The sequence below is a fragment of the Vibrio sp. B181a genome (genome assembly GCF_030248375.1).
In the GTDB taxonomy this organism is placed as follows: domain Bacteria; phylum Pseudomonadota; class Gammaproteobacteria; order Enterobacterales; family Vibrionaceae; genus Vibrio; species Vibrio campbellii.
The window spans coordinates 57,672-173,014 of the sequence record NZ_JAHGAD010000038.1 but is presented as its reverse complement, the minus strand read 5'-3'; the positions used below and the strand labels follow the sequence as shown (position 1 = coordinate 173,014).

Genomic DNA, 115,343 nt, shown 5'->3' with positions numbered 1-115,343 from the left:
CCATGTTAGTGGTAAACCCTGGCGGGCACTCTCAACAAGTCAATAATCAACTGAAAGTGGATAAGGAACATCAAGTACCAGTGAACGTGATTCAAGATTCTCTCGATGAAATGTCACGTTTCTATAAAAAAGGATAAGAAATACGCACGCCCATCAGGCAAGTAGGCATAACAGAGGAGAGTAAATTTCGAATTGCCATCTTCTACTGAGCCACTCTGGTTACAATGTCTGCGGTTACTAAAGTTTGATGTATTAAAATTGTATCTAATTTTCCGCCACCCTATTTGGGTGGCATTTTTTTATCTTCAGATAGGCTTTAGAACCCACCCTACCGATACAAAAAAAGCCTCTTGGCGAGAGAGACCAAGAGACTTTGCTTTACGAGTAAGACTTATGCGTGATGTGTTGTCACTAAACGCGGTTGAATCAGTAAGTTATTGATGTATTGCAAACCTACGTAAGTCACCACAATCGTTGCCACAATCAATTCGATACCTGCTAGACCGCGAACTTGTTGTACATAGTGCGCTGCTAGACCATTTGCTTCCATCCAATTTGCTGTTTTGAACAGAGCTGTCGCACCAATCACCATTGGGAAGGTAAACGCTGCGTAACCTGGGCTAAATGGCAGTCTTAGCAATTTAAAGAAGGCTAAGTAGATGATGGCTGTCATCAATACCGCGATACCAAATAACAGAGCAATAATCACTGGCGAAGGCGTCGCTGTTACAGTTAGGTAACCAGCCAACGATAGGCTCGCTGGTGCCGCCATGATTGCCATGGTTGGTTTTGCTGCATCTGGAATTTCATGGGTGAACATGAAACGGTAGATCATCATTGGCAACATCACCGCGTAAGCCACCATACCGAAGACCAACGCACCGTGTGCAATTGGTGCAAGCACTGGGTTACCAGAAAAAGACACGTCTGCAACGATAATACCCACTGGTGGTACGAACCAGCTTGGCACCATGTGGTGTAGTTCGAAGTCTTTCGCACGGTGGTATAAGAAGCTCACTAGGAACACGATATGTAGAGCTACCGCCACTAACCAAAGCACGTCACCTGCAACAGGGAAAAAGTGCCCTAATGAGTTTGAAACCACCATGGTTCCCATCGCGAAAGTCGGAACGACACTACCCACCACAGGGTGCGCAAGATCTTGTCTCAACAAATGATTGTGAAAAAGAAACTTAATCGCCAAGATTGCTAATAATACGCTTGCAATACCCGCGCTAATCCACTGTCCATAGCCATTTAATTCGGCGAAGTTTTCCCAACTCCAACCTAAGCTCGCAATACCAAGAGCCAGACCCGCCATTGGGGTTGGTGCTCCCATTACTTTTGCTTTTGTTCTTTGAATCATTACGACCTCAAAATCTAGGCTAACTTTCTATGGGGTGTATATTACTCTTGCACTTCGTTCCAATATATCTAATTATTTAAAACTAACGTTCAGATAAACTTAACGGAATATCATGCCTAGTCATATCTCTCTTAAACAACTGAAAGTTTTTACTACGATCACTCAGCACAAAACGCTAACTGCGGCTTCGGAAAGCCTGTTTCTTTCTAAGGCGGCCGTGAGTATGGCGCTGTCTGAGTTAGAGAAACAAATTGGTCATCACCTATTTGACCGGGTGAACAACCGCTTAATTCTCAACCAAGAAGGACAAAAACTTTTGCCCCTCGCGGATGAACTCCTCAACCGAGCTCGGGATATTGAGAGTGTGTTCGATGGCGACCAAACCTTATCAGGGCTGCTTCGCATCGGTGCCAGTGACACCATCGGCAACCAAGTTGCACCTTACCTATTAAGTGATTTTCGTGATGAAACGAATCACCAGTCGCAGAGTTTATTCATCTCTAACTCTGCCCAGATTTGTGACATGTTGATCGCGTACGAACTCGACATCGCGCTCATTGAGGGCAAGACCATACACCCAGAGTTGGAATCAACGCAATTCAGTGAAGACGAAATGTGTGTGATTTGTCCGCCGGACTACCCTAACTTCGATGAAGGTCCTATCAGCCTAAACGAGCTCGAAGACACGGAATGGATTCTGCGTGAGGCGGGTTCTGGCTCTCGAGAGTTCTTTATGCGCGCCATCGCTCCGCGTCTAGAACACTGGCATGAGGCTTTTCAGCTCAATACAACAGAAGCGCTGATCAATTCGGTATCTGCTGGGCTGGGTTTAGGTTGTTTATCACGCCTATCTGCAGAACCTGCAATTCGAGATGGTCGTGTGAAAATGCTCAACATGCCACTGGATATGAAGCGTCGCTTCTGGCTTTTGATCCACAAAGAGAAGTATCAAAACCCGCTCCTGCGTACATTCATTGAATTCTGCCAAGATTGGGAGCGACCAGAGAACCCACACCTTAAAGATGGCTAGTTCGAGATGGGTCGTTCACGGGAGATAGTTCAAGGCAGATAGTTCAAATGCTGGTCACTTAGTTGTACACGGCTCTCATTCTGAGGCTTGTCGCTAGACTTAATTGGTCAAAAACTGTATAAAAAGCCAGTATAAAATTTAACAAATTAACTTAGAGGACCAACCATGGCTGTAATCGTCAAGTACGTGGTAGAACGCAATGGAGAAGAGAAAATGACTTTTACCTCTAAAGCGGAAGCTGACGCATACGACAAAATGCTGGATATGGCGGACGAGTTATTCTCACTGCTAGGTAAGAGTGAACTTCTAGAAGACGAAGGTAAGCAAGAAGATCTTGCAATGTACCTTGCGCAAAACAAAGAAGAAGTGCTTTACGCTCTGGGTGCAAAACGTAAACCTGCACCAAAAAAAGCAAAGAAGCTTGAAGCTGTTGAAGAAGATAGCGAACAAGAAGACGCTGCATAAGCCTCTCATTTGTTTCGAAAAAACGTCGCATTATGCGGCGTTTTTTTATGCCATTCATCTATCGCCATATATCTCTAGCAATATAAAGAACCGATTTAATATCCCAAATTACTCTAAATTTCATGTTGCAGATTAGTGTGACTTAGATCTACTCTAAACGCACACGGTGATGGGGTGCCACCAGAATCGAAAGATTCAAACCGCTTTTACAGCTGATGACTCCTACAGAAACGAGAACAGGTAAGCCCTGTTGGAAACGCTTTTGCCTCCAGCGTAAAAGTAAGAGTTCTGTAGTGAGCAAATCAACTCTCCTCCAACCCCGCTCCTGTTTTCTCAAGACATAAAAATACACTGGGAAAACATTATGCAATATTCACACGAAATCCAATCAATGTGCCCGATTCAACGTGGCGATCTTCATGCATCTGCACCGATCCCTGTTGAAGGCGCAATGATCAATCCAAAAGACGTTATCGCGATTTCTGGTCTTAGTCACGGCGTTGGTGCTTGCGCTCCTCAACAAGGTGCAGCAAAACTGACCCTCAACGTTAAAAACGGCATCATCGAAGAAGCTTTGATCGAGACGATCGGCTGTTCAGGTATGACTCAATCAGCCGCAATGGCCGCAGAAATCCTAACAGGCAAAACTATTCTGGAAGCACTGAATACCGACTTGGTATGTGATGCTATCAACGTCGCGATGCGCGAAATCTTCCTTCAATTTGTTTACGGTCGTACTCAATCTGCTTTCTCTGAAGGCGGCTTGGAAATTGGTGCGGCATTGGAAGACCTTGGTCAAACTCAACGCAGCCAAGTGGGTACTAGCTACTCAACTAAAGCAAAAGGCGTGCGTTACATGGAGCTGGCTGAAGGCTACGTAACAAAACTCGCGTTAGACGAAAACAAAGAAGTGATTGGTTACCAATATCTCAACCTAGGCAAGATGATGAAAGCCATCAACGAAGGCGTATCTGCTGCAGAAGCCGCAGACAAAGCAACGGGGACTTACGGTCGTTTTGACGAAGCCGTAACGACCATCAACCCACGCCAACAATAATTGCCACCAAGAGGAAAGAGATTATGAACACTCCAATTACTGAATCTGTACGTCGCACATTAGACGAAATGCAACTTTCTTCTCTGGAAGCGGCTTACCAATACTGTATGGATCGTGGTATCGACCCTAAAGCACTAGTGATGGACACTCAACCTATCGCGTTTGAAAGCGCTGCCGATGCCTACACACTGGGCACCGCTTTGGCGATTTTCCGCGGAGCAAAAACAGCAGAAGAAGCTGCAAACATCATCGGTGAAGGTCTTCAGGCGTGCACTAAACCCGGCAGCGTGGCAGAGCAACGCCAAGTGGGTATCGGTCATGGTGCATTGGCGGCTCGCCTACTGAATGAAGAAAGTGGCTGTTTTGCTTTCCTTGCTGGTCATGAGTCATTCGCAGCGGCAGAAGGCGCAATCAAAATCGCATTGAGCGTCAACAAATCACGCAAAAATCCGTTGAAAGTGATCCTAAATGGCTTGGGTAAAGACGCCGCTTACCTAATCTCACGCATCAATGGTTTTACTTACGTACGCACTCAATACAACTACCAAACTGGTGAGTTAGTGGAAGTAGAACGTCGCCGATTCTCCCAAGGTCCACGTGGTGAGATCCTTTGTTACGGTGCAGATGATGTACGTGAAGGCGTAGCTATCATGCACAAAGAACAAGTGGATGTGAGCATCACTGGCAACTCAACCAACCCGACTCGCTTCCAACACCCTGTAGCAGGCATCTACAAAGCAGAACGTAACCGTGAAGGCATGCCTTACTTCTCAGTTGCATCAGGTGGTGGTACTGGTCGTACTCTACACCCAGATAACGTGGCGGCTGGTCCTGCTTCTTACGGTATGACCGATACCATGGGTCGCATGCACGCCGATGCACAATTCGCGGGTAGCTCTTCAGTACCTGCACACGTAGCGATGATGGGCTTCATCGGTATGGGCAACAATCCAATGGTAGGAGCAACGGTTGCACTTGCAGTAGAGGTCGGTGAGCTAAGCCTCTAAGTCGATTTATCGCTTTACTATCCAAAGCCAGTAAATCCAACAAACCCAGTGTAGGGGGAGTGACTTCGGTCCTCCCCTTATTTTTTGCTACGCCCCTTTTCCAACTTCACTTCGTATTTACCCCAAATCGGTCTGAGAAGGCTTTTGCGACACATTTCTCATCAGACAAATATATCTCTAAAAAGACAAAAGGTATCCATCTACAGACTTTCTCCATTTCCCCTCTTTAAACTCCCCAACACTCTCTTTATGATGGCTGACAACTTAATTATTTCTTGTCAGTGAACAGACGAGACACAAGACTCAACACATGGAGATCAACTATGGCTTTCTTCTCTCTAGCCTTTGGTACGGCAACTAAAAACCGCGACGGCAAAATCATCGAAGCGTTTTTCCCAAACCCAGTTCTAAACCCAAGCGAAGCGCTTGTTAACGCACTAGCAGCAGTAGCAGGTTACGAGCAAGGCAACCAAGCTATCGAGATCTCTGCAGCACAAAGCGCAGAACTGGCAGCAGCATTTGAAGCAAGCGGCGATGCAGCAAACGCATCTTTCGCAGCAAAAGCAGCAGAATCAGCACAGCCACTTGTACTGGTTATTCTTGCCACTGACGAGCAACCACAAAGCGTTGCTGAAGGTTTCCTAAAACTTCAACTTATCTCTAACCGCCTAGTTCAACCACACGGCACGGTACTAGACGGCATCTTCGGTCTACTACACAACATCGCATGGACTAACGAAGGTCCAATCGACCTACCTGAACTAGCAGAGCGTCAAATCGAAGCTCGCCTAGCGGGTCGTGCACTAAGCGTAGATTGCGTAGACAAGTTCCCTAAAATGGTGGACTACGTGGTACCAACTGGCGTTCGTATCGCTGACACTTCTCGTGTACGTCTTGGCGCACACGTTGGCGAAGGCACAACGGTAATGCACGAAGGCTTCATCAACTTCAACGCGGGTACAACTGGCGTGAGCATGGTTGAAGGTCGTATCTCTGCTGGCGTAGTGGTTGGTAACGGCTCTGACATCGGCGGCGGCGCATCTATCATGGGTACGCTATCTGGCGGCGGTAAAGTTGTGGTTTCTATCGGTGAAAACTCTCTACTAGGCGCAAACGCAGGCCTTGGCTTCCCAATGGGTGACCGTTGTACTATCGAATCAGGTCTGTACGTAACTGCTGGTTCTAAAGTGCGCATGCTAGATTCTGCTGGCCAAGAAGTTGAAGTAGTGAAAGCACGCGATCTTGCTGGTGTGTCTGACCTACTGTTCCGTCGTAACTCTGTAACAGGTCAAATCGAGTGTCTTGCAAACAAGAGCGCGGTTGAACTGAACAGCGAACTGCATAAAAACAACTAATTCATTCGTGAATTAGCCCTACGAAAAATCCCCCAGCAGGAAACTGTTGGGGGATTTTTTATTGCCTGATAGAGGGCACATTGTTACGACATGGCGTGTGACGTAATACTGAGCGTTTCAAACACTCAGTTTTTAGAACTTTACTTGTTCAGAAAGTTCACCGCTTTATCAGGGAAGTCAGTAAACAAACCATCCACTTTCACCTGATTGTAGAAGATGTCCATCATGCCATCGAAGCTGTCGGTGTAAGCAGGAATACGCCCTGGGTCCGCGCGGAAAGTATAAGGATGAACTTGCAAACCTGCGTCTTTTGCTGCTTTCATCAAAGGTTTGATGATGATGTTATCCTTAGTTGATTTGTCATCCACCAACATTGGCTTCCAAGGACCAATTCCTTCCGCGTATTGTGCAACCTTCTTCATTCCATTGGCTTCAAACATCCAGTCATAACTGTATGGTGTTGCCTTGTCGCCTTTGTACTCCATGGTTTCGTTCCAATCGGTGTAAGCCATCAGCTGAACGAGCTTTAAATCCATGTCCATTGCAGGCATGAGCTCACTGTTGATGCGTTGAAGTTCATTCGCATCAAAACACTGAAGGTATACTTTGTCGTCTTGCGAATCGTAACCGTACTGTTTTAGAACGTTAAGCACCGCTTTTGAGATGTCTTTGCCTTCATGACGATGGAACCACGGCGCTTTAATTTCTGGGTAAATACCGATGTCATAGCCCAGTGTTTTGTTTAAGCCTTGGATCAGCTCAATCTCTTCAGCAAAGGTAGGGACGGTGAAGTCTGATTTCCACATTGGGAATCGAGTCGGGTAACCAGCTACCTTGTCACCCTTATCATTGATTTTGAAGCCTTCTGTCACGCGCAGTGATTTGATTTCTGCCAACGTAAAATCAATCGCGTAGTAACGGCCATCTTTACGAGCTCGATCTGGAAAACGCTCAGCTACATCGGTCACGCGATCGAGATAGTGGTCATGTAGCACGACCAATTGATCGTCTTTGGTCATCACCACATCTTGCTCGATGTAATCTGGTTTCATTGCGTACGCAAGGGCTTTGGCTTCCAATGTATGTTCGGGTAAGTAACCGGATGCGCCGCGGTGAGCGATAACAAGGGGCTGGGCAATAGCTCCGGCAGATAGGCTACACGCCAAAAAAGTAATGCATACTGACTTTATTTTCATTGTTATTTCCTTAACTTATTTGAAGGGGCAGTATTCCACTGCCCCTTTAAGGTTTTATGACGCCAATGCTTCTTTCTCACGCGCTTGTTGTTCGTGGTGAGCACGCTCACCAAGAAATGCGTAAGTCAAACAAACTATGGACGTGATGCATGAACCGATAAGGATGATAAAGCCGCCATCCCAACCAAAGTGGTCTACGGTGTAGCCAAGAATCGCGTTTGCCGCAACTGCACCGCCTAAGTAACCAAATAGACCCGTTAGACCCGCAGCCGTACCTGCCGCTTTCTTCGGAGCAAGCTCCAATGCGTATAGACCAATCAACATTACCGGACCGTAAATCAAGAAGCCGATTGCAACCAGCGCCATCATGTCTACTGCTGGATTACCTGCAGGGTTGAACCAGTAAACCAACACGGCTACGGTTACCAACGCCATAAACAGAATACCGGCAGGAGCACGACGACCTTTAAACAGTTTGTCTGAAATCCAACCGCACAATAGCGTCCCTGGGATGCCCGCCCACTCGTATAGGAAGTAAGCCCAAGAAGATTTATCAACCGAGAAATCCTTTGCTTCTTTCAGGTATACCGGCGCCCAGTCCAGCACACCGTAGCGGATCAGGTAAACAAACGCGTTCGCAATCGCGATTGACCACAACAACTTATTAGAAAAGACATATTTGAAGAAGATTTCCTTCGCCGTCATTTCTTTTTCGTGTGACTTGTCGTAATCATCAGGGTAGTCGTCTTTGTACTCTTCAATTGGTGGAAGACCACAAGACTGCGGTGTATCTCTTACCGTGAACCAAATAAAGACAGCAACGAGCGTGGCAAAAAATGCAGGAACATAGAAAGCGGTGCGCCAATCGTCGTTAAATGCCCAAAGGCCAAGAATGAACATAGGACCAATCAAACCGCCACCTACGTTATGTGCTACGTTCCAAACCGACACTATCTCGCCACGTTCTTTGCGCGACCACCAGTGAACCATGGTTCTACCACAGGCAGGCCATCCCATACCTTGGAACCAACCGTTTAGGAACAATAGAATAAACATTGCGGTAATGCTGCCAGTCGCCCAAGGCATAAAGCCGAAGCAGAACATCACAAGCGCTGACATTAATAGACCGCCACTTAAAAAGTAACGAGGGTTAGAGCGGTCAGAAACACTGCCCATTAAGAATTTTGATAAACCATAAGCAATAGATACTGCAGCTAAGGCAACACCTAGATCACCACGGCTAAAGCCTTGTTCAATTAGGTAAGGCATCGCCAAGCTGAAGTTTTTGCGGACCAGATAGTAGCCTGCATAACCAACAAAAATGCCGATAAAGAGTTGCCAACGTAAGCGAGAATAGGTGCTATCGATCTTGTCGGACGACAAGCGATCAATGTGCGCCTTGGGTTTGAATATTCCAAACATAGGAACCTCATAATTATATTGAGCGATGGTAAGGAGTCTTAAATCGCGAACGAGCAAAAAGGAGTTTCGTTCGAAAGTGGATGCATTTTATGAAATTCGATTTTTATTTCTGTGATAAATGTTGCATAAGAATTAAATTTCAGTAAATACAGAAAATTAGAGACTTTAAATTAGACTGCGCTTCCACTTTCCCCAAATTTCGTTACTGTTCACATACAACATTAAATGCGCAAACGAACAAATTAACCGCAGTTTTAAGCAAACCAAGCACTCAAACAACCACAGGATTAGGATAAAAGGTTGAGTTTGAGCAACTTGGACACGTTAACCGCCAGTCATCAAGGCTAAATACGTGGTGTTGCCACAATGTCATTCCATTAACAAATGAGGTTGATATCGCTCTCCCACTCACTAAAGCTCATTGAGGCATGTTTTCGAAGTTAATGTTCATTCACCAACCCTAAGGAAGGCTCCCTTCTCTTAGCCGTGTATGAAAGCAGAGTATCGAGTCAATAAATATCAGCAATCCCTTATCATTATTAGTGTTAGCTAGCTCTTTAGGGTTAGTTTTCGACCAATCATCTGAGCAATTTACCACCATTCACGAAGCAGCTTCACAAAACTCCTCTTACCAGTTTGTGCATTGATTTTCACATCGGTAGTTTTAAGCCGAAAAGTCGAAGTCGAAGCTTCTAAATCGTTTTATCGAGTTTCCTTTTTGAGCAAAAGATGCGTCAATTAACAAAAACGAAGAGTTTGATTAACAAATTTATGCTCAAACGCTCACTTTTAACGCTCGTTTGTTTTCGCAAACGTTTATATATGCACAATAGAACCGTGCTAGATAAGCATAAATATTAAAGGACTCTTAACATGACAACGAACAAACACCCCTCACTGCTCGGAGAATGTTTGGCCGAGTTTATCGGTACAGGATTACTTATCTTTTTTGGCGTAGGCTGTGTTGCTGCACTTGTGTTGACCGGAGCTCAATTTGGTCAATGGGAAATCAGTATTGTATGGGGCTTTGGCGTCGCCATCGCTATTTACTGTACTGCGGGCGTATCCGGTGCACACATCAACCCTGCCGTAACTATCGCACTGGCGATGTTCCATGGATTTGATAAGGCGAAAGTAGTGCCTTATATCATTGCGCAAATGCTCGGTGCATTTTGCTCTGCCGCTTTGGTTTACAGCTTGTACAGTAACCTGTTTACGGATTACGAAATCGCACACAACTTCGTTCGTAGCAGCCAAGACGCATTAGCCACAGCGGGCATTTTCTCGACTTACCCACATGCTTCTCTCTCTTTCTTTGGCGCTTTTGCTGTGGAATTCGTGATTACTGCAGTGCTAATGTTTGCCATTCTTGCTCTTGGTGATGAGAACAACGGCGCACCTCGCGGCGCGATGAACCCATTACTTATCGGTATTCTCATTGCGGTTATCGGTGGTTCTTTAGGCCCACTTACTGGCTTTGCGATGAACCCTGCTCGTGACTTCGGCCCTAAACTGTTTGCTTACTTTGCAGGCTGGGATTACGCACTGACTGGTGCACGTGAAATCCCATACTTTATTGTTCCAATTCTTGCTCCTATCGCAGGTGCTTGCTTCGGTGGTTGGTTGTACCCGAAAGCGATTGCTGCATATCTGCCACAACAAGGTCATGGCTGTACTATCCCTAACCAGTGCGAGACTGAAGAAGAAGCAGAACAAGCTCAAGCTTAAAACCAACTCATTCGAACATTTACTAAAATATAAATAACGAAACAAAAGGATTCTTACCATGACTGAGCAAAAATACATTGTTGCCCTAGACCAAGGTACGACAAGCTCTCGTGCTGTCATTCTGGATCATGACGCGAATATCGTAAGCGTCGCTCAGCGAGAATTTACTCAGATTTATCCAGAGGCTGGTTGGGTTGAACATGACCCAATGGAAATCTGGGCAACTCAAAGCTCTACTTTGGTTGAAGCACTTGCAAAAACCGGTATCCGTAGCGACCAACTTGTTGGTATCGGTATTACCAACCAACGTGAAACCACAATTGTATGGAACAAAGAAACAGGCAAGCCGGTTTACAACGCGATCGTGTGGCAATGTCGCCGTACTGCCGATATTTGTGAAGAATTAAAAGCGCGCGGACTAGAAGATTACGTTCGCGACAATACCGGTCTGGTTCTAGACCCTTACTTCTCTGGTACAAAAGTGAAGTGGATTCTAGATAACGTTGAAGGCGCACGCGAAGATGCTGAAGCAGGCAAACTGCTGTTCGGTACTGTTGACACTTGGCTGGTTTGGAAGATGACTCAAGGCCGCGTTCACGTAACAGATTACACTAACGCATCTCGTACCATGCTCTTCAACATCAATGACCTATGCTGGGATCAGAAAATGCTGGATGAGATGGGCATCCCAGCGTCGATGATGCCTGAAGTCAAACGCTCATCAGAAATCTACGGCCAAACCAACATTGGTGGTAAAGGCGGTACTCGTATTCCAATCGCGGGTATTGCAGGTGACCAACAAGCTGCGCTTTACGGTCAGATGTGTGTTGAAGCTGGTCAAGCGAAGAACACCTACGGTACAGGTTGTTTCTTGTTGATGAACACAGGTCAAGAGAAGGTCACATCGAAAAATGGTCTGTTGACCACGCTAGCGTGCGGTCCAAAAGGCGAGCCGGCTTATGCCCTTGAGGGTGCAGTGTTCATGGGTGGCGCTTCAATTCAATGGCTACGTGATGAAATGAAGATTCTGGCTGGCGCTGAAGATTCAGAATACTTTGCGACCAAAGTAGATACTTCAAATGGTGTTTACGTTGTTCCTGCGTTTACTGGTCTGGGCGCACCATATTGGGATGCTTATGCTCGCGGTACGATTGTCGGTCTAACTCGTGGCGTAAACTCTAACCACATTATCCGTGCAACTTTGGAAGGCATCGCTTACCAAACTCGTGATGTGCTAGATGCAATGCAAGCAGACTCGGGCATCAAGCTCGCGAACCTTCGTGTAGATGGCGGCGCAGTAGCGAACAACTTCCTGATGCAGTTCCAATCTGATGTTCTTAATACCGAAGTTCACCGTCCTCAAGTAACTGAAGTAACCGCTTTGGGTGCAGCCTACCTAGCCGGTCTAGCGGTGGGTTTCTGGAATAGTATTGATGAACTGCAAGACAAAGCAGTGCTCGATCGCACATTCGAACCACACGATGATGAAGAGAAACGTAACCGTCGTTATAAAGGTTGGAAGCGCGCAGTTAAGTGTGCTCAAACCTGGTCTGAGCTTCACGATGAAGACGATTAATTTCTGATAAACGATTAGTTTCCCCCTGATTAATCGTAAAGAGCGCCGAGTTGGCGCTCTTTTTTTGCGTTCGATCGCGGATTCCCGACTCCCACAGCTTCTCACAATGCGCCAATTCGAGCACAATAGAGCAAGTTTCTATTTTCGATTTTGAAGCATTGGCGATTACCAGTGCACAAGGGAGTGCTAAGTGAAGCAAATACCAAGACACCAACAGATTGTTGAGTTGGTGAAAAAACAAGGCTATGTCAGCACGGATGAGCTGGTAGAAAAATTTAATGTTAGTCCTCAAACTATTCGCCGCGACCTAAACGACCTCGCAGATGAAAACAAAATTCGTCGCTACCACGGTGGTGCAACCATTCCTCTCAGTTCAGAGAATACCTCATACAACACGCGTAAAGCGCTTAACTTCAATGAAAAAGATGTCATTGCGGAAGAACTCGTAAAACACATTCCAGATGGCGCAACCTTGTTTATTGATATTGGCACTACTCCAGAAGCCGTCGCTCGAGCGCTCAATAAAAACCACAAACAGCTTCGCGTGGTGACCAATAACATTAATGTTGCCACCATTCTTTTACCGAACCCGGAAATCAAAGTGATTTTAGCGGGTGGTGAAGTTCGCAACCGAGACGGCGGCATTGTCGGTGAAGCGACACTCGATTTCGTCAAACAATTCCGCCTCGACTTCGGTATTTTAGGCATCAGTGGTATCGATTTTGATGGCTCACTACTGGACTTTGATTACCACGAAGTTCGCGTTAAACAGGCGATTATCGATAACAGCCGCAGCGTGTTCCTTGCCGTTGACCATTCGAAGTTTGGTCGTAATGCGATGGTGAAACTGGGCAATATCGCGCAATTGAACATGGTATTCACAAACAAACAACCACCAGAAGAGATTCTCGCGATTCTAAAAGAAGCCGCAGTTCCGCTCGAAGTAGTTGATACACAAATAGAAAGAGTCGCAGCCGAATAGCGTTTTCACTCACTATTTACGCGTATAAATGACCTCTGTCTTAATTAGGCAGAGGTTTTTTTGTGCCCAAATCACACAAAACGCTCATAAACGAAAATAAATAATGACCACAAACGAAACCTAAGCTAGGATAAACTCATGTTCTAAAATGCTCGTTCGCTCACCAAGAGGTCAAATTTATGAGTATCCAACAAAATGCTTCCACGACGAATTCATCCCCTACTCTAGATATGATCGTGATCGGCGGCGGCATTAACGGGGCTGGTATTGCTGCTGATGCTGCTGGCCGTGGTTTAAGCGTCGGTTTGTACGAAGCTAACGACTTCGCATCGGCAACCTCTTCTGCAAGTTCAAAACTGATCCACGGTGGATTACGTTACCTTGAACACTATGAATTTCGTTTGGTTTCGGAAGCGCTCGCTGAACGTGAAGTGATCTTACGTAAAGCACCACATATCGCATGGCCTATGCGTTTCCGTTTACCTCATCGCCCATTTTTACGCCCAGCTTGGATGATCCGCTGTGGTTTGTTCCTTTACGATAACTTGGGTAAACGAACCACTCTTCCAGGCAGTAAAACTGTCAACCTTGCAAAATCAGGCCTTTTAAAACCTGAAATGAAAACTGGTTTCGAATACTCAGATTGCTGGGTAGATGACGCACGCTTAGTGTTGTTGAACGTTCTGGCGGCTAAAGAGAATAACGCAGAAGTTCGCAACTACTGCCGCGTAGAAAAAGCACACCGTGAAGGCGGTATTTGGCATGTCACTATTCATGACGTCACCACAGACCAACGTTTCGAACGCAAAGCGAAGGCCCTAGTGAACGCCGCAGGTCCATGGGTGAAACAATTCTTTGATGAAGGATTAGATCAAACTTCTCCTCGTAACATTCGTTTGATCAAAGGCTCACACATCGTTGTTCCTCGTATCCATGACGAGCCACAAGCCTACATCCTACAAAACAAAGATAACCGCATTGTGTTTATGATCCCTTACTTAGATAAGTTCTCGATCATCGGTACAACGGATGTAGAATACAAAGGCGACCCTCGCAAAGTGTCTATTTCAGAGGAAGAAGTCGATTATCTAATCGACGTCGTCAATCAGCATTTCGTCCAGCAATTAAACAAGGATGATGTTGTGTGGTCGTTCAGCGGTGTGCGTCCGCTGTGTGATGATGAGTCTGACTCACCACAAGCCATCACACGCGATTACACTCTAGAGCTGGATGCTGAATACGATCAAGCACCGTTACTTTCTGTATTTGGCGGTAAACTCACGACTTACCGTAAGCTTGGTGAGGCAGCCCTCAATAAACTTGCTCCTTTCCTACCTGAAATGGGTAAAGACTGGACGGCAAACCAAACGCTTCCTGGCGGTAACTTCAGTTGTAGCCGTGAGCAGCTAGTGAAGATGATTCATGCGAAATACTCATGGGCGTCAGAAGCGATGTTGCTGCGCTATGTGACTCAGTTTGGTACCCAAACTTGGGACCTGATGGAAGGCACTAACAGCGTAGAAGATCTTGGTCATTGCTTCTCAGAGCAAGCAAGCGGCGTATATCAACGTGAAATTGATTACTTGATGAATCACGAAATGGCGCTAACCGATGAAGACATCTTATGGCGTCGTACAAAACTTGGTTTATACATGAACGAAGAGGAGAAAATCGCACTGGCAGAATATCTACAAGAGAAGCTGCAACAGAAAGTCGTTAGCCTCTCACAAGTAAGTTAAATTGGACTCTCCTAATACAAAGCCTGCACCCCGCAGGCTTTTTCTTTTTCCGGTGAACACTCAGCATCAAACGCTTCTATCGAAAGCACAAAAAGTTTTAATTTCAGGCAATTAGCACTCTTACTTATTATTTTCTTCAGTCGGCAATTGCCCTCACCTCTAATTAAATCGGTATCCGATGAAGAAATCGCTAATCCTGAGCTTACTCCTTCTCGGTGGTTGTTCTGTAGCTCCCGAAGAGACACCACCATGCGCATGTGATGACTACGTTCCTCCCTACGTAAAACCGCCAAGCGCGTCGAACGAAGATAACATCAAACAGTTACTGGCTTACATTGCTCAAAAAGCCAAAGATCGCTGGGGTGAAGATGAGTTCGTTGAAGCAGGCAAACACCGTTACGTGAAGTACCTTGATGGCTACAACACCCGAGCACACATCGACTTCGAAACGGGTAAGATCTATGTTTCGACGATTTCTCAGTACCAGCCAAGGGAGAAGCTGCAAAAAGCCATTGTTCAAACTCTGCTAATGCCTGCCGATCCAGCTCATGCAGAATTGTTTAGTGACAAAGAAGCGGTATTGCGTGGTAAGCCTTTCTTATTAGGACAGGTTCTCGATCACGATGGAAAGCCGATTGAATGGGAATGGCGCGCTAATCGCTACGCGGACTACCTGCTCGACAATAAACTGCAGAAGAAAGCCATTAAACGTGGCAATGCTTATTATGTCGAAATCAACATGGTGAAAGATCACCTAGAGCAGCGAGAATACCAGTACGCAGGCTTGGTACGTGATGCAGCTAAACGATATGGCTTGCCTGAAGATCTAATCTTCGCCGTGATCAAAACCGAAAGTAGTTTTAACCCTTATGCGGTTTCTCATGCTGGCGCTTACGGCTTAATGCAAGTGATCCCAAAAACCGCCGGTGCTGATGTATTTAATTTGGTGAAAAACAAACCGGGTATTCCAACCAAAGAGTACTTGTTCGATCCTGCCAATAACATCGATACAGGAGCAGCATATTTCTATATATTGAAAAATCGCTATCTAAGAGATGTGAAACATCCTACCTCGAAACACTTTAGTATGATTTCAGCCTATAACGGCGGCACTGGTGGCGTGCTTTCTACCTTCGATAGTGACCGAAAACGCGCGATGAATGAGCTTAACAGCCTTAACCCGACTCAGGTTTATGATGCGTTAACCACTCAACACCCAAAAGGGGAAGCAAGACGCTACCTACAGAAGGTGCTGTATTTCCAAAAAGACTTCAGTGAAGGGAATATAATATAAAAATAACAACATCACGATAGCTAAAAACTATCGTGATGTTGTTTACAAAGCTGCTGAATAAAAGTTTTAGTTTGGTCGAACTTCTACTAAATACTCAATTTTTCTAAAGTTACTCCAGTAAACACCCTTAAATTTTTTAAAAGTGTCAATTTTTTGGGTTTTGAGCGAAGGAGTCTTAGATGCACTTTCAGATAAATCATTTCCTTTAATGACTAAGAATGGATGGCTAAAAGAACTTCTACTTCCCCAATCAATGGTTACAGTTTCCTCCCCAACCTTACGACCAGTGCCAAGTGGAAAACCATATCTTTTATCAAAAGCTACTCTAACTTTAACTGCGTTGCTTGGTATGGCTACTGTTTCAATAGCAAGAGCATGGGGGTTCCAGCTACCCGCTTTCGATACCTCTCTCCATACAGAGTAGCTCTCTTTCTCCAACTGATTACATCGCTGCCCTTGAAGCAGAGTACATTGAGCCTGATCAGGTGAAAAACAATTACTCCAACTTCTCGCCATCTCACACTTTCTATACATATCTTCATACTTATTGTTAGTTTGAACACACAATTGAGAATAAGACTGAGAAGGACAGCGAGGTGCGTATTCAAAGTCCATAAAATGATCCCACTTTTTCATTTTTTTTCCTATCGGACGATAGTCTAAAAATGTTTGCCAGTAGGATTTATTAGTTGGATTTAAATATTCAGACGTTTCATAACGAATTGGGCTAAGTACTTGACTATCATTTTCCTCAAATCGTACCAATTTATCTTTAAAGTTAAGGAGGTTGGAATCAGAAATTACAGTATTATCACCAACCACGTAGGCTTTGATCTTAAAGTTATAATCATTTTGGTAACGACGGTATTTTTCAATCGTAGACTGACTTGCAGAGCCCCCCACTAGCCCACCGTACGAAGCCGATATTTCCTTAGCAACTTCTTTCGATTTATTTAGCTCATTAGTTTTTGATTCAACTTGAATCAACACAGCAATCTCTTTTCCATAGATAGCACTGCTAATTACTGCATCCCCACATAAATTTCGGAAGTTAATTTTAGAAGCCTGACTTCCTGCCTGAAGAAGCGTTTGCGCTCTAGAACTTAACTCTGGCCATACTTCCGTTATTTTTTCTTTAGTTTGGTTTTTAATAGTAAACGCAACGGTTGTCGCATTACTTAGTTCTCTAAAGTCGCGAGTAATCTTCCTCTTATAGCTCGCGGAAGCAGAGAATTTACCCAAGCCTCCACCAACACTAGCTGAAGTATTCATCTCGAAAAACTCATTTATTTCAGTAGTATTGAGCACTACTTTTCCATCAACTACTTTAGAGAAGTTTGGCACCTCAACCGTCCCGCTTTGTGAGAGGCAGTTATAGTTGGTTGGTTCTTGAGATAAGATATTGAAACCGTAGTTAACGATATTATTTTCACTACTAGAGTTAGGCATCCTTGGAACTCTTACGCCTGCAGTATTATAAGATCTTTGATTGATCTTAGACGTTTTCTCTCCATAACTCTTAATTCTGTCTAGTTCATTATTATTTAGAACAGTAGTCTCTGCTTTCTCCCATAAGCTTATTAGCTCTCCAGACTCATTATTTGCATATACTCCATTAGCAAAAAAAGCAGATAATACTGATATGTATATTATTTTTTTATTCATAACATCTCTTTCTTGGTCTAAATACTTCACGCCAATCATATACATAAGAAGAATAAATAAAATTAAAAACAATAACTTATTTTATAAATTTATACCTGATCACATTCAGACCAAACAAAAAATACAGAAGCATCAATAAAAAATAATACAATATCCATTTTGTCATTATTATTAATTTTATTTCTGATTGTTATCACAAAAAATAAAATAGTATATTCCTGTGTTTTATCTACCAAATAAGTAAAACCAATGTTGACAAGGAAATTAAACCTATGATGAATGAGCTTAACAGCCTTAACCCTACTCAGGTTTATGATGCGTTAACCACTCAACACCCAAAAGGGGAAGCGAGACGCTATCTACAGAAGGTACTGTATTTCCAAAAAGACTTCAGCGAAGGGAATATCTAATTTTACCTAGCCACAAAACGAAAAACGCCGCTTAGTTCCACGGAGGTATAGAACTAAGCGGCCATGTAATTACACGAAAAGACACCTATGGGTCTAAAACGTCAATTGGCTAGTTAATCACTCATGTGCATACGAGCAATAACATCTACAGAGTAGCGGAGTCCGCACCTTCTAGCACGCTCAAATCCCACTATAGAATTCAACGTTTTTCACATTCTTAACAATTACCTTACTAATTGTGGGTCATTTGCGGAAGCAAGCTCAAATAAAAAGGACTCACACCGTTGGTTGAGCCCTTCTTTATCAAATCTTAACTGTGACTATCCGGGATGACCATCCACTCTTGGTTTCATCAGCATCATTCCGAATCGCCATACGAACATACCGAAAGCCAGAATCCACAAGGCGGCACTGACATCAATCCAAAGTAGCATGTGTGAAGGGTCAAAAATCACGCCTAAGCTTCTTGCTAATGCCGCTCCAATCACAGCAGCAAAAGCGATGCTCATGTTTGGGCCTTTGTAAATCATGCGACCTGTATGCCCCATGGTCACTCGAGCAATCATCGCTAAGATCAATCCACCCAATGCACCAATAGCAAACAGATGAATTAAGTTGTGGCTCGCAAACGCATTATCCCAACTGCCACGTAGAATCAGACTCAAAGGCAGACACAAATAAGCCGCATGTAACGACCACACCAACGGCTCGCTAAGTGTCAGCCAAGGCTTCCAGAGCAGGAATCGAACCAACTGCGCCACACCGGCAAACAACATAAGTGGCTGACCAAGTTCCGCAAACGTCACAGGGAAGAAACTCAACACGAACAACATGACCAAAGGTAGGTTGGCGAGCCAATCTAGCCACATCAGCGGTTGAGCCTTTTCGAAGTTAAAGCGACGAGCGGTGAAAAATGGAATCACTCGTCCGCCCATGATAGAAAGCAGCAGAGTGAACCACCACAGCATTGCTTGCCACACAGCAGAAGAGGTAAATGGCGGCATGCCTTTTACCGTGGCATAACTGGCAAAGTTGGCAAAGATTGCAAGTAAGAATAACGGCACAAAGAATAGATTACGCCAACCTTTCGCGCGGTAAACACGAATGCCCACTTCGTACGCCACAAACAGTAAAAACAGCGCTTCAATGCTGCTGGTTAACAAAAGTGGTGCTGGTGTCCAAAGCAGTATTCTCGGTGCAAGCCATAAGGTAAATATCGCTAACAAGGTATAGTGTTTCGTGCCGTTAATGCCCGTCCAGTTTTGCACTGCAGTCAGCACAAAGCCCACCACTATTGCCATTGAAAAACCAAATAACATTTCATGAACGTGCCACCACAACGCCGGAACACTCAACGCACTTGGCTGTCCGGTTTGGAACATCCATACCCATACCGCAATTGCGACAACAGCATAAATAGAGCCAAACAGGAAAAACGGTCTAAACCCTAATCGCAGCCATGCAGGGATTTTCTCTTCCACTTTTTTATCGGTGATATTCAGCATTGTGATGCCCTTAAGTACCCATTTGATACCGTTCAAAAATTCTACGCGTTCGATATTAACACAAACATGCATAAAAAATACATGTTATAAAATCAAACTATCCTTTCGAGGTAAAACCTGTGCTTCATGCGTTGCTTGGTTGATAGTGTTTAGGTATAACGGATAACAGTGATTTCGTCGAAGTAAGGGAAGCAATCGAGATGTATATATTTGGCTACGGCAGTTTAATTAATGCCGCCTCGCGCAAGTTAACGGGTCAAACGGGAGAAGCCATCCCAGTCATCGCTCATGGTCTGGTGCGCTCTTGGGGCAAAGTTGACGACAGCTATATCTTGTCACCCTTGGTTGTGAATGAAGGCGAAGGGCAAGTCAATGGCGTACTGCTTGAGGTCGACGATCAAGCGCTAGCGGATTTTGACCGACGCGAACGTGGCTACCATCGTATTCAAATCCGTCCAGATCAGATTGAAGCAGAGATCGCTTTTAACTCTGAGCGCAGCATTTGGGTTTATGTGAAAAACGATCCGTTACCACCCTGCTCGCTCAGTCCCATCATGCAAAGTTATGTAGATACTGTTTTAGCCGGATGCTTGGAAGTCTCCCACGCCTTTGCTGAGCACTTCGTTCGCCATACCGTTGGTTGGCATCATGCCAAAGAAAACGACCGCCACCAGCCCAAATACGGCAACTTAGCGGGCGTACAAGATCATCATTATGAGTTGATTGATAATCTAATTGCTCAACACTCTTAAGAACAGAATAAAAAAACAGCGCTCTATCAGCGCTGTTTTTTATTTGAGCAAGCTTAAGGATACTAAACGATTCTCACACCAGCAGGCATCGCGCGCTCAGGCGTTAGCAGAACACTTTCTGATTCATCATCGGTTTCGGCACACAGCAACATGCATTCAGAGGTTTCACCACGCATCTTAGCTTTCGCAAGATTACACAGCACCACCACTTGTTTTCCCATCAACTCTTCTTCCGTGTAGTAAGGCACCAAGCTGGTGACGGTTTGCAGTGTTTTCTCACCGATATCGATCTGCACGATGTAAAGCTTATCTGCGTTTTCGTGACGCGCCACTTCGATGATTTTTCCGGTGCGAATTTCTAGCTTTGCAAAGTCTGAGTAAGCGATCGTTTCCATTGATTAAAACCTCAAGTAAAATTTTACTAAAACAAACTCTACATTATCAGTTAGTACTTTAAATACAAGAGGTGAAGATCGCATTTTGATGAGCAAAGATCGTGCTGGTTACAATCGCCCTTTACCAAATTTCACTCAACTTCGGCCAACCCCACGCCGTGATCTCTACACCTTTAAATATGTCTTGAAAGCTAAGTGTTTGTCGGTGGTGAAGCATGGGACTAACCAAGCCTTCATATATGAGGACGGAACCTAACTGTTCCAATTGATTCAAATATTCACTCGGAGGAAAACGTGCTCGTATCTGGTTAATTTCAGCCACTAACCATCCACTCACTTCAGCACCAATTGATGCATGCAAAACAGGGTCACTAAGGAAATACAAAAGCGCAGACACTTGACGGTTATCGTCTAAGTTAAAACTGCCAAATACGATCTCTTCATCAAAGCTTTCGCTCAACGCTTTTTCAATATATGCATCAAATGAGTATACGTTTATTTCTACCTCAATCCCCTGTTTAACCAATATCTGTTGAGCAGCTTTAGCACAACGTTGTAGGCCAAGGTGGGAATAGCAAGCGATACGAATAGAACCGGGCAACATCACCTTTTGACTTTCGATATGTTTCACGTTGTGCCAGAAAGGGAAAAAATTATGCGCTACCTCGGCACCAAATGTTGTCTTGTTTTGCTCAAGCTGACGCCAAATATTGTCTCCATTGAGCTTTTTTCCTAACCAACGGCGTTGAGAGTAAGAGAGCTTTGAGTTGTGCTGGTTGAAAAGCATAAATAAACACCCTTCCTCGATGCGAGCTCGAGAGTGGGTATGCTCTGTGCTTACACTCCCCTGCTTAGACTCACTACTATGGTTGGTGATGATTTTCTTCGAGTACTGTTCAGTATTAGAGAGCTCACGTGAGTCGAGAGCGGTGTTTTGAGAAGCCTCATTGGCACTATTTAACGACCAGATTGTGACTTTGTCAGTCAAAGAGCGAAACGTGTGAAAGCGCTCATTCGCAGCCAAAATTAATTTACTATCGGTGTGAGACTCCAACGAAAATACGCCACATCCCACAATGTCCGACGAATGCTTATTTAATTGTTCTGGTGGCTGCAGAGAGTATTTCAAATCACTGAGGAGAGCAGCAAAGCCTTTATCAGGACGACTAAGTTGAATCGCAAAACGATAAGGCGATTCGACAACAATGTGTTCAAGATGAGCGAGTTCATTCTTGTAATAAGAGCGCGCCTTTAATTGGTTGAGTAATTGGGCGATGATTTCAGCATCCACTTTTCCGCCATGATGAAAGCAAACAGACGGACGAAGATAAAACGTCCATGTTCGCCACTCTTCATCAGCTTGCCAATGATGCGCAATGTTTCCGACTAACTCGCCTTCAGGTGTCATGGAAACCAAGCAAGCGTGAATTTGACGAATTAAGAAACGTTCGCTGTTTCGTTGCGGTGTGATTGGATTGAGCGTAGCAAAAGAGCGGTTATAGGTGAGTTGTACACTGACTTTGCCTTCTGTCACTAGGGCACCGGAAGTCTGCTTTAGCAGTTGCTCAAACACAAATTGGTCGTACTCAAGTAACTCTAAAGCGCGATCGTATTTCGTCTCTTTAATCCACTCCAATGCAATCGCACGTTTCACCTCTGCTTGATCAAGTTGACGGATAAATGTTGAACGCTGATTTCGCCCCACTCTAGGTATCCAAGCAATCCAGTTAAGCTCATTCATTTGCTTGAGAATTGCTCGTGCATGTCTCGATCCAGTAAACATCTTCTCTGCAATCTCGGCTAATGTCACCGCATGCTCTTCTCGCAATTCAAACGTTTCCAAACGTTCGTAGTATCGGAATAGATTAATACTCTCCAAAATAGGCACTCCAAAGCTAAGCTTCCGTTCCTTATATTAGCTCCCAACACCTTCCTTCAAGTAAAAAGGTCTAAAAACTTAGTTATCAGGAACCAGAAAAACAAAAAACAGTCTGTTTTTTCATGCCTCGTTTTTCACCAAAATACGCTTAGATTCTGACGCAGTCCTATGGTTGAGTGATTGAAAAGATGCCATTCCAAATTGTAAAAGCACCTCATTCTTCCACTCAAACACGCCATTTATAAAGCTTTAGCGATAGCAACCTGTTTTATGTTTATGCTCCAAACCCCCGCAAACCATAATCGCGATGCTATCGCTAATCCCCCCGCTTCCCACAGTTTATTCATGACTGCGCCCACCAAGATTTTTATCTAACAAGTTGGAGTATATTTATGTTTGCTAACTTTTTTGCCAGCCTTTCTAAGGTCGGTAAGGCGCTCATGTTGCCAATTGCCTCGATGCCGGCAGCCGGTATTCTTTTGGGTATTGGCTCGGCGCAATTTGGGTTCATTCCCCCCGTCGTTTCTGAATTGATGGCAGAAGCGGGTGGCGCGGTATTTGGTAACCTGCCACTTATCTTTGCGCTTGGCGTTGCTATCTCATTTACCAACAATGATGGTGTTGGTGCGGTTGCGGCAGGTATTGGTTATTACGTATTAGTCGCGACGTTAAAAGTCATGGCTGGCGTACTGGGTGTGGACCATATCGACACAGGTGTGCTCGGCGGCATCATCTCCGGTGCGGTTGGTGCGTATCTGTTTAACCGTTTCTATACCATTAAGATGCCAGCTTATTTGGCCTTCTTCGCGGGTAAACGATTTGTCCCGATCGTGACGTCATTTTCTATGCTGTTTTTGGGCATTGCGATTGCCTTTATCTGGCAACCCATTGGCTCCGGCATCGATTGGTTTGGCACATGGGCAACGGAGCAAAACCCATTGGTGGCATTCTGGGCTTACGGCACCGCGGAACGTGCTCTGATCCCATTTGGTCTGCACCATGTGATTAACGTGATTATTCAGCTTCAAGCCGGTGAGTTTGTGAACGCTGCTGGCCAAGTGTTCCATGGTGAGATCCCTCGCTTCTTCGCTGGCGACCCAAATGCAGGCAACCTAGCGGGTGGTTACCTATTCAAGATGTTTGGTCTTCCTGCGGCGGCAATTGCGATTGGCCGTGCAGCAAAACCAGAGAACCGCACCAAAGTTATGGGCATCATGATCTCAGCCGCGCTGACGTCATTCCTAACTGGTATCACTGAGCCTATCGAGTTTGCGTTCTTGTTCATCTCGCCTGTGCTTTACGTGATTCACGCTATCATTGCGGGTCTGGCTTATCCACTGTGTATCATGCTGGGCGTAAAACATGGCTACAGCTTTAGTGCAGGTCTTATCGACTACGTGACCTTCTTTGGTATTTCGACCAAAGGTTGGATGATTATCCCACTAGGTTTGGCATACGCAGCGCTGTACTACGTAGTGTTCACTTGGTTCATTAAAACGTTCGATCTGAAAACACCAGGCCGCGAAGATCAAGACAGCAGCAAAGCCGTCAATGACACCAGTTCAGAGTTTGCTAGTGAGTTGGTTAGCGCGTTTGGTGGCAAACAAAATATCTTAAGCACCGATGCTTGTATCACTCGCTTGCGAATTCAAGTCGCAGAGCAAGACAAAGTCGACGAAGCCAAACTGAAAGCACTTGGTGCAGCAGGTGTGGTGCGAGTCGGTACAGGCGTACAAGCTATCTTTGGCGGCAACAGCGATGTGTACAAAACCCAAATGGTTGATTGGATGAACAACAACTAGCTTTCTGAGCGCCATTTTCTGTGGCCTGTAAAGAGAAATAGAAACGACAAATCGCGGTCGCATCAATGACCGCGATTTTTTGTTTTCATGCGGCTAAACAACCACCTGCCTAAGATAACGTTTACACATCACATATATTCAATAAATTCATAGATTAAGACCAAATTCATCGCAATATAAAAATGGAGCTGATTGCACTTATTACACAATGGGTGTTTAATACTCCAATTAACGTTATTTAGCCCACGAAAGGTCCCTCATGGCAACAATCAAGGATGTCGCGAAAGAAGCCGGCGTATCGGTCGCGACCGTCTCTCGCGTGATCAATAAATCACCGAAAGCAAGCCAATCTTCTATCGACGCAGTGACGCAAGCAATGAGCAAACTGGGCTACCGTCCAAACGCAGCAGCGCGTGCACTCGTCAGCCAAAGTACCAACACCATGGGCGTACTTGTGGGTGATGTCTCAGATCCGTTCTTCGGCACACTGGTGAAATCGGTAGATAACGTGGCGCGTGAAAACGGCAAACACATTCTGATTGGTAATGGCTACCACAACCCAGAAGACGAACGCCAAGCGCTAGAACTTCTGATCAACAGCCGTTGTGAAGCCATTGTGATTCACTCTAAAGGTCTATCAGATGAAGAACTGATCGGCTACGCCAAAGAAGTCAAAGGCATGGTGTTGATCAACCGCCATATCCCAGAGTTGGCAGAGCGTTGTATCTCTCTTGATAACCGCAAGGGTGCGTACTTAGCGACGGAATATCTGATCCGTCATGGTCACAGCAAGATCGCGTGTATCGCCTCATCCCATGACATCGAAGATACCAACGAGCGTTTACAAGGTTACCAAGCGGCACTGAAAGATCACGATATAGAGCTATCAAAAAGCTATGTCGAATATGGCGAGCCAAACAGTGACGGCGGCGAAACAGCCATGACCAATCTGCTGACCAAGTCACTAGCAATCACTGGCGTGGTGGCGTACAACGACTACATGGCAGCAGGTGCGCTGGCAGCGTTAGACCAAAACGGCATCGACGTACCAGAAAAAGTGTCCATGGTTGGCTTCGACGATGGCTTAATTGCTCGCTTCGTCAATCCAAGTTTGACCACGATTCGTTACCCAATCGAAATGATGGCAGAGCGTGCTGCGCGTTTGGCATTAGCGTTATCGCGTGATGAACAAGTGGAAGATGACACCATCATATTTAGCCCGACTTTAGTGCGCCGTAACTCGGTGGATCGTCTTTAAGGTATCGCGCTATTCAGTGCCAAGAAAGGTTACAAAGTAAAAGCTCTGCCACCGAAGTGACGGAGCTTTTTCTTTTTGGGGTGTTTGTAGAGAGCGTTATTTTTCCAACTTTCGATGAGCTTTTGACCTACTGTGAGCAAAAAGCCTACGGCAACCCAAAAGCTCGAAAATGCTCAGTTTAACTAGAAAGCAAACTGATAAGTGGTGCAGAAGCGGTACTCTTGTTCAGGCTCAAGAATACAGCTTGGCTGCGCCCACTCAGCATGGTTTGGCGAGTCTGGTAAAAACTGCGTTTCTAATGCCAGACCCGCGTAATCGTTATATTCACCGCCACGGCGATTTGGTGCGCCAGCTAGCCAGTTGCCCGTGTACAATTGCACCGCAGGCTTGTTTGTTACCACTGACAGGTGCACTTTTTCATCTGGAGAAACCACCAGCGCAACTGGTTTTGAAACATCACGATGAGCATCAAATAGGTAGCTATGATCATACCCTTTGGCGGCAATCTGCTGTTCATCTTGTAAGAAGTGTTCTGAAACTGGTTTTTCACATCTAAAGTCAAATCCAGTGCCTTTCACATCTTGCAATTCACCCATAGGAATACCGACCTCAGAGGTTGGTAAGTATTGGCTTGCAACGATGGTTAAGCGGTGCGAACGACAATCTAAGTCCGCTTCTGCCCCCAACAAATTGAAGTAGGCATGGTTGGTCAAGTTTATCGGTGTTGCTTTATCTGTCTTAGCGAAGTACTCAATGCTCACTTGGTTATCATCAGTCAGCGTATACGTCACTTGCACTTCTAGATTACCCGGAAAACCTTGGTCTCCATCTTCAGACAACAGCGAGAACGTCACTTGCTGATTCGAGTGAGACTCAATCTTCCAACGACGTTTATCAAAACCTACTTCACCACCATGCAGACAGTTGCCCGCTTGGTTAGTAGACACTTGAAATACTTCGCCATTCACTTCAAAAAGACCATTGGCGATGCGGTTTGCGTAGCGACCAACAGTGACACCCATGTAACCCTGTTGCTGCATGAAACTCCCCATCGTCCCCACTCCGAGAAGCACTTCACGCAACTCCCCATTCGCCAAAGGTAAACGACAACTCAGCCATGTCGCGCCAATATCCATAAAGGTAACGCTCATACCTGTGTTATTTTTCAGTTCGACCACGTTGGCAGGCACGCCATCAAAGGCGGCCTGCTGTGTCATCGTGATAGTTAATGGCTCAGTCATCTCTCGCTCCTACTGCGTCTTAAAGCACTTTGAACTTAAAACAATTTTGCACTTAAAGTACTTCGACTAAACCAGCGCCGTTTTTCGCTTGGCACACGTAGATGGATTCTTTTAGACCCGTTGCTGCTTGGTACTTTGCCTCTACCGTTGCTTTCACTTCGTCAACCAATGCTGGCGGTAAAATTGCAACGATACAACCACCAAAGCCGCCGCCTGTCATGCGCACGCCGCCTTGCTCGCCAATCACTTCTTTCACCATCTCAACTAACGTATCGATTTCTTTGACTGTGATTTCGAAATCATCACGCATGGACGCATGAGACTCGGCCATCAGTTCACCCATACGCTTCATGTCGTGCGCGCGAAGTGCTTGCGCGGCTTCTACCGTGCGGTCGTTTTCTGTGATTACGTGACGAGCACGTTTTGCTACTAGCTCATCAAGTTCAGAGACTTTCTCGTTGAACTGTTCAATGGTCACATCTCGCAGTGCTTTCACACCGAAAATGCGCGCCGCTTCTTCACACTGCTCACGACGTGTATTGTATTCGCTGTCTACCAAGCCACGTTTTTTGTTCGAGTTGATGATCACCACGGCCATGTCTTCAGGCATTGATACCGCTTCGGTTTCTAGGCTGCGGCAATCCAACAGCATAGCGTGGTTTGCACGGCCTTCTGCCGAAATCATTTGGTCCATAATGCCGCAGTTACAACCAACGAATTCGTTCTCTGCTTGCTGGCCGTTTAGCGCAATTTCCGCTTGGCTGATTTCTAGATTGAACAGCACTTTGAACGTTTGACCAATCACCACTTCCAACGCTGCAGACGAACTTAAACCCGCACCTTGAGGCACGTTACCGCTAACAGAAATATCCGCACCTGTGAATTGGTAACCACGTGCAAGAAGGTACTTCACCACACCGCGAATGTAGTTCGCCCACATTTTGTCTTGTTGGAATGTGATTTCTTGCGTGATGTCGAATTCATCAACGGCGTTGCCGTAATCCACAGAAATCACGCGTACTAGGTTGTCTTCACGCTTCGCTGCCGCCACAACCGTTTGGTAGTTGATCGCACATGGCAGTACAAAACCGTCGTTGTAATCAGTGTGCTCACCAATCAGGTTTACACGACCAGGAGCTTGAATAATGTGGCTTGGCGCGTAACCCAGCACTTGTTCAAAAGAGGTTTTCACATTTTGGATTAGATCAGACATAGGGACTTTCTCTTAAATTATAAATTTGGTATTGGTGTAACCGGTGTTAAATGCTGATTTCCAGTTTCGTATTTGCTCAGCTAGTCCTCCCCCTTAATAAGGGGGAGTTAGAGGAGGTTAGCCCTCCACTAACGAATAAAAGAGAATTTGACCGAGTTTTAGGTAAAACCAGCGATAACTCCGGTTATTCATTAATTGGTTTATTGCTCTTTGTAATGCACATCGCTTAGGTCACGCAGACGCTGCGCCGCTTGCTCTGCAGTAAGATCTCGTTGTGTCTCAGCTAGCATCTCGTAACCCACCATGAACTTACGAACCGTTGCACTGCGTAACAGCGGTGGGTAAAACACGGCGTGCAGTTGCCAATGCTCGATGCTTTCTTCCTCAGCAAAGAAAGGCGCGTAGTGCCAACCCATGCAGTATGGGAAAGAGCATTGGAATAGGTTGTCGTAACGGCTGGTTAGTTTTTTGATTGCAACTGCAAGGTCATCACGTTGCTCATCAGTTAGCTCAATCATTCGACGAATGTGCGTTTTAGGCAGTAGCATGGTTTCGAATGGCCACGCCGCCCAGTAAGGAACAACAGCAACCCAATGTTCAGTTTCCACAACAATTCGTGAGCCATCTTCTAGCTCAGCTTGCACGTAATCCACCAGCAGGTTGCTGCCATGCTCTTGGTAGTACGCTCTTTGGTGGTGATCTTTTCGCTCAATTTCATTCGGCAAAAAGCTGTTAGCCCAAATTTGGCCATGTGGGTGAGGCTGAGAACAGCCCATGGTCTCGCCCTTATTCTCGAATGCTTGAACCCAAACGTAGTCTTTACCTAGCTCTTCGATTTGATCATTCCATGTGTCAATCACGCCACGGATTTTGTCGACAGGTAGCTCTGGCAAAGTTTTGCTGTGATCAGGCGAGAAACAAATCACTCGGCTCAACCCGCGCACACCTTGCGTTTTGAACAATGGGTTGTCTGACTCAGGTGCATCCGGAGAGTCCACCATCAATGCTGCGAAGTCATTTTGGAACACGTACGTGCCTTGGTAATCTGGGTTTACATCGCCAGAAATACGCTCGTTGGTTGGGCAAAGGAAACACTTCTCGTCGTAGCTTGGCAGCTCATCAATTGCAGGTTTCTCGTCAGCGCCACTCCAAGGGCGTTTTGCACGATGCGGTGACACCAAAATCCACTGACCCGTTAGAGGGTTGTAACGACGGTGTGGGTGATCCACTGGGTTAAATTCAACATTCGACATCTTACTTACTCAACTTTTTCGCTTTTGGTGTCAGAACCAAAATTCATCAATCTGCTTGCTAGAGATTCCCTACTCCGCTCGTCCCTCGCTCTAGGGAATGACAAAGTTCATAGCTCAACGTTGTCATTCCAGAATCGAGGCACGAGATGTCCGGAATCTCTAATTATTTAGTAACCTTGCGGGTTGTTTGACTGCCACTTCCACGTATCAGCTGTCATTTCCGCAACACTGCGGGTCGCTTTCCAGCCAAGGTCTTGCTCCGCTTTATCTGTACTTGCCCAGCATTCTGCAATGTCACCAGAGCGACGAGGACAAAGCTCGTAAGGCACTGGATTACCGCAAGCCGCTGCGAACGCTTCTACCATCTCGAGCACGCTAGAGCCTTTGCCCGTACCTAGGTTGTAAATGTGCAAACCTGCTTTTTCACCTACCGATTTCAGCGCTGCGATATGGCCATCAGCCAAGTCCATCACGTGGATGTAATCACGCACGCCTGTGCCATCCGGCGTTGGGTAGTCATTGCCAAATACCGACAGTTTTTCGCGGCGGCCTACTGCCACTTGCGCGATAAACGGCATCAAGTTGTTTGGGATGCCCTGAGGGTCTTCACCCATAGTGCCCGATGGATGCGCACCAACTGGGTTGAAGTAGCGCAGCAAAGTCACGCTCCAGTCGTTTTCTGCATTAAACAAATCGCTCAAGCACTCTTCCACCATGTACTTGCTGCGACCGTATGGGTTAGTGGTCGCCCCCGTTGGAGAGTCTTCCGTAATCGGCACAATGTCAGGATCGCCGTAAACCGTTGCCGATGAGCTAAATACAATGCTTTTCACGCCCGCTTTACGCATGCTGCGCGCCAACACCAATGAGCCATTCACATTGTTATCGTAGTATTCCAATGGTTTCGCGACAGATTCGCCCACCGCTTTCAGACCAGCAAAGTGAATCACAGCTTGAATGTCATGCTTGGCAAATACTGAGTCCAAAAAGGTTTCATCGCGAATGTCACCTTGATAGAAAGCCGGCTGCTTACCGGTTAGCGCTTCAATGCGGCTTAACACTTCCACTTTGGCATTACACAAGTTGTCGACAATGATTGGCTCCATACCTGCTTCAATCATCTGGACACATGTGTGACTGCCGATGTACCCCATACCGCCTGTGACAAGAACTTTCACTTTTGCTTCTCCACTTTTGCTGCTCGATGCTTGGAAATTGGTTGAGCCTGATCACCAAGCAAATTCGCTCATCTCTTAACTGGCTAAAAGTCTACCAATCAAAACCGATCCAGATCCGTGATCAAACTCAAAATAGTGTAAACGTTTCCACAAAATTACACCAAGATTCAAAATCAGTAAAAATAAAGAAAATTGGGTTAGATCAGAAAAATGGGAAAGATTTATGACACTTACATGTATAAACGTTTACACAATGTAAGAAAAACACGGTGATTCACGCAAACCAGAAAGATGATTTTCCGCAATCGATACCTGACATTGCTCTTACAAAACGAGAGATAAAGCCCGCTACAGTAGCCCCGCCCCAAATGTAACCTTTTGTAACAAGACTCGAATCGCGTCTTTTCCTTTTATCGGGGCATACAAAGAATAAAAACAGATCTGAAGGGCCCTCATGCTACGCAAGCGAAACGAATTTCGAGACCACAACCAAGAAGTACGGTTGTTTAAGAACCGTGCCATCGTTGCCTTCCTCGGCATGGTTATTTTGCTGGGTGGATTGGTCGCGAACCTGTACAACTTGCAGGTTAACCACTTTAAAGATTATCAAACTCGTTCTAACGACAACCGAATCAAAATCCTGCCTATCGCGCCAACACGCGGCTTGATATACGACCGAAATGGCGTATTGCTGGCGGAGAACCGCCCGGTTTACAACCTTGACATGATCCCAGAGCAAGCAGGCGATCCGGATGTGCTAATTGAAAAGTTGCGTCATTACGTCGACATCTCTCCTGAACAAGTCGACGCTTTTAAAAAACGCTATAAGCACACTCGCCGCTTTCGTTCTGTCACCATCATGAATGAGCTGAATGACGAACAAGTCGCGCGCTTTTCTGTTCATCAGCATGAGTTTAATGGCGTGTTTGTGACTGCCGACCTCAAGCGTTTTTACCCTTACGGTGAAAAGCTGACGCACGTCCTAGGTTACGTTTCGCACATCAACGACCGAGATTTGCGTCGCCTTGATGAAGAAGGCAAAGCGCAGAACTATCAAGCAACGCAAAACATCGGCAAGTTGGGCGTTGAGCGCTACTACGAAGACCTTCTCCATGGCACCAAAGGCTACGAGGAAGTCGAAGTAAACAGCCGCGGTCGTGTCATTCGCACCATCAAATACGTACCGCCGATTCCGGGTAAAGACATCGTGCTAAACCTTGATATCGAGTTACAAGAATACGTCTACAAAGAGCTCGACCACCGCCAAGGTAGTGCTGTAGTGCTCGACCCACGAGACAACAGCGTACTCGCGATGGCATCTAGCCCAAGTTATGACCCCAACCCATTTGTGAACGGTATTTCCAGCAAAGCGTACCGATCACTATTGAACGATCCTGCTCACCCCTTGGTAAACCGTACTACGCTTGGTGTCTACCCTCCGGCTTCAACCGTAAAACCATTTATGGCAGTGGCAGGACTTGAGGAACATGTGATTACGCCAACGACGGTGCGTAACGATCACGGTTCTTGGCGTATTCCTGGCTCGAAACCAAATTCAAAAGCATGGCGAGATTGGAAACGTTGGGGGCATGGTAATGTTGATGTCACCAAAGCGATTGAAGAATCCGTGGACTCTTTCTTCTACCAAACTGCCTTTGACCTTGGCATCGACCGCATCTCGAAATGGATGAACAAGTTCGGCTTTGGCTTGCCAACCGGCATCGATATTTATGAAGAGAGCAGTGCGAACATGCCGACCCGCGAGTGGAAAGTCGCACGTCACCGCACGCCTTGGTATCAGGGCGACACAGTGCCCATCGGTATTGGGCAAGGTTATTGGACAGCGACGCCAATGCAGATCGCCAAAGCGACTTCATTCCTTGTTAACCATGGTGAAATGAAAGCTCCTCACCTACTTAAAGCTGTGATTGAACATGGTGAAGAGTTTGAAAACCAAGTCGACGTTGCACCGAAAGATCTACCGCCAATTGAAGGTGTGCCAGATAAATACTGGGACATTCCAATCAACGCGATGCGCTTGGTAAACAATGGCGCACATGGTTCTGGCCGCCGCGCATTTAAAGGCGCAGAGTACAGCAGCGGTGGTAAATCGGGGACGGCGCAGGTATTTGGCTTGCGTAAAGACGAAGTCTACAACTCGAAAAAGCTTGCTAACCACCTGCTTGACCACGCGTTGTTCACTGCCTTTGCACCGTATGACCATCCAAAATACGTAGCGACCGTTGTGATTGAGCACGGTAACGGTGGTTCAAAAGTCGGGGCTCCATTCATTCGCCATGTGTTTGACCATTTGCTTGTCGACCCAGATAAAACCAAAGGTAAAAAGTCTTAGGTTTAACCTTATCGCCTTACCACTCGTTTTAAGTCGTGAGAGTAATAACAAAGCCCGAACGGATTGTCCTAGCCGTTCGGGCTTTTGTTTGCTTAAAAATCCCCCTTTTCGCGGAGGTATCTTCATTTCACTCCTCGCACAGTTTTACTAAAAATTTGTGCATCCATAAGTAGCTGTTTACAATGGTGGGATTATTGCTTATCTCACTGGGACAGTGAGCTTTGCCAACGGGAAGTGAACATGGCAACACTAAAAGATATCGCTACAGAAGCGGGCGTCTCACTTGCAACCGTCTCACGCGTGTTGAATGACGATCCGACTCTGAGCGTAAAAGAAGAAACCAAACACCGCATCTTAGAGATTGCTGAAAAGCTGGAGTATCGCACCAGCAGTTCGAAAAAAGCCACCAAAGAGGCGAAACAAAAACACCACTTTTTAGCTTTGTATAACTACAAGCAAGAAGCAGAGGTGAATGACCCCTACTACCTGTCGATTCGTCACGGGATTGAAACCCAGTGCGACAGGTTGGGCATTACATTAACCAACTGCTACGACAGCGTGATTGATGTCGAAACGCAAAAGATCACCGGTATCCTTTTGGTTGGTAAAACCGATAAAGCGATCATCAATAAACTACCTAAGCGCCTCGTAGACAGCATTTGTTATATAGACTTCTCAGACAGCGACAGCGTGTACGACAGTGTTGATATCGATCTTGCTCGCATCAGTAAGCAAGTCGTCGACTTCTTCGTCGAACAAGGTTACCAGCGCATTGGATTCATTGGCGGACAAGACGAACCCAATACGGCGGACATTCGTGAAAACGCGTTTGTGGAATACGGCAACCTAAAAGGTGTCGTATCAGAGAACGACATTTACCGCGGCGATTTTTCTAGCCTATCGGGTTACGACTTAGCCAAAGCGATGTTGGCAAAAGGCGACTTTCCAACAGCGCTCTTTATCGCATCAGACTCGATTGCGATTGGGGTTTTACGTGCCATCCATGAGTTCGGTTTGAACATTCCACAAGACATTGCTCTGATCAGTGTGAATGACATTCCAACCGCTCGCTTTACCTTCCCACCGCTTTCTACTGTGCGAATTCACTCAGAGATGATGGGCATACAAGGGGTAAACTTATTGGTAGAAAAATACCGCGATGGTCGTGCGCTGCCATTGCAAGTTCACGTACCAAGCAAACTCAAACTGCGCGGCACGACTAAGTAACCCTCCCTCTTCATTCTTATTTTATAAAGCACTGAATCCTCAGTGCTTTTTTATTTCCCTTATCTAAATCCCCGTTATTTTTTACTCGTTTTACCCAGCAAATAAGCTTGGGATGCTATTCCTTTACGCTGATCACATCTTGCTCACCAATCACGTATTAAAACGTGATCGAGTTAAAGTTAAACGTTTTCACTAATTTATTTTAGTAAAACTTTTACTAATATCTTTCCCAGATAACTCATAAGCCTTTTCACAATACATCGGCTGCATTTCTTTTGGGCAGATTCGACGCTGACGATACCGCGCCGAAATGACCAAACTAAGCCGAGGGGAGAACAAACGTGAACAACTGGGAAAACTTCCTTCACCTACATGAGAACCGTATGGCACCACGTGCTTACTTCTTCTCATACGATTCAGTTAAAAACGCACAAACGTTCCAACGCGAGCTAAGCAGCCGCTTCAAACTGCTGAGTGGTCAATGGACATTCAACTACTTCACTAACCCGCTTTTGGTTCCTGAAGCGTTTTACTCTCAAAAAATGGAAGACTGGGGACGCATTACCGTTCCAAACATGTGGCAAATGGAAGGCCACGGTGACCTTCAATACACTGACGAAGGTTTCCCATTCCCTATCGACGTACCGTTTGTCCCAACCGACAACCCAACTGGCGCATACCAACGCACTTTCACGCTTGGCCAGCAATGGGACAACAAACAAACCATCATCAAATTTGATGGTGTTGAAACTTACTTCGAGGTTTACGTAAACGGTCATTACGTTGGCTTTAGCAAAGGCAGTCGCTTAACCGCTGAGTTCGACATTTCTTCTTACGTTCAACAAGGTGAGAACTTATTGTCTGTGCGCGTCATGCAATGGGCAGATTCGACTTACATTGAAGACCAAGATATGTGGTGGACGGCGGGTATCTTCCGTGATGTTTACCTTGTCGGAAAAGAGCACGTTCACGTCCAAGATCTGACTGTTCGTACTGATTTCGCCGACGATTACCAAAGTGCCACTTTAAGCTGCCAAGTTGAGCTAGAAAACCTGTCTACTGCGGCTGCTTCTGGTTACACGCTGGAATACGCACTACAAAACAAAGGTACTGTGATTGCAAATGGCCAATGTGATGCACTGACTATCCAAGATAACAGCCAAGCAAGCTTTGCCATTGATGTAGTGAACCCAACCCATTGGACCGCGGAAAACCCATACCTATACCAACTGTTCATCACACTGAAAGATGCACAAGGCAATGTGATTGAGGTGATCCCGCAGCGCGTTGGCTTCCGCGACATCAAAGTGCGTGACGGTCTGTTCTACATCAACAACCAATACGTGATGCTGCACGGTGTGAACCGCCACGACAACGACCACCTAAAAGGTCGTGCAGTTGGCATGGAGCGCATCGAGAAAGATCTGATTTTGATGAAGCAACACAACATCAACTCAGTTCGCACCGCGCACTACCCTAACGACCCACGCTTCTACGAACTGTGTGACATTTACGGCTTGTTCGTAATGGCAGAAACCGACGTAGAAACCCATGGCTTCGCGAACGTTGGCGATCTAAGCCGCATCACCAACGATGCAGCGTGGGAAAGTGTGTTTGTAGACCGCGCAGAACGCCACGTTCACGCCCAAAAGAACCACCCTTCCATCATCATGTGGTCACTAGGTAACGAGTCCGGTTACGGCTGCAATATCCGCGCAATGTACGACGCAACCAAAGCGATTGATGACACCCGTTTGGTGCATTACGAAGAAGACCGCGACGCAGAAGTTGTCGACGTGATTTCTACCATGTACTCACGTGCGCAGCTCATGAATCACTTTGGTGAGCACCCACACGAGAAACCACGCATCATTTGTGAATACGCACACGCGATGGGTAATGGCCCTGGCGGTCTAACGGAATACCAAAACGTGTTCTATGCGCACGACCACATTCAAGGTCACTACGTATGGGAATGGTGTGATCACGGCGTATTAGCACGTGATGAAAACGGCCAAGAATTCTACAAATACGGCGGTGATTACGGCGATTACCCGAACAACTACAACTTCTGTATGGATGGTTTGATTTACCCAGACCAAACACCTGGACCGGGCTTGAAAGAATACAAACAAGTCATCGCTCCAGTGAAAATTCAAGCAGTAGAAGGCAAGACAAACACCTTCACCGTAGAGAACAAATTGTGGTTTACCAACCTTGATGATTACACCATCACGGCGGATATCCGAGCGGAAGGTGAAACGCTGCGCAGCGTGCAGTTTAAGGTCGAAGAACTTGCAGCAAACAGCGCTCGTGAAATCACAATTAACCTGCCTGAACTGGACGAGCGTGAAGCTTTTATTAACTTCACCGTGCGTAAAGACAGCCGCACTTTGTACAGCAAAGCGAACCACGACATCGCGGTGTACCAATTCCAACTGAAAGAGAACACAGCAAGCGAAGTCGAATTTGTTAGCCACAATGCACAAGCGTTAGTCACGACAGAAAGCCGCTTGGAACATGTGATTGAAGGTCACAACTTCACTCTGACCTTCTCTAAAGTCAACGGCAAGCTGACCTCTTGGCGCGTTAATGGTGAAGAGCTGATTCAATCGGAACCTAGACTGAACTTCTTCAAGCCAATGATTGATAACCACAAACAAGAGTACGAAGGTTTGTGGCACCCAGCACACTTACAAATCATGCAAGAGCACTTCCGCACGCTACATGTCGAAGCAACGGATGATTCGGTTTCGATTACGACCACCAGCATCGTTGCACCACCGGTATTCGACTTTGGCATGCGCTGTACCTACCGCTACCAAATCAACGCACAAGGTCACTTGAATGTGGAACTGAGCGGTGAACGCTATGGCGATTACCCGCACGTAATCCCTGTGATTGGCTTGGATTTGGGCATTAACGGCAGCTTTGACCAAGTGAGTTACTACGGCCGTGGCCCTGAAGAAAACTACCAAGACAGCCGCCAAGCGAACTTGATTGATGTCTACCACAGCACAGTAGCCGACATGTTTGAGAACTACCCGTTCCCACAAAACAACGGCAACCGCCAACACGTTCGTTGGGCTTCACTGACGAATCGCCACGGCACGGGCTTATTAGTGAAACCACAGCAAGAAATCAACTTCAGCGCTTGGTTCTACACCAACCAAAACCTGCACGAAGCGCAACACACCATTGAGCTAGAAAAGAGCGGCTACATCACGCTCAACCTTGACCATCAAGTGATGGGACTGGGCTCGAACTCATGGGGCAGCGAAGTGCTTGATTCATACCGCGTGTACATGGACGAGTTCCGTTATGGCCTAACACTGATGCCACTTCAAGCAGGCGATTGCAGTGCACAAGCCATGGCAAACCATGATTTCAACAATGCGTTCTTCACTCAACCTAATACTCAAACAGCAAACGAGGCGTAATCCATGATCGTGTTAGACAACTTAGAACAATTCAAAGTCGTGTACCGCGACGGTCGTAAATGGAACCGCTGCGTGGAGGCGATTGAGAACATCGCCAACATCAAAGACGGCGTGATGTATTCGATTGGTGACTCTCTGGTTTACATGATTGAAGACGGCACAAAACAAACCGAACTGTTTGAAGGGAACCGCCGCTACTTCGACGTGCATTACTACCTAGAAGGTCGCGAAACAGTGGAGTTCGCCGACAAATCCGATTTACGCCTAGAGCAAGCATACCGAGATGAAACTGACCGCGAATTTCTCTCCGGTCAAGGTGAGATTCGTGAGCTTTGCGAAGGCCAAGTGGCAATTTTTGATAACGATAAAGCGTACCGCTTCCACGGTAACAACCGAGTAAGAAAAGTGGTGCTCAAAGTGACCATCGAAGATGGCTATTTCCTAAATAAATAACGGCTTACAGGCAAGGCCAGACAACGCGTCTGGCCTAACAACAAAATAATTAAATAAACCCAAAGTAATTCAGATCACAGATCAGTTGTAGACCTCAGCAATCCAACCCGATTACGAATAGTATTCGCCCAAGGATGATAAAACGGTCAATAGCACTATCACTGAGTTACGAAGGGAATTGACGTGATTCATCGGAGGACTCTATGTCTGAATCTATGCGCGGCACCATTGGCAAATTCGCCTTGCTGTCGATGACATTTGCGGCGGTATTTAACGTCCGTAACATCGTGAACAACAACATTGAGCTTGGCCTTAGCTCTGCCCCGATCTTCCTTTTCGCGACGATCGTTTACTTCATTCCATTTGTATTCATCATTGCGGAGTTCGTTTCGGCGAACAAAAACTCTGAGTCAGGCATGTACGACTGGCTTAAACAACCACTTGGCTCTAAAGCCGCTTACCTAGGTTCGTTCCTATACTGGTTCGTGAACCTATTCTGGTTTGTGTCTCTGCTACCAAACGTGATTGCTTACGCGTCTTACGCGATGCTTGGTTACGAATACACCTTCTCACCAATGGTGACATCGATTATTTCGATCGTTCTGTTCGCAGCGGCGACCCACATTTCAACCAAAGGCGCATCTTGGTTGGGCAAAATTTCTGAGCTAGTTGCTTACGGTGTGTTTGCCCTATTCGGCATTTACGTTCTCGGCGCGCTAATGGCATTAGGCGGTGACTCCTACACGCCAGCAGAACCAATCACGTTAGAAGCAATGAGCCCAACAATTAACTGGGCGACGCTAGGTATTATGTGTTGGATCTTCCAAGCAGCAGGCGGTGCAGAAACCGCAGCGGCTTACCTGAAAGACGTCAAAGGCGGCCAAAAAGCCTTCATCAAAGTGATCATCATGGCGGGCATCTTGATTGGCGCGATGTACGCTATTGGCTCACTTTTGGTGAACGTGTTCGTTCCGCGTGAAGACCTAACATACGCAGGCGGCATGGTAGAAATCTTTACTGGCATGGCGCAATACTTCGACATTTCAACAGTATTGGTTGGACGCTTCGTTGGCATCATCTTGTTCATCGCGATGTTTGGCTCAATGATGATGTGGACTGCAGCACCAGTAAAAATTCACTTCTCTGAAATTCCAAAAGGTGTGTACGGCGAGAAAACCACAGAGTTAAACGAGCACGGCGTGCCAGTACGTGCAGCATGGTGGCAATTCGCGTTCGTTGTAGTGATGCTGATCGTCAACGGCTTTGGTTCAGAATCTGTACAAGACATGATGAACCAAGCGATCAACCTAACGGCAGGTACGGCGATGCTACCGCCAATCTTCATCATGATTGCGTACTTTGTGTTCCGTCTAAAACACGACGATACACCGCGCGACTTCCGTATGGGTTCACGCAAAGTGGGCATGAGTGTGGTGTCGGTACTGATTGTCATCTTCGTGGTGAGCATGACCGCATCGGCATTCCCGACAGGTGTTGATTTGGTACGTGCGTTCTTCATCAACGTGTTTATGACTGCCGTCTTCTCTGCTTTGGCTTGGTGGTGGATCTCTCGCTTTGAAAAGAAGCAAGCTATCAAACAACAAGCAACGCAAGAAAAGGCACAAGAGCCAGTAACGCAAGTATAAACGACCTATAGCTCGGTTACTTAAAGGGCACCCTCGTGGTGCCCTTATAAGATCAATTACCTGTAATCAATTCTGCCACTAGCTGACGCAGCCAAATCCCTTTATCCTCGTTATTGCGGCTGGTATGCCACAACATGGCGATATCAAAATCCGCTACCGCAATCGGCGGCTGGACGCTCACCAAATCGTCCGAGAATCCTTCCGCTTGCGCCATTTTCTCTGGCACAATCGCAACCAACTCTCGCTGTTTAAGCAAGTTTCTAATCGTCAGGAAGTTACGTGAAGCAACGGTGACTTTTCGGCTCAAACCATGCTCAGCAAGCTTTTTGTCTACTTGTGTACTCAAGCTGCCATCAGGACTTACGAGGGCTTGTTCAATATTGGCAAAAGCGTGAATCGACAATTGTGTTTCACCCTTCAGAACTCGCTTATCACACAGACATACATGCTTTTCTGTGTAGAGGTACTGACTATCAAAGTTATCGTCGAGCACAGGCATACTGCCGATGATGACATCTAACTTATCGTGCTCCGTGATCGCCACGTAATTGCTGCGGTTGACGTTGATAAAACTGATTTGGGCTTCTGGTGCACGCTTACGGATTTCATCATAAAGCAGTGGGGCGAAGATGAATTCGGCGTAGTCGGTTAAACCAATGCGGCACACGCCGGCGTAGTTTTCTGGTTGGAAAGCAGACTTCGTCAGTAAGTCTTTGGCAATCGAGTCCAATAAATGATGCACCGTCGGCGCAATATAATGCGCGTGCTCGGTTGGGTCCATCTTATGGCCTTTACGCTCAAACAATGGGTCATCAAACAGCACGCGCAAACGCGACAAGCTGTGGCTCATGGCAGACTGACTAACAAAGCTTTTCTCAGCTGCCAAACTCACACTGCGATAGCGATACAGATAAGAAAAGGTCACCAACAGATTTAAGTCGATATTGCGCCACTGGATGTCATCTTTCACAGAACAAACCTCATCCCATTTCATTCATAGATGAAATTAAAACTATTAATTTGAGTCATCTTAGTACATTTCTTACAGTAGATGCAGTTTTATTGGAGATTTAACAGGCTCAACATGTTCACCATTTTTAAAACCTTTTTTTGGCTTGGTTGGATCAGTTTCGGTGGCCCTGCGGCGCACATCGGATACTTCCGCCAAACGTTCGTTGAAAAGCTCAAATGGATTGATGACAGCGAATACGCACAGATCGTGGCTTTGAGCCAATTCTTACCGGGCCCTGGCTCTAGCCAAGTTGGCTTTGCTCTGGGTTACAAACGCGGAGGCTTAGGTGGCGCATGTATGGCGTTTCTTGGCTTCACGCTGCCTTCCGTGATCACCATGTTGACGCTTGCAATGGTAAGCAGCCAGATCACCGATACGGCGTTGTTCCAAAACATCGTTCATGGCTTGAAGTTGCTTGCGGTCGTTGTGGTGGCGGATGCGACTTGGGGAATGTACAAAAACTTCTGTCAAAGCAAACTAACTGCCGGCTTGTGTGTGGCAACCGCGATTGCGTTATTGGTTGCACCGAGTATCGCAACTCAAATGCTGGTACTTGTAGTAGCGGGCTTGATTGGTACTCAATATCTTAAGAAAGAATCCACAGCACCTGCCGAACCTTTTAAACCAACCATTGCCCCATTGGCACTGTTCGCGGTACTTCTGATTGGTTTGCCGTTTGTGGCTCACACCTTGCCAATGCTTGGATTGTTTAGCGACTTCTTCCAAGCGGGTAGCTTAGTGTTCGGTGGTGGTCACGTGGTACTTCCGCTCTTGCAAAACATCGTTGGCGATCAACTAAGCCAAGACGCGTTCCTAACGGGCTATGCCGCAGCGCAAGCAGTACCGGGGCCGATGTTTACCTTCGCGACTTACATTGGTTACGAGCTGTCTGATACACCTATCCTAGGCGCACTAGTCGCAACATTAGGTGTGTTCTTACCGGGCTTCTTATTGCTGCTTGGCGTGCTAAAGAACTGGCAAGCGCTGGCTGGTAAACCTGCAGTGTCAGGCGCAATCAACGGCGTAAACGCATCGGTCGTTGGTTTGCTATTAGCAGCACTTTACCAACCGGTATTCAGCAGCGCCGTCGTTGCCCCAATTGACATCGCTCTTGTGATAGCTGGCTTCTACTTACATAAGAAACTTAACTTGTCGGTGCTTTGGATGATTGTGTTCTTTGTCGCGGCAGGCATTGTGACTGGTATGATGTAAGCGAATCGCTAAGACAAAGACAAAGATAAAGACAAGAGTACAACGCCCGCTTCCAATTGGAGGCGGGCGTTTTAGTTCCATCGAGTCAGTAGTTAACACCTATTCCGTTGCTGGTGGTTTTTCCTGTTCATCCGCTGGAATGTAAACATCTGCTCTACGATTTTTAGAACGACCCGAAGAAGTATTGTTGGTGGCAATCGGTTCAGATTCACCAAAGGATTTAAGCGTGGTTTTCTGTTCGCTCACCCCGTAATAGTGAAGCTCACGAGCGGTGCTTTTGGCTCGATTATGGCCCAAGGTTTGGTTATAGGCTTTGGTGCCTATCCAGTCAGTATGCCCTTCCACGGTGACTTGATAGTTCGTTTGAGCAAGCTGACGAGCAACACTGCTCAAGACATCTCTCGCGAGCGGTGTGAGGTTAAAACGATCGAACGCGAAGTGAACCCGTGCAATCAATTTACCCTTATCCGCGACTTCACCACTGAATTGCGCGATACCCAAATTCGAGATATACGTCAGGCAATCATTCGGATTGGTGAGCAGCGATGAGTTCTTCATCAGCGCCCACTTCAGTGCGGGGTCATTACTCACATCCGTTACTTGCAAATAGCCATCACGATGCGATGCCAACCCCGTCACCTCGCCAACCTGAATGGAGTGCGAGTATTCATAATAAGACGTCCCGCAGTATTCGGTCACTTTTGAACTGACTTCGCTGGCATTCGCACTAACGGTCGTAAAACCGGCCACCAGCATCCCTGTTATTAGTATTACTTTGGTCATATCTATCACCCATATAGTCTCGATACACCATTACCACGAGATCCTTTCTGAATTAGTTCTTCGATTTTCTTAATGAAGTCTTCCGTCTCTGTTACATCGATGATGTCTTCATCCGGGTTCAACACACAATCTTGGAAACCACTTTGCGAAGAAGCGCTGAAGTTCACCCCAATGACGCCAATGTACAAGTTGCCATTCTCAGTTTGGAAGTGTTCACGCGCCTTATCGCACATGCCTTTATTCACCAAACCGGGCAAGATTTCCGTGTATGGGTACTCCATACCGTCACTGATTACTATCAGCATTTTTAGGCGGTCATTGTATTGCTCCGTTTCTTCCTCGCTTCCACCGTTCGGCCGACCTGCTTCCATGATTTGCAATCCACGCAACATACCTTGATAGGCAGCCGTGTTCCCACCAGAGCTCATGGTTTGTACCTTGTCGAGGTTTGCTTTATTGGCAGTCAATGGAATGGTATAAAAGCCCGAATTACCAGTCCGCGTCATACTGGAGTTATAAAGCTTGTTGTTGTTCGATCTAAAATGAAAGGTCAAATTGTTATTCGCGACTTTATCGTCAAACATGTGTCTAACCGATTTTGAGTAACCAACATAGTCAGGAATCTCCAAACGGTTATTGTTGATATTCACCACATCTGCGACTCGCTTCGCTTGGTCTCGCTCCCAACTTTTTTTGTTTGGGCAGTCGGTGCGTTTGTTGGCACATTCCTCCACAGCTTCTTCAGAGTAAGGAGACCAATAGTCCCAATTTACCTGCTCATACTTCACTGAAGAGACGCTTTTGCGGTAGTTACCTTTGTACCTTAACTGACTGGTAGAGTAGAGATTTTCATTTATCTTCTCCTGTACTCGCAGGTTAAATGGAATAATGGCAATACGATTCAGTACCTCACTCTCGCCTTCTCGCGGAACTAAGATACGATTTGAAATTTGCTTAACCGCATCCTTGAGGAGATCAATTTTAATTTCGCCATCCCAGCTGTTGTTCATCGACCCGGAAAAGTCAGTAACCAAAACCAGATCAATGATTCTGTCTCCTAAATAAAAAGGATATTTCGCTGCAACGGCTTGTCCAGCGAGTTTCTCCTGAGTCTCAAAGGAAGGGATTAAGTTACTGGCAAACCACGAGTTGTGAGTGGTAACCGCTTGCACGGAATACTGGATTTTTTCCGTATTATCGTTGTCTTCTGTTGGCTCTTCGTACGTCCTAACCGTTTGAATATCAACATGGGAAATATCACGCACATAGTCATTGATATACATCGTCGCCAATGCATCCGCTTGGTTCGACTTGTCGTCTATCGTAATGGCTAATGCAGCAGTTTGCGCTGCGTCTCTCAGTCGACTTGTCTCTTGGATATAACGCGTCCCCTCTACGGCGAAAAATGTCATACCAAAAACAGGCACTAAACTCAGTGCGAACCAAACTGCCGCAATCCCTTTTTGACTACGACCAGAATGAATTGGAGCTCGTTGCTTAATAGTGAAATTCATTGTTACCTCCCCACCACAACAGAACTGGATGTGATTGTCATCGTGGATGCGCCTGAATTCCCCCAAAGCTGGGTAAACCAAGAGTTTTCTTGCTGACAAAGCGTTACTTGATACAAAGAGAAAATCACGCCATTCTCAACGGGTGCTAACTCTGACTTCGTATCTAACCCCGCAGCCTCACAGCCGAGTTTTTTGTACTCGTTACTTTCAAAAGCATTTAACGTCGTCTTATTGTGCAATGCTTCAATTTTGATAGCGACGCTGCCTGGTGTCGTATCAAGTAGACGTGACGCAAGTGTCTGCATGTCCGTTTCATCACTTGCGTTTAAAGGTAATCTTTCGTCGTAATAACGACTTCGCTCTTTAAGGATATTAGCTAGCGCAAAACTCCCACGATCAAGTTGAGCACGAGCTAATAACTTGTCACTAATGTCCGTCATGAAATAAAAGATGCTGATGAGAGCAATCAAAACAAAAAATAGCTCAATCGCAAAAACACCTTTTTGTCGGGATCGTATTTTCATCATCACTCCTCCCAACCTTCATGTTCTAGGTTGATCAGTGTGCTTTTAGTAATCGGGATAACATCGTTGGAAAATACGTTCAAAATTGGCGTGTAGTTATAAGTCAATGTAATTTCAGCGATTGCATACCCTTGACCGCCTTCTCCCATCTCGGCATCAGAATAACTGGTACCTGAAATTAGATCGGCGTATGTCAAATAGTACCGACCAGACACTTCAAAGTTTTCAGCAGGAACGAGTGACGTCCATAATGCCCCTCCGTCCTTCATCGCCGAATCCAATTTTAGGTTGTAGTTATCGTAGGAGTTTCCGCCTTCAAACACCTTTGTATTTCTGACTGACTCCCTCAACGCATACTCAACCAAGTTGGTTACGTAAATTCTAAATCCCATTTCAAAAAGCATGACGAGAGCAAGAGCAAGAACCCCGGCCCCTAATGCAAATTCAACTACGGTTACGCCCTTTACCTTTCTTCGAGAATACTCCATACCGTCCACCTTTATTACCGGTGTAACTCCCTTGAGATTTGTTCTACTTGAGCATTGGTAAATGTTCCTTCAAGTAGATCTCTCGCTTGATAGACATCCCCTACTTTGAACAGCGCGATCGCCAAATTCGCTCGCACTTTCTGGTTACTTGGGTTCTCTTGATAAACAGGAACCAATAGCGATATCACGTCGTCATACTGTCGTTGTGCAAGATAAACTACGGCTAAATTGTTTTTCACCGCCACGTCGTTATAGCCTTTTAGACGAGCTTGATTAAACGCATTTTTTGCTTGAGAGAACTGGTCGGTATTACAATAGGAGATGCCCGATAAAACATAGATTTCTCCGCTTTTGTTGCCCATTTCTATCGAGCTTTTATAGCGTTTTAGAGCCAAAGAATCTTCACCATCTTGGCTATGAATCTGACCTCTTAATTGCAGAAGCTCACTATTCTTAACTCCTTGATTAAGCAAATGGTCAGCATAAAACTTAGCCGACTCGATATCGCCCTTATCAAAATACACTTTTGCCAATTCCTGCATGATCTGGACGTCTTCAGGTCGCTTTTCTAGATGCCCTTTATAGTGATTAATCAGGCCTGTATGGTTATCAACACGCTCCATGTTTTGCACCACACTCTCTTCACTCTCTATTGTGGAAGAGCAACCAAACAGCAAAAGTAGTGGAATACTCAAAAAAGTCGCCTTATTCATTATTTACCCCCTCTAAAGCTCGTAAAGTCGATTTGTAAAAAGCCAGGAGCAAGAATAAAAATGACGATTGGAAACATGATCAGCAAGATCAAAGGCACACTCATTTTGGCTGACAATTTACCCATTTTCTCTTCAATTTCGAGTAATTGAATCCGACGCATATCTTCGGCTAAATCACTTAAAACATTCGCAACGGATGCGCCATAGTGAAGGTTTTGAATAATCGTTAAGACAAAGCTGTTGATTTCTGGTGCAGGCAAGCGAACGGAAAGATCATGCAATGCTTTTTCTATCCCATGTACTTTGCCGGCTTCTGATGTTTTATTGATTTGATAACATAAATCTTTATCGAAGATTTTTAGCTCTTGTGCTAAATACGCAAACGACGCTTCAATTGTCATACCGGTTTGCACGCAAACAGACATAATATCGAGGACATAAGGAAGGTTTTTCGAAACCTTTCGCACTAACATGCGCTTTCGCGTCTCGAGCAACAGATCTGGAACAATGATGATACTAATAACAGCAATGATTGAAACTAATAACTTATTAATTAATGCCATGTCTAACAACCATATAAATACGGTTACTAAAAGAAAAACAACTGCTTTCAAAGGGAAGTAATATTTAGCTAAATCTTTATTGTAGTATCCGGCGTTAAGAAGTTTTTGCTCTAAATCTTTTTTGTTTCCTTCACCAAATTTAACAATGAAGGAATCAATTTTTTTCTTTGCCGGTTGTTTTTGGCCATATTTAAGATACTTGCTCAGTACCAACTCTTTTTTACGAGTGAAATAATAGTCATAAATCAAAAATGACAACGAAAAAATAATCAACAAAATACTCAGCGATAAAATCATCGTCTTACTCCTTTTACAAGAAGCCAAACAACGAATAAACCTAACACCTCACTACCTACAACATAGTAAAGTACCATCCGCCCTTGAGGGTCATTAAGAATAAAGTCGATGTGGCTCGGATCAATTTGATTGACCATGAATGCAAATGCGATCGGTATTGCAGCGACTACTTTAGCGGAGATACGAGCCTCAGAGGTCATCGCCATTTTTTTCGACTCTAACGTTCTAGCATCAACCAAAATGCGAATTAGCCTTGCCAATACATTTTTTAGTTGTCCGCCTCGGTTGATGTTGGCGCGTATCGTAATGGTAAAGAAGATGTATTCTGGATAAGGGAATGCTTTACAAGAGCGAAGTAACACCTTTTCTGCATTTTCCCCCAGCTTAAGTCGATCCCCCATTTCTTTAAATTCTCGCCCGACTTCTCCTTCCATGTTTTCGCCAACAAAAGAAAAAGCGTGCATTAAACTCTCACCAGCGGTTACGGCACTCATCAAAATGTTCAATGCGTCTGGAAATTTCTTCTCGAAATCCAAACGACGTTTGTTTTGTAACCAGTAATAGCCCCAAACTACTGAAAATGTAAAAACACCAATAGAAAGTAGTATTGAATTAATATTGAGCACTTCATAAATGATGTAATAGCTTAAATAACCAGAAAGAACGATAAACACAAATATAATGAAGTTCGCTCTTGGTCCTAAAACCTTTATTGCGGGAGATAAATTATTTTTGAATCTCTGCCAACGTTTTTGTTCCATTAATGCGTTCAAATTAATTGCCGCAATAATATCTTCGTCGACTTCAGTCTCTGGAAAGTAATTCTCTATTTTGCTTCTTCGGTGACTCGTTAAAAGCAAAACTGCAATACCAAATAAGATAAAAGCAATCCATAACATCATGATCTTGCTCCTTGGAAGGCTTGCATCAGCTCTTCATATAGGCCGTAAAAATGTGCTTTTTTAACAAGCTCGGAGCGCTGCATAAGGCCCTCGGTCATAAAGCGTCCTCTTACCGCTTCACCATACCCCACTTCGTCGTATTGAAAGCGGAAGATTTCCTCCATCACCACGCTATCGCCTTCAAGCCCTACGATTTCAGAGATGCTGGTTATTTTCCTTGAACCATCACGCAGTCGGTTCACTTGAACCACCAGCTCAATAGCACTCACAATCGCGCGTCGAATAGCATCGAGAGGCTGATTTAAGTTCGCCATCATTACCATGGATTCCACGCGTGATATTGCATCTCGTGGCGAGTTAGCATGTAGTGTCGACATGGAGCCTTCGTGACCCGTATTCATTGCTTGGAGCATCTCAAATGCTTCTGAGCCGCGACACTCGCCGAGGATGATTCGATCAGGGCGCATACGAAGCGCATTAATAACCAAATCACGCTGAGTCACTAAGCCCGTGTGTTCCACACTCTCCGCTCTCGTTTCTAGGCGAACTAGGTTGGGTTGCTCTAGACGAAGCTCTGCCGCATCCTCAATTGTCACAATACGCTCGTCTTCACTGATGTATTGTGAAAGCGAATTCAATAAGGTGGTTTTACCTGAACCCGTACCACCAGAGATCAGAATGTTCATTCGGCAACGGGAAGCAATTGATAACAACCTCGCCATGTCCATCGACATTGAACCAAACTCAACAAGCTCTTCTAGCCCGATATTTTGTTCGCGGAATTTACGTATCGAAATTGAGGTGCCATCTAAAGCAATGGGTGGGATAACGATGTTGACACGACTACCGTCCTCAAGACGCGCATCTACGGTAGGAGAAAGCTCATCCACACGACGTCCGATCCGCGCAGCAATTTGTTTTGCTATCGTCAGGACTTGCTCTTCATCAATGAAGGTAATGTCAGACTTTTCTAATTTGCCATGCTTCTCAAAAAAGACATTATTGGCTCCATTTACCATGATGTCGGTTATCGTTCGGTCATCAACCAGCGATTGAATAGGCCCAAGACCAAAGAGTTCGTCCAGCATGCTTTTGACCAAACTTGATTTCATCATGGTCGTAACTGGGCGATCAAAGTTCGCTGCTAAGACATCGACGGCGTTTCGGATTTGCCCTTCAATTTCCAAACGAGAGAGGCTTTGTATGGCTTCAACATCTAAAGCCTCAAAAATCTGTGAGCGAAAAGCGGTATAGATCTCTTTGTTTGAACTCATCTTACCCCCAATCTAGCGAGCCAACCGCTAGCATGTTGAGTGGATTGTCCATTTATCAAACGAGTAAGATCATCGATAGCATGATTGATATTTCGATCGTGTTTGTGCGCGCGCTTGCCTTCAATAAGAAGGTGAGCTAGTGAACGACAGTAAGCCATATCAAGATTGACTTCAGAACCAAGATATTTCTGGAGATCATTTTGTTCGATAACAAACGTATTCTCTGGTCGGTGGTGGTTTGCAAGTGTAATAATCCGGATCCGCTTGCTCATTGAAAGCTGCTTATTCTCAAGCTGTTCAAGTAACGCCTTAGCATTGCGGACGGAAGAAACCGAAGGCTCAAAAACCACCACGACCACGTCGTAATTTTCAATCAACATATTGGGATCAACTCGAAAATCGACACTTCCCGAGAAGTCTTCGATCATAAAGTTGGTGTTTCGACTCAGTAACTCACAAAGTGTCTGGCTATAACTGAAAATGTCTGACTGAGATCGGTCACTATTAAGTGAAAGTAAACGTAGGTTTTTACGCACTTTGGTCAGATGGCTTAATGCCCCTTCCGTATCTAATTCATGGATAGGGACAGAGTATTCGTCGATGGAGCGAGATTTGAAGTCATCTAGAGCAAGGAGCACATCAATATTGCTGTCATTGTATTGATGGTCGACCAACACATTATCGATATTATTGGCGGCTAACTTCGAGCTAATTTCAGTGGCAATAAACGACGTCCCTATCCCACCTTTGCTTCCGACAACTGCAACACGCTTTGCTTTTCGCTGTTTACTTACCCCTGTGTAAGTCTGCAAATTACGATGTACATTCATGACGAAATCAGCAAACTCGTGCTTGTTGATTGGCCAATAAAGATAATAGAACCCTAACTCTTTGAGCTGACGTAAGACGCAGATGGAGTCTTCTGTACCGATGACAATAATACCTTTGTGGGTCGGCATTTGGTTGGTTAACGCTTGAGCATCCGTGACAATGTCAGATGACTCCGTGAGTTCAAGAATCACAATATTTCCGCTTTGCTCTGAGTAAAAGCTTTTAGGAACCGAACTCTGTTTGACGCACGTTGGTACACTCCACCCCTCAAACTCGAACATTTCTTGAACCAGAGACATACACTCTAAGCTCTGGTAAAGCAGTACACACCCTGTTGGCCCATGTGCACTTTCTATGATTTGCGGTTTGCTCTCTTTGAGAGATTTTCCTAAGTCAAACATCACAATCCCTCCACGATACGTTCCTTGTGTGAGACTTGCTTCATCCTAGCTACTTCAGAAAAGCAATTCCGACTGACATTCACCTCTTCTATCTCAGAAGGTGCGCACTGGTGAGTCACTAATGCGTGGTAAGTAATCGTCAGTTGGATGTCATTCGACAGCGAACTGTTTTGGCGCACAACAAACTCATCCGCTCTCAAACGCAACGCCGTCTTGTCTTTAAGTGATTTATAAACCACTTTTTTACCCTTATTGCTCCGATATTCAACAAGGTAACTCGCCCCTGAATCTATCTCGTCAACCGTGTCAAAAATCATGTTCAACTTTTCTTCCGTTTGTTGAGTCGATTTCACCGTAAACTGATAGATATGGGTTTCAGGATAAATAAGCGCTTCCGCTCCTGGTCCATTGAAATAACGCTCAGCACATCCAGAGAGTAATAACGCGCTTAGCATTGCCACAAATAAAGTTTTCATTGAATAAACCCTCCCTGAGACAGCAACTGAATGGTTGGGTCATTGCCTTTGTTGCCTTCTTCACTATCCGAGATTTTCAACCAACGGCGAAGCGTCGACGTTTTGCTCATATAGGGCATTTGGATGTCTTTCTTCTTCATTGGTTTGACAAGATTAACGGTCGCGACAATGATCAACTCCGTGCGTCGTCTATCTGTAGAGGCTTTGCGAAACGCAGCCCCGAGAACAGGAATATCGCCAAGCAGTGGAATTTTTTGCAGCTCTTCTAAATCGGCACTACTCATCAAGCCACCAAGAACAAAACTATCGCCATCACCAAGTTCAATCGTGGTCATCGCTCTTCGCGTTGCAAATTGGGGCACTTCTAGCCCAGCAGAGCGAATGTATCTTTCTACTTCGCTAACTTCAGGCATGAGACGCATTCGAATTTTGCCCTCATGAAGGACTTTCGCGGTAAGATCGAGTTTGATACCAAACTCTCGGAAGGTAATATTGATATTATTATTGGTGGTAACAATCACGGGTACTTCACCACCAACAAGAAAGCTTGCTGACTCTCCTGAGATAACAGTAAGGTTTGGCTCGGCAAGCACTTGGGCTACATTTTCATTGCCAAGCGCAGTGATCAAAGTGGTGAGGTCAGCAGCATCAAATTGTTGGAATAAAAACTCACCAACATCCGCACCAACAGAAGACCAATCCACACCTACAGTTTGGGCGAACGTTTCTGTCACTTGAGCGACCGATATTTTCACATTGACTTGTTGATCAGTCGCCACTTCTATGAGCTCTAGGATGCCTTCCCACGTCATATTTCGAGCAAAAATCATGCTTTGAGGCTCTTCGATGTCATATGCCTCATTCTCGAACTCTAAGACCTGCGTCTCTTCCCACTTCTCCGTTTTGTCTCTTCCAAGCAGAGTAGCAACCATCCGATAAATATCATCACGTTGCTGCTCCGATTCCACTACACCACTCACTGCGACCTGATTACCAACCGATTCTACTTTGATGTTGAGTTCGGGATAGTGAAGCTTGATTTGACGTCGGACCAACGACAGGTCAATATCGACAATAATTCGGTCAGAGAGCAGCACTTTCTTCGATTTACCGTAGATGATGAATCTGGCTTGTCCGACCTCCTTAGCAAAAACAACGACAGTATTTTCATTTACAACGTTGTAGTCGACGATTTCAGGGTCACTCACAAATACGGTCGAGATCGGTTCTTTCACCTCAATGTGTTGCCCATCACTTACCGTGATATAACGATCGCCAGAGAAAGCGGAGAAACTAAATAAAAACACCAAAAACCAAGCGAATGAGAATATCCTTTTTGTTTTCATCACAGCTCCTCTCCTTGGGCAGATTGACGAGCAGACCCTCTTAACTCGGTCACGCCACTGTAATTGCCTATCACATCACGCACTTCCGCGAAAACAGGCTCTTTATAGCGATGGCTTCGGTATACCTCTAGATGCATTGTTTTCTGCGCGATAGATAACTTGGCGATCTCACTCGGATCGACTTCAACAACGATGACTATTTGATGATCATCTTCACTTGAGACATTTGATTTAACTCGGGAGTCCACTGGCTCTTTGGTATTACCGACGCTGAGCACTTTGACGTTTCTCAAAATCAATTGTGCATTCACGCCACTAAAGTCAATAGCGTCGGTATCTTCATCGGCTAAGTTTTCTTTTGGGGAGCCCACTGAAAGCACATCAACGTTAGTACCTGGACGGATATAACCTTTGACCAAGTTACGAGTACTCACCAGTAAAGAGTACGGCTCTTTTCCTTCGGTAATGAGAAGGTCGATATAACGAGGGTCGTTTTCTTTAACTTGATATTCAGAGAAGACGATTTTTCCAGCTTCAATGTTTTTTGAAAGGAGAGTAGACGGTGAGAAGTCTAGCTTTATATCGGAGTTAATCCCCTCTTCTAAAGCGATATTGAGCAACATCTGTTCTTTTTGAACATCATCGATTTCAATAGGTGTTCCGCGCTCTAGATTGCTCTTCGCGCGCCAGACCTGAACATAATGAGCCTGTGGTTCATCTGAATTGCTTGATTGAGATACGGTTGGATTTTGCTGCTGAGGCTGGGCAGTCATGTGGCTGTAAATTCCGATGCCTCCAACCAGAAGTGCTAACAGTGCAAAAACCATCCCGATACGAGATCGCATACGCCCCTCCCGTTTTTTAAACGGATGTTTTCAAAAGAAGTGCCGTATAAAATCCACAACAAATTGCAACACCGTAGGGAAGCCCGATCTGAGGTTTATCACCCTCTCCAGTAACGTGAGATGGTCGTAGTAATATCAGGTAGGTTACTGCCAATATCCCTCCGTATATCCCGACGAAAATCAATGCCTCTAAAAGGCTTTGAGTTGGAAGTGAGAGAGAAAAAGCAGCAATAAGTTTTACGTCCCCTCCTCCAAGTACCCCAAGTACATGGAGGAAAAGCAAAGCAGACCAACAAATACCTATCACCCAAAGACTTGATAATGAAAAATCTGCAATGCCAATCGCAATCGCTAAAACGGCAATCACTAACACGTGACTGTTTTTAATGGTTCGCTCTCTAATATCAGAAAGCGACACAACAAAACAGACTGTTGCTAACGTAATGTATACAAACAACATTCAATATTTGGAACACCTGTTTTAGTTTCAGAATGCGTCTAAGTCATCAGCAATATCACCAAACGCATTCCCTAACGCTGTGATAAGAGTTCCATCAGCAGCGAAGGTAAGAATCAAGAATGCCGCCATAGCAACGCCGATTAATCCGTACTCAATTGCAGTAACACCCTGCTCATCGTTTTTAAGTTCATTTAGGTAGTTTGTAATGTCTACATAAAGTTTAGTAATCATGGTTTGTCCCTTATTCCGTTCTAATTGCTTAGCCTATTGATCGTAGACACCGGATCACTGTCTCAAAAATGAACAACATCGGTATTACCGATTATGCCAATACCCTGTACTCCAACTGTCCTTATTCTTTAGAGGTATCAGAAAAAAGCTCTATTTATAGTTCAATCAATTATCTATCCCTTTTCTTCTTTGACTGCCATAAATAAGATTTTGTACAACAAATCATAAATGTGACACAGATCACACAAAACCAAGTTATTAGTTAAAACTTCATCATACCCATTAAGCTAAACCTTAAGGACTAAAGGCAATAGGCAGCACCTCGATGAAACTTCCCTTCGACAACCTGATCTCTTTTCATGCCGTTATCACTCAAGGCTCTTTCAGCGGTGGAGCAAGGAAATTAGGTAAGTCTCAATCAACGGTAAGTGGTGCAGTGAAGAGCTTGGAAGAGGAGTTAGGCTATCTGCTGATAGACAGAAGCAATAAACAAGTCAAACTTACAGAACGGGGAAAGAAGATCTATCAGTTGTCGACACCTATCATTAAAAAATACAACGAACTGAGCCAAATCGCCGAATCCCTGTTGAGAACCGAGCTATTTCATATGCGAGTCGGCATTGATTCTCTGGTGTTCAATAACGAAGTCAAAAGTGCCTTAATTGAGTTTTCTGAGGCTTTTCCTGAAATTGAGCTTAATGTCGTCACTAAACCAAGTCGAATTCTGGGTCAATACATCAATAATAACCAAATCGACATTGCTATATGCAACCCTTATCACCGTACCAAATTAGACTTTAATATTGACGAGCTTTTTACCGTTAACTGCAATTGGATTGTGCATCGAGAGTTAATTCAAGAGGGTAAGTGCACTGAGTCTCGTCTACTCTTATTAGATGGTTGCGAAGATCTGATCGACCTTTCTAATGTAGCTAAAAATTACATGTGGATACTCGATGACATTAGTACCATCTTGGAATTGTGTATTGCGAAGAAAGGCATGGCGTTCCTGCCGCAACATACAATTGATAACTCCATGCATCAGGGAGTGTTAGCAAAGGCCCCCAGCGAAAGTGCGTTGTTTGGGAAACAGCTATACGCCTCTTTGATTTGGCCAATACACTCTGAGTACGGCAAATACCATCAATGGTTACACGATAAATTAAGAAAAGGGCACAAACACTTTTAACTGGAGTCGAGATGTCTTTCTACTCTCCATTATTCAAAAACTATCTTCTCATCGTCTTGAGCGTTGTTTTGCTTTATGCCTCCTACTCAATTCAAGCAAAAATGACTGCGGTAGACAAAAACTCCGTTGCTCAACAAAACCGGCAATCATTGAACAATAAAAAGCTTAGGCTGAAGCCCGCTTCAACCGCCTCTGCCAGTTCAAAAAATCGCGTCATTGAACTTCGAGGAAAAAATACGCCTTCTTCCCAAACCGTTTATTCGTTCATTCAAAAGCCAACATCGCCTGCCGCCTTACAGTATTTACCCACCATCGTCGCAGCGTCGAAACAGTGGCAGATTGATCCTGCTCTGATTCTTGCTGTCATTCATACGGAAAGCGCATTTAACCCCAATGCGGTTTCTCATGCCGATGCCATTGGGTTGATGCAGGTGATGGAAAACGGTGGAGCATTAGAAGTCTCTCAGCAGCTCTATTTTGGCCGAAAGATAGAAAGAGAAGCATTGTTCGACCCTGAATTTAATATCGACATAGGAACGGCTTATTTGCATATCCTCGAAACGGAGTATTTACACGCTATTCACTCAGAAAAAAGTCGAACCTTACTCTCAATTGCGGCCTACAACTGCGGTTTATCGAATTTAATGCGCAGCTTATCTTATACGCAGTCCGTTCCAAAATTTACTAAAGAAATGAATGATTTAAATTATGAAGAAGTCTATTTTCGATTGACACAAACACTGCCAATTGAGGAAACTCGGTTCTATGTCGCGAAAGTGATGAAGCTTTATCAGCACTATCAAAAGCACTTCACCAATACATTTAAATGATGCGCTTAACCGTATTTTGGCCCAAAGAATTGATAAGCTGTGATCCTTGACAGCAAGTTACTGTTTTTTCTCTCCCCAAATAATCACACTCATGCTATCGTTAACATTAAATTAACAACAATACACCTGCGATTAACATGGAGTTAGAGAATGATTCAGCCTAACGAGTTAAGTGAGCAGACTTGCGCTCTCCCACCACCAAATGAAATGATTCTCAAATGGGCAGCGGAACGCCCAGATGAAGTCTATTTAAAACAAATCATCAACCGACAGTTCGTTGAGTTCACTTATGCGGAAGTTGCCGATCAAGCGTTAAGACTTGTCAGTGCTTTACGTAACCTTGGTGTACAGCCAGGCGATAAAGTGGCCTTAGTCTCGAAAAACTGTGCCGAATGGTTCATCTGTGATTTGGCAATGATGCTGGGCGATTACGTTAGCGTGCCTATTTTCCCAACAGCTGGTGCGGATACAATCGAGTACTGTGTGACACACAGTGAGAGTAAAGCTCTGATCGGTGGTAAGTTAGATGATCCAGCGGCAACGCAACAAGTGATCGATTCAATGCCAGATTTAATTAGCATTGCACTTCCTTACGATACTGCGCCGAAATGCCAATATCAGTTTACTGAGATTATTGCCGATGTAGAACCAAGCGCAGAGCGTCCGCAACACCATGATGACAAGCTTATGTCTCTCGTGTATACCTCAGGAACGTCAGGGCTACCTAAAGGGGCAATGCTGACATACGGTGCGTTCAGTTGGTCAGTTCAGCAGTTGATTAATCATATTGGTATTCAAGAAAACGACCGTTTGTTCTCTTATTTGCCACTTGCTCACATTACTGAGCGTGTATACATCTTCGGCTCATCCATTATGGGTGGTGTAACTACGGCTTTCCCAGAGTCTCTCGATACCTTTATCGAAGATGTAAAAATGCATCGTCCGACACTGTTTATTTCTGTGCCTCGTTTGTGGACCTTGTTCCAGCAACGTATTCAAGACAAACTTCCGCAGAAAAAGCTCAACATTCTGCTGAAGATCCCGTTCATTAACTCACTGATCAAGAAGAAGCTGGCAGATGGCCTTGGTTTAGATCAAGCGCGTGTTCTTGGTTGTGGCTCTGCGCCTGTATCACCAGCATTGCTCGAGTGGTATCGCAGCGTAGGCTTAAACATCACGGAAGCCTGGGGCATGACGGAGTCTTTCGCCTACAGCACACTTAACTACCCATTCCGTGCCGATAAAATTGGCTCTGTAGGTAATGCCGGCCCTGGCATTGAACTTAAAATCGCTGACGATGAAGAAATCATGGTCCGTGGTAAAGGCTTGTTCTCAGGTTACTACAAAAACGACATTGCGACACAAGAGTCGTTTGACTCCGAAGGGTGGCTACACACGGGTGACATCGGCTCAATCGATGCGGATGGTTATCTCACTATCCAAGGCCGCAAGAAGGACACCTTTAAAACTTCAAAAGGTAAATTTGTTGCACCAGTTCCTATTGAGAAGAAACTGTTCGAATACAGCCGCGTCGAAATGATGTGTTTGATCGGCCTAGGCTTACCAGGGCCTATTTTGTTGGTTGTGCCGCACGATTTCCCTAACTTCGACAAAGAACGTTACGCACGAACAACTCGCAAAGTGATCGCTCGCATGAACCAAGAGCTGGAATCGCACGAGCAAATAAAAGGTGTGCTGATGATTCAAGAGCCGTGGAGTATCGAAAACGGTATTCTGACTCCTACCTTGAAGATCAAGCGCCATGTCCTTGAGCAGAAATACCATGAACTTGGCCACAACTGGCCAAAAGGCGAGCTGATTGTTTGGGAAGAAGAATTATAAACCTCTAGTACCGCCTCATTCCAAATTCACCCTTGCTTTGCTGTTTCTTTAAGCAAGGGTGAGTCCGCTTAACTTTCCCTCACTCATAATTCTCACTTTTGATTCAACCTACGCCCCATCCATCTTGCCCATTGTAATCTCATCATTTGGTACTAACCTTTTAATATACAAGTTGCGTATTACCCGTAAAAGATGAGGTTACGTAACAGGCTAAACTGCCAGTCTTAAAAATAGAAAAAACGACATATATCAAAAATTAAAGCAGAATTAGACCAACAGGATTTGTTGCAATGGAACTAAGCACCCAACCTTTAGCAGTACATCTGCTAAGCAAAGATATATCATACACAAGAGTGATTCGCGATTTGGTCAAACTTTCCTTTCCCTTAGTGAGCTTCACCACCAGCGATACATTCACCCATTTGGATGAAGAAGCATCACAACGCATTATCCTCTTTGACGTAAAATCCATGCCTTGCCCAAAGCGATACGGAATTTGCCCCACGGAGAGAAAAGAAAAGTGGGTGGCAATGAATGTTTCATCTGTCTCTTCACTTGAATGGCTAGAGAAGGGATATTCAGGGCAAGTGTGCTCCCGTTTAGAGCTTCTTCCAAAGGCGCTTTCTGCCGTTTCTCAAGGAGACGTGTGGTTCCCTCGCCCTATTTTGAATAAAGCTATCTACCACTATCAAGAAGGTGGTGAGGATCCTACTCTCACAGCAGACTATTTAAGCACCAAGTTTCTGCTTACGAAAAGAGAAGGTGAGATTTGCAAGCTGATGCTTCAAGGGCTCTCAAATACACAGATAGCAAGGCAATCAAATGTCAGCATCAATACCATCAAAACTCATGCTTCAAACGTCTTACACAAATTAAATGTACACTCTCGCTACGAATTAATGGCGATGGCAAAAAAAACATTCTAACCTAAACATAAGAAACAAAAGGATATTATTGGCCAATTCAACAATAGAAAGGGGAAGTAAAATCGAGTTGAAACAGATTCATCCCTTTTTCACCCCAACTATTACTATGGTCTCACCTTTGTTGATGATGTGGAGAAGCTGAGTCCCTCATAAGCTGATAATGCGATTCAAACAACGCATTGTGACTAACGAGGGATTGAGTTATGAAAAAATTACTTCTTGCTACAGCAGTAGCAGCCGCATCACTTTCTTTTGGCGCTTCTGCGGTTCAATTTAACAACCCAGTGGACTTCACAACACTGAGTAAAACTGACCAAAAAACAATTCGAATTGAGGGCCGAGTGCCAAAACGCTGCCTGCTTCGAATTGGTAAGAAAGATGTGAAAAACAATGTTCTACGCAAGGCAAATAAAGTGCATACCGATTCGTGGGACAACGGTTTTAACAACAAGAAAGTGTTAGTGGGTAATTTAAGAGCTTGGTGTAACTACGGCACAGATCTAGATTTCTCCGTAACCGCATACAAACTGCGCGGTGTGACCAAGCACAACATGGGCGAAAAAATTAACTACAAAGTGAAAATCGGTTCTGAAACCGTTGCGAATACTAAGAACGATCATGGTATGGAAAAAATGGCATCGCCAATTCCTTCAGTGGGCGAGCACTTAGTGAACAAGATCAACAAACATCCTATTTACGTCAAACCTGAAGATTCAGGCTTTGCACGAGCTGGTAAATATAAAGGTCGTATCAAAGTGAGCCTTTCTGCATCAGGCCCTGTAATGCCGTAACCGAACGACACTTTATAGATATCGTCTTAAAAGGCAGATACAAGCTTGGCTCGATAATCGGGCCAAGCTTGTTTTAGGGAGAAATATCTATGGCTAGGATCACCACACTTCTTTTTTCTTTTTTGTTCAGTTCAATTATTTTCGCGTACGAGGTCAGTCCAATCTATTTAGAGCTAGATGACGTTGGCCGAAACTCTCAGGGGTTGTACAAAGTTACAAATGTGGAGGAAGAACCCATTCTTCTGGAAGTCCATGTCTATCAAGCCGATTTCTCTTCAGGCGAGGAAGTCCTGACACCATCAGAGGACGAATTTCTCATTCTCCCCCCTCAAGCTAAAATCGACGGGCAAAAGTCCCAAACCTTTCGCGTCCGTTACACGCCCAAAAAACCAATCAAAAAAACTGAGACATATCGAATCGTCTTTACCCAGATAGAACTCGACAACCAAACTAAGGAGAATGAAGAAGATAGTTCTATCTCCATGCTATTGGAGTTTGCTACGTTAGCTTTTGTTTCTCCAGCTTCAAGTAAGTCCATTCCAACCGCGACCATTAAAAACAATCAAATTGCAATCAGAAATGACGGTAAACGCGTACTGAACATGAATGGCATGGAATTTAGTTTCTCAGGTGGCAAGTCAAACAAAACAGTCGATTGGGAAGCGTTAAGTAACAAAACCAGTGCTTATTTAATGCCGGGGTCAACGGTAAAGTACACTCTACCAAGTGAGTTGGGGCAGCCCCAAACAGTTTCTGTTAAAACAGTAGACTAGTGAGGTTTTTATGAAAAATCTCATTTTACACTTTATTCTAGTTTTCACTGTAAAAGCTGCATTAGCTCATAGCTGGTCGTTCCCATTCCCTGTCATTTGGGGTGAAAATACTATCGGCCAAGTGAGCGCGTACTCAGACGGTATGACCGTAGATTCAATCAACGTTGAACAGCTCGCTCAGTCAGTAGAGAAACTGATAAATGATGAAACTCTCGTGGCATTGAGAGGATTCTCTGAAGAATATATCACGGTTGAACAATTGGCTCGTATGGGAATCAACGCAAATTTCGACACATCCGACCAAAGCATTAATCTAGTCATAGATGAGTCTGCAGCCGCGGACTTTTTACTCTCCTTCGGAAGCAAATACGAGCCTGCACAGTACTCGGAAAGCGCATTCTGGACGATACAAAATACACTGAACGCCAGTACTGATTACACCTTATTTAGCGATTCTAACGCCGAAGACACGCAAACTTGGCTAGGGGAATGGCTAGTTCGAGCCAATATTGGTGGCGTTCGAGGGGCAAACCTTGATGTCTCCGGCTTCGTCACTGGCGGTAATAATGTCGATTCCGATGTATATCGTGGTGAAGCTCGTCTTTTTTTCGATGAACCCAGCACACCTTGGCGCTTAACCTTTGGGGATGTGACCCAAACTAGTGCTGGCCATCTGCCGAGCACGCCTCTGGGCGGAGTCGCTTTTGAACGTTTGTACCAAGATTTACAGCCCACCAGAAACATTCAGAACGGCGGGACGCAACCTCTAGTATTAAATGAAAGTGCCGATGTCGAAATCTACATTAACGATATCTTCCTCACCGAGATTAGATTGCCACCGGGCCGATATACACTGGATGATCTGCCTCTCGTGTCAGGTACCAATGATGTACGGTTAGACATTAGCTATCAATCAGGCCGCACCGACACCATCGTTTACAGTCAATTTTTTAACTCTCGTTTACTGCGTGAAGGCATTTCTGACTTCGGTTTTTACTCTGGGTTAATCTCGACGATCGAGGATAACAACTTTAAATACGACGATGAACAGTGGGTCACGTCGGGATACTACGACTACGGTATCAGCGACACATTAACGCTGGGTGTAAACGGACTTTACCACCCTAAGGGCCAACAACTTGGCGTTATTGCCACTATCGGTTCTGATTGGGGGAATGTAGGTGTTCGAGCATCTGCGCAAAACAATAAACCTAATGATGACACTGGCAGTATCTACAGCCTAGACTATTCCCATCAAGTGTGGGGAACGGATAGCTATGGCTCTCCAAACTTTCGTCTCGGCGTCGAATACCAAGATAAGTACTTCGCATTACCTTGGCAAATAGCCGAACCAAGAACAGGCTTACGCGTATTCTCTAACTACGTGCTCACCATTACAGATGACCTTAGTCTAATATTAAGTGGAGACTATCGTGACTTCGAAGAGGAAGAGGTTGAATGGCTTGCGTCATCTGAAGTCGCTTGGCAATTTTACAGCCTGTCACTCTCTGCTGGTGTAGAGAAAGAGGAGAATCCAAACGATAACATTGACGAGACGCGCTTCACTTTCTCTGCAGACTGGGACTGGAACTCTGTGTCTGGGGAATACAATGCAAACGTCTCTTACTCCAACGAGCCCGATACTTACAGAGCTCAATTTCAACGCCCTTCCGATGATTACACAGGCAGCTATGGCTATGCGCTTACAGCAGAAGGTGATGCCGACTCTCAAACTTATTCTGTAGAGGGCAATTATGTGGCAAACCGCTTCATCACTGATGCTAAAGTCTCTCACCTCGACTTTGACAATTCCGACAGTTACCAAACCGCTTCATTGCGAGCAAGTACGGCGCTGACGCTGGCTGATGGCAACTTAGCTTGGTCACGTCCTATCAATGGACCTGTTGCCATCGTCGCCGTTCATGACTCTTTGGATGCTGATGTTGAAATCAACGCCGTTGCGGACGACCCAGCTGAAGCGATTTCAACTTCGGCGATAGATAATGCCGTTCAACTATCTGGTGGGCATCAGTTGTCTAGTGTCTACATCAATGTCCCAGATGCTCCTGTCGGCTATGACTTTGGTGACCACGAATACAACATCACACCAGGGTCACAAACTGGCCATCTAATAAACATCGGCTCAATCGCGTCAAAGACCATAATTGGCACACTTGAAATCAGTTCTAAAAAACCACTAAAGCTCTACCAAGGGCAGTTAGTTGGACAACAGAAAACCTATGACTTTTTCACCAATCGATCAGGTCGATTTGTTGTAGAAGGTATTGCTCCGGGCACCTACACCATCACGGTTGAAGGCTTCAGCCCAACAAAACTAAACGTACCAGAAACCAATGAAAATCTGATTTATCTACCCACTTTACTTATTAAAGAGGGATAAACAATGAAACACTTATTCCAAATATCAGTGTTCAGTCTCGCCATATTATCTCAACCCGTATGGGCAGAATGCAGTGGCAAATGGACACTAAACGTTGACCGAAGTAACGTTGAATTTAAACGTGATTTAGGGGCTTATATTCCAGTTTATTTGGAACTATCTCGCGATATTCAGACCTGTCGATTTCCGATGGCGATGGTCTCGGTCAACAATAAACAGTCCAGTTACTTAAGTTCAATTGGAGCCAGTTTATCTGTGACTATTCTGGACAAAAACTTTCGGCAGTTGAGTCACTTCCCAAATAAAGGTTTTCAGCTACCTTTGGATAATAGCCAAAGAACAAAGTTCTGGATAAAGGTTCCAGAAGCGAAAGTTGCCGCATCTGGTAATTACAACGGACTGCTCGAAGCCACAATTTCCTTGGGCAAAAAGCAAAAGTCAAAAAACGCAAAAGTGAAGCTCAACGTTCCTGCTTTCGTTGCTTTTAACTCTGCCCCTAATGCCCCAAACATGCAACGCTCTGGTAACTCAGGTTATCGCTTTCAGCTTGGCGATCTGGAATCGAACCGAACTTACCGCTCTGACTTCGATCTTCTCTCAAATTCTAACGTTAGGCTGGTTGTGAAACAAAAGTATGGTGAGTTGAAACAGAAATCAGAGCCCAATATTACTATACCGTATACATTGCGATTCAATAACGCTTTGGTTAACCAGAAAGCGGTTTATACCTTCTCTAACAATGAAAGTACTAAGCGATGGGGAGTACCACTCGAAGTGACGCTAGGAAATATCGATTTTGCCCGAGCTGGTAAATACCAAGACACGATAACTGTCGAAGTAAAAGCGATGCCCTAAAAGTGACACCATTAAAGGAAAAGCCAGCGTTAGATTACTCGCTGGCTTTTTCTTTGGCTGAAGCTCAATCACGCCAAAACGGTTTTTGAATTTCCTTTCGCACTTCACTTTCACTATAACCAATGTCATCCAAAAGATGTTCTGGCAGCTCTGCGAGATGGCGCCGTGTTCGGTAGTTCTTTCTCCAAATAGAGAGTTTAGAAAAGATATACTGAACCAAACGTTGCTGTGGCTTCGAGGCTAATCGCCCACAAGTTTGCGTAGTATTGCTCATATCTTCTCCTTTTGATTCACATTGACCACTTAATAATCAGTGACTACCCTGTTAATCTCAAACGATAGAATCTGACATTGAGTTTAGGAAAACTAACGTGAAAGAGCGTATGCCTCCGCTACAAGGTCTGTACTACTTCTACATCGCGGCAAAAGAAGGAAGCTTTAAAGCGGCAGCAAAGCACTTATTCGTCACCCCTGCCGCGATTAGCCAGCAAATACGCCTGCTAGAAGAGTTTCTTGGTACTGACTTGTTCGTGCGCCAACATAGGAAAATTCACCTCACTCCAGATGGTAATTTGCTTTTTGCTCAAGCTGAGCGAGGATTTAGCCACCTCCAACAAGGTGTGCGGTTGATAAACCAAGACCCCAATCCAAATCATCTTTCCATTTCAACCTTGCCCTCTTTTGCACATCATTGGTTGATTCCTCGAATTACTGCTTTTAGGCAGAGACACCCTGAGCTATCACTACTGATGGAGCCCACCAATGATCTGGTCTCATTTCAAGACAGCCAGATAGACCTTTGCGTTCGCTATGGGCAAGGCGATTATCCAAATCTTGAATCACAGTGGTTGATGGATGAAGTTTTCTATCCTGCTTGTCATCCGGTTTATCAGAAAGAGCACAATATCTACCAAATCGAAGACTTGGAGAAAGCGGAGTTAATTGAAGATTTATGGCCTGATCTGGATTGGAATTTGTGGCTGGAAACGCTAGGCCATAAAGCAGCAAAGCCAACTCTGAAATACAGTGGTTCGCATTTAGTACTGGAAGGCGCCCTTTCTCTACAAGGCGTGGCTTTGGTTAAGCACAGCTTGGCATATCGTTATATTCAAGAGGGTAAGCTGGTTCGTATTGGCAATGTAGGAATTCAACCCAAATATGCCTATTACCTCTGTGCGCCAACAGGGTATTTAAAGCGTCAAAAAACGCAGTTATTTAGTCAGTGGATAAAAGAAGAGATTGCCGAATTTGAACGCAATACCATTCGTGACTTTGAGACGATTCAATTAAAAGAAGCGTAAGGTAAACGAGCAATATAGGACCGTTTGCCTATCGAGAGATATTAAAAAGCCCCGCACTAGGCGGGGCTTTGATATTTTAAAGCGTTAGCTTAAGAATTACTTCTTAGCTTCGCGCTCTTTAACTTCTGCGATTACTTGCTCAGCAACGTTCGATGGACATGCTGCGTAACGAGCGAATTCCATAGAGAACTGACCACGACCAGAAGTGATAGTACGTAGGTGACCGATGTAACCAAACATTTCTGATAGAGGAACGTCTGCTTTAATACGAACGCCTGTAGTACCAGCTTGTTGGTCTTTGATCATACCACGACGACGGTTAAGGTCACCGATTACGTCACCAACGTTGTCTTCTGGAGTGAACACGTCAACGTTCATGATTGGCTCAAGAAGTTGCGCGCCTGCTTTAGGCATAGACTGACGGAATGCGCCTTTAGCTGCGATTTCGTAAGCGATTGCTGATGAGTCAACTGCGTGGAAACCACCGTCGAATAGTTCAACTTCAACGTCTAGAGTTGGGAAGCCAGCTAGAACACCAGTATCCATCATTGACGCAAAGCCTTTCTCAACTGCAGGCCAGAATTCTTTAGGTACGTTACCACCAACAACTGTTGATTTGAACGTGAAGCCAGAGTTTGGCTCACCTGGTTTGATACGGTAGTCGATCTTACCGAACTGACCAGAACCACCAGACTGCTTCTTGTGCGTGTAGCTATCTTCAACTGCTTGAGTGATAGTTTCACGGTAAGCTACCTGTGGAGCACCTACTTCTAGCTCAACGCCGTAAGTACGCTTAAGGATGTCTACCTTGATGTCTAGGTGAAGTTCACCCATACCTTTCAGGATAGTTTCACCTGAATCTTCATCAGTCTCAACTTGGAATGATGGATCTTCTGCAACCATTTTACCGATCGCGATACCCATTTTCTCAGTAGAACCTTTGTCTTTTGGAGAAACAGCAATAGAGATTACTGGTTCTGGGAAGATCATAGCTTCTAGAGTACATTCGTGCTTAGGATCACATAGAGTGTGACCAGTTTGAACGTTCTTCATACCTACTACAGCGATGATGTCACCAGCTTGAGCTTCAGTAAGTTCGTTACGTTCGTCAGCTTGCATCTCACACATACGACCGATACGCTCAGTCTTACCAGTTGCAGAGTTAAGAACAGTATCGCCCTTCTTCATGCGACCAGAGTAGATACGGATAAATGTTAGAGCACCGAAACGGTCGTCCATGATCTTGAACGCAAGTGCTTTTAGTGGCGCGTCAGCGTCAACTGTAGCAACTTCACCTGTTGGCTCACCAGTTTCTGGATCTGTTAGAGGCTGAGGATCAACTTCAGTTGGAGCTGGTAGGTAATCTACAACAGCGTCAAGGATAAGTTGCATACCTTTGTTTTTGAATGCAGAACCACAGAACGTTGGGAAGAACGCTAGGTCACGAGTACCTTTACGGATACAAGCTTTTAGTTGCTCGATAGTTGGCTCTTCGCCTTCCATGTAAGCTTCCATTAGATCGTCGTCTTGCTCTACAGCAGTTTCAACTAGCTCTTCACGGTACTGTTCTACATCGTCAACCATGTCAGCTGGGATGTCTTGGATTTCGTAGTTTTCTGGCAGACCAGTTTCGTCCCAAACGTAAGCTTTACGGTTTAGTACGTCTACAACACCAACGAAGTCGTCTTCACGACCGATTGGTAGAGTCATAACTAGTGGGTTTGCACCTAGTACGTTCTTAACTTGGTCAACAACGCGGAAGAAGTCTGCACCCATACGGTCTAGTTTGTTTACGAAGATCAGACGAGCAACTTCTGAGTCGTTCGCGTAACGCCAGTTTGTTTCTGACTGAGGCTCAACACCACCAGAACCACAGAATACACCGATACCACCGTCAAGAACTTTAAGTGAACGGTATACTTCAACTGTAAAGTCTACGTGTCCAGGAGTGTCGATTACGTTCAGGCGGTGACCGTTCCACTCACAAGTTACTGCTGCAGACTGGATTGTAATACCACGCTCAGCTTCTTGCTCCATGAAGTCAGTTGTAGACTCGCCGTCGTGTACTTCACCAGTCTTATGGATTTTACCAGTAAGCTTCAGGATACGCTCAGTTGTGGTAGTTTTACCCGCATCAACGTGCGCGAAAATACCAATGTTTCTGTATTTTGATAAATCAGTCATTGTCTTACTCTGTTAATAAGGTATAAAGTGCGCGCAGAGTATATCACAATCTGTCAAGACGGATACCTTTGCGTGCTATTGGAACAAAAAAAATTTTAACGTCGATTTTCCACCCTCAAATAATAGTCAAACTTCGCAATTTGTCTGCTAATTCGATAATAATGAGAATAGATTCAACATTATTGTTACCCCTTAAATTGGGGCACAAGATGGCGTTTACAACTCATCAAATGCTTCGATAGCCTCCGACAGTTTTTTAACGCCATGGATTTGCATACCAGGAATACCGCCCTTTGGCATATTCGCTGCTGGTACGATCGCTTTCTTAAAGCCGTGCTTGAATGCTTCATTCAAACGCTCTTGGCCACTCGGCACTGGGCGAATCTCTCCCGCCAAGCCAACCTCACCAAACACCACCACATCTTTTGGTAGTGGACGATCGCGAAAACTCGACAAAAGCGCCATAACTAGCGCAAGGTCAGCACTGGTCTCTGTGACTTTTACACCACCAACGACATTCACAAACACATCTTGATCGGCCATTTGTAGGCCACCGTGCTTATGCAGCACCGCCAATAATAAAGACAGACGGTTTTGTTCTAGGCCCACCGCGACGCGACGTGGGTTTGCCAATTGTGAGTAGTCCACCAGTGCTTGAATCTCTACTAATAGAGGGCGCGTACCTTCCCACACCACCATAACGGACGAACCCGACGTCTCTTCTTCACCGCGGGAAAGGAAAATCGCCGAAGGGTTATTGACCTCTTTCAGTCCCTGCCCCGTCATGGCAAAGACGCCAAGTTCATTCACCGCACCAAAACGGTTTTTGTGGCTACGTAAGGTTCGGAAGCGACTATCAGTGCCACCATCGAGTAGAACTGAACAGTCAATAATGTGTTCAAGTACTTTAGGGCCGGCAAGGGTACCATCTTTTGTTACGTGACCAACAATAAAGACAGCCACATTATTTTGCTTTGCATAACGCGTCAGCGCGGTTGCCGATTCACGTACCTGCGCGACACTACCTGGCGAGGACTGAACGTCAGACACGTGCATTACCTGAATCGAGTCAATCACCATAATGCGCGGCTGTTCTTTCTCTGCAATTTGGCAAATCTTGTCGACGTTTGTTTCCGACAACATCTTCAGGTGCTCTTTTGGCAACCCAAGTCGTGAGGCACGCATTGCCACTTGCTGGAGCGATTCCTCACCCGTCACATAGAGAGTAGGCATTTGCGAAGACAACAGACACATGGTTTGCAAAAGCAAAGTCGACTTACCTGCGCCAGGGTTACCACCGATAAGAATCGCAGCGCCCGGAACTACACCACCACCAAGCACTCGGTCTAGCTCTTTAAAGCCACTCGTAAAACGGGGCACTTCTTGCAGATCAATCTCTGACAGGGTTTGAACTTTTGATTCCGTTGCTGAGCCTGCGTAACCAGATAAGCGTTCGTTGCGTGCTACCGTTGGCGATGCAGCAATACGAACTTCAGTAATCGTGTTCCATGCACCACACGCATTACACTGCCCCTGCCAACGTGGGAAATCCGCGCCACAATCATTACAAACATACGCTCGTTTTGCTTTCGCCATGATGCCTCAATTCTTAAACACTCGGTTTTTTCAACAAATGTGACCAAGCACCGCCATGTCATGACCGTATCGAAGATGAACTCTTGATATACTCAAGCTTTGCTTTGCTTAGCCGATATAATTCGAATAACGACATACTTTAACAGAAATAATGCAGCAATCTGAAATTCTCTCGCTCGCAGAACGCCTCATCCCTGTTTACGGCGCTGATGACTTTGATTTCGTCCTGGGTCAATTGACCGAAGGAGAACCACCGTCGGCCAAAATTCTAGTGAAGATGGAACTCAACCGTGTCATGGCTCCTTGCAAAAAGAGCATTGATTTACGAGGTCGAGTGAAAGGCGAATGTCGTGAATACTTATTAGATGGCATCCCACATTGGTTGGATGATGTCGCCTTTAACGCTTACCACAAGAACCTGAAAAAGTATGGTGGTTACACCGAGGGCATGTGGGAAGCCTTGGTCAATACACGTAATAACTTCCGTGTAATGAGCAAAAACAATGGTAAGAATGAAGAGCGATCGCTTACCGATCCGAAAAGCCCTTTTCTCGCAGAGCCTGTGCACCTCGGGTATGACTTAAAACGTCAAGAGAAACGCTTAAAAGTACAGTCTCAAGTGGAAATCGTTCGTTCAAAAGAACAAGTGATCCACGGTCTGAGTATTGACCTTTCTTGTTCGGGAGCGAAATTCAAAGTACCTAGCGCCTTCAAGTACAGCTTGGGTGAAGTCATTCAAGTTACCTTTACCGAGTTTGCCAGTAAGTCTCAAGTGGCGGGCGTCGAAAAACCGATCACGTATCGTGTGCTGGCGGTAGACGACTGCTACGAGAATGATTCCGTTCGTTACCTAAGAACCATTCGGTTAACGGAAACCAATGTCATTGCTCGCGTGATTGATGAGGCACTCAACAGTGCAGCGAAACGCGCTCGACATGACAATCAGGACAAAATCATTCGTGCTCGCACGCGCGGCTATGAGCACATTGCGCTTAAGCACACCAGTAATCTGCCGCTGTTTTTTGAAGGCAGCGAGCTCAAACTCGCCATGCTCACACCCAATAATCAAAAGATGTGGCAATACTGGCATGATGAGCGCAACCAACAAGTCTTCGGCTCGCTATTCAACCCGAAGAGAATGGCTTCGTTAATTGCTCCCGGCGTTAAAGGGGCAACCAATGTGCTGTACTCTTTTACCCATGAGCATGAAGGCAAAACCTACTTCTATTCGATGCTACGTCCAGAGGCGACAAGAGAACAGCGTCAACTCTTCTGGCATTTAGGCGCCAAGCGAAAAAGTTGGCGCGCTTTCCGCATTTCGATTTTTGAGCTATCTCAACAAGAAAAAGAAGACCTTGCTGCGTTTTCCTCTGAGTTAGCAGAAAGCTCACAGAAGCTGACACACGTTGGTATCTTGCAAGAAATTGCCGATGAAAAATCGGGCCAAGATTATTTGCTGACTGAAAAACCAAGAGTACCAGCAAATACCCTGAATGAATTCCGCCATCCGAGAAAGATCCTTGGTAGTCCAAAAGGAATTTACTTCGATGCGCAATCGCGCCGTAAAGAGCCTCGTTATCGCTTCAAAACGCCTTTGGAGCTAGACATTGGCAACACCAAAGCAACTGGCTTCACTATGGACATTTCCAAGCGAGGCCTAGGGCTGAAATTGGACGAACCCACAGCGCTGCGTTCAGGGCAAGAAGTACAGATTAACTTTCGTGAATTGCAGCTTTACGATAAAAAGCTGCCACTCTCGGATGTGCCATACCGAGTGATCCGTATTAGCCCTGACGGTCGAAGTGTCCAATTGGTTATCGATGAACAAAGCAAAACCATGCGTGTGATTGCTTTTTTTAATAGCATTATTGAGCACAACCAAGACAAGCTGATCCCACAAAAAGAGATGCTACCAAGTAATGCCCTCTTAGAACGGCTGCACAGCGTGTTGCTTTCAAGAACATTAAGTACCCCGATCTTTATCAGCAAAAGCGCCGCTTCTTCGGTCAAGACACCGGTGATCGGAGTGAACTTACCGTTGGCAAAACACATCGAGTTGTACGCACGTCTCGGTCACAACCAACAATACTCGCTCGAACCACTGTTTAAAGGCCGCTCAAATACTTTGATTGCCGATCCGATCAAACGTATTGATGGCGCGCAGGCTCGTCACCAAGATATTTATATTAGCGTGAATAAAGTAGGTCATAAGATCACTGCGATTGAGTCGAAAATGCAGCAAGACTTCACCAGCGTGAAAGAGCGGATTCAATTCATTAAGAAAGCGCGCATGATGGGTGAGTTTTACGCGACACGCATTTCAACGGCACCGATCTTCGATCCGATGACATCATTGCTACGCCAAGACTTGAGCGACTTAACCCAATTTGGTGTTCATCAGGCGAGTAAGTTAGAAAAAGAGCTGACCGCCCTAGTTGGTTACAGCGAGTTTGAAGACATTACTGAAGAAGTGATTGTTCGCTTAGAACTAACGGAATAACAAAACACCGCCGAGATGGCGGTGTTTTTCTAGGTTAATTTGGAAGAAGCTCCAGCTAAGGTTTCGCTTTCCAGCTGATTTTCTGCTGCTTAACCAAAGCGCCAGAAAGGATACACAGAACGCCACCAAGACCTGCAAATCGAACAGCGGTTTGCGCTTGTTCTTCAACCTTAGGTTTAGCGTGATAAGCCACACCAAGGCCAGCCGCAGCCATCATCACCAAATCGTTCGCACCATCACCCACGGCAACAGTATTGTGTTGTTCGATTTCGTACTCTTCCGCAAGCTCAACTAAGATATCCGCTTTTGTCTGAGCTGATACAACCTCACCCAGTACTTCACCAGTCAGCTTGCCATCTACGATTTCCAGTTGGTTAGACTGCGCAAAGTCCAATACCACTTTGTCTTTAATGAAGTCTGAGAAGTAAGTAAAACCACCGGAAGCAATGGCGGTCTTCCACCCAAGTGCTTTAAAAGTTGCAATCAGCGCTTCGAAATCTGGCATGAATGGCAGCTGGCTGCGCACTTGTTCAAGAATCGCTTCATCGGCACCTTTCAGTTTACCGACTCGTTGACGTAAGCTTTGCTCGAAATCCAACTCACCTTGCATGGCACGCTCAGTCACCTCTGCGACTTCTTCGCCAACACCAGCAAGTTTAGCAATTTCATCAATACACTCGATTTGAATTGCCGTTGAGTCCATATCAAACACAACCAAACCCGGCGCAGACAGATCCGGCACCTCGTTTAGAGAAGCGTAATCCAATTTTAAGCTTTTTAGGATGGTTTCATGTTCAGGCGTAAGATTGCCCGCCATTAATGCCACTTCATATTGGCCGACTTTCCACGTATCCAGAATAGGATTGTAGAAACCGGTAAAGAAGTCGATGTCTTCGAAGTTACGAGGCTCAAGATGTTCGCCAAACACAATCCAATTCGCCTTGGCTTTATCGAGTTGTGTCGCAAACCGAGTTTCGGGTAGTCGTTTTAAAAGAGTCGTATGCCTTCTGATAGGCAAGCTTTTTGACGCGTCCATGTATATAATCCCTTGTGACTTTGCTAAAACGTTACCTTAACAAGCTAAAAAGGCAAGTCTTTGTTTTGATTTGAATGGACGAGTAAAGAGCATGAGTGAATCCTTGTTCTCAGTAAGGAATGCCCTACGAATTCTGGCTCTGATCCTGTTGTGTGTGATGCTTTTCATCACCATCAAGAACAGTGTCGTGATCAGTAAGGGTAATGAGAAGATACAAGCACAGCAGCTTGAAACCCTGACCAAAGTTTTGATTTCGCAGGCATCATTGTCTGCCGGCGAGATGATCATCAATAAAGACCAAGAGCGTCTATTGAAGCTAACCAACCAGCTTGCTCAAGACCGCTTGGTATTCGACGCGACTATTTACGACGCACAAGGCGTGCGCTTAGCGTCTAGTGAAGAAGCCCTGTCGGTGCGTGAAGTTTTGGGGCTAGATACCCCTCTTGCAACCGCATCCATTGGCCGACAACAGCTCGTAGAACCTGTGTTATCGGATGGTGCCGTGATTGGCTTTGTGCGAGTGACATTTGAAACTGGTCGAGTCACCGCCATCTCTGATCACCATTACCGCAAGAGTGATCGCTACATGTACATGATGGTACTGATGAGCTTTGTGTGTGGCATGTTGTTCATCATGATCTTGCGCAGACAGCCGATCCGCCGCAAGAAAGCAGAAAACCTGTTGCTAACCAAATAATCCAAGAAGCGAATTTAGAAAATAAAACAGCCCGCATGATGCGGGCTGTTTTTTATGCTGATAAGCAAAAGAATACAAGGCTGTTCGCCCTTATTCTTCATCACCTAGCAATACTGAATCTAGAGCAATCAGCATCATGTCGTTGAACGTAGTTTGACGCTCGTCAGATGTCGTTTGCTCACCTGTTTTGATGTGGTCAGAAACAGTACAGATAGTTAGCGCTTTTGCGCCGTACTCTGCAGCAACACCGTAGATACCAGCCGCTTCCATTTCAACACCAACAATACCGTACTTGTCCATTACGTCGAACATTTCTGGATCAGGCGTGTAGAACAGTTCCGCTGAGAATAGGTTACCTACTTTCACATCAACGCCGCGAGCTTTTGCTGCTTCTTCTGCTGCGCGAACCATTTTGTAGTCAGCGATAGCGGCAAAGTCATGACCTTTGAAGCGGATACGGTTCACTTTAGAATCAGTACAAGCACCCATGCCGATAACAACATCACGTACTTTGATGTCTTCGTTCACAGCACCACAGCTACCTACACGGATCACTTTCTTCACACCGAAATCTTTGATCAGTTCAGTCACGTAGATAGAACAAGATGGGATGCCCATACCGTGGCCCATTACCGAGATCTTGCGACCTTTGTAAGTGCCTGTGTAACCAAACATATTACGAACGTCACACACTTGAACTACATCTTCAAGGAAAGTCTCTGCGATGTATTTTGCACGTAGCGGGTCACCCGGCATCAGAACGACGTCTGCGAAAGCACCCATTTCTGCGTTGATATGTGGAGTTGCCATGTTTCTTTTCCTTAACCTGTCTCTAGCGATCCGCACTGCTACTGGCGGTTTGGCTAGAATAATCTCATTTCCGACAAGCAGCACTTCCATGCTGCCAACATAAAACTAGGAGCCTCAAGCTCCTAGTTTTCAAAACCTATCTAATTATAGGAAGTTCTTACCGTAATCCATTGGAGAAGTACCGAAGTAACTCGCCAATGTTTGACCGATATCAGCAAAGCTATCGCGACGGCCTAGTGAACCTGCTGGTACTTTCTTACCGTAAACAATCACTGGGATGTGCTCACGAGTATGGTCAGTACCTGGCCATGTTGGATCACAGCCGTGGTCTGCCGTTAGGATCAGCACATCGTCTTCTTCCATAATCTCTAGCACTTCATTGATGCGACCATCGAAGTACTCAAGCGCAGCAGCGTAACCAGCTACATCACGGCGGTGACCATAAGCTGAGTCGAAATCGACAAAGTTAGTGAATACGATGGTGTTGTCACCCGCTTCTTTGATTTGCTCTAGCGTTGCTTCGAACAATGCAGGGATACCTGTCGCTTTCACTTTCTTAGTAATGCCGCAGTTTGCGTAAATATCCGCAATCTTACCGATAGAAACCACATCACCTTGCTTCTCTTCAACTAGCTTCTGAAGCACAGTTGCTGATGGTGGCTCAACAGAAAGGTCACGACGGTTACCGGTACGCTCGAATTGACCTTTACCAGCACCAACGAATGGACGCGCGATAACACGACCGATGTTGTAATCTTCTAGCTCTTCACGTGCAATTTGGCAAAGCTCTAGTAGACGGTCTAGACCGAAAGTCTCTTCGTGACATGCGATTTGGAATACAGAGTCAGCAGATGTGTAGAAGATTGGTTTGCCAGTCTTCATGTGCTCTTCACCAAGATCGTCAAGAACTTGAGTACCAGATGCGTGGCAGTTACCTAGGAAACCGTCCAGACCTGCACGCTCTAGAATGCGGTCAGTCAGTTCTTTCGGGAAGCTGTTTGCTTTGTCAGTGAAGTAACCCCAATCAAACAGAACAGGCACACCTGCGATTTCCCAGTGACCAGACGGAGTGTCTTTACCTGAAGAAAGCTCTGCAGCATGACCGTATGCACCGATGATTTCAGCGTCTGCGTCTAGGCCAGGTGCGAAACGACCGGTTGACTCTTTGTGCGCCATTGCTAGACCTAGTTTAGATAGGTTTGGAAGACGAAGCGCGCCTTCACGCTTGTCGTTATTTGCTAAGCCTTGTTCACACTGGTCAGCGATATGACCTAGTGTGTCTGAACCTACATCACCAAATTGCTCTGCATCTGCAGCTGCGCCGATGCCGAATGAGTCTAGTACTAAAATAAATGCTCTTTTCATTGCTCGTTCCTTAGGCCCACTCGGCTTCTTATTATGGTTGAGTAGGCCTTGTGTAATTACTTATTCGATTAAAGATCTTCTGCACGGATTTGACGGTAAACCTCTGGAGTTGGTGTGTACTCACCACCTACAGTGATTGCACTGCGAAGTGCTTTTGCTGCTTCTTCCCACTGCTCTTCAGTGCGAGCGTGGATAACCGCAAGAGGTTTGTCGCTATCTGCTACTTCACCAAGACGGATGAAGTTATCGAAACCAACTGCGTAGTCGATTTCATCTGTCGCAACGCGACGACCGCCGCCCATTGAAACAACCGCCATGCCGATAGCACGAGTATCCATCGCAGATACAACACCAGTTTCTGTTGCGTATACTGGTTTGATGATTTCTGCTTTTTCTAGATAGTTATCGTAGTTTTCTACGAAATCCACAGGACCACCTAGACCAGCTACCATCTTACCGAAGCACTCAGCCGCTTTGCCGTTATCTAGCGCTTCCATCAGTTTCGCACGTGCGTCTTCTGTGTTCTCAGCCAATTTGCCAAGCACCAACATTTCAGCACATGAAGCCATGGTCACTTCAAGTAGGCGAGGGTTACGGTATTCACCCGTTAAGAAACGAACCGCTTCGCGAACTTCCACTGCGTTACCCGCCGAAGAAGCCAATACTTGGTTCATGTCCGTAAGAATTGCCGTAGTCTTAGTGCCAGCACCGTTTGCTACTGCAACGATAGATTTTGCTAGCTCTTCAGACGCTTCGTAAGTTGGCATGAATGCGCCAGAACCTACTTTCACGTCCATCACTAAAGATTCAAGACCTGCAGCAAGCTTCTTCGATAAAATCGACGCCGTGATCAGAGAAATGTTGTCTACTGTTGCTGTGATATCGCGAGTCGCGTAAACGCGCTTATCCGCTGGCGCTAGGTCACCAGTTTGACCGATGATTGCTACACCTGCATCTTTGGTTACTTGACCAAATACGTCGTTTGTCGGAGTGATGTTGTAGCCAGGAATAGACTCAAGCTTATCCAACGTTCCGCCAGTGTGGCCAAGACCACGACCAGAGATCATAGGTACAAAACCGCCACATGCTGCCACCATTGGGCCAAGCATTAGAGAAGTCACGTCACCCACACCACCAGTAGAGTGCTTATCGACTATTGGGCCACCAAAGTTCATGTGGCTCCAATCGATAACCATACCTGAATCACGCATTGCACACGTTAGTGCGATACGCTCTGGCATCGTCATTTCATTGAAGAAGATTGTCATAGCAAATGCGGCGATCTGACCTTCAGACACACTGTTGTTTGCTACGCCTTGAATGAAGAAGTTGATTTCGTCGGCTGTTAGAACTTCGCCGTCACGTTTTTTACGGATAATTTCTTGTGGTAAATACATTAGTGCCTCCCCAAGCTCATTATGAGCCATGGAAAAAGTAGGATAGAAGAGGATTGGTAGCACCAAAGCTGGTGCTACCGTTCAGACGTATTGTTGGAATTAGTACGCTGCTGGATCAGCGACTTCGTCCGATACTTCTAATGTATTAAGTAGGTTTGTTAGCAGGCTAGACGCACCGAAACGGTAGTGACGAGCATCAACCCAGTTGTCGCCAAGGATTTCGTCAGCCATTGCTAGGTATGCCGCTGCATCTTCAGCAGTGCGCACACCACCTGCTGGTTTGAAACCAACAGTTTCTGCAACACCCATGTCACGAATAACTTCAAGCATCATGCGAGCGTATTCTGGTGTTGCGTTTACTGGCACTTTACCAGTTGAAGTTTTAATGAAGTCAGCACCTGCTTCGATACAGATTTGAGATGCTTTCTTGATTAGTGCTTCTTCTTTAAGCTCACCTGTTTCGATGATGACTTTAAGAAGGATATCACCACAAGCTTCTTTACATTGCTTAACTAGTTCGAAGCCAACTTTCTCATCACCCGCCATTAGAGCGCGGTATGGGAAAACTACGTCTACTTCGTCTGCACCGTAAGCAACCGCCGCTTTTGTTTCAGCAACGGCGATTTCGATGTCGTCGTTACCGTGTGGGAAGTTCGTTACCGTTGCGATACGAACTTCAGGCGTACCTTGCTCACGAAGTGTCTTCTTAGCAATAGGAATAAAGCGAGGGTAAATACAGATTGCAGCTGTGTTGCCTACTGCTGATTTCGCGTCATGACATAGTGAGATCACTTTTGCATCAGTGTCATCATCATTTAGCGTAGTAAGGTCCATAAGTTTCAGTGCACGTAGCGCTGCTGCTTTTAAATCGCTCATTTCTATCTCCGATCAATATTCAAAAAATTCACTACTCAGCCTCACATCACTTCTCTAACTATAATCAACAAGTCGAGACAGTGTGAGAAATTGGCTAAACAGTCTATTTATGAACGGACTTGGTTCCCTGAAGACTCGGCATATACTGCGAAAAATCATATACCAATTGCTATCCTTGTCACCGCACAGTACCAGTTTGGCCTATGGCACAACAATCTATGATTGCGGTGTCTTTAATATCACATCAAACAATAAAACGCTTGTGAGATTTGATATTGCAGGGCAATTCATTTGCCCATCGAGTATGTAATATTCACTCTGTGATTAGGTGGTATTCATTACCACGATATCGTGATTACTACATTATAGATATTCACCGCAAAACTGTAGCACCAAATAGAGCGCAAACGGTTTGTATCTCAAAATTTTCCAGCCCCTATCCCACCAACTGCGTAAGCTACTCACGTAGACCTACGTGCGGTTAATTTTTTAGGCCCGAAAAACGAAAAATGCCCCGCAGCAATCTCTTGCTACAGGGCATGATTTAAAACGGCGTCTATATATTAAGAACCGATTCTAATTAAAGTGCTGCAAGGCTAAGGCAGAAGCCTGCGATAGTCGCTGCCATTAGGTTAGACAACGTACCAGCAAGAACTGCTTTAATACCCATGCGAGCGATATCTGAACGACGGTTTGGTGCAAGGCTACCTAGACCACCAAGTAGGATCGCGATAGAAGAAAGGTTCGCGAAGCCACATAGTGCGAATGAGATGATAGCTGTTGTCTTCTCAGACATTACTTCACCAGTTGCCGCAACTACTTGAGCGCCTTCACCTAGGTAAGGTGTGAAGTTCAAGTATGCAACGAATTCGTTGATTACTAGTTTCTGACCGATGAATGAACCAGCAACAACTGCTTCGTCCCATGGAACACCGATTAGGAATGCTAGTGGAGAGAACGCGTAACCTAGGATAAGTTCTAGTGTTAGTTCAGGCATACCGAACCAACCACCGATGCCACCTAGCATACCGTTGATAAGAGCAATAAGACCTACGAACGCGATTAGCATTGCACCAACGTTTAGTGCTAGTTGTAGACCAGAAGCCGCACCGCCCGCTGCTGCGTCGATTACGTTAGCTGGCTTGTCGTCGCCACCGTCCATTGCTTCTTCGATGTCTTCGTGAGGCTGGTCAGTCTCTGGGTGAAGAATCTTAGCGAATAGTAGACCACCCGGTGCTGCCATGAATGATGCAGCTACTAGGTACTCTAGAGGAACACCCATTGAAGCGTAACCTGCTAGTACACCACCAGCTACAGATGCTAGACCACCACACATTACCGCGAATAGCTCAGATTGAGTCATTTTTGGTACGAATGGACGAACAACTAGAGGTGCTTCAGTTTGACCTACGAAAATGTTAGCTGCTGCAGACATTGATTCCGCACGAGAAGTGCCAAGCGCTTTTTGTAGTGCACCACCAAGAATCTTGATAACCCACTGCATTACGCCAATGTAGTAAAGAACTGAAATCAGTGCAGAGAAGAAGATCAGTGTAGGAAGAACGCGGAATGCGAAGATGAAGCCGCCGCCGCCGAATACTTCGAACATCTTGTCAGAAACAAGACCACCGAATAGGAAAGATGAACCATCGTTACCGTAGTTGATAACGTTAGAAACACCAGTAGAGAAACCGTTTAGTAGATCACGGCCCCAAGGTACGTAAAGAACAAATGCACCAAGGATGAATTGGATAGCAAATGCGCCACCCACAGTTCTAAAGTTGATAGCTTTGCGGTTAGATGAGAATGCAAATGCAATAGCAAGAAGCACTACCATACCGACTAGGCTCATAAACAGGCTCATAGTTTATGACTTCCTTATAAGTTATTTATTGGCGTGTTACAAAATGGAGCTATAAAGCGGGGGCAATTATACTCATGCAGAATCAATTAAAGTAATGCCACCCTCACACTTTCTTATAAGATTCATCACTGATTCACTCCCGTTTGTGAGTTATCTCACAATAAGAAGGAAAACGTTTTCGCTTTTAAACACCATCTTTAGATTTTATTCACATATAAAGAAGGCAGAATTGCTATTTTCCCATAGCTGAGAGGCAATCGATTGCTTGCTTTCTGTATGCAACAGAGAGAGCTCATTCAATATATGAATCAGTTTTGAAGGGTGATTAGGCTCGCCCTGATAGCCAAGTATAGGCATATCCGGAGCGTCCGTTTCTAAAACGATATTCTCAAGTGATAATCTTTGAATCGCGTCGCGAGTTTTATTGGCTCTTGGATAAGTAATCGTCCCTCCGACTCCGATAAGAAAACCTAATCGAACCCATTCCATCGCCTGCTGATAACTGCCTGAAAAAGCGTGCAACACGCCACCTTTCGGCAATTTAGCAGCTTTGACCATTTGGATAAGACGATTGTGTGCTTTTCGGCTATGTAAAATAACAGGCAGATCGAACCGTCTTGCCAGTTCGAATTGCAACTCCAGTGCCTGCTCTTGAAGTTCGACAGGCACATCTATTGCGAAGTCCAAACCGCACTCTCCTATCGCAACGCATTGTCGCTTGGACGAGGAAAGTAATGATTCCAGCTCGGGAGAAAACTGCTCAAACTCTGGTTGCAGAAAATAGGGATGAAAGCCCAGCGCGTAATAAAGGTGAGAGTATTGATTGGCCAGCGCTTGAATACGAGCCCAGTTACTCGGCCCGACAGAAGGAATCAAGATACGCTCTACTCCTTGGTCACGCGCAAGCTCAACTTGATGTGCAAAGTCATCCTGGAAGACATCGAAGTCAAAATGGCAGTGGGTATCAAACAGTTTCATTGTTTGCTTTCTCTTGCTCTGCTTTTTTAGCAGGCTCGTCTTCATGAACCGGGTCTTGTTTATACGGTACACAACTGCGCTTTTGATCAGGCGTCAGCCCCATCTCTTTGCACCAATCGTCATAGCGTTTGAGTCCTTTCTTAAACCAGTTCATCACACACCCTTTTTAACTAATAAAATTCGCGCTGCGCCAAATAAAAAACCGCCGTTAGCTAAGTGTATAGCTAACGGCGGCTTATGATCTAGTACGCGATATAAAGCGAGTTAGATTCGATTAGTGCTCACGAGTCGCACGGAAATCGATATCTGGGAAACGCTCTTGCGCTAGGTTTAGGTTAACCATAGTTGGCGCGATGTACGTTAGGTTATCACCACCGTCCAATGCTAGGTTAGTTTGGTTCTTACGTTGGAACTCGTCCAGTTTCTTCGCATCACCACACTCAACCCAACGAGCGGTTGCTACGTTTACGCCTTCGTAAATTGCTTCAACGTTGTATTCTGACTTCAAGCGAGCCACAACCACGTCAAACTGAAGCACACCAACCGCACCTACGATCAGGTCGTTGTTTTGCAATGGACGGAATACCTGTACCGCACCTTCTTCAGAAAGCTGAACCAGACCTTTCAGTAGCTGTTTCTGCTTCAATGGATCTTTTAGACGAATACGACGGAACAGTTCTGGCGCAAAGTTTGGAATACCAGAGAACTTCAGCGCTTCACCTTGAGTGAATGTATCACCAATTTGGATAGTACCGTGGTTGTGTAGACCAATGATGTCACCCGCGTAAGCGTGTTCTGCACGAGAACGGTCACCCGCCATAAAGGTAACCGCATCTGAGATACTTACTTGCTTGCCAAGACGAACGTGGTTCATCTTCATACCTTGTGTGTAAGTACCCGATACGATACGCATGAATGCGATACGGTCACGGTGTTTTGGATCCATGTTTGCTTGGATCTTAAATACGAAGCCTGAGAACTTGTCTTCTGTCGCTTCCACATCACGCTCTACCGCTTGACGAGTTTTCGGCGCTGGCGCCCACTCAGTTAAGCCATCTAGCATGTGGTCAACACCAAAGTTACCTAGTGCTGTACCGAAGTAAACTGGCGTTAGTTCACCAACAAGGAATGCTTCGTGATCAAACTCAGGGCAAGCGCCCATAACAAGCTCAAGCTCTTCACGAACGCTTGCGGCTAGGCTTTCACCTACTTTCTCATCAAGTTCAGGGTTGTCTAGACCTTTGATGATGCGAACTTCTTGGATCTCGTGACCGTGGCCAGATTCGTACAGAATCGTTTCGTCACGGTGAATATGGTAAACGCCTTTAAACTCTTTACCACAGCCGATTGGCCACGTAATTGGCGCACACATCATGCCAAGTTCGTTTTCTACCTCATCCAATACTTCCATTGGATCACGAACGTCACGGTCAAGTTTGTTCATGAAGGTTACGATTGGCGTGTCACGCAGACGCGTTACTTCCATCAGCTTACGAGTACGATCCTCGACACCTTTCGCCGCATCGATAACCATTAGACATGAGTCAACCGCCGTTAGAGTACGGTAAGTATCTTCCGAGAAGTCTTCGTGTCCAGGAGTATCAAGTAGGTTTACCAGACAATCGTTGTAAGGGAACTGCATTACAGAAGTAGTAACCGAGATACCACGTTCCTTTTCCATTTCCATCCAGTCTGATTTTGCGTGCTGTGCGTTACCACGACCTTTAACCGTACCTGCTTTTTGGATCGCGTTTCCGAATAACAGTACTTTTTCAGTAATGGTGGTTTTACCCGCATCCGGGTGAGAAATAATAGCGAACGTTCTGCGCTTAGAAACTTCGCCTAAAAAAAGGGGATTTGACATGAGTTTATCTTCTAAATTACTTTCATGCTCACAAAATGGGCAAGCATATCTACTATTCGATATTGTGCGTATTCTCGCTTATTATCGCTATGCTAGCAAACAGGAAAGACATGAACTCAATGTGCTCAGTTCATTTCTCCCTTTCACAAAGGCTCACATGCCCTGGCGCCAGCAATCGAAAACTAGCTCCACACAAGAGATGTAAAAAATTAAAAAAATTATTATTACATGTTCACAAGCCTCGAAGTCAGATAAGCATTTATAGCGTAAGTGTTGATGAGGTAATTCGTAGTGAATTAAAACTAAATCACAAATAGGTAACTCATAATGATGGCGTCCTCTTTACCATTGCCCGTTTTGGCTGGGTAATAGTTGTAACGACGGTCCACTTCATTAAAACCCGCTTGCCCATAAATATGGATAGCTGAGTGGTTACTTTCACGCACTTCCAACCAGGCGCTCTCTGCTTTCGCTTTCTCGCAGTGTTCGATAAATGCATCCAGCAATTTTTGCCCTAGCCCTTTCCCCTGTTGAGAGGGCGCGATGGCAATATTTAATAGCGTCACTTCTCCGACAATATTCTGTCCGTAGAAGTAACCAACCACTTTAGCACCTTCCAGCATCACATGATGGCAAGCGCCGCGACTGGATAAGTCACGTACCAAAGATTCTGCCCAAGGGTGAGAATGCGCTTGCTGCTCGATCTGCCAAACTTGGTCGAGGTGCTCAGCACGCATCGGCGTAATTTCAATTGTCACGCGTTAGCTCCGTTAAGAGTACGAACAGATTTGTTGCCACAATGCGCGGCGTTGTTCGTTGTTGCCATCAATATCTTGTAATAGCGGTGACGTCAGTTGCTTAGCATTAATGCTGGCATCTGCCTCACAGCCTGCGAACCACACCCATTCTAGTTGATGCTCACCCAGCATGGATAAGCGCTCAGGCTCTAGGTGCAGAGCGTCGTCGAGCGTGAGCTTAATGCTTTTTAATACACGCTCAAACATTAAAGCTGTCTCGTTTTCTGGACACATTGGCGATACCAATAGGAGTTTACAAGAACTTTGCAAATCCAATAATGGCGATTGATAGCCTTCCAGTCTTTCTGGGTGACTCAGCTCCCAAGTGCTGATCCCCATTTCGTGTAAATATTGTTTCTCGTTAATTGACATCTTTTGTCACCTATTTGAACGAGGCAATCCTATCAAAATTTCGCATTTAAAGTCAGAGGTGTTATGAAGCTTTTCCAATCACTCGCTATTACGTTACTTATCGCAACCACCAGCTTTACCACTTTCGCTAAGGATAGCAACGATGGTTGGGAGCTGATCGCCGAAAAAACCGTGAACTTCCAAACTGAAACCGACACAGTAGAACCAAACGGTCTGTTTAAGAATCGTCAGTTCAGCAAGATCAAAATCAAGTGCACTCAAGGCACCATGAGCATTAAAAACATGAAAGTGACCATGACCGACGGCAGTGAGAAAAAGCTCAAAACTATGGTTGGTACTCTGACAAAAGGCATGTCGACACGCGCTTGGACATTACCAGGTTCTGAAGAAGCGAAGTTCAAACGTCTAGAGATGGAATACAAAAGCTGGGGCAACATGACACTGAATGCCGCTGGTATGAGCAAAAAAGCAAAAATCGAAATCTGGGGTAAGAAGCGCGTTAAAGAACAGGATTAAACCGCTTTCCTATTGACGACTGAAAAGTAGCCCGCTCAAAAACAAAGCCCGCTTTTTACAGCGGGCTTTGTCATTCAATTTAGCGATTATAGCTCAGAGAACTCTGGAGAATAATCGATGCGACCTGAACGTCCGTCACATTGACCTTCCACCAATTCTGCGACGCGAAATGCACCTTGTGGTACTTCCCACGCACAATCGAAGCCCATCTCTTCGCTGGCTCTAAAACCTTGACGCCCGTAGTAGTCAGGATCGCCCAACACAACACACACTGGGTAACCAAAATCACGCAGTGAATCAAAGCCTTCTTTGATCAACTCGGCTGCAATGCCTTGACGACGGTAATCTTCATGTACAGCCAAAGGCGCAAGACCTTGCCACGACAAATCTTCACCATTCAACGTAACAGGGCTAAACAGCGCATGACCAACCACTTCACCTTCATCGGTGCATGCCACCAAAGACAAAGTGAGCTTACCGTTTTCACGTAAACGCATCACTAAGTTGGCTTCCGCTTCCGTTGGGAAGGCATGTTTTAATAAGCGGTCAATGGTGAGAATGTCCGCAGGGGCTTCAGTTCGAATAAGCATTCGCTACTCCGGTTTCTTGTGCAGGCGCTTGAACCCCTTTCTGAACAAAGTCAGCCAATTGGTTCAGTGCTACTTGCATCGCTTTTGGTAACTGCTCTAAGTCGACACTGTCCATCAGGTTTTTCACTTCTAAGCCTAGCTCAGTGTCGCCTTCAATAGAAAGACGACGTTGGAAGAACAGTGTATCAGGGTCTTCTTTACGACCAGCAATAAGTACTAGGTCGTTAAGGTTACCACTAAAACTCACATCTTCCTGAACCGGTTTCTCTGCTACCACTAATTTTTCGTCTTGGTAGCTGACATACCATGCTAAGTTCAAGTCTTTAATCGCAACTTTCAGCCACTTATCTTCAAGGAATTCAAAATCGCCATCTTCAAGCGCTTCTTTAAATACCATTTTCAAACCTTCTAACAAGGCTTTTTTCTGAACAGTTTGTGGCAATAACTGGACTGGAGATCGCAAAATTGATGCTGCGTTCTTTACTAGTTGACTGCGAATCTTGTTTAACACGCTAATTATCCGTTACTTTGTCATAAGGTCGCCTATATTACGCAATAGCGTAATACCAGTACCTGTTATGTATCAATAAATCTGTTTGTTTTAGAAGTAGGCAGTTTTTCTCACTCAAGCGTCGTTTTTTTGACCTTACGTGTATTATTGACGCTAAGTCGTGGATAAACGCTTTAATAACGGTATGTTCAAAGTTATAGTTATCAAAATAGCGTTTTTATTACACGGACGAATAATCAGGCTCATTGGAGATCGGTAACACCTTAATGCCTTCCCAGCAATTACAACATTGGTTTGCAACGCTTACCTCAAATAGCCCATTCTTTTTTGCCATTCTTGATAATAAACACAATTATCGAATGGTGAGTGATCGCTATTGTGACATTGCAGGCTTAAGACACGACGACATCGTTGGTCTAAACGACAGCCAAGTACTGGGAGAGCAGTTCTACAAAAAGCTCACGCCCTACTACCAACGCGCGTTCAAAGGCGATCATGTTGAAGCGGAAATCACGCTAGACGAGACCGACCTTGAAACCAGCCTTCACTTCAGCCTTTCTCCGGTTCATGAAGAAAACGAAATCCGCTTCGTGGTTTTCCATGCCATCGATACGTCTGAAAAACAAATTCTGGTTCGCTCGTTAGAAGAGTCAGAAAGCAAATTCGCCAAGTTAACTCAACTCCTACCTGACGGCTTGTTATTGGTGGAAGATGACATCATCATCTCAGCCAACCCAGCCTCCGCACGTTTACTCGGGTTGAATTCACCACATGAGCTACTTGGTGAAGAGCTGACTCGGCTGTTTATCGATGAAAACAGCAAAAAAGTTTTCACCCATCGCATCAGTACATTGCTTTCTGAAAAACCTTTCGTGTGTCTGACTAGCGCGCGTTGTGGGTTCGAACGGAAAGTACAGTTGCATGCCGATACCACGGCGATTCTCGGTAGTGAGTCTCAAATCATTTTGATTCAAGACGCCGATGACGCACCAAAGCTGCTCTCTTCCAACTCCAACGAAGACGCGCACATCGATTCGCTGACTAAGCTGTATAACCGCTTTGGCTTTACCAAGCGACTAGAACAACTCATCAAGAGTCAGACACCGCTGCTGGTTTTCTACCTCGATATCGATAACTTTAAGAACATTAACGACTCACTAGGCCATCACATCGGTGACAAAGTGATTCAAGAAGTCTCCGCCCGCCTAAAACGTTCTTTACCTAATCAAGCCATCATTGGTCACTTGGGTGGCGACGAATTTGGCATTATCCTGCCTGAGCCAGAAAACACTCGCATGGCGGAGATCCTCTCTGAGCGCATTATTTCTCTGATTAACCAACCTTTCGATCTGCATCATTTCAGTAAACGCCTTGCGTGTTCTATCGGTAGTGTCCGCTATCCAGAAGATGGACAAGACGCGCGCATTCTACTGCAAAACGCTGATACCGCGATGTACGAAGCAAAAGATCGCGGTCGTAATCGTCTGATTAAATTTAATGATCAGATGAACAAAGAGGCGCGCATGCGTTTGTGGCTGGAGATTGAGCTACAAAAAGCCTTGCAGCAAAACGGCTTGGAAGTGTGGTACCAACCAAAAGTTGACGCACGTGACTTCAGCATTAACGGTGCCGAAGCACTTGTGCGTTGGAAACACCCAGTCGAAGGCTACATCAGCCCGGGCGCATTTATCCCCGTAGCAGAGCGTGCAGGCTTGATTGAACACCTTGGTCGCGTGGTCATGCGTGATGTGTTTAACACAGTAAAACGCTGGAAACTGCAAGGCATTCTACCGGGACGCGTGGCGATCAACCTCTCTCCAGAACAGTTTGGCAACCCACAGCTGATCGACTACATGGAAAAGCTGCTGCGTACTACCGAACTTGACCCAAGCTGCATTACCTTCGAGCTAACAGAAAGTGCGGTAATGAGCGACAGCGAACACACTTTGCAAATGCTTAATGCGATCAAGAAGCTTGGTTTCGCATTGTCTATCGATGACTTCGGTACAGGTTACTCTTCCCTTTCCTACTTAGCACGCTTCCCTATCGATGAATTAAAAATCGACCGTGCGTTTATCAACGATATCGATACGCTACCGAAACAGGTGACAGTGATTGAGAACATCATCAACCTCGGTAAATCATTGGATTTGACCGTGGTCGCCGAAGGTGTGGAAACCCACCAACAAGCGACACTGCTATCGAACCTGCAATGTAACTCGATTCAGGGCTTCCATTTTTACCGTCCTCAACCTAAACACGAAGTGGAAGAGTTGTTTGCGCAAAACCGCCGTCATAAGAACTGATCTCAACTGCAACAAAATCTGAGTGTTACCCCTTACTCTCAAGGGGTAAATCTCAACTTTATTGCGCTAAACCTAACTTAGGTCAATTTCGCTATTCATAATTCTTCATAAAATGCGGGCACCTTTTTATTCTCTATGATTGTGAGCATATGGAACTCTTGTGTCCCGCGGGTAACCTGCCTGCGCTAAAAACCGCGATTGATTGCGGTGCAGACGCCGTATACATCGGCTTTAAAGACGACACCAACGCTCGTCACTTTGCTGGTCTGAACTTCAACGGCAAGAAGCTAGAAAAAGCGGTGCAATACGTTCATGACCGCAACAAAAAGATCCACGTTGCGCTTAACACTTTTGCCCACCCAAATGGTTTTGAACGTTGGACAAACGCTGTCGACAACGCTGCGGCACTGGGTGTCGATGCACTGATCGTGGCTGACATTGCGGTACTTGAGTACGCTGCTCGCAAATACCCAGAGCTCGAACTACACCTTTCTGTACAGGCATCAGCGACCAACGTTGCTGCGGTAGATTTCTACAAGCAAAACTTCAACGTCAAACGTGTTGTACTGCCTCGCGTACTGTCTATCCATCAGGTAAAACAGCTTTCTCGCAACATCACTAGCGATGTCGAGCTCGAAGTCTTTGCTTTTGGTAGCCTGTGCATCATGTCAGAAGGTCGTTGTTACCTGTCTTCATACATGACTGGCGAATCACCAAACACCGTTGGTGCGTGCTCTCCAGCGAAATACGTTCGCTGGCAAGAAACAGAAAACGGTCTGGAATCTCGTCTTAACGATATTCTGATCGATCGCTACAGCGCCGGTGAAAACGCAGGCTACCCAACGTTGTGTAAAGGTCGTTTCGAAGCTGAAATTGAAGGCGAGAAAAAACGCTACCACGCACTGGAAGAGCCAACCAGTTTGAACACCCTTTCTATGTTGCCTGAGCTGTTTGCGGCAAATGTGGCTTCCGTAAAAATTGAAGGTCGCCAACGTAGCCCTGCTTACGTAGAACAAGTAACGCGCACGTGGCGTGCAGCGATTGATCGTTACCAAGCAAATCCAGAGGCTTACCAAGTTGAAGCGGCTTGGGATGCAGCGTTGGCAAACGTGTCTGAAGGTACGCAAACCACACTTGGTGCTTACCACCGTAAATGGCAGTAGAGGTTAAGATGGATAACTCAATGAAATACGCACTTGGTCCGTTGTTGTACTTCTGGCCAAAGCAAGACGTTGAAGCGTTTTATGAACAAGCGAAATCAAGCTCTGCGGACATCATCTACCTTGGTGAGACCGTATGTTCAAAACGTCGTGAAATGAAGCCTGCACATTGGTTTGATATCGCGAAAGAACTGTCTGCATCTGGCAAACAAGTCGTGCTTTCCACGATGGCGTTATTAGAAGCGCCAAGTGAAGTGAACATCATGAAGAAGTACATCGACAACGGTGACTTCGCGATTGAAGCCAACGATGTGTCTGCGGTTCAACTGGCTTCTGAGCACAAAGTGCCTTTCGTCGTTGGCCCAGCGGTTAACACTTACAACGCGCACACGCTTAACTTGTTCCTAAAACAGGGCATGATCCGCTGGTGTATGCCTGTAGAGCTGTCTCGCGAATGGCTAAGCAATACATTGGTTCAATGTGATGAACTTGGTATTCGCAATAAGTTTGAGGTGGAAGTATTTAGCCACGGCTACCTACCACTGGCTTACTCGGCGCGCTGCTTTACCGCTCGTGCAGAAAACAAAGCTAAAGACGACTGCGAAACTTGCTGTATTAAGTACCCAACAGGTATCCAAGTAAGCAGCCAAGAAGGTCAGGAAGTGTTTAACCTCAACGGCATCCAAACTCAGTCTGGTTACTGCTACAACCTGATCAACGATCTGCCAAGTATGGAAGGTCTGGTTGACGTGGTTCGTCTAAGCCCACTTGGCCTTAGCACCTTCTCTGAGCTAGACCAGTTCCGTTCCAATGAGAAAGGCACCAACCCAGGCAAGATCCAAGACCGCCAATGTAACGGTTACTGGCATCAACTTGCTGGCTTAGAGGTGAAAAACATCTAAGCCCTACTCAGGGTTTCAAACCAATAAAAAAGCGAGGTACTGACCTCGCTTTTTCGTATTAATATTCGGTTAAGAGACTTGAACACTCGGCTCTGGAGAGCTCTCATTCATTAACTTCTTAATATCACGCCACAACATTGTCATCACGACCAGACTCAAGGCGATGTTAGACAATGGGAACGCAATCCAAATACCCGTCACTCCCAATAACTTCGGCATGATGAACAAGAAAGGCAATTGAATCACCATATTACCAATGGTCACAAACATCGCTTTGCTGCCTTTGTTTACCGATTGGTAGTACGCCGCCGCAACCACCAAGAAGCCATCTAAGAACAGCGCAAACATGTGTAGACGGATACCGACCACCGTCGCATCAATCAGATGTTGGTCTGCGTTGTTGAACACCGAGACAAACTCGTAAGGGAAGATGTTCATTAGAATAACAAACGCGACACCACCGAGTACTGACGTGCCCATTGCGACCTTCAACAGCTTACGAATATTGTCTTGATTACGAGCACCATGGTTGTAGCTTACTAAGGGCTGCATACCATTAGCAATGCCTTCTGCGATCAAGTAGTAGACCGTCACGATGTAGCCCAAAATAGCGTAAGCACCAATCAACAACGCACTACCATACTGGGCAAATAATGCATTGTGCAGCGCAACCATCATTGAGCCATAAGCGTACATAAAGAAGCTAGACGTGCCTATCATGACAATCTTAGGAATGACATCAAACTGCATCTTCAAATCGCTGAAAGACAAGCGCATGTTGGCTCTGGAAGTAAAGAAGTACCCCACACCCAAAATCGTCACAACCATCTGCGCCAGAGCGGTCGCAATTGCAGCACCGGTAAGCTCCCAGCCAAGCCAAGCGATGAAGATATAGTCGAGCACGATATTGATTACCGCGCCGATCACCATCAAGATGGTGGCTAAGTTAGGGCTATCATCATTACGCAGCAAAAACGGCACTGCAATCGAACCCAGCGAGAACACACACGCGACACTCAGGATATGCAGGTACTGCAAACCAAGCTCGTAAACACGACCTTCGGCGCCCTGCCAGCGAATAAAGTCATCGGCGAAGAAGAACAAGGTTGTCGCCACTATTGGCATCAGAGCGACTAAAAGCAATAGACCAGTTGAGAGAATGCGTTTCGCGCCCTCACTGTCTTTTTCACCTTGTTTGATAGAGGCGAGTGCGCCCGTACCTACACCCACCATCATACCGATACCTAGTATCGAGCCGATAATTGGCCAAGCAACGTTGATCCCCGCTAATCCGTCAGCACCGACATACCGACCGATAAAGATACCATCCACCACTTGATACAAGCCGTTAACCAGCATGGCTGCGACGGTCGGAATTGTGTATTTCCAAAACTGTTTATAAATAGAGTTTTGCATGACTACCACCAATAGTTAGCAAAGCTAACTAAATTGATAAAAGAATAAAAAATAGGTTTAGTTTCCGAGCGCTTTATCTAATAGCGCTTTCAATTGCTGTGCTTCTTTCGCATCCAACTTACGCATAAGCTGCTCTGAAATATCTTTATACACCACTTGTTCCAAAGACATTTCAGCTATCACTTCTTCCGTTAATAGCACGCGTTTAGAGCGAGCATCTTCGTTACAAGCAATGCGCCTTACCAAGCCCTTTTTCTCCAAACGAACCACCATATTTGAAGCCGAAGGTTTGGTAACTTGAAGCTCTTCCGCTAAGTCGGTAATGCGTACACCTTCTGGGTGCAGTTGAATCACTCGCAAGTAATCAAACTCATTAAAACTCAGGTGCGAAAGTGGATCTTCTTTGGCATAAACACGCCACGCTTTGGCACAAAAGCGTTCTAAATCAATCAGGCTTTTTTCTAATGCCATTATGCTTTGCCTATTTAGTTAGCAAGGCTAACTATTCTAGTGAAGCCATCCAAATTCTTCAAGCACAAAAAAGCCGCTCTGATTGAGCGGCTCATGGTTATTTTTCTTCTTGTTGCTCTTGCTCGGCTTTGAGCTTAGCAAGTTGTTCTTGCTGCAACTGATCGTAGATTTGCGCCAACTCCAAGAAAGAGTAACGGTGCTCTACGTATTCATAAACGTTGAAAGAGATCGCCAGCTTGTACAATGAAATCGCGTCAGCAATATCACCCTCGAGTTGGTAACGCTTACCAAGGTAGAAGTAAGTTTCTGTTAAACGCTCAGCAAGGCGGTAGTTCTCACGCGTGCCATCCATGATAGCTTTTAGTGCGGCATCATCAGACACGTCACGTAACATAATAGCAACCAGAACCCAGCCCCACTCTTCACTGCGGTCGCGTTGGTAACGCTTCTCTAAGTTCGCTTTCGCTTGCTCAGGGTTTTGCTCTGCTTCGATGATGTATAACCATAGCGCGCGGAATGGGTCGCTCGGCATTTCTTGATAATGCTTGGTCATGTCTTCCAGAGCCAGATCGATACGGCCACCGTAGTAAAGCGCTATCGCTCGGTTACGCTCTGCGTATGAATTCTCTGGTGCTAGCTCTAATGTCGAATCGAACGCTTCGTAAGCCGCATCAAACTCGCCAACTTGAGTGAAATACACGCCTAGTAGGTTAAAGATGTCTGGTTGAGCAGGGTTAAGTTGCAAAGACTGATTGAAGTCCAAACGAGCAAGATCACGCAGGCCAACACTGTCGTAGTAGTTACCACGCTCGTAATGCATCTTAGCGCGAACTTCATCACTCAGGTCTGGACGCTGTAAAAGCTGGGAAAGGCGCGCAATCTGAACTTCTTGTTGCACGCTTGGTTGTAGCGGTACCGCCATCGGAGGGTAGATCCACTGTTGTGCCGATTGTTGAGAGGTATTAGCACAACCGGTCAGCGCGATAGCAACACATAAACTTGCGGTTTGAAACCATTTCACTAATTGGTACTCCTGTTTGGACCGCTCTGGGTCTGTTTCTCTTTATGCACTATAGGCTAGTTAACTTCGCTTGAGGCGATAATTGGTGAAACAGGCCAAAAAAAGGGGAGCGAAAATGCTCCCCTTTTATAGCATGCTTTCAGGCTCTTAAGCTAATAAAAGACCAAAAGTCGAAACTTAGATTACTCGCCTTTTGCTTCAGAAGCGTCGTTTGCTTCTTCTGCTGGCTTCTCTACTGCTTCTTTCATACTTAGACGTACACGGCCTTGACGGTCAATTTCAAGAACTTTAACTTGAACTTCTTGACCTTCAGTTAGGTAGTCAGACACTTTCTCAACGCGTTTTTCAGCGATTTGAGAGATGTGTACTAGACCATCTTTACCAGGAAGAACCGTTACGAATGCACCAAAGTCAGCTAGACGTGCAACTTTACCAGTGTAGATACGGCCTACTTCAACTTCAGCAGTGATCTCTTCGATACGGCGGATAGCTTCTTTCGCTGCTGCACCTTCAGTTGCTGCAATCTTGATAGTACCGTCGTCTTCGATTTCGATAGTTGTACCAGTCTCTTCAGTTAGAGCACGGATAACTGCACCACCTTTACCGATAACGTCTTTGATCTTCTCTGCGCTGATCTTCATTGTGTGAATGCGAGGAGCGAATTCAGAGATGTCTTCACGAGCACCAGAGATAGCTTCATCCATTACAGATAGGATGTGCTTACGTGCACCTTGAGCTTGGTTAAGCGCAATTTGCATGATCTCTTTAGTGATACCTTCGATCTTGATGTCCATTTGAAGTGCTGTGATACCAGTGTTAGTACCTGCTACTTTAAAGTCCATGTCACCTAGGTGGTCTTCGTCACCAAGGATGTCAGAAAGAACAACGAAGTCGTCGCCTTCTTTAACAAGACCCATTGCGATACCCGCAACAGAAGACTTGATTGGCACACCTGCGTCCATAAGAGCAAGAGAAGTACCACATACAGAAGCCATTGAAGAAGAACCGTTAGATTCAGTGATTTCCGATACAACACGTACTGTGTATGGGAACTCATCAACAGAAGGCATTACTGCTGCGATACCGCGTTTAGCCAGTTTACCGTGACCGATTTCACGACGCTTAGGAGAACCTACAAAACCAGTTTCGCCTACACAGTATGGAGGGAAGTTGTAGTGTAGTAGGAAGTGATCTTTACGCTCACCCGTTAGTTCGTCGATGATTTGAGCGTCACGCTGCGTACCTAGAGTCGCAGTTACTAGCGCCTGAGTTTCACCACGAGTAAATAGTGAAGAACCGTGAGTACGAGGAAGAACACCAGTACGTACGTCAAGCGCACGAACCATGTCTTTTTCACGACCGTCGATACGTGGGTTACCAGCGATGATGCTGCGACGTACCACTGTCTTCTCTAGATCGTGGAAGATAGTGTGGATTTCTTTTGTGTTTGCTTCTGGATCTTCAGCAAGCAGCACTTCGTTAACTTCACCAGCGATCTCGTGGATGCGGTCGTAACGAGCCATCTTCTCAGTGATTTGGTAAGCTTCAACCAGTTTTGCTTCAGCAAGTTCAGCAATCTTAGTTACCAGCGCAGTGTTCTCTGCTGGAGCAACCCAATCCCAAGCAGGAGTAGCAACTTCAGCTTTGAATTCGTTGATTGCTTTGATCACAGCTTGTTGTTGATCGTGACCGAACACAACAGCAGATAGCATTTCTTCTTCAGTTAGGTTGTCAGCTTCTGATTCAACCATTAGTACTGCAGATTCAGTACCCGCAACAACTAGGTCTAGCTTAGATGTTTCTAGCTCAGTGTTGCTTGGGTTAAGTACTAGTTGACCGTCGATGTGACCAACACGCGCAGCACCGATAGGACCGTTGAACGGAATACCAGAGATAGCTAGCGCAGCAGACGTACCAATCATTGTTGGGATGTCTGGTTGAACGTCTGGGTTCACAGATACTACTGTTGCAATAACTTGTACTTCGTTTTTGAATGCATCTGGGAATAGAGGACGGATTGGACGGTCGATTAGACGAGCCGTTAGCGTTTCGCCTTCAGAAGGACGACCTTCACGCTTGAAGAAACCACCAGGGATTTTACCTGCTGCGTAAGTACGCTCTTGGTAGTTAACTGTTAGAGGGAAGAAGTCTTGACCTTCAACCGCTTCTTTTTTACCAACTACAGAAACGAATACTGCTGTATCGTCCATAGTAACCATTACTGCAGCCGTAGCTTGACGTGCGATAACGCCAGTTTCTAGAGTAACTGTGTGGTTACCGTACTGGAACGTTTTAACAACTGGTTTTTCGAACATTGTTATTCCTTGTTTCCAAGCGCATCGATTGATTTGCTTAGAGAGTATTGATTGATACCCAAGGCATTACGAATCGCGACTAGTAAAAACAAACTAATGTGGCGTTCAGTTCACTTTTAATAGTCGCGACCTTTTGGTCGACGTGGTTGACTGTAATGCAATGAGCCTAGTGAAAATCTCTAAACGAGATTTAGCCGCGTGTAGTATAACGGCATAAGTCTGATTTGGCTAAGCTATAGCAGTCAAAATAAGTAACAGGCAACAAAAAAGGGGCATAAAGCCCCTTTTAGACAAACTGCTATGCAGTCGCTGATTAGCGACGTAGGCCTAGACGCTTGATTAGGTCTTGGTAGCGAGCTAGATTTTTACCTTTTAGGTAATCTAGAAGCTTACGACGACGAGAAACCATACGTAGAAGACCACGACGGCTGTGGTGATCGCCTTTGTGTGCTTTGAAGTGACCTTGTAGGTGGTTGATAGAAGCTGTAAGTAGAGCTACTTGAACTTCTGGTGAACCAGTGTCGCCTTCGCCTTGTGCGTATTCTGCAACGATTGCTGCTTTAGTTTCTGCATTCAGAGACATAATTCTCTCCTAATAAGAGTAGGTTTAAAGTTGTAGCAGCCAATCTCTGATTCAGCCGCTACGCGAAGCGCGAATTATAGGGAAGTTTCCTCACCCGCGCAATATAAAAATACCGGCATTATCGCCGGTATTTTCTAGAGCTTAGTGAAGTTACTCTTCGTCGCGGAAAACCACCAAACGTTTTGGTGCCACTTTTCCATCGTCGTTCACTTCAGCAACGCCAATAAACAGCTTATCTTCACCAGAAGTCATGCGAATTGGGGTACCCTCTGGCGCACCCAATACCTGCACTGGCATACCGTGTTGTACTAAGTTAGTTAGCTCAGCGTTTAGGTTTACCTCAGGCAAATCTTCAACGGCAGTGTCCATTGGCAACAGCAGTGGATCAAGCAACTCTTTCGGTGCTACTTCATCGCGATGTGCTTGCTCAAGCAACTCATTAAGTTGTTCTAGCGTCACCATTTTTTCGTATGGGTACTTAGCAACACCAGTACGACGAAGCATAGTCACGTGTGCGCCACAGCCAAGCATTTCACCTAGGTCATCAACGATAGTACGGATGTAAGTGCCTTTTGAGCAGTGTACTTCCATCTCAACTTCATCACCTTCAAAACGGTGAAGTACGATTTCGTATACCGTGATCTTGCGAGATTCACGTGGCACTTCGATGCCTTTACGAGCGTACTCGTACAATGGCTTACCTTGGTACTTCAATGCTGAGAACATTGAAGGAACTTGGTCTGATTCACCACGGAACGTATCAATACACGCTTCTAACTTCTCTAGGTTCACATCAATAGGACGCGTCTCTACCACTTCGCCATCAGAGTCAGACGTATCAGTACGCTCACCTAACTTTGCGATTACGCGGTAGCGCTTGTCTGAATCTAACAAGAACTGAGAGAACTTGGTTGCTTCACCTAAGCAGATTGGCAACATGCCCGTCGCTAGTGGGTCCAATGCACCCGTATGACCTGCTTTCTCAGCAAAGTAGATACGCTTTACTTTTTGCAGTGCATCATTGGAAGAAATACCTGTTGGTTTGTCCAACAAGATAACGCCATTAATTGGACGACCTTTACGACGACGAGCCATTACTCTTCCCCTGCCTGATCTTCTTCGCGACCTGAATCTTGCTGTTTACGTTTATCTTCGTTCACAACCTCAGAAACTAGGTTCGACATGCGCATACCTTCTACTAGTGTGTTGTCGTAGTAGAAACGGATTTCAGGCGTTAGACGTAGGCGAATACGCTTACCAAGCATCATACGGATGTGCACTTCGTGCTCACGTAGTGCTGCTAGGCATGATTCTGGTGTTTGCTCACCCACACATAAGAAAGTAACGAATACTTTTGCGTAAGCAAGATCGCGTGACACTTCTACGTCTGAAATCGTAACCATGCCTAGGCGAGAGTCACGAACTTCACGTTGAAGGATCATCGCAAGTTCTTTTTGCAGCTGCTGTGATACGCGCTGCGTGCGGCTAAATTCTTTTGACATATTCATTCTCTTAAATAGAAAGAATGGGGGGATGGTCAAGCCAGCCCCCCATGGTGTATTCAACAACCAATTACTGTTTGTCTTTCAGACGGTTAGTAATTTTAGTCAATTAGTCTAGAGTACGTTTGATTTCAACGATTTCGAATACTTCGATCTGGTCGCCAACGCGAACGTCGTTGTAGTTCTTAACGCCGATACCACACTCGTAGCCATTCTTAACTTCTTGAACGTCATCTTTAAAGCGACGAAGTGATTCTAGCTCACCTTCGTAGATAACAACGTTGTCGCGTAGAACGCGGATTGGGTTGTTACGCTTAATTAGACCTTCAGTAACCATACAACCAGCGATTGCGCCCAGTTTCGGTGACTTAAATACGTCACGTACTTCAGCAAGACCAATGATTTCTTGCTTGAATTCTGGAGCAAGCATACCGCCCATTGCTTGTTTAACTTCGTCAATCAATTGGTAAATGATTGAGTAGTAACGTAGGTCAACACTTGCTGCTTCAATCGCACGACGAGCAGATGCATCCGCACGTACGTTAAAGCCAAGGATGATTGCGTTTGAAGCTTCTGCAAGAACTGCGTCAGTCTCAGTAATACCACCAACACCAGAACCAACGATGTTCACTTTAACTTCGTCAGTAGACAGTTTCAGTAGAGAGTCTGCGATTGCTTCTACAGAGCCTTGTACGTCAGCTTTCAGTACTACGTTTAGTTCAGCAACTTCACCAGCAGTCATGTTAGAGAACATGTTCTCTAGTTTAGATTTCTGCTGACGAGCAAGTTTCACTTCACGGAACTTACCAGCACGGTAGTTCGCTACTTCACGCGCTTTACGCTCGTCACGTACTACTGTTGCTTCATCACCTGAAGATGGTACGCCTGAAAGACCTAGGATCTCTACAGGGATAGATGGACCAGCTTCTGTGATTTCTTTACCTAGTTCGTCACGCATTGCACGAACACGGCCGTATTCTTGACCACAAAGAACGATATCGCCTTTGTTTAGCGTACCTGATTGAACAAGTACTGTTGCAACTGGACCGCGACCTTTATCTAGACGAGATTCAACAACAACACCAGATGCCATGCCTTCTGCTACAGCTGTAAGCTCTAGAACTTCAGATTGAAGAAGGATTGCTTCTAGAAGACCGTCGATGTTTGTACCCTGTTTAGCAGAGATGTGAACGAACATGTTCTCACCGCCCCATTCCTCAGGGATTACGTCGTATTGAGCTAGCTCATTCTTAACGTTGTCTGGGTTCGCGTCTTCTTTATCGATCTTGTTCACAGCAACAATCAGAGGAACGCCTGCCGCTTTCGCGTGCTGGATCGCTTCAACTGTTTGTGGCATTACGCCATCGTCTGCTGCAACTACAAGAACAACGATATCTGTCGCTTGAGCACCACGAGCACGCATAGCAGTAAACGCCGCGTGTCCAGGAGTATCAAGGAACGTGATCATGCCGTTGTCAGTTTCAACGTGGTAAGCACCGATGTGCTGTGTGATACCACCCGCTTCGCCTGAAGCAACGTGAGTACGACGGATGTAGTCAAGTGTTGACGTTTTACCGTGGTCAACGTGACCCATGATTGTTACTACTGGAGCGCGTGGTACTGCTTCTGCGTTTGTATCACGATCAGATAGTACTGCTTCTTCCAGTTCGTTCTCTTTACGAAGAACTACCTTGTGACCCATTTCTTCAGCAACAAGTTGTGCTGTTTCTTGGTCGATCACTTGGTTGATAGTCGCCATAGCGCCCATCTTCATCATTACTTTGATAACTTCTGTCGCTTTAACCGACATCTTGTTAGCAAGTTCAGAAAGAACGATTGTCTCACCGATTACTACGTCTTGTTTTGCTACAGTCGCAGACTTATCGAAACCGTGTTGCATTGAAGTTGGCTTAGCAAGTTTGCCTTTGTTACGGCCTTTGCCACCACGTTGGTTACGACCACCGCGTGATTGCTCTTCTTTTGCTGGTTTCTTCTTCTTACGACGAGCACCACCTTCTTCTTTACGGTCAGCTGCATCTTCAGCTTCACGAGCGTAACGAGAAGTAGTTACGTGGTAGTCAGAGTTTTCAAGCTCTTTCTTTTTAGTCTCTTCTTCAGACCAACGAGCTTCGTTCTCTTCTGCAAGTTTACGAGCTTCTTCAACTAGCTTAGCCGCTTCTTGCTCAGCTTTACGTTGGGCTTCTTCTTCCTGACGACGCTTTAGCTCGTCAGCTTCTTTCTTCGCTTGCGTATTAGCATCCGCGTTTTTTGCATTCATTTCTTTCTTAGCCTTATCAGCTTGTGCGCGTTTTGCCTTTTCTTCAGCTTCACGTTTTGCATCCGCTTCACGTTTCGCTTTCTCATCGGCTTCGCGCTGTGCTTTCTCTGCAGCTTCACGTTTGGCTTGTTCTTCAGCCTCACGCTTCGCAAGCTCTTCAGCTTCACGTTTTGCTGCTTCCTCAGCCTCACGTTTTGCGTCGTCTTCGATAGTGCTGCGCTTCACATATGTGCGCTTCTTACGCACTTCTACTTGAACATCCTTACTTTTGCCGCCACCTGCTGCAACACTTAGCGTGCTACGAGTCTTACGTTGAAGCGTCAGTCTAGTAGGTTCAGATTCGCCCGACTTATCGCCGTGCTCTTTCTTCAGGTGAGAGAGAAGCTTTTGCTTCTCTTCATCCGATACATGGTCAGAACTCGCTTTGTTCATGCCAGCGTCAGCAAGTTGTTCCATTAAGCGGTCGACTGGAGTACCAATCTCTTCACTCAGAGCTTTAACTGTTAATTGTGTCATGCCGCTTCCTCCTTGCTGATATTATGCTTCTTCGCCGAACCAACAGATGTTACGTGCAGCCATGATAAGCTCACCTGCGCGTTCTTCTGTCAGGCCTTCAATACCTTCTAAATCGTCGATACCTTGGTCGGCTAGATCTTCTAGTGTTGCTACACCTTTTGCTGCCAACTTGAATGCCATCTCACGCTCTAGACCTTCAAGGCCTAGTAGGTCTTCAGCAGGCTCTAGACCTTCAAAAGACTCTTCTTGCGCAAGGGCAATTGTCGTTAGTGCGTCTTTCGCACGGCTACGAAGTTCTTCTACAAGTTCTTCGTTTAGGCCGTCTACGTCTAGCAGTTCATTAACTGGAACGTATGCGATTTCTTCTAGCGTTGAGAAACCTTCTTCAACAAGCAGTTGAGCGAAGTCTTCTTCAATGTCTAGGTACTTCATGAAGTTTTCGATAGACGCTTGAGACTCTTCAGCGTGTTTCTTCTGAAGATCTGCCACAGTCATTACGTTCAGTTCCCAACCAGTTAGTTGAGATGCTAGACGTACGTTTTGACCGTTACGACCGATAGCTTGCGCTAGGTTGTCAGCTTCAACAGCGATGTCCATTGAGTGTGCATCTTCATCAACGATGATAGAAGCAACATCAGCTGGTGCCATTGCGTTGATAACGAATTGAGCTGGGTTATCGTCCCAAAGAACGATATCGATACGCTCACCACCAAGCTCACCAGATACTGCTTGTACACGTGCACCACGCATACCAACACACGCACCTACAGGGTCGATACGCTTGTCGTTTGTTTTAACAGCGATCTTAGCGCGAGAACCTGGATCACGTGCAGCGCCTTTAAGTTCGATGATTTCTTCAGCGATCTCTGGCACTTCTACACGGAACAGTTCAGCCAGCATTTCTGGCTTAGAACGAGTGATGAACAGTTGGAAACCACGCGCTTCAGGAGCAACTTTGTACAGAAGACCACGAACACGGTCACCTGGACGGAAGTTTTCACGAGGAAGTTGGTCATCACGTAGGATTACCGCTTCTGCGTTGTTACCAAGATCAAGTACAACCGTCTCGCGGTTTACTTTCTTAACAACACCAGTGATCAAATCACCTTCGTTGTCGATGAACTGTTCTACGATTTGCGCACGCTCAGCTTCACGTACTTTTTGTACGATAACTTGCTTAGCAGTTTGCGTCGTAATACGGTCGAATGTAACCGATGGGATATCGTCTTCTACGAAATCACCTAGTTGAATGTCTGCATCTTCGTATTGTGCAGCTTCTAGAGAGATTTCTTTTGTTGGGTTTTCAACATCTTCTACAACCAACCAACGGCGGAATGTTTCAAACTCACCCGTTTTACGGTCGATAGCTACGCGTACATCGATTTCGATTTCGTACTTTTTCTTTGTAGAAGTTGCTAGAGCAATCTCAAGAGCCTCAAAGATACGCTCACGAGGTACCGCTTTTTCGTTCGATACCGCTTCTGCTACCGCTAAAATTTCTTTACTCATTGTATTTAGCCTCTAAGCTTCAAATTTTTTAGGGAACTAAAATTTAGGGATCAGGTTAGCTTTTGAAATGTTACTTAGAGCAAACTCTTCTTGTTGCCCTTCACAAGTAACTGCAATTGTCTCACCATCAACGCTGTGGATAATACCTTTCCACTTACGACGGTTTGCAACAGCCATTTTCAATACGATGCTGACCTCGTGACCAATAAATTGCTCGTAATGTGCTGCTTTGAAAAGTGGTCTTTCTAAGCCTGGAGAAGAAACTTCTAGGCTGTAAGCAACAGAAATTGGATCTTCAACGTCTAATACTGCGCTTACCTGATGGCTAACTTCTGCACAGGCATCTACGTTGATACCATTTTCATGGTCGATGTAGATACGCAACGTTGAGTGCGCACCCGCACGAATAAATTCTAATCCAACCAACTCGTAGCCTGTTGCTTCTACAGGAGCTTCAAGCATTTCAGTAAGTTGTCTTTCTAAACCAGTCATTTGAACCACTCCAGAAACAAAAAAAGGGCTCAGAGCCCAATCAAAAAACCAAGCAGTGATCCGAGTTAAATTACAAAAACTCAGATAACAAAAAACCCCGAAAGTCGGGGTTTTATGCTGCTGGACCCTGATACGTTAAGAATAGCCAAAAACTGCTTTTCTTAACTCACAGTGTGGTTAGCACTGTGCAAACTTGCCAATCGAATCATTCTTTCCATATGAAAGAAGAGATTGGTTGCGGGGGCCGGATTTGAACCGACGACCTTCGGGTTATGAGCCCGACGAGCTACCAAGCTGCTCCACCCCGCGTCCGACTTGCTGAGCATTATACGCTCAACTAAGTGATTTACAAGTTTGTAAATTCATGGTGCCGAGAGAGGGACTCGAACCCTCACACCTAAGGCACTAGCACCTCATGCTAGCGTGTCTACCAATTTCACCATCTCGGCTACATAAACCTTTACAGCTTATTGTGGAATTTCATCACCTGTTGGTGCTGGAACTTCACTTGCTGCATCTTTAACTTGTTCTACAACTGGTTGACCTAGTGTTGGGTCTACCCATTGTGACTCAGTCTTGTGCGTAGACATACGACCAAGTAGCAAGCTAACGATAAAAAATACGGTTGCTAAAATAGCAGTTGTTCGGGTTAAGAAATTACCTGAGCCGCTTGCACCAAACACTGTGTTTGAAGCACCTGCACCGAACGAGGCTCCCATATCTGCGCCTTTACCTTGTTGAATCAACACAAGGCCAATCACACCAAGCGCCGCCAACAGGTAAATCACAAGTAGAACTGAAAACATTTTTTTCCACCTATGTTCCAAATTGTTGAGCCAGCGCCGTTCAAAAACAATCGCGTTTATTTATGAACAAGGCTAGCGACCTCCTAACGGGAGGCGGAGCAATACTAGCGAAAGCCAGTAACGCTGACAAGGGAAAATTAGTAAAAAGTCACCACCAACGCATTAAGCGCTCAAAAAAAGGGCAAAAGTTGCCCTTTACTCTCGCAAAATGGGTTAAAGCAATGATTAACAACTTGCTTTTACAGCTTCTGCAATCTTAAGCGCAGAGCTTTGAACAAGTTCCGCATCTTCACCTTCCACCATTACACGAATAAGTGGTTCAGTGCCTGATTTACGTAGTAATACTCGGCCTTTGTCACCCAACTCTGCTTCTACTTCTGCAACTGAGTCTAGCACTGCTTGCGCTTCTAGTGGGTTGCTGTCACCAGCAAAACGTACGTTCTCTAGTACTTGTGGGTAAAGCGTCATACCTTGAGACAAGTCGTGCAATGTCATTTCGCTACCGACAACAGAAGCAAGCACTTGCAACGCTGCTACGATAGCGTCACCAGTAGTCACTTTATCTAGCAAGATAACGTGGCCTGAGTTTTCAGCACCGATCTTCCAACCTTTAGCAAGTAGTTGCTCCATCACGTAACGGTCGCCAACCGCAGCACGTACGAACGGAATACCCAATTGCTTCAGGCCATTTTCCATACCTAGGTTAGTCATTAGCGTACCAACGACACCGCCTTTTAATTCGCCGCGACGCAGTGCATCACGAGCGATGATGTAAGCAATTTGGTCGCCATCGATCTTGTTGCCCAAATGGTCAACCATGATAATACGGTCGCCGTCACCATCGAACGCAAGGCCTAGGTGAGCTTGCTCTTCTACAACGCGTTTTTGTAGCGCACGAACGTCTGTCGCACCAACTTCAGCATTGATGTTAGTACCGTTTGGCTCAACGCCCATTGCAACAACGTCAGCACCTAGCTCTTTAAATACGTTAGGAGCAATGTGGTAAGTAGCACCATGGGCACAATCAACCACAATCTTCACGTTCGCTAGGCTAAGATCTGATGGGAAGGTGCTCTTACAAAACTCGATGTAACGACCAGCCGCGTCGTTCAGGCGGGTTGCTTTACCAAGCTCAGCAGACTCCACACATTCAATGTCTTTATCTAGCTCAGCTTCAATAGCAAGCTCGATATCATCCGGAAGCTTAGTACCCTCAGATGAGAAGAACTTGATGCCGTTATCATAGTATGGGTTGTGAGAAGCTGAAATAACGATGCCCGCTTCCGCTCGGAAGGTTTGCGTTAGGTAAGCAACCGCTGGGGTTGGCATTGGACCAGTAAAGGTTGCTTTCAGGCCCGCAGCGGCAAGACCGGCTTCAAGAGCAGATTCAAGCATGTAACCAGAGATACGCGTATCTTTACCGATGATAACTTTTTTTGTGCCTTGTTTCGCTAGTACACGACCAGCTGCCCAGCCAAGCTTCAGTACAAAATCTGGAGTAATTGGGTATTGTCCAACTTTACCGCGTACGCCATCAGTACCGAAATAACGTCTTTTATCAGACATAAAACTTTCCTTAATTCTTTTAGATATTTTTGTTCGTCATCTCAACCACTTTCATTGCTTCAATGGTTTCTTCAAAGTCATGAACTCGAATAATTTGCGCGCCTTTCATCGCCGCGATAGTCGCACAGACGACACTCGCATTGGTGCAGTCAGCCGCTGGCTTATCCAACAGCTTGAAAATCATGGATTTACGCGACATACCAGCAAGGATTGGCAAGCCAAATTCATGGAACTTATCGAGATGAGCGAGCATATGATAATTGTGTTCTATGGTTTTGCCAAAACCAAAACCTGGGTCAAGGATAAGTTGAGACTTATCGATACCCACAGCCTCACAAGCAGCAATTCGTTCTTGAAGGAATGCAGAGACATCCTCCATCAGATCATCGTATTGAGGATTGGCTTGCATCGTACGTGGCTGGCCTTTCATGTGCATCAGGCAAATTGGCAACTTAGCTTCTGCTGCTACCTCTAATGCTCCTGGCTCTTGAAGCGCACGAACATCGTTAATGAGGTCTGCACCAGCAGCAACCGCTTGACGCATCACTTCAGCTTTACTGGTATCAACAGAAATCCAAACATCGTGCTTATCACGTATCGCTTGGATAACAGGAATCACACGTTGCAGTTCTTCTTCTAATTCAACATCAGGGGCACCTGGTCGTGTTGATTCACCACCGATATCGATGATACTCACACCAGCGGCGATCATTTTCTCAACTTGAGCAAGCGCTAATTCAAGTGAGTTAAATTTACCACCATCAGAAAATGAGTCAGGCGTGACATTGAGGATTGCCATAACATGAGGACGAGAAAGATCGAGAGATTTGTTGTTTGCTTTAATAATCATAGCGTTAATAATCACAACAGATACAAAAACCCCGAGCTTAACTCGGGGTTTGTTATCAAAGGCTACTCTTTATTCAGAGTCTTTCTTTTCTGGCGCTTCGCTTGAAGTCGCTTCTTGAGACGTTGATTGCTCTACAGGTTTTGTAGGCTCAACTGGCTTCTCTTCTGCTTTTACTTCAGGCTTCGCTTGAGGCTTATCGTTATCTTCTGGTTTGTTTGGCTTGTCGCCCCAACCAGCAGGTTCACGGATCTCAGCTTTACGCTCCATTAGGTCATCAATCTGGCCAGCATCAATGGTCTCATACTTCATTAGCGCATCTTTCATCGCATGCATGATGTCCATGTTATCTTCCAAGATTTTCTTCGCACGGTCATAGTTGCGGTCGATGATCTTACGAACTTCGTCGTCGATCAGCTTCGCTGTGTCATCAGACATGTGTTTAGTCTGTGTCACACTACGGCCAAGGAACACTTCACCTTCTTCTTCCGCGTACAGAAGCGGACCAAGTTTCTCAGAGAAGCCCCATTGCGTCACCATCTTACGAGCAATATCAGTGGCACGCTCGATATCGTTCGATGCACCCGTCGATACTTTATCAGCACCGTAGATAAGTTCTTCCGCGAGACGACCACCGTATAGGCTAGAAACCATAGATTCTAGATGTTGGCGAGACATGCTCACACGGTCCTGTTCTGGTAGGTACATAGTCACACCAAGCGCACGACCACGCGGAATGATGGACACTTTGTACACAGGATCATGTTCTGGTACTAGGCGACCAACAATAGCGTGACCTGCTTCGTGGTAAGCTGTTGACTCTTTTACTTCTTCAGACATCACCATCGAACGGCGCTCTGCACCCATCATGATTTTGTCTTTCGCCAGTTCAAACTCAACCATTGATACGTTGCGCTTGTTACCACGCGCAGCAAACAATGCTGCTTCGTTTACTAAGTTTGCTAGGTCAGCACCAGAGAAACCTGGAGTACCACGTGCGATTAGAGAAGGCTCTACGTCACCCGCTAGAGGCACTTTACGCATGTGTACTTTAAGGATCTGCTCACGACCACGTACGTCTGGAAGACCAACAACCACTTGACGGTCAAAACGGCCAGGACGCAATAGCGCAGGGTCCAATACGTCAGGACGGTTAGTTGCCGCGATAACGATGATACCTTCGTTACCTTCGAAACCATCCATCTCAACCAGCATTTGGTTTAGGGTTTGTTCACGTTCATCGTGACCACCACCAACACCAGCACCACGCTGACGACCTACCGCATCGATCTCATCGATAAAGATGATACAAGGTGCTGCTTTCTTCGCTTGCTCAAACATGTCACGCACACGAGATGCACCAACACCCACGAACATTTCTACGAAGTCAGAACCAGAGATAGTAAAGAACGGTACTTTTGCTTCACCGGCAATGGCCTTCGCTAAAAGCGTTTTACCAGTACCAGGAGGACCAACCATTAGAACACCTGTTGGAATCTTACCGCCCAATTTCTGGAAGCGGCTTGGGTCACGTAGGTAATCAACCAGTTCTTTTACGTCTTCTTTTGCTTCGTCACAACCTGCAACGTCGGCAAAAGTAGTCTTGATTTGCTCTTCGCTCATCATGCGAGCTTTGCTCTTACCGAAAGACATAGCGCCTTTACCGCCGCCGCCTTGCATTTGACGCATGAAGAAAATCCATACACCAATCAGTAAGATCATAGGGAACCAAGAGATGAAAATTGTGCCAAGTAGGCTTTGCTCTTCAGGAGGCGTACCTTGCACTTTCACGTTTTGATTAATTAGGTCATCCAGAAGCTTTTGATCATACACCGGCATGTAAGTAACCATTTTGGCACCGCCGCCGCGACGAACAAAGCTAATCTCACCGTCTTTAAAAGTTGCTTCTTGAATCTGGCCTTGGCCAACTTCCTGTACAAACGTGGTGTAATCCACGGTTCTGCCATTGCTTTCTCCAGGGCCAAAGCTCTGGAATACCGACATCAATACGACAGCGATAACAAGCCACAGAATTAAATTTTTTGCCATGTCACTCAAGGTGTCAGCCTCTCGATAACTAATTGTAATTAAAGGTAGGGTACTACAGTTCATTACCTGTAGCTATAGTGTTAACCATGCTCTAAACGAGCGAAATAGTTAACCTTTGTAACCAGTGGCTACAACAAAGACTTCTCGTGAGCGAGCTCGCGATGAGTCTGGTTTTCTGATTTTTACGACTTTAAACATGTCTCGGACTTCTTTCACAAATTGATCGAAGCCTTCACCCTGGAAAACCTTTACGACAAAGCTACCATTAGGTGCTAGAACTTGTCGACACATATCTAAAGCCAATTCAACTAAATACATAGCTCGTGGCTGATCTACAGAATTATTACCAGCAATGTTAGGCGCCATGTCAGACATTACTACGTCCACCATTGAAGGTTGGATTCTTTCTAACAGGGCATCTAATACTGCCTCGTCACGAAAGTCACCTTGTAGGAAGCTTACGCCAGCGATTGGATCCATAGGCAATAAGTCACATGCAATGATTTGACCTTCTTCACCTATTATCTTAGCAGCATATTGAGACCATCCACCTGGAGCGGCGCCTAAATCGACGACAGTCATCCCAGATTTCAACAATTTATCTTTTGTTTGGATCTCTTCAATTTTGAAGTAAGCACGAGAACGATAGCCTTTTTTACGAGCTTCGTTTGCGTATTTATCATCAAAGTGTTCTTTCAACCAACGACCAGAACTAGCCGAATGTTTTTGTTTACTCATTTTAATCCCAACAAGGCGTAATTAGGAGCTATTGTTTTAATAGGCTCAACCTATTACTCAATAAATTATAGTCTTCAGCAATAGATGGCGTTAAAATAGCTTTTTTCAACCCTTATTTTAAAGAAAATTGGCCGCGTAATGAACCTAAGCACCAAACAAAAGCAGCACCTAAAAGGCCTGGCTCACAGTTTAAAACCTGTTGTGCTAATGGGCGCAAATGGACTTACAGAAGCCGTGCTAGCAGAAATTGAAATCGCTCTTGACCACCACGAACTGATCAAAATTAAAGTTGCATCAGAAGACCGTGAGACAAAACAGCTGATCATCGACGCTATCGTACGTGAGACGGGCGCTGAAAAAGTTCAGACAATTGGTAAAGTACTTGTGCTATACCGCCAGTCTGAAGAGCGTAAAATCGAAATCCCACGTAAGTAATACCTACTTACGCAGCGGAAGAAGAAAAGGTCGCCATGGGCGACCTTTTTTGCATCTACTGTTTACATCAGCGAATAGGCAGCATCGCCTAATTAGATGTACTCAACGCTGTCAATTTCGAAGTCTTTCGCACCACCAGGGGTTTGAATAACCACTTCGTCACCTTCCATCTTACCGATCAGGCCGCGAGCAATTGGAGAACTGATTGAGATACGACCTGCTTTAATATCTGCTTCATCGTCACCCACGATTTGGTAGGTTTTCTCTTCTTCCGTATCACAATCAATCAGAGTTACGGTTGAGCCAAAAATCACCTTACCAGTGTTGTCCATCGATGTTACGTCAATTACTTGAGCAACAGACAGTTTGTATTCAATGTCACGAATTTGTGCTTCACAGATACCCTGCTCTTCACGAGCTGCGTGGTATTCAGCGTTTTCTTTCAAGTCGCCTAGTTCACGCGCTTCTGCGATTGCTTCTGAAATTTGCGGGCGAAGCTTTAGTAGACGATCAAGCTCGGTACGTAGCAATTGTTCGCCACGTAGTGTCATTGGAACTTTTTCCATTATATAACCTCAAGGCCAAAGGTGTCTTTGGACAAAAAAAGCCTACCCAATCATGATGATTGGGTAGTACGTTCAAAGATTCTGTTTTGATTAGTTTAAACAAACTGGGATATGAAATCACCCTAATTCGATTTTGCCATCCAGTTGCGTGCTTAATACCTTGTCATCAATGGCTTTTAGATTTAACCATCATCGCAGTTTATTGAAAAACAACACTGTTCATTACACTAAAAACATCAAAAAAGATAAAAACAAATCAATGTCAGACCAATGTCATTGCGATACAAACCAATATTTAACAACAACTTACAAAACAAAAACAAACAATTGAACACTGTTCATTAGTTGGATTTATATCATTTTACTAACTCATAAGGAAACTTTAGCAGTAAAACATGTCCGGCAAGTTGTTACGTCATCGGTTTTTCGAATGTGGGCGATTCTCACGAATGAAACCATACGCATAACGATAACTTGTGAGAGATAACCTCTCCCCCATAAAACAATGATTATGGACAGCTAACTAGGACAAATAAGATGAAAAAGACTCTAATTGCTCTTTCTGTATCTGCAGCAGCTATGGCAACTGGCGTTAACGCAGCTGAGCTTTACAACCAAGACGGTACTTCTCTAGAAATGGGCGGCCGTGCTGAAGCACGTCTATCTATGAAAGATGGCGATGTAGCGGACAACTCTCGTATCCGTCTAAACTTCCTTGGTACTCAAGCAATCAACGACAACCTATACGGTGTTGGTTTCTGGGAAGGTGAGTTCACTACAGCTGAAAACGGCGGCGTAGACGGCAACAGCAATCTAGACACTCGTTACGCATACGCTGGTCTTGGCGGTGCTTTCGGTGAAGTTACTTACGGTAAAAACGACGGTGCGCTAGGCGTTATTACTGACTTCACAGATATCATGGCTTACCACGGTAACTCTGCTGCTGACAAACTAGCTGCAGCTGACCGTTCTGACAACATGTTCTCTTACAAAGGTCAATTCGAAAACCTAGCTGTTAAAGCTAGCTACCGTTTTGCTGACCGTGAACTGAACAAAGCAGGCACTGAATACACTGACAACGGCGAAGATGGCTACTCTCTATCTGCAATCTACACGCTAGGCGACACTGGTCTTGACCTAGGTGCTGGTTACGCAGATCAAGCTGACGCTAACGAATACATGCTTGCTGCTTCTTACACTATGAGCGACCTATACTTCGCTGGTGTGTTCACTGACGGCGAAAAAGAAGCTGACTTCAAAAACACTGTAGACTACACAGGTTACGAACTAGCGGGTGCTTACACTCTAGGTCAAACTGTGTTCACTTCTACATACAACAACGCAGAGACAAACGGCGAAACGTCTGCAAACAACTTCGCTATCGACGCGTCTTACTACTTCAAGCCTAACTTCCGTGGTTACGTATCGTACAACTTCAACCTAATTGACGCTGGCGATAAGATGGGTTCAACTGAATTCGCTAACCACACAGCGACTAAAGCTGACGCAGAAGACGAGCTAGCTCTAGGTCTACGTTACGACTTCTAATTCAGTCTTACGACTTGAAGATAAAATGCCCGCACAATGCGGGCATTTTTTATATCCAGAATTCTGCAATTTTTCGGTATATACTCAATTGCATAACTAACCTCACGAACTCTCATTATGCGCTTACGCTGGTCTTTATTACTTTTTTCTAGTCTCGTCCCACTCACATCAATGGCTTATCCTCATCAAGAGGTTTTGCCAGAAGGCTCTCGTGTCAGCTTGATTGCTGAAAAACTCAATGACCAAAGTGAGCTAACAGGTATTCATCCAACCGATCAGTATTTCCCACCAGCCAGCACGCTAAAAGTCGTCACTGCATTAGCGGCAAAACTTGAACTGGGAAACAGCTTTGCGTTTCGCACCACATTAGAGAGCTCAAACTCAGACGCGGTACTTACTTTTTCTGGGGATCCAACGTTACTGACTCAAGATCTAAAGACCATGCTGACACGAGCCAAGAAAAATGGTTTGAATCAAATCAAAGGCGACCTTTGGTTAGATAACAGCGCTTTTAGTGGTTATAACCGTGCTGTAGGTTGGCCATGGGATATTCTGGGGGTTTGCTACAGTGCCCCAGCTTCTGCGATTACGTTGAATGATAACTGTGTCCAAGCTTCTATCTACACACAGAAAAATGGTTCTACTCGCGTCTACGTCCCAGAACATCAACCAATAAACGTAAAAAACAGTGTTCAAACCGTCTCTAGAAGCGTTCAGAAGAGCCGTCACTGTGATTTAGACCTAATAGCTAACCCAGACAACCAATACGAGCTGACAGGCTGTCTGGTTGACCGTGGCGACAAACCGCTTCCTCTTAAATTTGCTGTGCAAGATCCTGAACGCTATACCAGCCAAAAAGTACAAAAGTTACTCAAGCAAGTTGGTATCTCATTAAAAGGCAATATTCGAATTGGTAAAGCACCAGAAAAGCAGCGTAAGTTGCTTGCTCTACATAAGTCTAAACCGTTGCCACAACTTTTAGACCAAATGCTCAAACGCTCTGACAACTTGATTGCAGATACACTGACTAAAACCCTTGGTGCGAAGTTTTTTGTTCAACCGGGAAGCTTTACTAACGGTACAGAAGCTATCAAACAAATCATCTTTGCGAATACCGGTGTCGATATTCGTAATGCAAGACTGGAAGACGGCTCTGGCTTATCACGCAATAACCGAATTTCAGCCACTTCTATGGCGGCCATTTTGCGTTACATTTGGCAGCATGAGAAGGAGCTTAACCTGATCGCAATTATGCCGAAGTCTGGTGAGTCGGGCACTTTGCAATACCGTAAAAGTATGCGCAAAGCGCCGATCAAAGGTCAGTTGATAGCGAAGAGCGGTTCGCTGTACGGAACCTATAATATGGCAGGCTATGGATTAGATAAGAACGGAAAACCCAATACTTTATTTGTTCAGTTTGTATCGGACTACTTTCCAGAAAAGAGGGACGATAACAAGCCTGTCGTCCCCCCTATTACGCAGTTTGAGAAGTTGTTCTACCAAGACATTGTGAGTTTCAGTCAGGCAATGCCTAAGAAGTAGTTCACCACGGTAAAGTAGATCCACATCCCTGAAATATCGACAATCGATGCTAAGACTGGGCTCACCAAAACGGCTGGGTCCAGTTTACAAGCTCGAGCAATAATAGGAAGTAATCCGCCAAGTGTGGTTGAAATAGTCACCTGAATAAACAGCGCGACGGCAATTGCCAACGCGATATCCTCAATCGCAAAGCCTCCTGTCGATTGCCCCCCACTGAATAGCATGATGCGGCCGACCATCACGATAGCAATCGCTAACGCGATAAACAGAGCTACACGGCTTTCTTTCCACAAAACCTCCAACCATTGGCGCTTCTTAAGCTCTCCTGTTGCAAGAGCACGAATCACCAAAGTTGCGGCTTGAGTTCCTGTATTACCACCAGCGGCTGCGATCACCGGCATGTAAACCGCTAGCAATACAAGTTGACTCAATGTGTCTTCATATTGAGCGATGATTAAGCCAGACACAATCCCAAGCAATGCAAGTGCAATGATCCAGCCAATACGCTGCTTCACATGCCCTAGCACGCTCGTAGAAAGATAACCGTCTGGTGTATCAACCTCAGACATATGCAGACCTAACTGGTGAGCATAGTGACGAGCACGTTTGTCATGCCCAGCTTGTTCAAGTTGAGCAATCAAGCTATTTACATAGCCAACTGAACAGTGCTGCAAAATACCAACCGCCTCATCGATAGGCATAATGGTGAGTAAATGCAGTTGCTGCTCTTGCTCGTATCGCAAAAACGCATTACGCGCGGCACCAATTTCTACTTCAGAAAAGTTTGGTGTTGTTTCAATAAAAGTGTTGTTCATTACCGTCATGGCGAATCTCCCGATTGGCATTGGTAACGACCATCGACAACGCACGCAAAAAGCCTTCAGCACAGTCCATTACGTGTATTAGAAACACTGGATGTACGAAAACATCAATGCTAAAGCACTGTCTATTCAGAATTTATGAAAGGAAATAACAAGAAGGAAAAATTAGAAAAGATGCCTCACCACTCAGGTAAGGCGGAGATCGCCAATACCGAAGCGGGTTATTTCGCTCCCTTAATCTTACTCACCCAACAACTGGGAGGATGGTCGGTATTGTTCATGTAAATCTCCGATAAAGCTGCTCACCTAGCAGCGCGCGTATAGTAGCAAAAATGCGTCACTTTTACAGTCAATCTCTGTGGATTCACCAAATTTTCATACAAAAAAAGCGCCCAGTGGGCGCTTTCATTTTGAGCAGTTATGGATTACTTGATAGTAATACGTGCGAATTTACGTTTACCCACTTGGAATACGTAAGTGCCTACTTCAGGAGCAAACTTCGCATCAGCAACTTTCTCGCCTTCAATCTTAGCAGCACCTTGCTTAACCATGCGCATTGCTTCAGAAGTTGAAGCACATAGACCCGCTTCTTTCAGTAGGTTTGCTACTGGCGTGCCAGCCTCAAAATCGAACTCTGGCATTTCATCTGGAATTTGGTTCTTAGCAAAACGGTTAACGAACTCTTGCTCTGCTGCATCTGCATCCGCTTCACTGTGGAAACGAGCAATGATTTCTTTCGCTAGCAGAACTTTGATATCGCGAGGGTTCTTACCCGCTTCTACGTCAGCTTTAAACTGTGCAATTTCTTCCAATGGACGGAAAGACAGTAGCTCGTAGTAGCTCCACATTAGAACGTCAGAAATAGACATGATCTTACCAAACATTTCGCTTGGTGCTTCGCTGATACCAATGTAGTTACCAGAAGACTTAGACATCTTCTTCTCACCATCTAGACCAACTAGAAGCGGCATCATCAGTACAACTTGAGGTTTTTGACCGTGAGATTTTTGCAGTTCACGCCCCATCAGTAGGTTGAACTTCTGGTCAGTACCACCAAGCTCAACATCTGTTTCCATCGCTACTGAGTCCCAACCTTGAAGTAGTGGGTACATGAACTCATGAATAGCGATTGGCTGGCCACCTGCGTAACGCTTTTTAAAGTCATCACGTTCTAGCATACGAGCAACGGTTTGGTTCGCTGCAAGGCGAATCATACCTTCTGCGCCAAGCTCAGATAGCCACTCAGAGTTGAACTGAATTTTTGTCTTAGCTGGATCTAGGATTTTGAACACCTGCTCTTTGTACGTTTCTGCGTTACGCAGAACATCTTCACGGCTTAGCGGTGGACGAGTTGAGTTCTTACCTGTTGGGTCACCAACCATTGCAGTGAAGTCACCGATTAGGAACGTCACTTCATGACCTAGTTCTTGGAACAAGCGAAGCTTATTGAAAATAACCGTATGGCCTAGGTGAATGTCAGGTGCTGTTGGATCGGCGCCCAATTTAATACGTAGAGGACGACCTTCTTTTAGTTTTGCGATCAGCTCTTCTTCTGGAATCAGCTCTTCAACACCGCGCTTAATCTCGGCTAATGCAGCTTCAATGCTCGCCATTCTTGTTCACTCCCACAGATTTGGCAAAAATATAATAGCTGAACATCTTACTTGAATAGCGATGCATTTTGAAACACGTTAGACTAGGTAGTTGTCAATTTTTACGTTTAATTTAGTAATCAAGTACCTCATGCATTCGATTTTTGTCCGACTACCGCTCTTGCACAAAGTACTGATCGGTTTTTTTAGTGCGCTGATCATCGTCGCGCTGTTTTTCTTACCCGATCCGCAAGACCTCGATCCGCAGCAAAGCCGACTCAAAGTCGGTGAGCATTATTCGGTACCGATTTCTGTGGAATCCCCCGAGCGCAGCACTTCTTCTACTCTTCCTTCTGTTTTGCGCTGGGAAACATACAAAGTCAAAAATGGTGAAAGTGCCGCTGTACTTTTTAACCGCGTCGGTTTATCTCCTCGCCTTCTGCATGAACTGATTACTTCAGATAAAGAAATCAAAGAGCAACTCACTCGACTGCGTCCTGGTGACAGGCTGCAATTTGGCTTTGATGAAAATAACGACTTTATTCAACTAAAACGCACACTCAATGCATTCGAAACGTTCCGCATTAAACTGCAAGGTGGCAAATACGTTTCTGAGGTGGACAAAAAAGAAGTCGATTACCAATACAACTACTCTGAAGCAACAATCAAATCCAACTTCTGGAATGCGGGGATTTCATCCGGTTTGAATGCAAACCAAATTATGGAACTGGCGGGAATTTTTGGTTGGGATATCGACTTTGCTTTGGACATTCGTAAAAACGATACCTTCCGCGTGCTTTACCAAGAGGAAGTGGTTGAAGGCGAAGTGATTGGACGCGGAAAAATCATTGCTGCAATCTTTAACAACCAAGGTGACACCTTTACCGCAATCTTAGATGAGAAGAGCGGTAAGTACTACGATGAAAATGGCCGAGCGATGAAGAAAGCCTTCTTACGAGCACCTTTGGATTTCCGTCGTGTTACCTCTAACTTTAATCCTCGTCGCTTACACCCAGTTACCGGGAGAGTTCGCCCTCACAGAGGTACTGATTATGCCGCGCCTGTAGGTACACCAATTTGGGCTGCGGGTAATGGTGTTGTGCAAAAATCAGCGTACAACAAATTCAATGGTAACTACGTGTTTATTAAACACAGCAATACCTACATTACTAAATACTTACACTTAACTAAGCGAACAGTAAAAACGGGACAACGTGTTAAGCAAGGCCAAACCATCGGTACATTGGGTGGTACTGGCCGTGTAACTGGTCCACACTTGCACTACGAATTCTTGGTTAACGGCGTTCATAAAAACCCAAGAACGGTAAACTTACCGCAGTCAAAATCTCTGACTGGTAAAGCAAAACAAACCTTCTTGGCGAACGCAAAGATCAGTATGGCTAAGCTGGATCGCTACAGTAAGTTACTCGCGATGAAGTAGCTAAAACGATTTAAATTGAACAATGACAAAGAGGCAGCCTAAGCTGCCTCTTTTGTTTCGGGGTCTGGTTCATCAATATTGTGTTCACGGCCAAGCATCAAAAGACACGGTGTCAGCACCAAGGTCAGCACCGTCGCAAAAGCCAAACCACCCGCAACGGCCGTAGCCAATTGAGACCACCACTGCGTGCTTGGCGCACCAAATTCAATCTTCTGGTTAACTAAGTCGATGTTCATCTCTAGCACCATTGGCAGTAAGCCCAGGATAGTTGTGACTGTGGTCAGTAACACTGGACGCAGAC

General features: G+C 45.4%; 100 protein-coding genes, 2 tRNA genes, 1 pseudogene and 1 riboswitch (2 of these 104 cut by a window edge). Of the genes and pseudogenes, 40 read left to right on the top strand and 63 right to left on the bottom strand.

Annotated elements, in window-relative coordinates; translation table 11 throughout:
• Positions 1 to 137: the final stretch of a DUF3413 domain-containing protein gene (locus KIO97_RS17530; RefSeq protein ID WP_285383554.1), read on the top strand. The gene continues 1,687 nt to the left of window position 1, outside the view; only the last 137 of its 1,824 coding nucleotides appear in the window; the start codon falls outside the window, past its left edge; its stop codon occupies positions 135 to 137.
• A gap of 254 nt (positions 138 to 391) precedes the next feature.
• On the opposite strand, the gene KIO97_RS17525 is transcribed toward KIO97_RS17530, so the two are convergent.
• Complete coding sequence (locus KIO97_RS17525; RefSeq protein ID WP_005427325.1) at positions 392 to 1,366, bottom strand: TDT family transporter; 975 nt, start codon at positions 1,364 to 1,366, stop codon at positions 392 to 394.
• 112 nt (positions 1,367 to 1,478) lie between these two features.
• On the opposite strand from KIO97_RS17525, the gene KIO97_RS17520 reads away from it, so the two are divergent.
• The 5 genes from KIO97_RS17520 (at position 1,479) to dapD (ending at position 6,280) form a co-directional block, all read left to right on the top strand.
• Complete coding sequence (locus KIO97_RS17520; RefSeq protein WP_005427361.1) at positions 1,479 to 2,396, top strand: LysR family transcriptional regulator; 918 nt, start codon at positions 1,479 to 1,481, stop codon at positions 2,394 to 2,396.
• Between the two features lie 165 nt (positions 2,397 to 2,561).
• Positions 2,562 to 2,861 carry a YebG family protein gene (locus KIO97_RS17515; protein WP_005386503.1) on the top strand — a complete coding sequence of 100 codons (300 nt, stop codon included), beginning with the start codon at positions 2,562 to 2,564 and terminating at the stop codon, positions 2,859 to 2,861.
• A 156-nt stretch (positions 2,862 to 3,017) separates the two neighbouring features.
• A riboswitch (Fluoride riboswitch) is annotated at positions 3,018 to 3,093 on the top strand.
• 132 nt (positions 3,094 to 3,225) lie between these two features.
• Positions 3,226 to 3,918 (top strand): iron-sulfur cluster assembly scaffold protein, encoded by a 693-nt coding sequence (locus KIO97_RS17510; protein ID WP_005386501.1) that lies wholly within the window; start codon positions 3,226 to 3,228, stop codon positions 3,916 to 3,918.
• Positions 3,919 to 3,941: 23 nt separating this feature from the next.
• A complete protein-coding gene (locus tag KIO97_RS17505; protein WP_285383553.1) occupies positions 3,942 to 4,925 on the top strand; it encodes a GGGtGRT protein in 984 nt (327 codons plus the stop codon).
• Positions 4,926 to 5,248: 323 nt separating this feature from the next.
• A complete protein-coding gene (dapD, locus tag KIO97_RS17500) occupies positions 5,249 to 6,280 on the top strand; it encodes a 2,3,4,5-tetrahydropyridine-2,6-dicarboxylate N-succinyltransferase (protein ID WP_258494115.1) in 1,032 nt (343 codons plus the stop codon).
• A 140-nt stretch (positions 6,281 to 6,420) separates the two neighbouring features.
• Here dapD and glpQ read toward each other — a convergent pair whose 3' ends face one another.
• Positions 6,421 to 7,476 (bottom strand): glycerophosphodiester phosphodiesterase, encoded by a 1,056-nt coding sequence (glpQ, locus tag KIO97_RS17495; protein ID WP_285383552.1) that lies wholly within the window; start codon positions 7,474 to 7,476, stop codon positions 6,421 to 6,423.
• 54 nt (positions 7,477 to 7,530) lie between these two features.
• Entirely contained in the window at positions 7,531 to 8,898 is a 1,368-nt protein-coding gene (gene glpT / locus KIO97_RS17490; RefSeq protein ID WP_285383551.1) for a glycerol-3-phosphate transporter, read from the bottom strand.
• A gap of 873 nt (positions 8,899 to 9,771) precedes the next feature.
• Between glpT and KIO97_RS17485 the strand changes: the two genes are divergently transcribed.
• The 5 genes from KIO97_RS17485 (at position 9,772) to mltC (ending at position 16,217) form a co-directional block, all read left to right on the top strand.
• Entirely contained in the window at positions 9,772 to 10,626 is an 855-nt protein-coding gene (locus KIO97_RS17485; protein WP_005436583.1) for an MIP/aquaporin family protein, read from the top strand.
• A gap of 58 nt (positions 10,627 to 10,684) precedes the next feature.
• Positions 10,685 to 12,202, top strand: a complete 1,518-nt coding sequence (gene glpK / locus KIO97_RS17480) for a glycerol kinase GlpK (protein ID WP_045395220.1) — start codon at positions 10,685 to 10,687, stop codon at positions 12,200 to 12,202.
• A gap of 190 nt (positions 12,203 to 12,392) precedes the next feature.
• Positions 12,393 to 13,184 (top strand): DeoR/GlpR family transcriptional regulator, encoded by a 792-nt coding sequence (locus KIO97_RS17475; RefSeq protein WP_038892196.1) that lies wholly within the window; start codon positions 12,393 to 12,395, stop codon positions 13,182 to 13,184.
• A 179-nt stretch (positions 13,185 to 13,363) separates the two neighbouring features.
• Positions 13,364 to 14,923, top strand: a complete 1,560-nt coding sequence (glpD, locus tag KIO97_RS17470) for a glycerol-3-phosphate dehydrogenase (protein ID WP_285383550.1) — start codon at positions 13,364 to 13,366, stop codon at positions 14,921 to 14,923.
• Positions 14,924 to 15,101: 178 nt separating this feature from the next.
• Positions 15,102 to 16,217 carry a membrane-bound lytic murein transglycosylase MltC gene (mltC, locus tag KIO97_RS17465; protein ID WP_285383549.1) on the top strand — a complete coding sequence of 372 codons (1,116 nt, stop codon included), beginning with the start codon at positions 15,102 to 15,104 and terminating at the stop codon, positions 16,215 to 16,217.
• 66 nt (positions 16,218 to 16,283) lie between these two features.
• Here the strand turns inward: mltC and KIO97_RS17460 are convergent, their stop codons facing one another.
• A complete protein-coding gene (locus tag KIO97_RS17460; RefSeq protein ID WP_285383548.1) occupies positions 16,284 to 17,882 on the bottom strand; it encodes a hypothetical protein in 1,599 nt (532 codons plus the stop codon).
• A 266-nt stretch (positions 17,883 to 18,148) separates the two neighbouring features.
• Between KIO97_RS17460 and KIO97_RS17455 the strand changes: the two are divergent.
• Positions 18,149 to 18,292, top strand: a pseudogene (locus KIO97_RS17455) (lytic murein transglycosylase); the annotation flags it as partial.
• Positions 18,293 to 18,612: 320 nt separating this feature from the next.
• On the opposite strand, the gene KIO97_RS17450 reads toward KIO97_RS17455, so the two are convergent.
• Entirely contained in the window at positions 18,613 to 19,797 is a 1,185-nt protein-coding gene (locus KIO97_RS17450) for an NnrS family protein (protein ID WP_285383547.1), read from the bottom strand.
• 200 nt (positions 19,798 to 19,997) lie between these two features.
• Here KIO97_RS17450 and KIO97_RS17445 point away from each other — a divergent pair, with 200 nt between their 5' ends.
• Positions 19,998 to 20,549, top strand: a complete 552-nt coding sequence (locus KIO97_RS17445; protein WP_285383546.1) for a gamma-glutamylcyclotransferase family protein — start codon at positions 19,998 to 20,000, stop codon at positions 20,547 to 20,549.
• A 62-nt stretch (positions 20,550 to 20,611) separates the two neighbouring features.
• Here the strand turns inward: KIO97_RS17445 and KIO97_RS17440 are convergent, their stop codons facing one another.
• Together KIO97_RS17440 and KIO97_RS17435 are read right to left on the bottom strand one after the other, a co-directional pair.
• On the bottom strand, positions 20,612 to 20,944 hold the full coding sequence (locus KIO97_RS17440; RefSeq protein ID WP_005436572.1) for a tRNA-binding protein: 333 nt from the start codon (positions 20,942 to 20,944) through the stop codon (positions 20,612 to 20,614).
• 121 nt (positions 20,945 to 21,065) lie between these two features.
• Complete coding sequence (locus KIO97_RS17435; protein ID WP_285383545.1) at positions 21,066 to 22,832, bottom strand: SgrR family transcriptional regulator; 1,767 nt, start codon at positions 22,830 to 22,832, stop codon at positions 21,066 to 21,068.
• A 383-nt stretch (positions 22,833 to 23,215) separates the two neighbouring features.
• Between KIO97_RS17435 and ptsG the strand changes: the two genes are divergently transcribed.
• Both ptsG and KIO97_RS17425 read left to right on the top strand, forming a co-directional pair.
• On the top strand, positions 23,216 to 24,625 hold the full coding sequence (ptsG, locus tag KIO97_RS17430) for a PTS glucose transporter subunit IIBC (RefSeq protein ID WP_285383544.1): 1,410 nt from the start codon (positions 23,216 to 23,218) through the stop codon (positions 24,623 to 24,625).
• Between the two features lie 259 nt (positions 24,626 to 24,884).
• Positions 24,885 to 25,883, top strand: a complete 999-nt coding sequence (locus KIO97_RS17425; RefSeq protein ID WP_077262243.1) for a substrate-binding domain-containing protein — start codon at positions 24,885 to 24,887, stop codon at positions 25,881 to 25,883.
• A gap of 182 nt (positions 25,884 to 26,065) precedes the next feature.
• Here the strand turns inward: KIO97_RS17425 and galM are convergent, their stop codons facing one another.
• The 4 genes from galM to galE form a co-directional block, all read right to left on the bottom strand.
• On the bottom strand, positions 26,066 to 27,124 hold the full coding sequence (gene galM, locus KIO97_RS17420; protein WP_285383543.1) for a galactose-1-epimerase: 1,059 nt from the start codon (positions 27,122 to 27,124) through the stop codon (positions 26,066 to 26,068).
• A 52-nt stretch (positions 27,125 to 27,176) separates the two neighbouring features.
• On the bottom strand, positions 27,177 to 28,337 hold the full coding sequence (gene galK, locus KIO97_RS17415) for a galactokinase (RefSeq protein WP_285383542.1): 1,161 nt from the start codon (positions 28,335 to 28,337) through the stop codon (positions 27,177 to 27,179).
• A 200-nt stretch (positions 28,338 to 28,537) separates the two neighbouring features.
• Entirely contained in the window at positions 28,538 to 29,590 is a 1,053-nt protein-coding gene (locus KIO97_RS17410) for a UDP-glucose--hexose-1-phosphate uridylyltransferase (protein ID WP_285383541.1), read from the bottom strand.
• Between the two features lie 167 nt (positions 29,591 to 29,757).
• Positions 29,758 to 30,768 (bottom strand): UDP-glucose 4-epimerase GalE, encoded by a 1,011-nt coding sequence (galE, locus tag KIO97_RS17405; protein WP_285383540.1) that lies wholly within the window; start codon positions 30,766 to 30,768, stop codon positions 29,758 to 29,760.
• A gap of 454 nt (positions 30,769 to 31,222) precedes the next feature.
• On the opposite strand from galE, the gene mrdA reads away from it, so the two are divergent.
• The 5 genes from mrdA to KIO97_RS17380 all read left to right on the top strand — a co-directional run bounded on the left by mrdA (position 31,223) and on the right by KIO97_RS17380 (position 39,887).
• Positions 31,223 to 33,121, top strand: a complete 1,899-nt coding sequence (gene mrdA / locus KIO97_RS17400; RefSeq protein ID WP_285383539.1) for a penicillin-binding protein 2 — start codon at positions 31,223 to 31,225, stop codon at positions 33,119 to 33,121.
• A gap of 240 nt (positions 33,122 to 33,361) precedes the next feature.
• Positions 33,362 to 34,348: a transcriptional regulator EbgR gene (gene ebgR / locus KIO97_RS17395; protein ID WP_285383538.1), complete on the top strand. Its 987-nt coding sequence runs from the start codon at positions 33,362 to 33,364 to the stop codon at positions 34,346 to 34,348.
• A 341-nt stretch (positions 34,349 to 34,689) separates the two neighbouring features.
• Positions 34,690 to 37,788 carry a beta-galactosidase subunit alpha gene (gene ebgA / locus KIO97_RS17390; protein ID WP_285383537.1) on the top strand — a complete coding sequence of 1,033 codons (3,099 nt, stop codon included), beginning with the start codon at positions 34,690 to 34,692 and terminating at the stop codon, positions 37,786 to 37,788.
• Between the two features lie 3 nt (positions 37,789 to 37,791).
• The gene (locus tag KIO97_RS17385) at positions 37,792 to 38,241 is read left to right on the top strand and encodes a beta-galactosidase subunit beta (RefSeq protein WP_081233475.1); all 450 of its coding nucleotides are present in this window, start codon (positions 37,792 to 37,794) and stop codon (positions 38,239 to 38,241) included.
• A gap of 203 nt (positions 38,242 to 38,444) precedes the next feature.
• Complete coding sequence (locus KIO97_RS17380; RefSeq protein WP_285383536.1) at positions 38,445 to 39,887, top strand: amino acid permease; 1,443 nt, start codon at positions 38,445 to 38,447, stop codon at positions 39,885 to 39,887.
• A gap of 52 nt (positions 39,888 to 39,939) precedes the next feature.
• Here KIO97_RS17380 and KIO97_RS17375 read toward each other — a convergent pair whose 3' ends face one another.
• The gene (locus KIO97_RS17375; protein WP_285383535.1) at positions 39,940 to 40,881 is read right to left on the bottom strand and encodes a LysR family transcriptional regulator; all 942 of its coding nucleotides are present in this window, start codon (positions 40,879 to 40,881) and stop codon (positions 39,940 to 39,942) included.
• A 90-nt stretch (positions 40,882 to 40,971) separates the two neighbouring features.
• On the opposite strand from KIO97_RS17375, the gene chrA reads away from it, so the two are divergent.
• Positions 40,972 to 42,111 (top strand): chromate efflux transporter, encoded by a 1,140-nt coding sequence (chrA, locus tag KIO97_RS17370; RefSeq protein WP_285383534.1) that lies wholly within the window; start codon positions 40,972 to 40,974, stop codon positions 42,109 to 42,111.
• Positions 42,112 to 42,210: 99 nt separating this feature from the next.
• On the opposite strand, the gene KIO97_RS17365 is transcribed toward chrA, so the two are convergent.
• Genes KIO97_RS17365 through KIO97_RS17300 form a run of 14 tightly spaced genes read right to left on the bottom strand, consistent with a single transcriptional unit; the run spans position 42,211 to position 53,759 of the window.
• Entirely contained in the window at positions 42,211 to 42,894 is a 684-nt protein-coding gene (locus KIO97_RS17365; RefSeq protein WP_285383533.1) for an OmpA family protein, read from the bottom strand.
• Positions 42,895 to 42,899: 5 nt separating this feature from the next.
• Positions 42,900 to 44,408 (bottom strand): pilus assembly protein, encoded by a 1,509-nt coding sequence (locus KIO97_RS17360; RefSeq protein ID WP_285383532.1) that lies wholly within the window; start codon positions 44,406 to 44,408, stop codon positions 42,900 to 42,902.
• Between the two features lie 2 nt (positions 44,409 to 44,410).
• A complete protein-coding gene (tadF, locus tag KIO97_RS17355; protein ID WP_285383531.1) occupies positions 44,411 to 44,935 on the bottom strand; it encodes a tight adherence pilus pseudopilin TadF in 525 nt (174 codons plus the stop codon).
• Entirely contained in the window at positions 44,935 to 45,420 is a 486-nt protein-coding gene (locus KIO97_RS17350; RefSeq protein WP_285383530.1) for a TadE family protein, read from the bottom strand. Before KIO97_RS17350 ends, tadF begins: the two co-directional genes overlap by 1 nt.
• 14 nt (positions 45,421 to 45,434) lie before the next feature.
• A complete protein-coding gene (locus KIO97_RS17345) occupies positions 45,435 to 46,133 on the bottom strand; it encodes a lipopolysaccharide assembly protein LapB (RefSeq protein WP_050905452.1) in 699 nt (232 codons plus the stop codon).
• Positions 46,133 to 46,993, bottom strand: coding sequence for a type II secretion system F family protein (locus KIO97_RS17340; RefSeq protein WP_285383529.1), 861 nt, complete (start codon positions 46,991 to 46,993; stop codon positions 46,133 to 46,135). Before KIO97_RS17340 ends, KIO97_RS17345 begins: the two co-directional genes overlap by 1 nt.
• Entirely contained in the window at positions 46,990 to 47,892 is a 903-nt protein-coding gene (locus KIO97_RS17335) for a type II secretion system F family protein (RefSeq protein ID WP_050905749.1), read from the bottom strand. Before KIO97_RS17335 ends, KIO97_RS17340 begins: the two co-directional genes overlap by 4 nt.
• Positions 47,892 to 49,169: a CpaF family protein gene (locus KIO97_RS17330; RefSeq protein ID WP_285383528.1), complete on the bottom strand. Its 1,278-nt coding sequence runs from the start codon at positions 49,167 to 49,169 to the stop codon at positions 47,892 to 47,894. Before KIO97_RS17330 ends, KIO97_RS17335 begins: the two co-directional genes overlap by 1 nt.
• Positions 49,166 to 50,401, bottom strand: a complete 1,236-nt coding sequence (locus KIO97_RS17325) for a chromosome partitioning protein ParA (protein ID WP_285383527.1) — start codon at positions 50,399 to 50,401, stop codon at positions 49,166 to 49,168. Before KIO97_RS17325 ends, KIO97_RS17330 begins: the two co-directional genes overlap by 4 nt.
• Positions 50,401 to 50,877: a hypothetical protein gene (locus tag KIO97_RS17320; protein ID WP_285383526.1), complete on the bottom strand. Its 477-nt coding sequence runs from the start codon at positions 50,875 to 50,877 to the stop codon at positions 50,401 to 50,403. The genes KIO97_RS17325 and KIO97_RS17320 overlap by 1 nt, the downstream gene beginning before the upstream one ends.
• Complete coding sequence (locus tag KIO97_RS17315; RefSeq protein ID WP_050905743.1) at positions 50,874 to 52,223, bottom strand: type II and III secretion system protein family protein; 1,350 nt, start codon at positions 52,221 to 52,223, stop codon at positions 50,874 to 50,876. Before KIO97_RS17315 ends, KIO97_RS17320 begins: the two co-directional genes overlap by 4 nt.
• Complete coding sequence (gene cpaB, locus KIO97_RS17310; RefSeq protein ID WP_050905744.1) at positions 52,223 to 53,068, bottom strand: Flp pilus assembly protein CpaB; 846 nt, start codon at positions 53,066 to 53,068, stop codon at positions 52,223 to 52,225. Before cpaB ends, KIO97_RS17315 begins: the two co-directional genes overlap by 1 nt.
• Before the next feature lie 16 nt (positions 53,069 to 53,084).
• Positions 53,085 to 53,528, bottom strand: a complete 444-nt coding sequence (locus KIO97_RS17305; protein ID WP_285383525.1) for a prepilin peptidase — start codon at positions 53,526 to 53,528, stop codon at positions 53,085 to 53,087.
• 27 nt (positions 53,529 to 53,555) lie between these two features.
• Positions 53,556 to 53,759, bottom strand: a complete 204-nt coding sequence (locus KIO97_RS17300; RefSeq protein WP_050905746.1) for a Flp family type IVb pilin — start codon at positions 53,757 to 53,759, stop codon at positions 53,556 to 53,558.
• Between the two features lie 325 nt (positions 53,760 to 54,084).
• On the opposite strand from KIO97_RS17300, the gene KIO97_RS17295 reads away from it, so the two are divergent.
• The 8 genes from KIO97_RS17295 (at position 54,085) to KIO97_RS17260 (ending at position 63,366) form a co-directional block, all read left to right on the top strand.
• On the top strand, positions 54,085 to 54,948 hold the full coding sequence (locus KIO97_RS17295; RefSeq protein WP_050905747.1) for a LysR family transcriptional regulator: 864 nt from the start codon (positions 54,085 to 54,087) through the stop codon (positions 54,946 to 54,948).
• A gap of 11 nt (positions 54,949 to 54,959) precedes the next feature.
• Positions 54,960 to 55,778, top strand: a complete 819-nt coding sequence (locus KIO97_RS17290; RefSeq protein ID WP_285383524.1) for a transglycosylase SLT domain-containing protein — start codon at positions 54,960 to 54,962, stop codon at positions 55,776 to 55,778.
• A 150-nt stretch (positions 55,779 to 55,928) separates the two neighbouring features.
• A complete protein-coding gene (locus KIO97_RS17285) occupies positions 55,929 to 57,620 on the top strand; it encodes an AMP-binding protein (protein ID WP_050905115.1) in 1,692 nt (563 codons plus the stop codon).
• A 290-nt stretch (positions 57,621 to 57,910) separates the two neighbouring features.
• A complete protein-coding gene (locus tag KIO97_RS17280) occupies positions 57,911 to 58,546 on the top strand; it encodes a response regulator transcription factor (protein ID WP_103412735.1) in 636 nt (211 codons plus the stop codon).
• A gap of 203 nt (positions 58,547 to 58,749) precedes the next feature.
• The gene (locus KIO97_RS17275; protein WP_005427453.1) at positions 58,750 to 59,337 is read left to right on the top strand and encodes a hypothetical protein; all 588 of its coding nucleotides are present in this window, start codon (positions 58,750 to 58,752) and stop codon (positions 59,335 to 59,337) included.
• 89 nt (positions 59,338 to 59,426) lie between these two features.
• Entirely contained in the window at positions 59,427 to 60,110 is a 684-nt protein-coding gene (locus KIO97_RS17270; protein ID WP_050905114.1) for a molecular chaperone, read from the top strand.
• A 10-nt stretch (positions 60,111 to 60,120) separates the two neighbouring features.
• On the top strand, positions 60,121 to 62,511 hold the full coding sequence (locus KIO97_RS17265; protein ID WP_285383523.1) for a fimbria/pilus outer membrane usher protein: 2,391 nt from the start codon (positions 60,121 to 60,123) through the stop codon (positions 62,509 to 62,511).
• 3 nt (positions 62,512 to 62,514) lie between these two features.
• Entirely contained in the window at positions 62,515 to 63,366 is an 852-nt protein-coding gene (locus KIO97_RS17260; RefSeq protein WP_005530294.1) for a hypothetical protein, read from the top strand.
• A 64-nt stretch (positions 63,367 to 63,430) separates the two neighbouring features.
• On the opposite strand, the gene KIO97_RS17255 is transcribed toward KIO97_RS17260, so the two are convergent.
• Complete coding sequence (locus KIO97_RS17255) at positions 63,431 to 63,640, bottom strand: DUF1127 domain-containing protein (RefSeq protein ID WP_212582145.1); 210 nt, start codon at positions 63,638 to 63,640, stop codon at positions 63,431 to 63,433.
• Between the two features lie 97 nt (positions 63,641 to 63,737).
• Here KIO97_RS17255 and KIO97_RS17250 point away from each other — a divergent pair, with 97 nt between their 5' ends.
• A complete protein-coding gene (locus tag KIO97_RS17250) occupies positions 63,738 to 64,667 on the top strand; it encodes a LysR substrate-binding domain-containing protein (RefSeq protein WP_285383522.1) in 930 nt (309 codons plus the stop codon).
• A 96-nt stretch (positions 64,668 to 64,763) separates the two neighbouring features.
• Here the strand turns inward: KIO97_RS17250 and fusA are convergent, their stop codons facing one another.
• Both fusA and radA read right to left on the bottom strand, forming a co-directional pair.
• Positions 64,764 to 66,851, bottom strand: a complete 2,088-nt coding sequence (gene fusA, locus KIO97_RS17245) for an elongation factor G (RefSeq protein WP_005530296.1) — start codon at positions 66,849 to 66,851, stop codon at positions 64,764 to 64,766.
• Between the two features lie 216 nt (positions 66,852 to 67,067).
• Positions 67,068 to 68,447: a DNA repair protein RadA gene (gene radA / locus KIO97_RS17240; protein ID WP_045369724.1), complete on the bottom strand. Its 1,380-nt coding sequence runs from the start codon at positions 68,445 to 68,447 to the stop codon at positions 67,068 to 67,070.
• 151 nt (positions 68,448 to 68,598) lie between these two features.
• On the opposite strand from radA, the gene KIO97_RS17235 reads away from it, so the two are divergent.
• A complete protein-coding gene (locus tag KIO97_RS17235) occupies positions 68,599 to 70,947 on the top strand; it encodes a PilZ domain-containing protein (protein ID WP_012128800.1) in 2,349 nt (782 codons plus the stop codon).
• Positions 70,948 to 71,002: 55 nt separating this feature from the next.
• Here KIO97_RS17235 and serB read toward each other — a convergent pair whose 3' ends face one another.
• Entirely contained in the window at positions 71,003 to 71,983 is a 981-nt protein-coding gene (serB, locus tag KIO97_RS17230; protein ID WP_285383521.1) for a phosphoserine phosphatase, read from the bottom strand.
• Positions 71,984 to 72,074: 91 nt separating this feature from the next.
• Between serB and KIO97_RS17225 the strand changes: the two genes are divergently transcribed.
• Positions 72,075 to 72,680 carry a YtjB family periplasmic protein gene (locus tag KIO97_RS17225; RefSeq protein WP_012128802.1) on the top strand — a complete coding sequence of 202 codons (606 nt, stop codon included), beginning with the start codon at positions 72,075 to 72,077 and terminating at the stop codon, positions 72,678 to 72,680.
• Between the two features lie 90 nt (positions 72,681 to 72,770).
• Here KIO97_RS17225 and deoD read toward each other — a convergent pair whose 3' ends face one another.
• The 10 genes from deoD to KIO97_RS17175 form a co-directional block, all read right to left on the bottom strand.
• Entirely contained in the window at positions 72,771 to 73,490 is a 720-nt protein-coding gene (gene deoD, locus KIO97_RS17220; RefSeq protein ID WP_005449118.1) for a purine-nucleoside phosphorylase, read from the bottom strand.
• 144 nt (positions 73,491 to 73,634) lie between these two features.
• Positions 73,635 to 74,855, bottom strand: a complete 1,221-nt coding sequence (locus KIO97_RS17215) for a phosphopentomutase (protein ID WP_038891095.1) — start codon at positions 74,853 to 74,855, stop codon at positions 73,635 to 73,637.
• Between the two features lie 68 nt (positions 74,856 to 74,923).
• Entirely contained in the window at positions 74,924 to 76,252 is a 1,329-nt protein-coding gene (gene deoA, locus KIO97_RS17210; RefSeq protein WP_045369730.1) for a thymidine phosphorylase, read from the bottom strand.
• Between the two features lie 99 nt (positions 76,253 to 76,351).
• Entirely contained in the window at positions 76,352 to 77,128 is a 777-nt protein-coding gene (deoC, locus tag KIO97_RS17205) for a deoxyribose-phosphate aldolase (RefSeq protein WP_005530303.1), read from the bottom strand.
• 580 nt (positions 77,129 to 77,708) lie between these two features.
• Entirely contained in the window at positions 77,709 to 78,992 is a 1,284-nt protein-coding gene (locus KIO97_RS17200) for a NupC/NupG family nucleoside CNT transporter (protein WP_005431894.1), read from the bottom strand.
• 204 nt (positions 78,993 to 79,196) lie between these two features.
• Entirely contained in the window at positions 79,197 to 79,970 is a 774-nt protein-coding gene (locus KIO97_RS17195; RefSeq protein ID WP_285383520.1) for a TatD family hydrolase, read from the bottom strand.
• Positions 79,957 to 80,124: a DUF5363 family protein gene (locus KIO97_RS17190; protein WP_158652499.1), complete on the bottom strand. Its 168-nt coding sequence runs from the start codon at positions 80,122 to 80,124 to the stop codon at positions 79,957 to 79,959. Before KIO97_RS17190 ends, KIO97_RS17195 begins: the two co-directional genes overlap by 14 nt.
• Before the next feature lie 120 nt (positions 80,125 to 80,244).
• Entirely contained in the window at positions 80,245 to 81,834 is a 1,590-nt protein-coding gene (prfC, locus tag KIO97_RS17185; RefSeq protein ID WP_005530307.1) for a peptide chain release factor 3, read from the bottom strand.
• 302 nt (positions 81,835 to 82,136) lie between these two features.
• Positions 82,137 to 82,592, bottom strand: coding sequence for a ribosomal protein S18-alanine N-acetyltransferase (rimI, locus tag KIO97_RS17180; RefSeq protein ID WP_285383519.1), 456 nt, complete (start codon positions 82,590 to 82,592; stop codon positions 82,137 to 82,139).
• A gap of 12 nt (positions 82,593 to 82,604) precedes the next feature.
• Positions 82,605 to 83,003 (bottom strand): DNA polymerase III subunit psi, encoded by a 399-nt coding sequence (locus KIO97_RS17175; protein ID WP_005431900.1) that lies wholly within the window; start codon positions 83,001 to 83,003, stop codon positions 82,605 to 82,607.
• 63 nt (positions 83,004 to 83,066) lie between these two features.
• Between KIO97_RS17175 and KIO97_RS17170 the strand changes: the two genes are divergently transcribed.
• Complete coding sequence (locus KIO97_RS17170) at positions 83,067 to 83,519, top strand: hypothetical protein (protein ID WP_285383518.1); 453 nt, start codon at positions 83,067 to 83,069, stop codon at positions 83,517 to 83,519.
• Positions 83,520 to 83,605: 86 nt separating this feature from the next.
• Here the strand turns inward: KIO97_RS17170 and KIO97_RS17165 are convergent, their stop codons facing one another.
• Both KIO97_RS17165 and KIO97_RS17160 read right to left on the bottom strand, forming a co-directional pair.
• Positions 83,606 to 84,109 carry a GNAT family N-acetyltransferase gene (locus KIO97_RS17165; protein WP_005431913.1) on the bottom strand — a complete coding sequence of 168 codons (504 nt, stop codon included), beginning with the start codon at positions 84,107 to 84,109 and terminating at the stop codon, positions 83,606 to 83,608.
• Positions 84,093 to 84,620 (bottom strand): SCP2 domain-containing protein, encoded by a 528-nt coding sequence (locus KIO97_RS17160; protein WP_285383517.1) that lies wholly within the window; start codon positions 84,618 to 84,620, stop codon positions 84,093 to 84,095. The genes KIO97_RS17165 and KIO97_RS17160 overlap by 17 nt, the downstream gene beginning before the upstream one ends.
• 266 nt (positions 84,621 to 84,886) lie before the next feature.
• Here KIO97_RS17160 and KIO97_RS17155 point away from each other — a divergent pair, with 266 nt between their 5' ends.
• From KIO97_RS17155 to KIO97_RS17145, 3 genes are all read left to right on the top strand, one after another.
• Entirely contained in the window at positions 84,887 to 86,926 is a 2,040-nt protein-coding gene (locus KIO97_RS17155) for a bifunctional diguanylate cyclase/phosphodiesterase (RefSeq protein ID WP_285383516.1), read from the top strand.
• 149 nt (positions 86,927 to 87,075) lie between these two features.
• Positions 87,076 to 88,089: a peptidase U32 family protein gene (locus tag KIO97_RS17150; RefSeq protein WP_005431919.1), complete on the top strand. Its 1,014-nt coding sequence runs from the start codon at positions 87,076 to 87,078 to the stop codon at positions 88,087 to 88,089.
• A 20-nt stretch (positions 88,090 to 88,109) separates the two neighbouring features.
• A complete protein-coding gene (locus KIO97_RS17145; RefSeq protein ID WP_009707523.1) occupies positions 88,110 to 88,988 on the top strand; it encodes a U32 family peptidase in 879 nt (292 codons plus the stop codon).
• Between the two features lie 69 nt (positions 88,989 to 89,057).
• On the opposite strand, the gene vmrA is transcribed toward KIO97_RS17145, so the two are convergent.
• The 17 genes from vmrA to rlmE all read right to left on the bottom strand — a co-directional run bounded on the left by vmrA (position 89,058) and on the right by rlmE (position 107,097).
• A complete protein-coding gene (gene vmrA, locus KIO97_RS17140) occupies positions 89,058 to 90,404 on the bottom strand; it encodes a sodium-coupled multidrug efflux MATE transporter VmrA (protein WP_005431924.1) in 1,347 nt (448 codons plus the stop codon).
• A 57-nt stretch (positions 90,405 to 90,461) separates the two neighbouring features.
• Positions 90,462 to 90,875 (bottom strand): MarR family winged helix-turn-helix transcriptional regulator, encoded by a 414-nt coding sequence (locus tag KIO97_RS17135; protein WP_038891086.1) that lies wholly within the window; start codon positions 90,873 to 90,875, stop codon positions 90,462 to 90,464.
• Positions 90,876 to 90,972: 97 nt separating this feature from the next.
• Positions 90,973 to 91,896, bottom strand: a complete 924-nt coding sequence (gene nlpI / locus KIO97_RS17130; protein WP_005431928.1) for a lipoprotein NlpI — start codon at positions 91,894 to 91,896, stop codon at positions 90,973 to 90,975.
• A gap of 182 nt (positions 91,897 to 92,078) precedes the next feature.
• Positions 92,079 to 94,211: a polyribonucleotide nucleotidyltransferase gene (gene pnp, locus KIO97_RS17125; RefSeq protein WP_005530322.1), complete on the bottom strand. Its 2,133-nt coding sequence runs from the start codon at positions 94,209 to 94,211 to the stop codon at positions 92,079 to 92,081.
• A gap of 313 nt (positions 94,212 to 94,524) precedes the next feature.
• The gene (rpsO, locus tag KIO97_RS17120; RefSeq protein ID WP_005380094.1) at positions 94,525 to 94,794 is read right to left on the bottom strand and encodes a 30S ribosomal protein S15; all 270 of its coding nucleotides are present in this window, start codon (positions 94,792 to 94,794) and stop codon (positions 94,525 to 94,527) included.
• 150 nt (positions 94,795 to 94,944) lie between these two features.
• Positions 94,945 to 95,889 (bottom strand): tRNA pseudouridine(55) synthase TruB, encoded by a 945-nt coding sequence (gene truB, locus KIO97_RS17115; protein WP_005431933.1) that lies wholly within the window; start codon positions 95,887 to 95,889, stop codon positions 94,945 to 94,947.
• Entirely contained in the window at positions 95,889 to 96,296 is a 408-nt protein-coding gene (gene rbfA, locus KIO97_RS17110) for a 30S ribosome-binding factor RbfA (RefSeq protein ID WP_005431935.1), read from the bottom strand. The genes truB and rbfA overlap by 1 nt, the downstream gene beginning before the upstream one ends.
• Positions 96,297 to 96,405: 109 nt before the next feature.
• Positions 96,406 to 99,090, bottom strand: a complete 2,685-nt coding sequence (gene infB / locus KIO97_RS17105) for a translation initiation factor IF-2 (RefSeq protein ID WP_005530326.1) — start codon at positions 99,088 to 99,090, stop codon at positions 96,406 to 96,408.
• Positions 99,091 to 99,111: 21 nt separating this feature from the next.
• Positions 99,112 to 100,599: a transcription termination factor NusA gene (nusA, locus tag KIO97_RS17100; protein WP_005530328.1), complete on the bottom strand. Its 1,488-nt coding sequence runs from the start codon at positions 100,597 to 100,599 to the stop codon at positions 99,112 to 99,114.
• A 36-nt stretch (positions 100,600 to 100,635) separates the two neighbouring features.
• On the bottom strand, positions 100,636 to 101,091 hold the full coding sequence (rimP, locus tag KIO97_RS17095) for a ribosome maturation factor RimP (protein ID WP_005530330.1): 456 nt from the start codon (positions 101,089 to 101,091) through the stop codon (positions 100,636 to 100,638).
• A 232-nt stretch (positions 101,092 to 101,323) separates the two neighbouring features.
• Positions 101,324 to 101,400: transfer RNA gene (locus tag KIO97_RS17090), tRNA-Met, on the bottom strand.
• A gap of 56 nt (positions 101,401 to 101,456) precedes the next feature.
• A tRNA-Leu gene (locus KIO97_RS17085) sits at positions 101,457 to 101,540 on the bottom strand.
• A gap of 18 nt (positions 101,541 to 101,558) precedes the next feature.
• On the bottom strand, positions 101,559 to 101,897 hold the full coding sequence (gene secG, locus KIO97_RS17080) for a preprotein translocase subunit SecG (protein ID WP_005530332.1): 339 nt from the start codon (positions 101,895 to 101,897) through the stop codon (positions 101,559 to 101,561).
• Between the two features lie 225 nt (positions 101,898 to 102,122).
• A complete protein-coding gene (gene glmM / locus KIO97_RS17075) occupies positions 102,123 to 103,463 on the bottom strand; it encodes a phosphoglucosamine mutase (protein ID WP_045451285.1) in 1,341 nt (446 codons plus the stop codon).
• A gap of 19 nt (positions 103,464 to 103,482) precedes the next feature.
• Positions 103,483 to 104,313: a dihydropteroate synthase gene (gene folP / locus KIO97_RS17070; RefSeq protein WP_212582138.1), complete on the bottom strand. Its 831-nt coding sequence runs from the start codon at positions 104,311 to 104,313 to the stop codon at positions 103,483 to 103,485.
• Between the two features lie 69 nt (positions 104,314 to 104,382).
• Positions 104,383 to 106,359 carry an ATP-dependent zinc metalloprotease FtsH gene (ftsH, locus tag KIO97_RS17065; protein ID WP_012128827.1) on the bottom strand — a complete coding sequence of 659 codons (1,977 nt, stop codon included), beginning with the start codon at positions 106,357 to 106,359 and terminating at the stop codon, positions 104,383 to 104,385.
• 108 nt (positions 106,360 to 106,467) lie between these two features.
• Positions 106,468 to 107,097, bottom strand: coding sequence for a 23S rRNA (uridine(2552)-2'-O)-methyltransferase RlmE (rlmE, locus tag KIO97_RS17060; protein WP_005439450.1), 630 nt, complete (start codon positions 107,095 to 107,097; stop codon positions 106,468 to 106,470).
• Positions 107,098 to 107,235: 138 nt separating this feature from the next.
• Here rlmE and yhbY point away from each other — a divergent pair, with 138 nt between their 5' ends.
• Positions 107,236 to 107,532, top strand: coding sequence for a ribosome assembly RNA-binding protein YhbY (gene yhbY, locus KIO97_RS17055; protein ID WP_005425257.1), 297 nt, complete (start codon positions 107,236 to 107,238; stop codon positions 107,530 to 107,532).
• Positions 107,533 to 107,624: 92 nt separating this feature from the next.
• On the opposite strand, the gene greA is transcribed toward yhbY, so the two are convergent.
• On the bottom strand, positions 107,625 to 108,098 hold the full coding sequence (gene greA / locus KIO97_RS17050; protein WP_005530343.1) for a transcription elongation factor GreA: 474 nt from the start codon (positions 108,096 to 108,098) through the stop codon (positions 107,625 to 107,627).
• A 537-nt stretch (positions 108,099 to 108,635) separates the two neighbouring features.
• Here greA and KIO97_RS17045 point away from each other — a divergent pair.
• The gene (locus KIO97_RS17045; RefSeq protein WP_045381363.1) at positions 108,636 to 109,646 is read left to right on the top strand and encodes a porin; all 1,011 of its coding nucleotides are present in this window, start codon (positions 108,636 to 108,638) and stop codon (positions 109,644 to 109,646) included.
• Between the two features lie 117 nt (positions 109,647 to 109,763).
• On the top strand, positions 109,764 to 111,188 hold the full coding sequence (dacB, locus tag KIO97_RS17040; protein ID WP_285383515.1) for a serine-type D-Ala-D-Ala carboxypeptidase: 1,425 nt from the start codon (positions 109,764 to 109,766) through the stop codon (positions 111,186 to 111,188).
• On the opposite strand, the gene KIO97_RS17035 is transcribed toward dacB, so the two are convergent.
• Positions 111,167 to 112,012, bottom strand: a complete 846-nt coding sequence (locus KIO97_RS17035) for a magnesium transporter (RefSeq protein ID WP_005425264.1) — start codon at positions 112,010 to 112,012, stop codon at positions 111,167 to 111,169. The genes dacB and KIO97_RS17035 overlap by 22 nt on opposite strands.
• 422 nt (positions 112,013 to 112,434) lie before the next feature.
• Entirely contained in the window at positions 112,435 to 113,622 is a 1,188-nt protein-coding gene (gene tyrS / locus KIO97_RS17030; RefSeq protein ID WP_012128832.1) for a tyrosine--tRNA ligase, read from the bottom strand.
• A gap of 130 nt (positions 113,623 to 113,752) precedes the next feature.
• Between tyrS and KIO97_RS17025 the strand changes: the two genes are divergently transcribed.
• The gene (locus tag KIO97_RS17025) at positions 113,753 to 115,042 is read left to right on the top strand and encodes a peptidoglycan DD-metalloendopeptidase family protein (protein WP_103412724.1); all 1,290 of its coding nucleotides are present in this window, start codon (positions 113,753 to 113,755) and stop codon (positions 115,040 to 115,042) included.
• Between the two features lie 38 nt (positions 115,043 to 115,080).
• Here KIO97_RS17025 and KIO97_RS17020 read toward each other — a convergent pair whose 3' ends face one another.
• Positions 115,081 to 115,343, bottom strand: the 3' portion of a protein-coding gene (locus tag KIO97_RS17020) for an efflux RND transporter permease subunit (protein ID WP_285383514.1). 2,872 nt of this gene lie beyond the right edge of the window; only the last 263 of its 3,135 coding nucleotides appear in the window; its start codon lies off the right edge, out of view — the gene reads right to left on this strand; it ends in the stop codon at positions 115,081 to 115,083.

Coding starts and splice junctions, on each gene's coding strand:
- KIO97_RS17025 (WP_103412724.1), top strand. CDS start 113,753: ATGCATTCGATTTTTGTCCGACTACCGCTCTTGCACAAAGTACTGATC.
- KIO97_RS17440 (WP_005436572.1), bottom strand. CDS start 20,944: ATGGAAACGATCGCTTACTCAGACTTTGCAAAGCTAGAAATTCGCACC.
- tyrS (WP_012128832.1), bottom strand. CDS start 113,622: ATGGCGAGCATTGAAGCTGCATTAGCCGAGATTAAGCGCGGTGTTGAA.
- glpD (WP_285383550.1), top strand. CDS start 13,364: ATGAGTATCCAACAAAATGCTTCCACGACGAATTCATCCCCTACTCTA.
- KIO97_RS17165 (WP_005431913.1), bottom strand. CDS start 84,109: ATGCTTATTCGAACTGAAGCCCCTGCGGACATTCTCACCATTGACCGC.
- pnp (WP_005530322.1), bottom strand. CDS start 94,211: ATGTTCGAAAAACCAGTTGTTAAAACGTTCCAGTACGGTAACCACACA.
- KIO97_RS17270 (WP_050905114.1), top strand. CDS start 59,427: ATGGCTAGGATCACCACACTTCTTTTTTCTTTTTTGTTCAGTTCAATT.
- rbfA (WP_005431935.1), bottom strand. CDS start 96,296: ATGTCAAAAGAATTTAGCCGCACGCAGCGCGTATCACAGCAGCTGCAA.
- KIO97_RS17260 (WP_005530294.1), top strand. CDS start 62,515: ATGAAACACTTATTCCAAATATCAGTGTTCAGTCTCGCCATATTATCT.
- KIO97_RS17175 (WP_005431900.1), bottom strand. CDS start 83,003: ATGTCAATTAACGAGAAACAATATTTACACGAAATGGGGATCAGCACT.
- mltC (WP_285383549.1), top strand. CDS start 15,102: ATGAAGAAATCGCTAATCCTGAGCTTACTCCTTCTCGGTGGTTGTTCT.
- fusA (WP_005530296.1), bottom strand. CDS start 66,851: ATGACTGATTTATCAAAATACAGAAACATTGGTATTTTCGCGCACGTT.
- KIO97_RS17280 (WP_103412735.1), top strand. CDS start 57,911: ATGGAACTAAGCACCCAACCTTTAGCAGTACATCTGCTAAGCAAAGAT.
- ptsG (WP_285383544.1), top strand. CDS start 23,216: ATGTTTGCTAACTTTTTTGCCAGCCTTTCTAAGGTCGGTAAGGCGCTC.
- KIO97_RS17235 (WP_012128800.1), top strand. CDS start 68,599: ATGCAGCAATCTGAAATTCTCTCGCTCGCAGAACGCCTCATCCCTGTT.
- KIO97_RS17145 (WP_009707523.1), top strand. CDS start 88,110: ATGAAATACGCACTTGGTCCGTTGTTGTACTTCTGGCCAAAGCAAGAC.
- rimP (WP_005530330.1), bottom strand. CDS start 101,091: ATGACTGGTTTAGAAAGACAACTTACTGAAATGCTTGAAGCTCCTGTA.
- galM (WP_285383543.1), bottom strand. CDS start 27,124: ATGACTGAGCCATTAACTATCACGATGACACAGCAGGCCGCCTTTGAT.
- KIO97_RS17410 (WP_285383541.1), bottom strand. CDS start 29,590: ATGTCGAATGTTGAATTTAACCCAGTGGATCACCCACACCGTCGTTAC.
- KIO97_RS17450 (WP_285383547.1), bottom strand. CDS start 19,797: ATGCTGAATATCACCGATAAAAAAGTGGAAGAGAAAATCCCTGCATGG.
- KIO97_RS17510 (WP_005386501.1), top strand. CDS start 3,226: ATGCAATATTCACACGAAATCCAATCAATGTGCCCGATTCAACGTGGC.
- ftsH (WP_012128827.1), bottom strand. CDS start 106,359: ATGGCAAAAAATTTAATTCTGTGGCTTGTTATCGCTGTCGTATTGATG.
- prfC (WP_005530307.1), bottom strand. CDS start 81,834: ATGTCAAATCCCCTTTTTTTAGGCGAAGTTTCTAAGCGCAGAACGTTC.
- KIO97_RS17190 (WP_158652499.1), bottom strand. CDS start 80,124: ATGAACTGGTTTAAGAAAGGACTCAAACGCTATGACGATTGGTGCAAA.
- ebgR (WP_285383538.1), top strand. CDS start 33,362: ATGGCAACACTAAAAGATATCGCTACAGAAGCGGGCGTCTCACTTGCA.
- KIO97_RS17445 (WP_285383546.1), top strand. CDS start 19,998: ATGTATATATTTGGCTACGGCAGTTTAATTAATGCCGCCTCGCGCAAG.
- KIO97_RS17380 (WP_285383536.1), top strand. CDS start 38,445: ATGTCTGAATCTATGCGCGGCACCATTGGCAAATTCGCCTTGCTGTCG.
- radA (WP_045369724.1), bottom strand. CDS start 68,447: ATGGCGAAAGCAAAACGAGCGTATGTTTGTAATGATTGTGGCGCGGAT.
- mrdA (WP_285383539.1), top strand. CDS start 31,223: ATGCTACGCAAGCGAAACGAATTTCGAGACCACAACCAAGAAGTACGG.
- KIO97_RS17340 (WP_285383529.1), bottom strand. CDS start 46,993: ATGATTTTATCGCTGAGTATTTTGTTGATTATTTTTTCGTTGTCATTT.
- KIO97_RS17515 (WP_005386503.1), top strand. CDS start 2,562: ATGGCTGTAATCGTCAAGTACGTGGTAGAACGCAATGGAGAAGAGAAA.
- cpaB (WP_050905744.1), bottom strand. CDS start 53,068: ATGCGATCTCGTATCGGGATGGTTTTTGCACTGTTAGCACTTCTGGTT.
- KIO97_RS17300 (WP_050905746.1), bottom strand. CDS start 53,759: ATGATTACTAAACTTTATGTAGACATTACAAACTACCTAAATGAACTT.
- KIO97_RS17155 (WP_285383516.1), top strand. CDS start 84,887: ATGCCTTCCCAGCAATTACAACATTGGTTTGCAACGCTTACCTCAAAT.
- rlmE (WP_005439450.1), bottom strand. CDS start 107,097: ATGAGTAAACAAAAACATTCGGCTAGTTCTGGTCGTTGGTTGAAAGAA.
- KIO97_RS17215 (WP_038891095.1), bottom strand. CDS start 74,855: ATGAAAAGAGCATTTATTTTAGTACTAGACTCATTCGGCATCGGCGCA.
- tadF (WP_285383531.1), bottom strand. CDS start 44,935: ATGATGAAAATACGATCCCGACAAAAAGGTGTTTTTGCGATTGAGCTA.
- KIO97_RS17255 (WP_212582145.1), bottom strand. CDS start 63,640: ATGAGCAATACTACGCAAACTTGTGGGCGATTAGCCTCGAAGCCACAG.
- deoC (WP_005530303.1), bottom strand. CDS start 77,128: ATGAGCGATTTAAAAGCAGCAGCGCTACGTGCACTGAAACTTATGGAC.
- rpsO (WP_005380094.1), bottom strand. CDS start 94,794: ATGTCTCTGAATGCAGAAACTAAAGCAGCAATCGTTGCAGAATACGCA.
- KIO97_RS17275 (WP_005427453.1), top strand. CDS start 58,750: ATGAAAAAATTACTTCTTGCTACAGCAGTAGCAGCCGCATCACTTTCT.
- deoA (WP_045369730.1), bottom strand. CDS start 76,252: ATGTATTTACCACAAGAAATTATCCGTAAAAAACGTGACGGCGAAGTT.
- KIO97_RS17035 (WP_005425264.1), bottom strand. CDS start 112,012: ATGACGGTAATGAACAACACTTTTATTGAAACAACACCAAACTTTTCT.
- greA (WP_005530343.1), bottom strand. CDS start 108,098: ATGGAAAAAGTTCCAATGACACTACGTGGCGAACAATTGCTACGTACC.
- KIO97_RS17525 (WP_005427325.1), bottom strand. CDS start 1,366: ATGATTCAAAGAACAAAAGCAAAAGTAATGGGAGCACCAACCCCAATG.
- KIO97_RS17330 (WP_285383528.1), bottom strand. CDS start 49,169: ATGAGTTCAAACAAAGAGATCTATACCGCTTTTCGCTCACAGATTTTT.
- KIO97_RS17285 (WP_050905115.1), top strand. CDS start 55,929: ATGATTCAGCCTAACGAGTTAAGTGAGCAGACTTGCGCTCTCCCACCA.
- KIO97_RS17505 (WP_285383553.1), top strand. CDS start 3,942: ATGAACACTCCAATTACTGAATCTGTACGTCGCACATTAGACGAAATG.
- infB (WP_005530326.1), bottom strand. CDS start 99,090: ATGACACAATTAACAGTTAAAGCTCTGAGTGAAGAGATTGGTACTCCA.
- deoD (WP_005449118.1), bottom strand. CDS start 73,490: ATGGCAACTCCACATATCAACGCAGAAATGGGTGCTTTCGCAGACGTC.
- glpK (WP_045395220.1), top strand. CDS start 10,685: ATGACTGAGCAAAAATACATTGTTGCCCTAGACCAAGGTACGACAAGC.
- KIO97_RS17365 (WP_285383533.1), bottom strand. CDS start 42,894: ATGACCAAAGTAATACTAATAACAGGGATGCTGGTGGCCGGTTTTACG.
- KIO97_RS17305 (WP_285383525.1), bottom strand. CDS start 53,528: ATGTTGTTTGTATACATTACGTTAGCAACAGTCTGTTTTGTTGTGTCG.
- KIO97_RS17335 (WP_050905749.1), bottom strand. CDS start 47,892: ATGTTATGGATTGCTTTTATCTTATTTGGTATTGCAGTTTTGCTTTTA.
- truB (WP_005431933.1), bottom strand. CDS start 95,889: ATGGCTCGTCGTCGTAAAGGTCGTCCAATTAATGGCGTTATCTTGTTG.
- glpT (WP_285383551.1), bottom strand. CDS start 8,898: ATGTTTGGAATATTCAAACCCAAGGCGCACATTGATCGCTTGTCGTCC.
- dapD (WP_258494115.1), top strand. CDS start 5,249: ATGGCTTTCTTCTCTCTAGCCTTTGGTACGGCAACTAAAAACCGCGAC.
- glmM (WP_045451285.1), bottom strand. CDS start 103,463: ATGTCTGATAAAAGACGTTATTTCGGTACTGATGGCGTACGCGGTAAA.
- glpQ (WP_285383552.1), bottom strand. CDS start 7,476: ATGAAAATAAAGTCAGTATGCATTACTTTTTTGGCGTGTAGCCTATCT.
- secG (WP_005530332.1), bottom strand. CDS start 101,897: ATGTTTTCAGTTCTACTTGTGATTTACCTGTTGGCGGCGCTTGGTGTG.
- KIO97_RS17045 (WP_045381363.1), top strand. CDS start 108,636: ATGAAAAAGACTCTAATTGCTCTTTCTGTATCTGCAGCAGCTATGGCA.
- KIO97_RS17460 (WP_285383548.1), bottom strand. CDS start 17,882: ATGAATAAAAAAATAATATACATATCAGTATTATCTGCTTTTTTTGCT.
- KIO97_RS17485 (WP_005436583.1), top strand. CDS start 9,772: ATGACAACGAACAAACACCCCTCACTGCTCGGAGAATGTTTGGCCGAG.
- KIO97_RS17425 (WP_077262243.1), top strand. CDS start 24,885: ATGGCAACAATCAAGGATGTCGCGAAAGAAGCCGGCGTATCGGTCGCG.
- KIO97_RS17320 (WP_285383526.1), bottom strand. CDS start 50,877: ATGAAAACTTTATTTGTGGCAATGCTAAGCGCGTTATTACTCTCTGGA.
- KIO97_RS17325 (WP_285383527.1), bottom strand. CDS start 50,401: ATGTTTGACTTAGGAAAATCTCTCAAAGAGAGCAAACCGCAAATCATA.
- folP (WP_212582138.1), bottom strand. CDS start 104,313: ATGATTATTAAAGCAAACAACAAATCTCTCGATCTTTCTCGTCCTCAT.
- KIO97_RS17200 (WP_005431894.1), bottom strand. CDS start 78,992: ATGAGCCTGTTTATGAGCCTAGTCGGTATGGTAGTGCTTCTTGCTATT.
- KIO97_RS17150 (WP_005431919.1), top strand. CDS start 87,076: ATGGAACTCTTGTGTCCCGCGGGTAACCTGCCTGCGCTAAAAACCGCG.
- KIO97_RS17195 (WP_285383520.1), bottom strand. CDS start 79,970: ATGAAACTGTTTGATACCCACTGCCATTTTGACTTCGATGTCTTCCAG.
- KIO97_RS17135 (WP_038891086.1), bottom strand. CDS start 90,875: ATGGCATTAGAAAAAAGCCTGATTGATTTAGAACGCTTTTGTGCCAAA.
- KIO97_RS17265 (WP_285383523.1), top strand. CDS start 60,121: ATGAAAAATCTCATTTTACACTTTATTCTAGTTTTCACTGTAAAAGCT.
- KIO97_RS17520 (WP_005427361.1), top strand. CDS start 1,479: ATGCCTAGTCATATCTCTCTTAAACAACTGAAAGTTTTTACTACGATC.
- KIO97_RS17345 (WP_050905452.1), bottom strand. CDS start 46,133: ATGAATAAGGCGACTTTTTTGAGTATTCCACTACTTTTGCTGTTTGGT.
- KIO97_RS17170 (WP_285383518.1), top strand. CDS start 83,067: ATGAAGCTTTTCCAATCACTCGCTATTACGTTACTTATCGCAACCACC.
- KIO97_RS17295 (WP_050905747.1), top strand. CDS start 54,085: ATGAAACTTCCCTTCGACAACCTGATCTCTTTTCATGCCGTTATCACT.
- KIO97_RS17375 (WP_285383535.1), bottom strand. CDS start 40,881: ATGAAATGGGATGAGGTTTGTTCTGTGAAAGATGACATCCAGTGGCGC.
- vmrA (WP_005431924.1), bottom strand. CDS start 90,404: ATGCAAAACTCTATTTATAAACAGTTTTGGAAATACACAATTCCGACC.
- galK (WP_285383542.1), bottom strand. CDS start 28,337: ATGTCTGATCTAATCCAAAATGTGAAAACCTCTTTTGAACAAGTGCTG.
- chrA (WP_285383534.1), top strand. CDS start 40,972: ATGTTCACCATTTTTAAAACCTTTTTTTGGCTTGGTTGGATCAGTTTC.
- KIO97_RS17385 (WP_081233475.1), top strand. CDS start 37,792: ATGATCGTGTTAGACAACTTAGAACAATTCAAAGTCGTGTACCGCGAC.
- KIO97_RS17315 (WP_050905743.1), bottom strand. CDS start 52,223: ATGAAAACAAAAAGGATATTCTCATTCGCTTGGTTTTTGGTGTTTTTA.
- KIO97_RS17225 (WP_012128802.1), top strand. CDS start 72,075: ATGAGTGAATCCTTGTTCTCAGTAAGGAATGCCCTACGAATTCTGGCT.
- nusA (WP_005530328.1), bottom strand. CDS start 100,599: ATGAGTAAAGAAATTTTAGCGGTAGCAGAAGCGGTATCGAACGAAAAA.
- yhbY (WP_005425257.1), top strand. CDS start 107,236: ATGAACCTAAGCACCAAACAAAAGCAGCACCTAAAAGGCCTGGCTCAC.
- dacB (WP_285383515.1), top strand. CDS start 109,764: ATGCGCTTACGCTGGTCTTTATTACTTTTTTCTAGTCTCGTCCCACTC.
- KIO97_RS17290 (WP_285383524.1), top strand. CDS start 54,960: ATGTCTTTCTACTCTCCATTATTCAAAAACTATCTTCTCATCGTCTTG.
- serB (WP_285383521.1), bottom strand. CDS start 71,983: ATGGACGCGTCAAAAAGCTTGCCTATCAGAAGGCATACGACTCTTTTA.
- KIO97_RS17360 (WP_285383532.1), bottom strand. CDS start 44,408: ATGAATTTCACTATTAAGCAACGAGCTCCAATTCATTCTGGTCGTAGT.
- KIO97_RS17350 (WP_285383530.1), bottom strand. CDS start 45,420: ATGGAGTATTCTCGAAGAAAGGTAAAGGGCGTAACCGTAGTTGAATTT.